We start from the raw sequence: 115,343 nt of genomic DNA, 5'->3' as shown, positions 1-115,343 counted from the left end.
GCACGCCCTTCGGGATGCGCGCGCCGATGGCCTGGAACTTGGCGGGGTCCTGCAGGAACTCCTTGATCTCGTGGAGCTCTTCGATGGCCTCGTCGGCACCGGCGACGTCGGCGAAGGTGACGGTCGGCGTCTCCTTGTTGACGAGCTTGGCCTTCGACTTGCCGAACTGCATGACCTTGCCGCCACCGCCCTGCATGGACGACAGCAGCCACCAGAACAGCAGGCCCAGCAGCACGAGCGGGAGGAGGAGCGAGAGGAAGCCGTCGAACCAGGTCGCACGCGGCACGGCGTCGTTGAAGCCGTCCTTGGGAGCTGCCTCGTTGATCGCGGTGACGACCTCGTCGGCGCGGGCATCGACGTAGTAGAACTGCACGTTCTCGGAGCCCTCGAACGCCTTGGAGAGGGTCATGTCGACGCGCTGGTCGCCGTCGGTGTTGACGACCTCGGTGACCGTGGTGCCGGAGAGGAGCTTGAGCCCCTCCTGCGTCGTGATCTGCTTGGGCGCACCCAGATTCGAGATCAGCAGGAAGCCGCCGAACAGCAGCAGGCCGATCAGCGCGACGTAGATCAGCGGATTCCGGGTGAGCTTCTTCACATCCATGATCGGATCAGCGTATCGCGCGCGCCCTAGGGGGTCGCTGTACGTTCACCCACGGCGTAGCGTGCCGCGCGTCAGGAGTAGACGTGCGGGGCGAGCACTGCGACGTCGCGCAGGTTGCGGTAGCGCTCGTCGTAGTCGAGGCCGTATCCGACCACGAAGTCGGTGGGGATGTCGAAGCCGACGTACTTGCAGTCGATGTGGACCTTCGCGGCCTCGGGCTTGCGCAGGAGAGCGAGCACCTCGATCGACTCGGCGCCACGCGATCCGAAGTTCTCCAGCAGCCAGCTGAGGGTCAGACCCGAGTCGATGATGTCCTCGACGATCAGCACGTGCTTACCGTTGAGGTCGGTGTCGAGGTCTTTGCGGATCTGCACGACACCGCTCGACTTGGTGCTGGCGCCGTAGCTCGACACCGCCATCCAGTCCATCGGGGCGTGGAACGGCAGTGCCCGCGCGAAGTCGGCCATGACCATGACGGCCCCCTTGAGGACGCCGACGAGCACGAGGTCCTTGCCCTCGTAGTCCTGGGCGACCTGCGTCGCCAGCTCGTCGAGCTTGGCGAGGATCTCCTCCTCTGTGACGAGGATCTGAGCAAGGTCGTCCTGGATCTCCGCGGCGCGCATGGATCGATTTTAGGTGACGGAACCCTGTGCTCCGGTCAAGGTTCTCCTGATCTCCCCATCCCCACCGCATCCGCACTACTGTGAGCGGTGATGTGGGCGGACGCCCCGGACGGAAGGATTCACCATGGCTCTTGACGACATCCTCACGCAGGTTCCGATCGACGACATCGCCGAGAAGCTGGGTGTCTCGCGAGACGAGGCGAAGGTCGCTGTGGAGCAGGGCGGCGCCGTGCTGCTGGGCGGACTCGCGAAGAATGCGGAGACCGACGAAGGCTCCGCGGCCATCCAGAACGCGCTGAAGAAGCACGAGGGCAGGGCCGGCGCTTCCAAGGTCGACGACATCGATCAGGCCGACGGCGACAAGATCGTCTCGCACATCCTCGGCTCCAAGAAGACGGAGGTCACGAAGGAGCTCACCGAGTCGAAGGCGACTCCCGGCATCGACTTCGGCAAGCTCCTCCCGATCCTCGCCCCCATCGTGATGGGCCTCATCGCGAACGCGACCAAGGACAAGACGGCGAAGGCGGATGCCGGAGCCGAGAGCTCGGGCGGCATCGGCGACGTCATCGGCGGGATCCTCGGCGGCAGCAACAGTGGCGGCTCAGCGGGCGGAGGCGGAATCGGCGACGTGATCGGCGGGCTGCTCGGCGGCGGCAACAGCGGTGGCTCGGGCGGCGGCATCGACCTCGGCGGCATCCTGGGCGGCCTCTTCGGCGGCAAGAAGTAAGACGTCGCCCGACGCATCCGGTCGCGAGGCGGACGCGCTTCGGTGCAGCGCCGTCAGCGGCCGGATGCGGTGAAGACGATGCGTCCGCCCTGGCGCACGGCCGAGCACTCGGGCAGGTCGATCGGCCCCTGACCGCGCCAATCGGTGACCAGCCGCGCGACCTCGACGGTCTGCGTCCTCGTGAGGCTCACCCCGAACTCGCTGTCGACGACGAGGCGGATGATGCGGTTGCGCAGTGCCGCGGGGTTGGCGGCGAGCGCCGCGACGCTCACCGAGATGCCCGCCTCCGCATGCTCGACGATGTCCTCGATCGTCTCGTGGATCATCTCGTCGAAGGCCTCGGCGTCTTCCCGCAGCTGCTCCGCGGTGCGGGCGAGCGCGGTCGCGATGCCCGGACCCAGCTCAGCCTCGAGCACGGGGAGCACGCGCTCGCGCACCCGAACCCTGGCGAAACGCTCGTCGAGATTGTGGGGGTCGTCCCACACCTCGAGATCGGATGCCGCGCAGAACGCCCGGGTGGTCTCGCGACGGACGCCGAGCAGCGGACGGACCCAGCGGAGCCCGTCGTCGTCCTCGCGCGAGGGTGCCATTCCCTGCAGGCTCGTGGCACCCGAGCCGCGCGCGAGCCCCAGGAGCACGGTCTCCGCCTGATCATCGAGAGTGTGTCCGAGCAGCACGGCGGCCGCTCCTTCCGCACGCGCGATACCGGCGAGCGCCGCGTAGCGGGCGTCGCGAGCGGCGGCCTCGATGCCTGCGCCGGATGACCCGTCGACCTCGACGCGAGTCTGCAGCGCGCCATCGACTCCGATGCCCTCTGCCGCGACCGCCGCCGCGCCGGCGATGAGGGACGACCCCTCCTGCAGGTCGTGATCGACGGTCAGGCTGAGCACCCGGATCCCGCGGGCCCGTGCCTCGAAGACCGTGGCGGCGGTGAGAGCCAGCGAGTCGGCGCCCCCGGAGAGGGCGACGATCACGGTCGACCCCTCGGGCAGGTCGGCGAGCGCTGTGCGCACGGCCAGGCGGATCTCGGCGATGGCGGGAGAGAGTGATGGCACGGTCCCACGCTAGGGCACGGCGTTCGGCCACCGCTGCTTCCCGGAACGGTCGCGCGCCTGCGGAACCACATCAGGCGACGCCGAACCCGAGCATCGGGCGGACAGGGGCCGCAGGTAGGCTGGTCCGCGGCATTCAACCGAACTTTTCCTGAGGAGCACACGCATGGGCGCACACGACGCCGTCATCGAGATCCCGCGCGGCAGCCGCGTGAAGTACGAGGTCGACCACGAGACCGGACGAGTGCACCTCGACCGCGTGCTCTACACGACCTTCGGCTACCCGGCCGACTACGGCTACTTCGACAACACGCTCGGCGAGGACGGCGACCCGCTCGACGTGCTCGTGCTGCTCGACCACGCCATCTACCCGGGCGTCGTCGTCGAGGTCCGTCCCGTGGCCGTGCTGAAGATGAGCGACGAGGCCGGCGGAGACGACAAGCTCGTCGCCGTGCTGTCGAAGGACCCGCGCTGGGCGCACATCCAGGACATCGACGACGTGGCCGACTACACGAAGAAGGAGATCGAGCACTTCTTCGAGCACTACAAGGACCTCGAGCCCAACAAGTGGGTCAAGGTCGACGAGTGGGGTAACGCCGCCGAGGCGCAGCGCATCCTCGACGAGGCGATCGTCCGCTTCGGCGAGCAGGGTCACTGACCCGCTGCATCGCCAGACACGAAGGACCCCCGGTCCCGCAGGAGCGGCCGGGGGTCTTTCGGTTGCTGTGAGCCTGAGATCAGGCGGAGACGCCGTGTCGGGCGAGGAACTGCACCGGGTTGACGGCGTTGCCGTTCTGGTAGACCTCGAAGTGCAGGTGGCATCCGAACGAGCGACCCGTGTTGCCCGCGTAGGCGATGACCTGACCGGAGCGGACCCACTGGCCGGACCTCACGACGATGCCGCCGTTGCGGATGTGGGCGTAGCCGGTGCCGATCCCGCCGCCGTGCTGGATGCGGATGTAGTTGCCGTAGCCGCCGTTGTAGCCCGCGTAGTCGACGGTGCCGGACTGTGCGGCGTAGATCGCGGCTCCGCAGCCGTTCGCGAAGTCGGTGCCGTAGTGGAAGCTCGAGGAGCAGCCCTGCGGACCGCACTGCTGCGAGCGGGGACCGTAGCCCGAGCTCTTGCCCCCACCGTGCGGACGGCACCAGCCGCCGCTGCCCTGGGATCCACCACCGCCGCCGCCACCACCGCCACCGTTTCCGGCGGCGGCCGCTGCGGCCTCGCGGGCCTCGCGGGCCTCGCGCTCCTTGCGCTTCTTCTCCTCGATGGCGACGCCGACCTTGTATGCCTCGACCGTCTTCGCCGTCGCGTCCTTGAGCGCCGCGAGCTGAGCCTGCATCGTGGCGAGATTCGCGGACTGCTCGTCGAGCGCGGCCTGAGCGGCGTCGGCGGCCTGCTGCGCCACGACCATCTTCTCTTCGGCGATCTTCTGCAGCCGATCGCGCTCGTCGCGGGCGACCACTGCCTGGTCGCTCATCGACTGCGCGGAGTTCCGGGCGGCGACCGCATCGTCGTACACCGACTGGTTGTACTCGAAGAGCTTGTCCATCGTGCCGAGCCGAGCGAGCAACTCGTCGGCGTTGTCGGCAGAACCGGTGAAGAGCAGCTCGAGGGAGGTGTCGTCACCGCCGTTGCGGTAGAGCTGCGCGGCGACCTGACCGGCCTTCTTCGCGGACTCGTCCGCCTTCGCCGACTGCTCGTCGGCCTTGGCCTGAAGCGAATCAGCCTCGGTGGCCGCAGCGAAGTACTTCTGCTGCGCCTCGTAGAACTCGTCGGCCGTGGCCTTCGCCACCGCCTGCGTCTCGGCGACCTTCTGGGTCAGCGACTGGATGAGCCCCTCGATGCGGGTGACCTCGGCGGCCTTGGCGGCTTCGCTGTTCTTCGCGCGCTGCACGTCGTCCCAGCTCGGGTACGAAGCCGCATAGGCGGCAGAGACCCCGTTGGAGATGCCGAATGCGCTGAGTGCCACGACGCTGAGCACGCCGAGACCGAGTGCACCACGGCGGCTGAGGCCGTCTTTGCTGAACGCACGGCGTTCGGTCGGGCTGGGCGCGCAGCCGCAATCGTCTGAAGCCGCGGCGACCGCAGCGTCCAGAGTGTTCTGGTCGTCGTTCACACGGCCCCTTCCGCCGGTTTCACAAATGCCACACTAACAACAACCTTCACATCAGCACCAGGCCGACCGCACGGTCGACAACGCACGCCGGACAGGTCCATGGTCCTCCCGAAACACGCCCGGGGGAAGCCGCCGCGCCCTCGATTCGCGATTTGCCCGAAACATCCCTTATGCTTGAGCGTCGGCAAGGAAGTCCCCCGGGACTGACTCGGCCCCATCGTTTAGCGGCCTAGGACGCCGCCCTTTCACGGCGGTAGCACGGGTTCGAATCCCGTTGGGGTCACACCTTCCGATACAATTGAAAACAAGTATGGCCCTGTAGCGCAGTTGGTTAGCGTGCCGCCCTGTCACGGCGGAGGTCGCGGGTTCAAGTCCCGTCAGGGTCGCTCCGTGCGATGAGCTCTTTCTTCGGAGAGGGCTCTTCGTCTAGGACGCGACAGGTTCGCCGGTCGCGCGGCTCTGTAGCTCAGTTGGTAGAGCGTTCGACTGAAAATCGAAAGGTCACCGGATCGATGCCGGTCGGAGCCACACGAGTGATCATTACAATCACTCCAGAAACCCTCGCCTAGCTTCTACATGGCGGGGGTTTTGCTTTGCCCGGGAGAGAGCGGGCTTCCTCCCCGCGAGCACGCACGTTTCCGCCCGGTTAGGCTTCGAGCATCATGGATGACGCCCGCCCTGCACCCGCGCGACAGACCTCGACGGACACCCGTCGGATCGAGCTCACGATGAGACGCCCGCGGCTCGCGCTGTACGCCGGCATCAGGCCTACTCTCGTCCTCGGCGAGCGCGGCCAGCCGACGCAGTGGGGTCGGGGCACGTGGCAGGTTCCGGCCGATCGGCCGGTGACCATCGGTGTCTACCTGTTCAACCGCGTGTGGCGCTTCGGACAGGCAGAGGCCACCCTCGCCCCGGAGGATGCCGCCGCGTGGGAGTACCGGGCACCGATGCTGCCCTTCCTGCCCGGTCGCCTTCGCCACAGCCGCGCCTGAGTCCCGTCGGACCGGGCTACAGCGCGTCGACGGCCTGGCGTGCGCGATCGGCGGCATCCGCCGCTGTCTCCGCACGCTTCGCCGCATCCTCACGCCGCTCTTTCGCAGGGGGCAGATCCTCCCCCACGCGAGCCGCCTCGGTGCGGGCGCGAGCGATCTCGGCCTCTAGCTCTGACACCCGGTCGGCGAGTTCCGTCGCCCTGCCCTCCAGATCCCGAAGCGCCGCGTCTCGTTTCTCGAGCTCACGCTCAGCAGCCGTCTGTTCCTTCTCGGCCGCGGCGAGCACTCGCTCCGCCTCGCGGCGCGCGCGCCGCGCCTGCAGCTCATCCGGTGGCCGCTGCGGCACCGACTCCAGCTCCGGGATCTCGCCCGCCACGGCGTCCCGGATGTCGTCGGTCGACGCCGTCGGCTCGATCGTCCGTACCAGTCGGCCGGAGGCGACAGCACCCGCTGCCGCCGGATCGAAGAAGGCAGCGGAGATGCTGCCCTCGACCGCATCCCGCGTCGCAGGCGTTATCCGTTCCCCGCGGGAACCGGCCAGCTCAGCCGCCATCTCCGCAAGGCGTCTCGTGAGCGCACGGCGCTCCCTGCCGAGCTTCGCCAGCGCCGGCGCATCCAGGTCGTCCTGCGCTTCGCGGAGCTCTGCGGCCAGCTGCAGCGCCTCCCCCAGCTGCCCGGCGCGCTCTTGGGCGAACACGTTCACCACCCAGGCCGCGACCGACGGCTTTCGCAGCGCGAGGATCCTGGACGCGAGTTCACGATCGTCAACGCTCCCCGCGCGGGCCTTCCGCGACGCCACGAACGCCTCCGGCGGCCCGCTGTACAGCGTGGCGGCAATCTCCTCGAACGTCGGGTCGGCCATGCGCCAACGATACGCCGGGCCTCCTCCCGAGACACGGACTGCTCGCCGCTACTCGATGGCGAGGTGGTCCGCCCAGTCGGCACTGACCAGCGTTCGTCCGCCGAATGCACCGTTCCCGAGGCCGGGATAGAGATAGAGCTGTCCGGACGCGGTGCGGGCGAGCAGGTCGGCATGACCGTCGCCGTTGTAGTCGACTCCTCCGGTCAGGGCGGTGAACTCACCCCATCCGGTCCCGACCACCCGCATCGCACGGAATCCCCCCGGCACTCCCGAATAGAACCGGAGCGCGCCGTCCACGTCGACCGCAATGATGTCCCCGCTGCCGTCGTTGTCGAAGTCGCCGCCGACGAGGAAGTGGAACCCTTGCCATCCTCCGCCGAGGGGGATGTGCGATCCGCCGAAGGCACCGCTGCCGTTTCCCCGGTAGATCGTGAGCAGACCGGTTGCCGAGACCCCGAGCACGTCCTGCTTGCCGTCTCCGGTGTAGTCGGCGCCCGACGTCACGTGAAGAAGGCTGTACCAGAACTTGCCGATGCCAGCGGCCGGTGCGAATCCCCCTGCGCCGTTGCCCGCGTAGAACTCCAGCCCGCCGTCGGATCTGGTGACGAGGATGTCCGCCTTGCCGTCGTTGTTGAAGTCCGTATGGGTGAGGTGCCTGCGGGATCCGCCCCACCCGCCGAACACGGTCTTCGCCGCCGAGAAGCCGCCGGAACCATTCCCCGCGCGCAGGCGCAGGTCGCCATTGCCTGCGATCGTCAGCAGATCGGCCTTCTTGTCGCCCGAGTAGTCGGCCGACGCGACGCCCGGCGCCTGCCCAGAACCGAGTCCGGGGAAGTACAACGGGAGGACACCGCCGCGGGCGACGTTCGACAGGCAGGTGAACCCGTTGTTGATCGCCGTGTACACCGCGCCGTTCAGCCGCACCTCGAAGTGCAGATGGTACGCCGGGGAGTTCCCGGTGTTGCCGACGACGCCGATCTGCTGCCCGCGGGACACCCGGGTGCCGGGGGCGTACTTGCCGGGCGATGCCATGTGCGCATACCGCGTGACGTAACCGCCGGGATGCTCGACGTCGGTGTAGTTGCCGTAGCCGCTGTTGGCTGTGCGGGACTTGATCACTCCGCCGTAGGAGGCCACGATCGGGGTGCCGCCCCCACCGCCGATGTCGATGCCGTCGTGCGCGCGGTAGTTTCCCCGACAGCCGTCGCCGACCTTCGACTGGATGTTGCCCGAGGACGGATACACCATCTGGTCGTTGACGGCTGCGGTCGCGGAGGTGCTTGCCGACAGGGAGGGAGCCACGGCTCCGATCACGACCGCGAGCACGGTGGCGATCCCGATGCGGGCGAGGCGCACACGGGACGGTCGCTTCATCTCGAAGTTCTCTCTTGCTCGGCGGCCCCAGGGACGTGATGCCCTCCGTCGTCACCGTACCAGTGCTGCGGGATCCTTCCGCGAACGCCGCCGGGAAAGAGGCGGATCCGCGCCCTCGCACGGTGTAGCGTGCAGTCATGGGAAGACTCAGGTATGACGGCACGTCGGAGCCGATCCTCATCGAGGACGAGACCCTCGCGCACCTGAAGATCGTGATCGCGACCAAGCTCCGCCGCCAGGAGAGCTTCATGATGACGTGGCGGCCTTCGAGCGGAACCGACAAGCGGGCGACGGTGTGGATCCATCCCGCGATCCCCCTGCAGTTCGGGTTCGACGACGCCGAGCCGCCCGCCGTCGATGCCCGGCTGGTCGCCGAGATGATGAAGTCCCTCAACGCCTCCGGCGAACTGGTCCTGGACCACCTCATCGCTCCGATCTGACGCCCGTCCTCAGAAACCGAGCACACAATATCCGGCCGTCGCAACTAGGCTGGGAGGCGCGCCTCGCCCTGCCGGACCTCCGCCGGGTCACGGTCGTGGCGTGAGCCCAGACGACCTCCTCCTCGGTCGCACGATCCCGTCCATCGGGATGGAGCCGCAGCTCCGCCGTGTGGCCACGCCAGAAAGGCATGAACCTCATGAGCGAATCCTCCGGAACCGCCGACCGCGACGGCGAGCGCTCGCCGGACTTCTTCGACCAGCTGATCGAGACCGCACCCCGTGACCAGCAGGGCGCGTTCACCGTCGGTTTCCGCGGCTACGACAAGGGCGAGGTCGACGCCGCACTCGCGACCCTTCGCAACCAGCTCAAGCAGGCGGCGGCCGACGTCGCCGAGGCGCAGGCTCGCGAAGAGGAGGCCGTCGAAGCGGTGCGCGAAGAGGAGCGCAAGGCCCGCGAAGCCCTCGAGAGCGAGTTGACGGCCGCGCAGGCAAAGGTGTCAGATGCCGAGCAGCAGGTCGCGACCCTCACGTCCGAGCTCGTCGATGCTCCTCAGGCCGACGGCGAGGAGGCGCCGTCGCGTCAGCAGTTCGAGGCGATCCTGCGGGTCGCCGAAGAGCAGGCGAACGTGCTCATCCAGAACGCAGCCGTTCAGGCTGACCGCCTGATGACGTCCGCACGGGAAGAAGTGACCGCGCAGCGCGCCGAGGCGGAGGCGGACGCCGAGCGGATCACCGCCCAGGCGCAGCGCGACGCCGACCAGGTTCGCCTGAAGATGGACACCGAGTACACAGCGCACGAGGCTCGCATCGAGCGCGAAGCCGCCCACGCCGCCGAGAAGGTGAACCAGGCCGCCCAGGAGGCGACCGCGATCCGCACCGAGGCCGAGAAGGGCGCGGCAGCCCTACGCTCTCTCGTCACGCGCGAGACCACTCAGCTGCGCGCCGATGCCGAGCGCGATGTCCGCGACATGAACGCCCGCGTGCTGGAGTTCGAAGAGACCCTCACCCGCCGCCAGGACGACGCGCAGCAGGAGTTCCTCGTGCTGCACAACCAGGCCGTCGCGCACGCCGAGCGGATCACGAATGACGCGAACGAGCAGGTCTCGGCATCCCTCGAGCACGCTCAGCGCATCTCAGCTCGGGCCGAGGACTACGAGCGCCTGACCCGCTCGCAGGCGCAGGCGATCGAAGCCGAAGCCCAGGTGCGTGCCCGCGAGACCCTCGAGCGCGCTCGTGCGAAGGCGCAGAAGATCGTCGATTCGGTCACCGGTCACACGACGGCGGTGCTGCACGATGCGGAAGACCGCACCCGTCAGCTCCGGTGGCAGCAGCAGCAGCTGTCGAGCTTCATGGCCGAGGTCAAGGAACTCATCCGCCCCGACGGCATCTTCTCCGACGACTCGCTTCCGGCGGAAATCACCGGAGCCGGCGCACCGGCCGCCCCGGCCCCTGCTGAGGCCGTCGCCGACGAGACGCCGGAGGAGACCTTCCTCGGCGATGAGGTGCTCGAAGACGAACTCGATGACGACCGCCCGCTCGAGAAGATCACGATCGACGTCGTGGAGACCAAGAAGAAGTCCTCCAAGTAGACGCGCGAACGACAGAGGCGCGAGCAGGGATTCCTGCTCGCGCCTCTGTCGTTCCCGGACTGATCGGGCCCGGTGATGTCTGTGGGCTACGGCCGACCGAACTGCGCCACTGCGGGGCAGTCGAAGGGGTCGGCGCCGGCGGAGAGTCCGACACGGTTCAGGTACTCGATCACGATCATGTACGAGCGACCGAGGCTGGTCTCCGTGTACGGCACGTCGTTCGCTGCGCAGTAGTCGCGCACGATCTCGCGCGCCTTCGCCAGGTGCGGTCGAGGCATGCTCGGGAAGAGGTGGTGCTCGACCTGGTAGTTGAGACCACCCATGAGCCAGGTCGTCCACCATCCGCCGCTGATGTTGCGGGAGGTGCGGACCTGCTTGGTGAAGAAGTCGAGACGAGCGCCCGGCTCGATGATCGGCATGCCCTTATGGTTCGGAGCGAACGCGGCACCCATGTAGACGCCGAACACCGCGAACTGCACGCCCATGAAGGCGAACGCCATTCCGAGCGGAAGCATCATGAACACGGGCACGAGGATGAGGGCGAACCGCAGCGCGATGATGCTCAGCTCGGTCCAGCGTCCCTTGACGTTCTTCGTCGTCAGGAGATATTTCAGACCGAGGAAATGGAGGTTCAACCCCTCGAGCGTGAGCAGCGGGAAGAAGAGCCAGCCCTGCTTGCGGGTGATGAGCTTGATGAGCCCCTTCGCCTTCGCGGCGTCTTCTTCGAGGAAGGAGATCGTGTCGACCTCGATATCGGGGTCCTTGCCGACCTGGTTCGGGTTGCCGTGATGCTTGGTGTGCTTCGAGTCCCACCACGAGTAACTCATGCCGATGCTGGCGATCACGATGCGCGCGAGCTTGAAGTTCGCCGGACCCGTGGTGAGGATCTGACGGTGCGCGGCCTCATGTCCGAGGAAGGCGATCTGCGTCAGGACGATGCCGAGGCCGGCGGCGATGAGCAGCTGGAACCAGCTGTCGCCGAGCAGGATGAAACCGGTGATGAGGCCGCCGAGGGCGACCGCGATGCCGGCGGCCACGAAGACGTAGAACCACTGCGTGCGGCCGAGGAGTCCTGTCTCCTTGACCACCTGCGATACCTGCTTGTATGCCTTGGCCATGGGCGGGAAATCCGCGTTGCCGGAATACGTCTGACGAATCGGACCCAGCGTTGCCGCGGTCGGTTCGATCTGTGTGATGGAGATGATCTTCTCCTGACGATCGGAGCCCTTGAGCTGTGAAAGCCCAAGGCGATTGCCCAACGCTTACCTCACAGTAGCCCCGGCCCCATGCGCCTACGGGAATACATCCGCACCCCTTGACGGACTGCTCCCGGTGTGCGTGAAGCCTCGTTTCAGGCGCGAGCGCGGCGCGTCATCCGACGCCATGCCCGCGGAAGGATCGGGGCGAAGGCGGGCCCCGGCCCCGCGGGCTCGTGCGCCTCTTCGAGTGCACGGAAGGCGTCGTCGAGGGCGTCGAACGTGCCGAGCTCGGTGCCGTGGTTGTCGCGCACGAGGTGCGTGGCGCCGTCGAACTCGACGAATCCGGCGAATTCGCCGGCACGGGTCGCGACGTGCACGTCGGCGTCGGCCTGCTTCCAGGTCAACGGATCCGACGGAGGAAAGGTGGTCATACTCATGGTGATGCTCATTGCTGTGTGGCGGACACGCATCGGCGCTCCGCAAGATGTGAGATCGAGGGCGGAATCCGCACGCATCGATGTGCGCGGTCCGTGATGGCCCTGATCAGTGGCGACGTGGCGGCCGAGAGGGGGCGAGCACACACGTTGCATCATCAGCATAGCAGATCGGCTTCTCGGGCTCGAATCCCGCAGTGCCACCCTCAGTTCGCCGGCGGCTGCCCACCGCTTCCCGGTCCTCCCGCACCACCTCCGGGCGCAGCGCCTGCGGTGGGTGCCGTCGTCGTGTCGACGCCGACCGTCAGCGTGGCGGTGTATCCCGCCGAGACTCCCCCGCTGACCGTCGCGATCTGGAGGGCACCGGAGTCATCGCCGAACACGTTGTCGCTCGCGAGCGTGATCTGCCCGAGGTTCGGCGCGGATCCCTCGTACGCCGCCTCGGCGTACACGGCCGCGCAGGCCGTCTCCGGAAGCGCGAGCTGCGAGGTGGCGATCGCGGTCGACGAATCGGTGATCGACGCCACATCCGGATAGATCTCGAAGTGGATGTGGGGCCAGCGGCCGGAGTAGCAGCCGGGGAAGACCGACGTGAACGACACGGTGCCGTCGGCGTCCGCCACCTGCACGCCTCGCAGATACGTGACGTCTTCCAGGCCGGAGGAGTACATCGAGTACTCGCCCTGGGCGGTGCAGTGCCAGGCATAGACCGCGACTCCGGCGAAGGGCACGCCCCCATTGGCCAGATCGAGGATCTTCAGCTCGAAGGTGAGCGGCACCCCGTCCGCGGTCGCCGCGCCATCGATCGACGAGCGGATGTCCTGACGGACGATGCCCGAGTCCTCGAGTACGTCTGGACCGTTGGACCCGTCACCCGGATAGGGTCCGGCCGTCTCGTCGGGGATCTCCGCCACGCTCGCCGTGGCGTCGCTGCCGTCGGCGGACGCGGACGGCGTCGCCGCGCTCGAGGAGCCACCCGAGGCCGTGGGCGCGCAGGCCGCGAGCACGACGGCCCCGAGGCCGATGCCGGCGAGACCGAGGACGCCCCGCCTGCTCATCAGCGTGCGGATGTCGAACGCGGCGCCCTGATCGACCACCTCCTCGTCGACGCGGTCGAGCAGGCGTCCCTCGTATGCAGGGCCGTCGGGGGTCTGGGTGGGTTCGGGAATGCGCATGATCGTGCTCCTCGCGAGTGGACCGGCGGTGGTTGACCACCATGGTTCCCGAGCAGCTGATCAGGGGCCTTTGCTCGGCCTATGTGTTGATGATGTCCTCGCGCACCACCGGCGGCCGGAGCACCAGGACGACGACGATGCCGGCGAGGATCACGGCGGTCAGGGTCACGGGGATGGGGAGCACGGGATCCAGCAGCACCAGCAGTGCACCCAGCGGGACCACCGTGTTCACGACGCGGTCGGCGTTCTCGCGGATGGCTATCCACCAGATGCCGATGAGGAAGATCGCGATGGGGATGGTGACCGTGAAGGAGGCGGCGACCGTGGACAGATGACTGGCTCCCGTCAGGACGTCGATCTCGACCTCGATACCCGCCGAGAAGGCCGCGGCGGCCGCGAACACGAAGTAGTGGCTGTAGCCGTAGCGGAGCGAGCGCCGGAAGGTCGTGATCGCACGGTGATGCGGCGGCCAGAAGTAGATCCACCAGAGCGACGCCGTCACCACGAGGGTCAGCACTGCGATCGCGATCAGCGGGCCGAGGGAGTCGACCTCGTCGAGCGCGTCGATGATGGCGTTGGCCGACGCCAGCAGACTCTCACCGAGAACGATCAGCGTGAACAGCCCGTATCGCTCTGTGATGTGGTGCGGGTGCCATGGGGTCTGTCGGCGGTGCTCCGCGAACACCGGGACACCGATCTCGATGAGCGCGAACACGACGAAGGCGATCAACTGCAGAGGGCCGCTCGGAATGAGCAGGAAGAGGATCCACAGCACCTGCACCGCAGCGATCCCTAAGGCGTATCGTCGTGTCGCCGAACGCAGCGGCCCTGCCGAGCGCGAGGCACGCAACCACTGCGCCACCATCGCGACACGCATCACGACGTAACCGAGGACCGGGACGGTGAAGTCCCCGTCCTCGAAGGCGCGGGGAACACCGGCCGCGAGCACCAGGACACCTCCCATCTGCACGAACGTCGTCACGCGATAGAGCCAGTCATCGGTGTCGAACGAGGTGGCGAACCAGGTGAAGTTCATCCACGCCCACCAGATCGCGAAGAACACCATCGCGTAGGAGGTGATGCCGTGCACGAAGTCCGCGTGGGCGAGCGCGTGATGCAGCTCCGCGGAGGCGATGCTCACCGCGACCACAAAGACCAGATCGAAGAACAGCTCGAGGGTGCTCGCGGTGCGATGCGGCTGCGAGGGATCGCGAGGCGACATCGTGCGGAGCTGGAAGCGCGAGGCGACGGAATCGGCGGTCACCCGCCACAGAATAGCGCTCGCCCGGCACCCGTTCGGAAGCCGAGTTCATCCATTCGTAAGAAATACTTCCGATTCATAGGGAGGTTCCGCTACAGTAAGAAAGTCTGCAGTGCCTGCTGTCAGCGATCACCGTGTGGGACGGTGAGAACGCACTCCGTGATGTGGGAATCACGGGGAGTTTCAGCAGGACCCGAGGGGTCGGGACGCAGACGATGCCGTGAACGTGGGGTTCATGGTCTGGGGAAACTGGGGAAATACATGTCGCACTGGGGATTTTTGCGTACATTCACGGCTCAAGGGGCCTCGGCATGACTTCCGTCGAGGATGCTCTGAGCATCACTCGTACGGGCTTCGTGCCGGTCGCGGCTCCGCGAGCCACCAAGTCGGTGACGCGCACGGTGGTCACACCGCGCGCTTCGGCGACTCTGGAACGGCGCCGTCAGTGGGAGCGTCGCTATCGGATGCGGTTGCGGATCACGGATGCGGCCGTCATCCTGTTCGCGCTCGGTCTGACGGCAGCGATCCAGCTGGTCACCGGTGTCTCCGGGGCAGAGGTCCTGCGCGACGGCATTCCGCTCGCCGCGCTGTGGTACCTCATGCTCAGCGCGATGCACACGCGGGACGCCGCGCTGTTCCGCGCCAGCGCCACCGAGTACCGCGGCGTCGTGCACGCCACCGGACTCGCATTCGGGATCATCGCCATCGTGGCGGTCCTGCTCGCATGGAAGTCGATGCAACTGACGCTGCTGCTGGGGCTGCCCGTCGGTGTGCTGACGCTTCTGGTGACCAGGTGGCTGTGGCGCCACTGGCTGCAGACGCAGCGCTCCCAGGGGAGGTTCGCCTCCCGCACTCTCGTCGTCGGCAACAGGGACGACGTGGAGTATGTGGTCCGGACGCTGCACCCGATCGGCGCATCCGGGTACCAGGTGGTCGGCGCGACGCTGCTCGACGGCAACGCGCGCGACATCGTGATCGACGACACGCGGTTCCCGGTTCTGGGGAACGTGAACTCCGTGTCGTCGATCGCCGCCGAAGTCGGCGCAGATACGATCATCGTCGCCAGCCGACCCGAGGGTGAGCCGGAGTTCGTGAAGCAGTTGAGCTGGCAGCTCGAAGGGACCGCTGCCGAGCTCGTGCTCTCCAGCCGCCTCACCGATGTCGCGGGTCCGCGCATCTCTTTCGCACCGGTCGAAGGCCTGCCGCTGATCCAGGTGCAGATTCCGACTTACGAAGGCGGCCAGCACCTGCTCAAGCGGGCACTGGACGTCGCCGTCGCCACGCTGGCGCTGATCCCGATCGCTCTGATCGCCCCGATTCTGGCGCTGCTGATCAAGCTCGACTCGCCGGGCCCGGTCTTCTTCTTCCAGGAGCGGGTCGGCCGTGACGGTCGCCGGTTCAAGATGGTCAAGTTCCGCTCCATGAAGACCGACGCCGAGCAGCAGCTCGCCGCGCTCAAGGCGCAGAACGAGGGCGCCGGCCTCCTCTTCAAGATGAAGGACGACCCGCGCGTCACCCGCATCGGTCGAGTGCTGCGCAAGCTCTCGCTCGACGAGCTGCCGCAGTTCTGGAACGTGCTCGTGGGCGACATGAGCGTCGTCGGGCCCCGTCCGCCGCTGCCCAGCGAAGTCACCGCCTACGACGGCACGGTTTTCCGCCGCCTCTACATCAAGCCGGGGATCACCGGTCTGTGGCAGGTCTCGGGCCGCAGCGACCTCTCGTGGGACGAGAGCGTGCGCCTCGACCTGCGTTACGTGGAGAACTGGTCCGTGATGAATGACCTGCAGATCATGTGGCGAACTGCCAAGGTCATGGTGCAGCCCAGCGGGGCATACTGATCGGATGAGCAATTCGAACCGCCTCACCATCGCGATGGTGGGGACCCGAGGAGTGCCCGCGGCATACGGCGGCTTCGAGACGGCGGTCGAGGAAGTCGGCCGCCGTCTCGCGGATCGCGGTCACGACGTCGTCGTCTACACGCGCGGATCGGAGCATCGGGAGAAGGAGTACCTCGGCATGAAGGTCGTGCACCTTCCCGCTGTCCCGGTGAAGCAGATCGAGACGCTCAGCCACACCGGGCTCTCGGCACTTCACCTGTGCTTTCGGCGGCGCCCGGACGCGACCTTCGTGTTCAACGCCGCCAACTCCCCCTTCCTCCCGCTGCTCCGTCTGCGCCGGGCCCCCGTCGCCCTGCACATGGACGGCCTCGAATGGCGCCGCTCGAAATGGGGCCCGCGCGGCAGGGCCTACTACCGGTGGGCCGAGCAGTTCGGCGTCCGGACCGCCGACGCCCTGATCGCGGACGCACCGGGAATCGCGGACTACTACCGCCATCAGTTCGACGTCCCGACGGAGATGATCCGCTACGGCGCCCCGATCCTCGAGGAGCTGCCGGAACGCGGCGTCGCTGAGATGGGGCTCACCTCGGGCGGCTACCACCTCGTCGTGGCCAGGTTCGAGCCCGAGAACCACGTACTCGAGATCGTCGAGGGCTACCGCGACAGCGATGCGAAGCTCCCACTCGTCGTCGTCGGGTCGGCGCCGTACAGCGCCGGCTACACCCAGGAGATCCAGCGCGTTGCCGAGGGCGACGAACGGATCAGGCTCGTCGGCGGCGTGTACGACCAGGAGCTGCTCGATGCCCTCTATGCGAACGCGATGACGTACCTGCACGGTCATTCCGTCGGTGGCACGAACCCTTCGCTCCTGCGCGCCATGGGTGCCGGAACAGCGGTGATCGGCTTCGACGTGCCCTTCAACCGCGAAGTGCTGGACGGCAACGGATGGTTCTTCACCGATGCCGCCGACGTCGCCGCTCATGTTCTCGCCGCGGAGGCCGACCCGGACCTGACCGCCTCACGCGGGAACATCGTGCAGGAGATCGCGCGCACCCGGTTCCGTTGGGACGATGTCGCGGATGAGTACGAGGCCCTCGCACACAGGCTCGCGGAGGGATCGAGCATCCATCGATCGGCGCGGCGGGCGCGGCGGCGCACCACCGACTGGTCCCCCGCTCCTGCCGATCCGGCAACGCGATGAGCGGCGGCGGAAAAGGGCGCACGGTCCTTCTCGTGCACCCCGGCGCGGAGATGTTCGGTTCGGACCGGATGCTGCTCGAGAGCGCGATCGGCCTGGTCCAAGCGGGCGCCCGGGTCGTGGTCGCACTGCCGAGTTCGGGCCTGCTCGTCCCGGAGCTCCGCGCGGCGGGTGCCGAGGTGGTCATCATCCCGATGCTCGTCCTGCGAAAGGTCCTGCTGACTCCGCGCGGGCTGCCCCGCCTCTTCCGCGACACCTTCCGCGGCCTCGGTGCCGCGTGGCGGTTGATCGGACGGATTCGGCCCGACGCCGTGTACGTCTCGACGATCATCATCCCCCAGTGGCCGCTGATCGCCCGGCTGCGGCGGACCCGCTCGGTGAGTCACGTACATGAAGCCGAGGCGTCCGGAAACAGGCTCGTGAACGGCATCCTCTACTCACCGCATCTCGCCTCTGAGCGCACGATCGTGAACAGCCGGTTCAGCCTCGACACGATCCGCGCCGCGTTGCCGATCCTCGCGCGACGTGCGCACGTGGTCTACAACGGCGTCGCCTCTCCTCCGCATCCGATCTCGCCCCGTCCGCGCATCGAACGCGCGCTTCGCGTGCTCTACATCGGCCGGCTATCGCCGCGAAAGGGGCCCGACCTCGTCATCGAGGCCGCCTCAGCGCTGCACACCGCGGGACGGGCCGTCGACGTCACGCTTCTCGGCGCGGTCTTCGAAGGGTACGAGTGGTTCGAGCGTGACCTTCGAGAACAGGCCACAGCGGCGGGCGTGCCCGTCGACTTCGCCGGGTTCCATTCCGAGATCTGGCCGTTCCTCGCCGAAGCGGATGTCCTCGTCGTCCCCTCACGCGTCGACGAGCCGTTCGGGAACACGGCTGTCGAGGGCATCCTCGCTCTCCGGCCCGTGATCGCGAGCGACAGCAGCGGACTTCGCGAGGCAGCAGGTGGATACGCCACCGCCCAACTGGTCACCGCCGGCGACGCGGAGTCGATCGCCACCGCGCTGACCGACATCCATGCGCGCTGGAACGAGATGGTCTCCACCGTCGCCGACAGCCGCGCCGAGGCGCTCCGCCGCCACGCCCCCGACGTGTACCGCTCGAGCATCACCGCTCACGTCCTGCGTTGAGCCCGGCCGCCGCACGCGGACGCCCGTCTACGCGACGTCGTCGCTCGGCTGCGGCACCGACTCCTGACTGCCGGCCGTGAGCCGCGTCTTGTGACGCACGATGTAGATCGAGAACGGGATCAGCTGGCACACCAGCAACGCGAACGCCACGCCGATCAGGGGTCCGGCGATGCCGAGCACGGGGGTGAGGACGAACGAGAGGCCGATGCCCACGGCCGCCATGCTCAGGGTGGGGATCACCTGGAAGCGGATGCCGGGCTTGTCCATGATGAACATCCCCAGCGGGTACACGGCCGCGGTCATCATGATCATGAGGCCGAAGGCGAAGATGGTGCTCGGACGCACGGTCAACTCACCCTGTGTGATGAAGCCGAAGAGCCACGGCCCGACCAGCCAGACCACGAACGTCGCGACCGCGATGGCGGTGGCGAACAGCGCGGAGAGCAGGAACGGACCGCGCTGGAGACCGCCGTCGTGGCGCTTGCGGGCGAAATGCGGCCACAGTGCCAGACCACCGGCCATCACCAACCCGTTGAGCGCGAAGAAGACCTGTCCGGCCACTCCGTACTCAGCGACATCCGTCGGTCCTCCGAGCTGAGCGATCACGTAGCGCTGAGAACCCACGGCGATCGGATACGTCACCATCTGCGCCAGCATCGGCCAGCCGACATCCATCACGCGCACGCCGGGGAAGCGCCGCGGACGCAGGACCATTCGGGCAGCCGCCGGGATGAGGGGTGAGGTCGTGCGTGCCGTGATCAGGATGCCCAGCACCGAGACGAGGAAGGACGCCGCGAAGGATGCGATCGCGACGAACGAGTGCAGGTTCTCTCCGCCCAGGGTGAGGATCAACCACACGCCCACCATCGTCAGCGGCGAGATCAATCCCTGAAGGAGGATCACGACGTGATTGCGGCGCTGGCCCAGCATGATGCGCGCCCAGACGCCGAGCGGAATCCCGAGGCAGAAGATCGTCACGCAGTAGAACGCCGCGAGTGACGCCCCCGGGCGTCCGCCGGCCTCTCCGAAGACGACCTCCCACGCGCCGGTGAGCACGAGGACGGTGTTGATCGCCATCGCACTCGCCGCGAAGAGGAGCAGGACCCGGCCGACGGAGGTGAGCTGATACCTCAGCTTCTCGTCCGTGCGCACATCGTCGCTCGTCGCGACGGCGTTGACCAGGACCGCCCCGCTGCCGAGGTCGGTGAACGTCAGCAGCGAGGGGATCGTGATCAGCAAGGTGTAGAGGGCGAAGCTGTCGACGCCCGCGCCGCCGATGATCATGCGCGTCGTGAGAACGCCACAGACAAGCGCGATGACCATCGTCAGCGCGCGGGCGCCGACAGCGAGAAGTGAACCCATACCTACATCGTCACCGCTGCTGGGCCCCCAGTGTCGCGCTGTTGGCGGGGAGTCGCGATACCGAGGCCACATCCGCCGGTACGGGCACCGCCCCCGATGCCTGACCCGGCGTCCGGGGGGTCAGCAGCGCGTACCCGGTACCGACGATGCTCGGGCCTTCGATGAACTGCGACCGACGATCATGCCCGGTCGCTGCGGTGAAGGCCGAGAGCGTATCGGTGACCGCCGGGTCCCTCGACACCGCGCCCCTGGACCATGCCGAGAACCATCGCGGAGTGCCCGGCGCAGCGCGGTGGTAGAGGTTGCCGTCGATACTCGACACCATCTGCGCACCGGTGAACACCAGCGAGAAGTCCTGCACGCACACGAGACAGTTGCCGGCGCTCTCCGCCATGACATTGTTCGACACCACGGTGTTCCGAACGATCCAGGGCGCCAGCGGCGCGTACCGCGTGCGGGGATCGTGACCCGCGGCGTTCGGATCGGACGCGCGGCGCGAGTCCTGCCCGATGCTGATGTTGCGGTTCGCGTTCCCGACGAACGTGTTGTTCCAGATCTTCACATTGCCGGAGTTGAGTACGAAGAGGCCGAAGTCTCCGTTCCGAGCGATGATGTTGTCGGCGACCACCGCACGTTCGGACAGTTCGACCATCAGGCCGTGACCGGTGTTGCCGATGACGTCGTTGCCGGTGAAGGCGATGTCGAGGACCGACTCGTCGAACCACGGTCCGCGCCCCTTGTTCCCGGTGAACGCGCTGTCCGTCACGGTCACCTTCTGCGTTCGCGTGACCTTGAAGGCACCCGAGACCGGGGAGTGGTTGAAGCCCTCCGAGTTGTTGCCCGTGGAGAGCATCTGCGTCACCTTGAGCCCGTCGGCCTGGGAGGCGCCGCCTCCGAGCAGTCCGTTGCCGATCAACGACACCCGGGTCAAGGTCGTGCGCGGAGACCACGAGTAGAAGCCGGTCGTGGAGTTGTCGCGGATCGTCACATCCGTGAGCGACACGTCGGCAGCCGCCGCGATCACCGTGCCCATCTCGGGAACGGAGGTGGCGTATCGACGGACGCCGATCCCCCGGATCTCTGACCCGACCGAACGGATCGAGAGGGCCTGCGAGAGCACGCCCGCCTCGACCGTCTTGCCCGTGGGGTTCGTGCCGATCACGAGTCGCTTCGCCGCGTCATCGACGTAGAACGTCCCCGCCTTCACCTGCGCTGCGGTGGCGACCTCGCTCAGCTGCACGCCTGCCACCCAGACCTGGTCCGGATGAGCGGCCATCGGACGGGCCGGGTCGATGAAGCGCCAGTCGGCCTGGGTGTAGTCGGGTGCACCCTTGACGTAGGTCGGGCTGGAGTCGAGCTTGGTCGTCCAGCCGTCGACCACCCAGGTGCTTCCTGATGCCTTCCACCCGGTGACCGACTTCGCCCCGTCGAGCCAGACCGCCTCGTTCGACGCCGGCTGGATGGTGACCTTCTTCTGCGGCGGGATCACGACCTGCTCGTGATACGTGCCCCCGCGCAAGACGATGGTCCCGCCGTTCGGGACCAGACGCAGCGCGGCTCCGATCGTCTTGACCGGTGAGTTCTTGGTGCCGGCAGCGCCGTCCGACCCCGAGGGCGCGGCATAGATCGCCGTCGCCGGAGCCTCGTAGGAGAGAGAGCCGGGGACTCGTGCGCCCGGTTCGCCACGCACGCCTGCCGGCGTGGCCGGTGCCGGTGCCGGAGCAGGGACCGGAGCGGGAGCCGGAGCGGGAGCGGGTGCCGGCGCGGGCGCCGGAGCAGGCGCGGGCGCCGGAGCAGGCGTCGGTTTCGGGGTCGGCGTCGGGGTCGGCGCCGGAGCAGCGACGGCGGTGGCGCGGATGTCATCGATACCGACGGGCACCGCCGTCTTCGCCCCGGAAGAGGTGTAGAGCGCGAAGGCGTAGCCACCGGGCTTCTGTATGCGGGTGGAGGAGGCATCCGTGTGCGACACCTGCCACGCCGTCGGCTCCGCGGTACCGGAGACCCACGCCTTCGCCGAGAGGGCGACCGGGTTGGTACCGGTCACGCGAAGCGCCACGTCGAGCGAGGTTCCACTCTTCACGGTCAGCGGCAGGCGGCGCTCAGCGAGGTTCTGCACTCCGGTGAGGTCGGTGAGTCGCACGACGGACACGTAGGCCGAGCCATCAGGATGGACGCGCACCCGCACCGCGTACGAATCCTTGCCGGAGACGCGGACCGCCTGGGCCAGATAGAGCGGCCCGCCGACGGGGAGCTTCGGGATGGAGAGCGAGAATCGGCTGTCGACGTCGGCAGCAGAGACGCCGGCGACGCTCGCACGGGCGGTGATCCCCGGCTTGCGGCTGGCGAGCAGCGCCACATCTCCCGTGACGCTGGAGGAGCCTTCGACGACGCGCCACGCGCCGACGGTCGACGAACCCCATCCGGCGGGGACGGTGCGGTCCATGTCGTCGTCGATGACGGGAGCCGGAGCCGCCGCTGCAGGGCGCGCCGCTGCCGGGGAGACGTCTGCCGAAGCGGACGCCGGCACCGACGTCAGCGCGGCGGTGACCCCCAGCACGGCGGCGAGAGCACCCGCGACCGCCCGCCGGGGGCGCTGTCGGAGCCGAGAGGAGGTCCCCCGAGAAGGGGGGAGCACAAGGAACGGAAAGGACATGATGTCACCGTTTTCTGGGGCAGGTTCTACGATCAACCAGCACCTCGCCGCTGTTTACACCCCGGCGGTGAAGTGCGAGTCCCCCTCGCAACTCATGAAGAGTAACCGGCTCGGGAGGCAAAGACAAACGGACCGCGCCTTCCGACCGATATACACGCCATGATGGCGTGGACCGTGCTCCGCGGTCAATCGCTGTAGTACTCGCTGCGATGCCGATCGGGACGAGCCCTGTTCAGCACCGTCCCGAGAATGCGGGCACCGCCGGATTCCAGCGACTTGATGCTCTTCGTCAGCGCAGCGCGGCGCGTCTTGGTCGCATCGACGACGAGGATGACGCCGTCGGTCTGAGTGGCGAAGAGGTTCGCGTCAGCGACGCTCAACGTCGGTGGCGAATCGATCACGACATAGTCGTACTCCGCCGCGGCGAAATCGAGCAGCTGCGCCATGCGCGACGACGTGAGCAGCTCGGCCGGATTGGGCGGCACCGTGCCGGCGGGGAGGATGTCCAGAGTGCTGTCGGCGACGCTGTGCTTGGCCACCTCGAACTCGACCTCGTCCAGCAGAACACTCGTGAGACCGATAGAGCCGTCGATGCCGGCGTGCTCGTGCGCTCGTGGACGGCGCATGTCGGCATCGATCAGCAGCACGGAGTTGCGGAGGCCTGCGAGCGTCATGGCCAGGTTCACCGATACCGTCGACTTGCCCTCGGCCGGCATGCCCGAGGTGACCAGGAGCACCTTCACGCGCGACGACACATTCGCGTAGGCGAGCGCGGAGCGGATGCGTCGGAACTCCTCCGACGTGTGTCCGAGCGGCTCCTGCGCGACGGCAATGCCGCGCGTCGCCAGCAGCGCGGACTTCGAGACGACGCCCAGCACGGGGTCGCCTCCTGCCTGCGTAAGCGTCTCCTCGTTGCGCACTCGGGTGTCGAGCACCCCGATCAGGATGGCGACGGCCAGGCCGAGTACTCCGCCGAGGAAGCCGCCGAGAAGGGCATCCCGAGGCTTGCTCGGTGTGAACTGGAACTCCGGCACGACCGCGTCATCGATGACCTGGGCTGTGATCGTGGACTCGCCCTGCGGATCCTTGGGAGCCACGTCTTTGACGGCGACGATGAGCTGGTCTGCGACGGCGTTCGCCAGATCTGCCGAAGCTTCCGCGTCGTCCGCGATCCCGGTCACCCGGAGCGTGACCGTGCTCTGCGGGATCGAGACTTCGATGTCGCGGGCCAGGGCGCGCGGAGTGGTGTCGAGGTCGAGCTCTTCGATGACGGGCTCGAGCACCCGCGAGCTGGTGGCGAGCTGAGCGAAGGACAGCATCTGGCTCTGCGTGTACACCGACCCCTGATTGAGGTCGGAGGCGCTGGTTCCCTGATTGAGAGCGAAGTACAGAGAGGTCGTCGCCTGGAAGAGCGGCGTCTGCAGGGACGCATATCCGTACGACCCCGCTGCGCCGAGAACAGCGGTCAGCACGATCAGCCACCAGAACTTGCGCAGCGAACTCGCGATGACGCGCAGACTGACCCGGCTCTCGCCCATGGTTCCCCATTCCCCCTGAGATTTCGATTCTAGATGAGTCAACGTTTCGCCAGCCTCACGATTGTGGATGCGACGACCGGGCACTGCTCGGCAGTCGCATCCCCTCCGAGGCACCGATGTCGACGCCCGCGACTTCCTCGTCTGTCCCCCCGGGCCCGGCCGCGTCTCTGGCCCAGGTGATGGCGAGACCGACGCAGAACCAGAGGAACATGCTGTACTGCGTGATGAGGGCCACGACCACCAGGCTCGGGAGCTGCCCGACGACCGCGAGCGCGGCCGGGCTTCGCGTCGAACGCCTCAGCGCCATCCACGCAGCGCAGACGACCGCGGCCATGATGAGGAAGGTCGGCACGTACCCGTACCGGAGCAGGGTGAGGACGAGCGCGTTGTCGACGGAGCGGGCGAAGTAGCCGAGGTAGTAGTCGCCCGAGACGAGGGAATGCCAGTCGCCCGGGTTGCCGAAGACCTGCACCTGTTCGAGGAGCACGAGCAGATCGGTCCGATAGTCCGCGCTCCCGCCCGCCTCCTCCCCGGCTGCTCCGAAGACGGTGTCGATGATGGGGATGACGATGGCCGTTCCGATCGCGCCGGCCACGGCGACCGTCACCCGGAAGCGGGTGGAGACGCCGACGATCAGGAACGTGGACAGGACGAGCGTGAGCACGAGCGTGAGCAGACCCACGCGGCTGAAGGTGAGGACCGTCGCCACCGCGATGATCACCACCCCGCTGATCTTCGGGAGGAGTCGCCACCGGGTCGCGACGACGAAGGCCGACGACATCGCCAGGGCTGCGCCGAGCGCGATCGAGTGTCCGAATGCGCCTTCCGCTCTCAGCACTCCCCCGCGTTCCTGCAACGGGCTCCAGGTGTCGTAGACGACCCCGGACCCCGGGATGAGCACGAACGGGTTGAACGATGTGAAGAACTCCACGACGGCGAGCGCCGCGGCGATGACGGCGACGACAGCGATCGTCGAGGTCACCCACGCGGTTCCGACGCGGGCGAGCACCACCCGGCCCCAGATGTACGGGATGACCCATTCGAGCAGTGCGGCGACGAGAGAAGCGAGGTCCACCGAGCCGAAGGCGTACAGGCCGACGATGACGAGGATGAACACCGCGACCCAGGCGTCGGCCGCCCGCAACGGCACGATCGACCAGTTGACGACGATCAGCAGCGCCGTGAGGAGAGTGATCGCGGCCCAGTAGAAGCTGATGTTCACCCCCACCCAGAGGGGGACGAAGAAGAGCACGCACGCCCAGACGGCGAACGCCGCTCGGGGCATCATCCGGAGGACCAGGACGACGAGGGCCAGTGCGGCGAGACCTCCGACTGCGAGGAGCACGATCGGAACAGCAGTGGCCATGCGTCAGGATCCTACTCGGGGGTGGTTGCGCTCAACGAATCTCATGAGCCTCCCCTCCCGCCGACTGCGGCATGATCAATGTGTAACACGTCAGCGTGCAACGGCGAGTGAGGCACGCCCTCGGACGCCGGCTCGGGATGCCGGCGTCCGGGAACGCACCTCACATGCGTCGCCTGATGCTGCTACGGGGCGGTCACCCGGAACGAGTCGAAGGAGACACCCAGTGCCGCCGTCGCGTTCCCCGAACGGTTGCCGCTCAATCCGACCGACCCGGCCGCCTGCAACGGCGTCGCATCCGTGGTGTTGAGCTGCCAGTTCGCCGGCTCTGTGCCGCCCGTCGCCCAGATCTTCGCCGAGATCGCCGTGGACGACGTACCGGTGACGGAGACCTTCAGCGTGTACGAGGTGTTCGCCGAGAAGGCGAGTCCCGCCACGGGCTGCGCGAGCAGCACGGTGCCTTCGCGATGAGCCACGAGCCAGATCGTCCCGTCAGGACGGAGCCACGCACGCACCAGGTACTTGCCGGCGGCCGACTGACGCGCGATGACTCCCACGTAGGCGCCGCCGGTCGCCGGCGCCTGATCGACCCGGAACTGCGTCTGGAGAACCGCGTCGGTGATGGACGTGGTGTTGAGCGTGGCGTGCCGCGTGTCCCCGGCGATCAGGGCCATCTTTCCCTGTCCGTCGGCGACGGTGGCCGCCGCCTGCGAGCCACCGGCGATCGACCAGGCACCCCCGACGGTTGCGCTGCCCCACCCGGGCCCGGAAGTCCGGTCGAACTCGTCACCGGCCAGCGGGGCGGGCTCGGGCTCGGGCTCCGGGTCCGGGTCGACGGGAGCCGCGGCGACCGTGACCTGCTTGGTGGCGGTGTGCGTCGCCCCCTTGTTGTCGGTCACCGTGAGCGTCACCGTGTAGGTGCCGGCTGCGGTGTAGGTGCGAGAGCTGGTCGCTCCCGACCCCGTCGTCCCGTCGCCGAAGTTCCAGGCGTAGGAGGCGATGGTGCCGTCCGAGTCGGTCGAGGCGTTGCCGTCGACGTTGACCGTCAGTGCCGCCGCGGTGGCGGAGAAGGCAGCCGTCGGCGCCACGTTGGTGGGCTCGGGCTCGGGTTCGGGTTCGGGCTCCGGCGCCGGGGCCCCGAGGTTCTTCAGCGTGAAGTTGTCGAAGCTCGCCAGGTTGCTCCCGGTGCCCGTACCGGAACGGTACGAGTACACCGTCGGCGCTCCGGCGACCTGCAGGGCCGCGGTCGCGTCGGTCGTCGACAGCTGCCAGCCGGCGGGTTCTGCGGCACCTCCCGCCCACAGCTTGGCGCGGATGGTCGTGGTCGACGAACCGGTCGTCTCCATCGCCAGGTTGAACGTGCTGCCGGCGGTCCAGGTTAGCCCCGCGACCGCAGTGCTGGCGATCGCCGTGCCGTTGCGCTGGATCACGAGCCACGTGGCCCCGTCAGCGCGATGCCACGCGAGAGCGCGATAGCCGTTCGAACCGGAGCGCCGCGCGCCGAGCCCCTCGTAGGCGACGCCTGTCGACGGCCCGGCGGACAGCGTGTAGCTGATGCGCGCCGAGGTGTCGAGGAGAGACGTCCCCTGCAGGAGCATCTCGCGCGTCTCGCCCGGAGCGAGAGTGATCTTGCCCACGCCGTCGGCGACGGAGGTGACAGCAGCGGAACCGCTCATGGGCGCCCAGGTGCCACCCGCATCGGCTGCTCCCCAGCCGCTCGAGACCACACGGCCGAAGGAATCGGACGCCGCGAACACCTGAGCCTGCGTCGTGACGGTCTTGGTGACGCTCGCCGTTCCGCCGAGGCTGTCGGTGACCGTCAGGGTGACGTCGTGCGCGCCCGCCTGGCTGTATGTGTGGCCGGCAGTGGCTCCCGATCCGGCGGGAGTGCCGTCACCCCAGTTCCAGGAATAGGAGAGTGTGGCTCCGTCGGAGGCACTCGACCCCGCGGCAGAGACGTTCACCGTCATACCCGAAGCCGTCGACGTGAACGTGGCAACCGGGTCGGCGTGAGTGGTGACGGCCTGACGCGTGGTCGACGCGGTGCCGCCACGGTTGTCGGTGACGGTCAGGGTCACCGTGCGCGTGCCCGCCGTGGCGTACACATGGCTGGCGACCTGACCGCTCGATGTGGTCCCGTCGCCCCAGTTCCATGCGTACGAGGCGATGGTGCCGTCGGAATCCGTGGATGCGGAAGCATCTGCCGAGACCGACAATCCCGTGCCGGTGACCTCGAAGGACGCCGTCGGCAGCACGTTCGCCGCCTGGACTACGACCTGCTTCTCCGTCGTCGCGGCCAGCCCGTTGCTGTCCGTGACCGTGAGCTTCGCCGTGTAGGTTCCGGAGGCCGAGTACGTGTGCGACGCCGTCGCCCCGGAGGCCGTCGGAGACTCGTCGCCGAAGTCCCACTTGTAGCCGGTGATCGTAGCCGAGCCGGCCGGAGCGGAAGCGCTCGCGTCGAAGGCCACATCGAGGTCCGTCGCGGTCGCCGTGAAGGAGGCGGTCGGGGCCTCGAAGCCCTTGCCGACGCCGTAGTGCGTCTGCACCTGAGTGGCGGTCAGTGCGTACGGGTAGACCGCGACCTCGTCGAGCGCTCCCTTGAAGTACTTGGAGCTCGGCGCCGAGGGCCAGCTGGTCAGGTTGTCCCCGCCGATGCGCCAGTACCCGAGGTAGTTCTCCGCGGTGGTGGCGGAGGCGTCGGATGCGACGAGCGTGCCGTCGATGAACAGCTTCATCCCGGCTGCGCTCTGCGTCGCCACAGCATGGTGCCAGTCGTTGTCGTTCAGCGCCGTGCTGTTCTGGATCGTCCGCGTGTTCCCGTCATAGGCGCCGAAGACGAGCCGACCGTTGTTGGTCATGTAGAGGTGACGGTCGTAGCTGGTGGAGTCACCCGATGCTGCGCTCCCGTAGCCGAGCAGCTTTCCGCCGTTGGTGGTGTTGGTCTTGAACCACACCTCGGTCGAGAACTCGGCCGAAGCGGCTGCCCTGTTCGTGGTCGCGACCCGCCCTGACGACGTGCCGGTGAAGGTCGATGCTCCCGTCGCGGTGTTCTCGACACCGGACGTGGACGTCGTGACACCCGAACCGAAGACCGGCGTGTTCGTTCCCGCCCAGTCCTGTGCGGCATTGCCCAGCGGGTAGTAGAGCTGCGGGGCGTCGGCGGTGACCGCATCGACGTATTCGGAGGCGGCTCCTGCCGTCACCGCCACGCTCACGGCCTGGCTGCTCACCGCGTTCCCGTTGCCGTCCCTCGCGACGACGGTGTACTCCTGTTGCGTTCCCGGGGGCGCCGTCTTGTCTTCGAGGCTGATCGTGGGACGGTTCCACCAGGTGCCGTCGGCGATCGTCGTGGCGACCGGCGTCGCGGTACCCGTGCGGCGCAGCTCATACGTGAGCTTCAGGTCGTCGCGATCCCAGTTGGCCGGGATCGCGACGCGCACGCGCCCGGGGATGAAGGACTGCGCCGTGGCGGTCCAGTTCGCTCCGGACACCCGAGGGCCGTCCTTCGCTCCGGCCGGCGGCGTCGTGGAGAAGCGCACGAGGCCCTCGAAGCGTCCGTTGTTCACGGACCGGAACTCTCCGCCGATGGAGATCATGTTGCCGGCTCCGGTGATGGAGAGGCCGGCCTGTCCCATGCCCGTCGTGACGCCGACAGCCCAGTCGGGCGTCCAGGCGTACGCGGACGGCGCCGGAGTACCGGCCCAGTTCTTGTAGGTGCTTCCCGCCGCGGGCTGATTGCCCAGGGTTCCGCGGGCGTCCGCCGTATACGCCTCGGAGTAGCGGTGCGTGCGCGGGTTCTGCTCCGGGTGCATGCCCTGCGTGCTGCAGGCGTGGGTGTGGCTCGTCGTGTAGACGACCTTGCCGGTGGAGTACACGCCGTAGTGGTCGCCGAGGCAGTCCGAGATCCAGCGCACCTGGCCGGTCCCGGCCTCAGCCGCGAACGTGCCTTCGAGGTTGCCCACGTCGGCGCTGGCGTAGACCCACCCGGTCCCGAAGACGGCGGTGGAGTCGGCGGCGAGCCCGAAGATGCCGGCCTTGCCTGAGCTCGCGCCCGTGTTCGAGCCGTTCTTGACGGTCTGCGGCAGCGCCCAGGAGGTGTCGACGGCACCGGACGACTTGTCGAGGGCAACAGCGCCGCGCATCGTCAGATCGCCGTTGACCTGCGAGAAGCGGCCGGCCGCGATGACATTCTGGCCTGCGGGGTCCATGACCATCGCATCGACCTGGAGGTCGGTCTGCGGTGCCCAGCCCAGCAGTGCGCCGTTGGCGGCGTTGAACGCCGCGAGGTTCTTGCGCGCCGTGCCGTTACCCTGCGTGAACAGGCCTCCGACGTAGACACTGGACCCGGACGTGGCCATGGCATAGACACCGCTGCCGCCGATCGACGGGTTGAACCCGGGCACCAGCTGGCCGGTCACCGCGTCCAGAGCCGCGAAATTCCAGCGGGCCTGCCCGTTCACCGAGTTGAACGAGCCGCCGATGTAGATGCGGCTGCCGTCGGGCGAGGCCGCGACCGCCTTGATCACACCGTTGACCTGCGGAGCGAACGACAGCAGCTGTCCCGTGTTGATGTCGTAGGCGAGCACGTTGGACCGCGCGGTCAGGCTCGTCCCCGGCACCGCCAGCGGCGCACGCGCATTGTCGAACTTGCCCACCGCGTACACGGTCGACCCGATCACGGTCTGCGACCAGACGTAGCCGTTGTCGATCTGCACCGTCGGAATCGGATCCGACGTCACGACGTTCTCGTCGCGCTGCAGAAGCGGCGGCGGCGACACGTCTGCGGCCGAAGCCGACTGCGCCCCCAGCGTCGTCATCCCCGCGACCAGCAACGCTGCTGTCACGACGGAGGCCAGCGCTCCCAGCGCCCGCCTCGTGGTTGTTGTGTTCCCCATTAGTGACTCCCCAGCCGCAGAACGTGTTGTGAATGTGTGAAATTACGAAAGTGCTTGTAAAGGATGATTCGAGAATGTGTGCGCCGGAGCGCGTTCGTCAGGGCAGCGTGCCGGCGAACGTCGCCACCGGCTCTCCCGCGGCGTAGTTGACGCTGATCTTGACCGAGCGTCCCTTTGTCGGATCGAGCATGAAGACATAGGTGCCGGTGGCCTCGGCCCCCGCAGCCAGCTCACCCGTCAGCGGCTCGTTCGGCCCCGCAGTGGTGGCCACTCCGATGTCGCCGTCGTCCGCCGTCAGGCTGACGACGGCGGAATCGATGCTCTGCGCCCGGTCCGAGTCGTTGGTCACGGAGACGTCGACGACGACGGCCGGACCGGCGTACTCGCCCGGTGTCTCGGGCTCGACGGTGATCGTCGACACCTCGTCGACGGTGACGACCATGTCGGTGGACAGGGTGATCGGCTCGTCGAGCGCGCCGCTCTCCTCCGTCAGCGCCGGAGCCTCGGTGGGCCCTGCGGCCTCATCGTCAGCGGGCGGCGTCCAGTCGGTGGTGCTGGTGCCCTCGGGCGTCGGCGTCTCGGAGGCCTCGGGGGCTGCGGTGCAGCCTGCCGTCACGAGCGCGAGCGCCACCAGAGGCGCGATGAACACCGCGCGTCTCGAGCGCGAAGAGCCGTCCCCAGAACGGCATGATGAAACATTGAACACTGCAGCTCCCCAGAACCCAGATTCCCCATCCCGAAGCCCCCTCGGCTTCGGTCCCCTCAACCACGCAGAACGCGGCGTCGGCTAATCGTAGTGCGGGAATCGCGAAACCACAAGAGCCGACTCAGGACGCGTGTCTGCGGTGCCCGCCCAGCTGAGCGACGACGGTCGCCGTCGCCGCTTCCACTTCGGCGACCGTCTCCCGGTGGCCGCGGCCGCCATGGCGATCCGCGATGCTGCTCGGATCCGCCGCGCCCCTGCTCCCGAAGAGCCGCCGGACCCGGCTTCCGACGCCGTCCGAGACGGCGAGCGGCACCGATCGCGAGCGGGCGCGATCCAGGTATGCGACGTACTCCGCCACCCGGTCGGCCGCGGAAGACGAGAAACCCGTTCCCAGGTGCGCCGCCTCCTTGATCGTGAACATCCAGTCGCGCGAGCGTGGAGCGAGCCGCACGAGCTCTCCTCGGATGTCCCGCGATGCCGCGAGGACGAGGGTGGACTGTTCGATCAGCTCCACGGTGACCGGTCGTGCTCGATGAGCCTCCACCTGCGCCGCCCAGCCCTCGTCGTCGTGAAGCGAGGACACCAGCGTGCAGATCGCGTCGCCCTCATTCGCCCGGACGCCCCCACTGCTGACCGAGATGGAGGATTCCGGCCCCAGCCCTCGTCTCAGCGCGAGTTCTGCCAACGGTGACCGGCAGACGTTCGCCGCGCAGACCACCAGGATCTTCTCCCCGGTCATGCGTCGGCCCCGAGCCTTCCGATCTCGCGGAACCACTTGACCGCGGCGAGCGCGAGGAACAGGGTCGCCGCGGCGCAGAGCAGGCCGTATCCGATGAGGAACGCCGACGTCCAGCCCCAGAGCACGAAGACGAGGCAGACCAGACCGAAATCGGTCGGCAGCAGGATGAGCGATCGAACGAGCGTGCCGCCGCCGCGTTCGTGGGTCGACGCCACCGCGTGCTTGCCCTTGAGGAGGTCGTTGAGGAGCATGCCCGAGAACGTCGTGGACGCGACGATGCTGAACACGATCGGGATCAGCAGCAGCAGCGGGGTGTCGGGCAGCACGCGGTAGAGACCGATCAGCACCGCCAGATGGAGCGACGCGATCTTCAGCGTGTCGATGAAGTGATCGAGCCACTCGCCCTGCGGGCTGCCTCCGCCCCGGAGTCGTGCGACCTGCCCGTCGGCGGAATCCCACGCGTAGCCGAGGACGAGGAGCAGTGCGATCAGCAGGCCCATCGGCACGTTCACCGGCCCGAAGGCGATGAGGCCGATGGCCACGAACGAGTGCACCGCGCTGATGATCGAGACCTGGTTCGGGGTGAGACCGATCCGGTACGCGACGGCGGCGAGGACCCTTCCGATCCGACGATTCACGTATACGGAGTACGCGGGCGCGCCGCGAGCGTGCCCCTTCTGCGCACGCGCGAGACGGTGGTAAGCGTCTACGACCATTTCCTGCCCTTCTGGTCTGCCCCCTGCGTACGAGCGATCCGCCGCGCCTCGCGAACTCCACGGAAGTAAGCACGGATCGGTGCGGCCGACTGGATCAGCTGCCGACGTCCTCCGCGGAGGATCACCTCTCGGGCCGTCCGCGGGATCGAGCGACGCCAGCGCCGCACGTCCGCGTCGTCGAGGTGACGCACGGCGAAGAGCATCCGATTGCGGATGTTGTAGTAGTAGTAGGTCTCGGATTTGGCTCGCGACAGCTCCGGCCCGGAGCGCTGCGTCCCGCCCTCGTCGTGCACGGCGCTCGCCTCCTCGACGAGCGCCAGCGAGCCACCCGCCGACACCACCTTCCTCGAGAAGTCGACGTCCTCCCAGTACAGGAAGTAGTCGTCATCGAAGCCGCCGGCGAGCTCCCAGACCTCGCGCGTGATCCACAGGCAGGCCCCGCTCAGCCAGGGCGCGAACGGTCGACCATCCCCGACGACGCGCCTGCGTCGAGCGCGCATGGTGCCGTCGTCGAGCAGCAGGTCGATGCCGTCGAACCAGGTCCGCCCTTCGGAGTCCGAGATGCGCGGGGACGCGAGAGTCGTGCGTGCGTTCGCCGTGGTGGAGGCGAGCAGCCGCAGCGACTCCTGGTCGATGTGCGCATCCGGATTGATGACGAGGACATCGGTCGCCCCTTCGGCGAGCGCGCGGGTCACGCCGATGTTGACGCCTCCACCGAAGCCTGAGTTGGTGTCGGGCGAGATCAGCAGCCAGTCGTTCTCGGCGGCGACCTCCTCGGCGGCACGGCGCTCGTCGGCGCTCGACCAGTTGTCGACCACGATGACCGAGACGTCCGGATCGATCGCTCGCGCCTCGCGCGCGACGACCACCAGGTTGCGTCGCAGCAGCGCCGCCGAGGCATAGTTCACGACGACGACGGCGAAGCGCCCGTGGACGAACGACACGTGATCCTCCCCCCGGATCCGCATCACGGATCGCATCGGGTCGCCGGTCGAATTCCCCAGAGTCGCGACCGGCGTCGACTCCCAGGAGAACGACTATACGCGAGAGGGCCACGCGGTGAAGGAAATCCGAGGTTCGCGGTACGATGAGCCGGCGTCGCAGTCAGGCGCGCGACTGCCATGGGGATGGCACGACTGCCATGGGGGATGGTGCGGATGACCAGGGGACGGGAATCGAGCGACATGATCGCGGTGACGATCGGCATACCCACTTATCGACGGCCGGAGCTGCTCGAGGCTCTGCTCCTCGCCCTCCCGCCGCGCATCGCGGAATGCGGGGAGCTCGGGGTCGAGATCGATGTGCTGGTCGTCGACAACGACGCCGCCGGCTCCGCTCGAGAGGTCGCGGAGCGCGCAGGTCTGCCGGTGCGATACGTCATCGAACCGACCCCCGGCATCGCCGCGGCCCGCAACCGGATCCTGGACGAATGCGAGGCGCGCGATCTGGTCGCCTTCATCGACGACGACGAGATCCCGCGGGAGCACTGGCTCTCCTCCCTCCTCACGGTCTGGCGCGAGCACGGTGCCGATGCGGTGATGGGGCGCGTGATCTCGATCTTCGACGAGGACGTGGACCCGTGGCTGCTCACCTCCGGAACGTTTCGACGGCCGACGCGGGAGACCGGCACCGTGCTCAAGGTCGCGGCGGCGGGGAACCTCCTGCTCGACCTCCGCTGCATCCGTCGACTCGGCCTCCGCTTCGATCAGTCGCTCGGGCTCGGCGGCGGCGAGGACACCCTCTTCTCTCGGCAGCTGGTGCGCCGAGGCGGCCTGATCGTGTGGTGCAACGAGTCCGAGACCGAGGACCCCGTCGTCGCCGCGAGACTCAGTAGAGCCTGGGCCGCGCAGCGCGCGTTCAGCTCGGCGAACGCGAACACGCGGATCGAGCTGCAGCTGACCGAGGGCGCGCTGCGTCGAGGCGCACTCCGCGTACGCGCATTGCTCGGCGGTGTCGTCCGCATCGTTGCCGGCGTCCTTAGACGGGCGTTCGGCGCCGTCACCTCGAACATCGACCATCACGCCAGAGGCACCCGCATCGCGCACCGCGGCCGCGGGATGGTCGCAGCCGCCTTCGGCCGCCGCTATGACGAGTACAGCCGCCCATCGGAGGACGACACGACCATGACCGACCCCGCATCGACCATCCGCGTGATGCAGTCGCTCGGAGCGCCGCGCCCGACGACGAACCCGTACAACAAGATGCTCGACGAGGCGCTGGGTTCCACCGAGGGGCTCGTGCACCTGCGCTTCTCCTGGAAGACCGCCCTCTTCGGCCGCTACGACGCCTTCCACTGGCACTGGCCCGAGGCCAAGCTGCACGGCTCGAGCTGGTGGAAGTCGACCGGGAAGTACCTCCTCACGACGGCGCTCGTGGCCCGACACCGCCTGTCGCGGCGCATCGCGGTGGTGCGGACGGTGCACAACATCGAGCTCCCCGACGACAACGCACCGCGACTGTGGCTGCTGCGCTTCATCGACCGCCACACGGATTACCGGATCCTCATCAACGAGACGACGCCGCTGCCTCCGGGGACACCGCACAGTCTGATCCTGCACGGCCACTACCGCGACTGGTATGCGAAATTCCCTTCCGCCGAGCGCGTGCCCGGACGACTCGGATCCTTCGGCGGGGTCCGCCGCTACAAGGGCCTGGAAGGGTTCATCGACGCGTACGCGGAGGCCGTCGAGACCGAGCCGACACTGAGCCTGAAGATCGGCGGGCGCCCGTCCACCCCCGAGCTCGGCGACGACCTGCGTGCCCGGACCGCGGGCCTTCCGGGTGTCGAGCTGCACCTCGACTTCCTGAGCGATGCCGAGCTCGTCCAGCTCGCGACCTCGTCCGAGCTCATCGTGCTGGCCTACCGCTTCATGCACAACTCCGGCAGCGTCCTCGCCGCCTTGTCGATGGCACGTCCGGTGCTGGTGCCGCGCAACGAGGCGAACGAGGCGCTCGCGCGCGAGGTCGGCCCGGAATGGGTGCTCATGTACGACGGCGACCTGGACGCCTCGACGGTCGTCGAGGCATGGCATGCCGTGTCGACGCTGACGGGCTCGCCCGACCTGTCGCGCCGCGAGTGGGCCGATGCCGGCCGCGCGCACCGTGACGCGTTCCGCGAGGCCGTCGTCCACAAACGACGGCGCGACTGAGCCGGATCCCACGAGCGCTTCCTTCGACGACGAGAGGCTGTATTGATGTCCACACCGATGAGACGCGCGTTCTTCCGCGCGAAAGCAGCGACCGTGCGCGCGAAAGCGGGTTCGTTCCACCGCGAGCTCCTGGCGAACGAGCGCCTCTCGCCGGACGAGTTCGCTCAGATGCAGAATGGGCTCGCACGCGACATCGCGGCGTTCGCCATGAAGTCCTCGCCGTTCTACGGCCGGCACTACGGCGAGCTCGGCATCCGCCCGAACTCCCTGATCGATCCGGAGGCGTGGGCGGCGCTGCCGATCCTCGATCGCGCCACGGTGAAACAGCACGCGGCGGAGTTCCGCACCGCAGAGGCGACGGACGCCAACGCTCGTCCGGCGCTGACCGGGGGGAGCACCGGGGAACCGCTGGCCACGTTCCACGACGCCCGGGTGCCGTCGCTCGCGCTGAGCTGGCGGATGTACTCCTGGTGGGGAGTGGAGCCGTCCGACGACCTCGCCCGTGTGGGTCGCTGGAACTTCGGCCGCCTGGCGACCCTCAAGAACGACGTGGCCTGGTGGCCGACCAAGCAGGTCTATCTCGACGCCGGTCTCATCTCGGCGGAGACCATGGAGACGTTCCATCGCCAGCTCACGGCGACCCGACCGCGCCTGATCGAGGGCTACGTGGGAGCGATGCTGGAGTTCGCCGACTTCCTGGAACGCCGAAAGCTGACCGTCCCCGCACCGACGGCGATCGCGACGACGGCTGCGCCGCTCACGGCATCCGTCCGCGCCCGTCTCGAGTCCGTCTTCGGCGCGCCCGTGTACGACGAGTACCGCGGTTCCGAGTTCGGGTGGATCGCCGGCGAATGCGGCCACCGCGACGGGCTCCACGTGTTCGCGGATGTCCGACGCGTCGAGGTGGTGGATGAAGACGGCGCTCCCGCGGCCCCGGGCCAGCTGGGCGACCTCGTCATCACGGATCTCCGCAATCGCGTGTTCCCCATGATCCGGTATCGCACGGGCGACAAGGGCATCCTTCGAGGGGAACCGTGTCGCTGCGGCCGCGCCCTTCCGCTCATGGAGCAGCCGCAGGGTCGGACGACGGACCTGATCCGTCTGCCCAGCGGGACCGTGCTCGCGCATCGCCTCATGGGGATGTTCGCCGCACACCCGGAAGCAGTCCGGCTCTTCCAGATCCATCAGCTCTCCGACTACTCGATCATCATCCGCGTCGTCGTCGGCGACGGTGCGCAGGCGCGGGATCAGATCGAGAGCGCGGTCACCTCGCTGCGCGAGCGGATCGCGAACGAGGTGCCGGTGACCGTCGAGTACGTCGACGCGCTGCCCTACACGGGCGGCAAGACGAAGTACGTCATCAGCGACGTGCCGACCACGACGTGACTCCGGCGGCGGTCGCGCCCGGGTCTCGGTGCGTGACCGCCGCTGTCACGCCCGGGACAGCAGCCCCTGCACGAGCGCCGCGACCATGATCTGCGTCGTGAAGTTGCGCTCCACCTCGATCCGTCCGTTCCGCCCGAGCTCGGCCGCACGTTCCGGGTCGTCGAGCAGCCGCAGCACGGCGACCGCGAGTGCCTCCGCGTCCCCGGGCGGCACGAGGTGTCCGGTCCGCCCCTCGCTCACGTACTGCGCCATGCCGGGCGTATCGGAGACGACGACCGGACGGGCTGTCGCGAGTGCTTCCAGGGCCACCGTCATGCCCGAGGCGTGCAGGTTCGGTCTGGTCGGGACGACGATGACGCTGGCGGTCGCATAGAGATCTCGGAGCTCCGCATGCGGCATGTGCCGGACCACCCGCACCCCCTCGGGCGGCACGAGGTCTGAAGCGGTCTGCACCACGACCTCCGTGTCCGGTCGCGCAGCCAGCACCCGCGCGAGCGCCGCGTAGAGCGTCACCGGATCGCGGTCACGATCGTTGCCGACGCTGACGATCCGCGGCTGCGTCGGAGAAGGGCGTGCGCCGAAGAATTCGCTGTCGATGCCGAACGGGATCGCGAACACCCGCGGACCACGGGTCCCCAGCAGGTCCCGGAGCGGGTCGACCTGTGCTTCGCTGAGCACCCACGCGGACTCCGCACCGCTCAGCATCGAGAGCAGTCGCGGCGGTGTGGACCCGGCCCGCGCCATGTCTGTGAGCCAGATCACGCCGGTGGCGAATCGCGCGCGGGGACGCAGGACCTGCAGGCGATAGGCGGTGTTCTCGTCCCAGGACACCGCCAGCCCCTCGACAGGGCGGGGCCCGATGCCCAGCCGCGCTCGCACACGAGGAACTCGACCGGGCGGCGGGAGATCGATCACCTTCACGGCCGCATGATCACGCAGCGCGTCCAGTCCGTACGGCCACACGCTCGGCACCTCGCCCCTGGCATGGCTCTGCGCCCAGGCCGGCGCCGACTGTTCGGCGCGATGAGCCCAGGTGAGAGACAGCGAGGCCCCATCCTCGGATTCCACGAGCCAACTATGGACCCCCGGCTCGATTCCTGACAAGGGTCGATTTCCGCAGGGCAGCTGCTCGGCTCAGCCCGCGGCCGTCACAGCATCCGCCCACCATGCGGCGATGCGACCCGCTAGAGTCGAGCGTACGACTGTGGGGGTCGTCGGACGGCAGGGGATGGCCGTCCCTTCTGTGACGCCACCATGGACATCGACGTTTTCACGAGGGGGATCATGAAGGGCATCATTCTGGCGGGCGGTTCGGGCACGCGACTGCATCCGATCACGCTGGGGGTCTCGAAGCAGCTGATCCCGGTCTACGACAAGCCGATGGTCTACTACCCGCTGTCGACGCTGATGCTCGCCGGGATCCGCGACATCCTCGTCATCACCACCCCGCACGACGCCGCCCACTTCGAACGACTCCTCGGAGACGGCTCGCAGTTCGGGATCTCGCTGACGTTCGCGCAGCAGCAGTCGCCGGACGGACTCGCGCAGGCGTTCACGATCGGTGCCGACTTCATCGGCGACGACAGCGTGGCGCTCGTCCTCGGCGACAACCTGCTCTACGGCCCGGGCCTCGGCACGCAGCTCAAGCGCTTCGCCGACATCGACGGCGGCGCGGTCTTCGCCTACTGGGTGGCCGAGCCGGAGGCGTACGGCGTCGTGGCGTTCGACGACGCCGGCCAGGCGATCTCGCTCGAGGAGAAGCCCAAGCAACCGCAGAGCAACTACGCGGTGCCCGGACTGTACTTCTACGACAACGACGTGATCGCCATCGCTCGCGACCTCGCGCCGAGCGCGCGCGGCGAGTACGAGATCACCGACGTCAACCGCGAGTACCTCGAGCGCGGCAAGCTCCAGGTCGAGGTGCTGCCCCGCGGCACCGCCTGGCTCGACACCGGGACGTTCGATCAGATGACGGATGCCGCCGACTACGTGCGCACGATGGAGCGCCGCACCGGCATGAAGATCGGCGTGCCCGAAGAGGTCGCCTGGCGCCAGGGCTTCCTCGACGACGACGAACTGCGGGTACGAGCCGAGGCGCTCGTGAAGTCGGGCTACGGCTCCTACCTGCTCGAACTCCTGGAACGAGGAAAGCGATGACCCGGCTGCTCGTGACCGGCGGCGCCGGTTTCATCGGATCGAACTTCGTGCACCATGTCGTGGCGCACACCGACGCGCACGTGACCGTGCTCGACAAGCTGACCTACGCGGGCAACCGCGCGTCGCTCGCCGGGCTCCCCGCCGACCGGGTCGAACTCGTCGAGGGCGACATCGCCGATACCGAGCTCGTCGACGCGCTCTTCGCGAAGACCGACGCGGTCGTGCACTACGCGGCGGAGTCGCACAACGACAACTCGCTGCACGACCCGCGGCCCTTCCTCGACACCAACATCATCGGCACGTACACGCTGCTCGAGGCCGCGCGCCGGCACGAGCGCCGCTTCCACCACATCTCGACCGACGAGGTGTACGGCGATCTGGAGCTCGACGACCCGCAGCGCTTCACCGAGAACACCCCGTACAACCCCTCGTCGCCGTACTCGTCGACGAAGGCGGGCAGCGACCTCCTGGTGCGCGCGTGGGTGCGGTCGTTCGGAGTGCAGGCGACGATCTCGAACTGCTCGAACAACTACGGCCCGTATCAGCACGTCGAGAAGTTCATCCCGCGTCAGATCACCAACGTGCTGCGCGGCATCCGTCCGAAGCTCTACGGCGCCGGCCAGAACGTGCGCGACTGGATCCACGCCGACGATCACTCGTCGGCCGTGCTCACGATCCTCGACAAGGGCGAGATCGGCGAGACCTACCTCATCGGCGCCGACGGCGAGAAGGACAACAAGTCGGTCGTCGAGCTCATCCTCACGCAGATGGGGCAGCCGGCGGACGCCTACGACCACGTGACCGATCGCGCCGGTCACGACCTGCGCTACGCGATCGACTCCACGAAGCTCCGCACCGAGCTGGGCTGGGCGCCGCAGTTCTCCGACTTCGAGTCGGGCCTCGCCTCGACCATCGACTGGTACCGGGAGAATGAGGACTGGTGGGCGCCGGCGAAGGACGCGACCGAGTCGTTCTACGCGGCGAAGGGCCAGTGATGACGGAGTTCGGCAAGGCGCTCACGGTCACCGAGACGCCGATCCCCGGCCTGCTCGTCGTCGACCTCCCGGTGCACGGGGATTCTCGCGGATGGTTCAAGGAGAACTGGCAACGCGAGAAGATGGTCGCCGCCGGGCTCCCGGACTTCGGCCCGGTGCAGAACAACATCTCCTTCAACGATGCCGTCGGCACCACGCGCGGCATCCATGCGGAGCCCTGGGACAAGTGGGTCTCGGTCGCGACCGGGAAGATCTTCGGTGCCTGGGTCGATCTTCGCGCGGGCGACACGTTCGGCACGGTCTTCACGACGGAGATCGACCCGTCGCGCGCGATCCTGGTGCCCCGCGGCGTCGGCAACTCGTATCAGACCCTCGAGGCGGACACCGCCTACACCTACCTCGTCAACGACCACTGGTCGCCCGACGCCGAGTACTCGTTCCTGAACCTCGCGGACGAGACCGCGGCGATCGCGTGGCCGATCCCGCTCGCCGACGTCGAGGTCTCAGCCAAGGACCTCGCGCACCCGCGCCTCGCCGACGTGACGCCGATCGGACCGAAGAAGATCCTCGTCCTCGGCGGCGCCGGCCAGCTCGGGCTCGCCCTGCGCGCAGCTCTCGGTGACGCCGAGCACGTGGAGTACACGACGCGGGAGACGCTCGATCTGCGGGCCGACGACCTGGCCACGGCGCGGCGCTGGCGAGACTACCGCGCGATCATCAACGCCGCCGCATACACCGCGGTCGATCTCGCCGAGACCGACGACGGACGCGGTGACGCCTGGTCGTCGAACGTCACCGGCGTGACCGCATTGGCGCGCATCGCCACCGAGAACGGCATCACCCTCGTGCACGTCTCCAGCGACTACGTGTTCGACGGCACGAAGTCGAGCGCGTACACCGAGACCGACCCGGTGCGACCGCTCGGGGTCTACGGGCAGACGAAGGCGGCCGGCGACGCGGTCGCCGCCACGGTTCCGCGGCACTACATCGTCCGCACGTCGTGGGTCATCGGCGAGGGGCGCAACTTCGTGCGCACGATGGCATCGCTCGCCGAGCGGGGCATCTCTCCTCGGGTCGTCGGCGACCAGATCGGGCGCCTGACCTTCACCGAAGATCTGGCCTCGGCGATCCTGCACCTGCTGTCGACCGCTGCGCCCTCCGGCGTCTACAACGTGACCGGTGCGGGAGAGCCGCGGTCGTGGGCCGACATCGCGCGCGCCGTGTACCGCCTGACCGGGCACGACCCGTCCGCCGTGACGGATGTGACCACGACGGAGTACTTCGCCGATCAGACGGGCCCGATCGCCCCGCGCCCGCTCAACAGCGTGCTGGACCTCGGCCGCATCCAGGCGACGGGATGGACGCCGCGGGACGCGGACGCCGCCCTCGAGGCGTACCTCGCCGCGAGCAGCTAGAGCTCACCCGGCTTCATCGCCTCGGCATCGATCGCGCGGATGACCCGCAGGGCGGCGGTGTCCGTCGGCGGCTCGGCCCCCGCGGCATCGCCCTTGCGCCGCCGCTGCGGCGCGTAGACGACGAGCGAGTGGAACAGGAACCGGGCGAAGAACGCGACGATCAGCGAGAGCGCCGTCGCGAGCACGCTCGAGATGTGCCAGGACTCGACCATGAGCGCCATCACCGGGATCCGCAGCGCGGCCTCGACGTTGTTGAACGCGAAAGAGCTGGCGAAGCGGATGCCGAGGGCGCGGGCATCCGTGCGCATGTCGGCGAAAACGAACCGCTCCTGCAGCAGGAAGTTGCCGATGATCGTGACCTCGGCCCCGATGATGGCCGCCCAGACGTACGGCACGCCCGCGGCGGTGAGCGCCCACATGATGCCGAGGTTCGCGGCCGCGCCGATCACGCCGATGAGCGCGAACAGCGACATCTTCCCGAAGCGCAGGCGGGCGAGGTGCGCGATGAAGGTCGCCCCCTGGCGCAGACTCGCCTTGGACGTGCCGTGCCGGCGCTCGCCGAACTCCATCGGCACCTCGGCGATGCGCAGATCATTGCGCGCGAGGATCTCGAGGAGGATCTTGAAGCCCTGCGGCTGGAGCGCCGACAGGTCGAGCTGACGGCGGTCGACGAGGAAGAAGCCGGTCATCGGGTCGGTGCTGCGCGCGAGGCGGATGGGGAACATCGCCCTGGTCAGCCACGTCGCCACGCGGGAGACACCGAAGCGCACGGCCGTGCCGAGCCCGCTCGTGTCGCCTCCGCCGATGTAGCGGGACGCGGCGACGAGGTCGGTGTCACCCTGCGCGAACCTCTCCAGCAGGATGGGAAGCAGTTCGGGCGGATGCTGCAGGTCGCCGTCCATGACGATGCAGACATCGGATGCCGCGGCCTCGAGTCCGACGGCTACGGCCCCGCCGAGTCCGCCTCTGTTGTCGGTGCGGTGGATGACCCGCACCGGAATCGGGGCGTCGACCGCGACCCGTTCGACCTCGGCGGCGGTGTCGTCGGTGCTGTCGTCGACGAACAGCACCTCGGCGTCCCATCCGGCGAGCGCTGCGGCGGTGCGGGCGACGAGTTCCGCGACGTTCTCGCGTTCGTTGAACGTCGGCACGATGACCGTGACCGGTGTCCCCACGTCAGCCCCCTGTTCCGCGCACGCACCGCGTGCGGCCTCCATCGTTCCATGGGTTGCTGTGGGGAACGAAACCCAGATCTGCTAGACTGTCGAACTGCGGCTGTGGGAGTCGCGAAGCGGATGGGGATCCGTTTACTGGGGAATTACTGATCTGGGGAGATCATGGGGACGCGTATCGGCTACGCCGTTGGTGCTTTCGACCTGTTTCACGTCGGGCATCTGAATCTACTTCGTCACGCCAAGCAGCACTGCGACATTCTGATCGCAGGCGTCGTCAGCGACGAGATGCTGCGTCAGGTGAAGGGCATCGAGCCCGTCATCCCGACCGCGGAGCGTGCGGAGATCGTGAAGCACATCTCGTTCGTCGACGACGTCTACGTCGAGACGACGCCGTCGAAGATGGACTCGTGGCGCGACGTGCAGTTCACGCACTTCTTCAAGGGCGATGACTGGCGCGGAACCGACAAGGGGCTGCGCCTGGAGAGCGAGTTCGCCGAGGTCGGGGTCGAGGTCGTCTACTTCCCGTACACGGCGCACACGTCGAGCTCGTCGCTGCGCCGCGCGCTCGACGCGATCACTGCCGGCGCGAGCGCGCCCGCCCTCGCCGCAAGTCGCTGACACCCGGGGCACATCCCCGGATCGCTCAGTTCGCGACGCCGAGCAGGCTGCGCGCCATCCGCGCGACGTGCGGCGGCGTGTGCGGTCCGAGCCAGACCGTCCACTGCGACGGCGGCTCGGAGCACGTCCACTCGACGCACCAGGAATGCACGGCGTTGGCCAGCCGCTCGCCACGTGTGTGCGCACGGATGCCGTCACCGCGCACCAGCCAGCGCACCGACACCCCCTCGGGCACGTCGATGTGACGGAACTGGATACGCGCCGCGGCTTCGAGGAGGATCACGCCCTGCGCGTCCCACGGCAGCCGCGCCGCGATGCTCGCGATGAGGCCGGCATCGGCCGCGTCGCCGGCGATGAGCACGGCACCTTCGATGTCGTCCCAGTCGGGATCCTGCAGGTGCTCGCATGCGCTGCTCATGGCTTCGAGTATAGGTAAGGGTACCCTTACTCACAAGGCATGGTCCGTGATCGGCGCGGCTTTAGCGCTCGGCAGAGGCGCTCGTCAACGCCTTTGCACGACGATGCCGCGCGGAGCACCCTCGGAGTGTGGACAGATCTGAGATGCCGCACCGACGGCGCATTCGACGCCCCGTCTCTTTCCTCGCCGGGGTCGCCGTCGTCGCGCTGCTCTCCGGGTGCGGGCTCACCGTTCCCACCGACCCCGACGGCACCCTGGACTCCGTGAGGGGCGGAGTGCTCCGCGTCGGCACGTCCCCGGATGGCGAGCTGGTGGAGGTGAGCGGTGACGACCCCTCCGGCGCGATCGTCGACCTCGTGGACCGCTTCGCCGACAGCATCGACGCCGAGACCGACTGGACCGTCGCGTCGGAGGAGACGCTGGTGAAAGAGCTCGAGGTGGGAGAGCTCGACCTCATCGCCGGCGGCATCACCCCCGACACCCCCTGGGTCGACAAGGCCGGCGTCACGCGAGGCTATCGCGGGATCGAGGGCGCCGAGGGTCGCGAACTCGTGATGCTGGTGCCGCTCGGCGAGAACGCCTTCCTCTCGACCCTGGAGACCTTCCTCGACGAGGAGGTCGGCGGATGACCGAGACCCGGCAGTTCGGCCGCACCACCCTGCCCGCCGAGCAGGCGCGCGCGATTCGTCGCGCGGTCAAGTGGGAGATCTTCACGATCGTCTACACCTCCATCACGATCGCCGTGATCGCCCTCGTGGTCGGTGAGTCGCAAGCCATGCGGACAGCCTGGATCGAGGACATGCTCTCCCTGATCCCGCAGTTCGCCTTTCTGACGGCGCTGATCTTCGTGCGCCGCCACCCCACGAAGAAGCACCCATACGGCCTGCACCGGGCGATGGGCGTCGGGCATCTCGTCGCTGGAGTGGCGCTGCTCGCCGTGGGTCTGAACCTCGCCGTCGAGGCCGTGACCGGGCTGATCGCGGCCGAGCATCCCACGATCGGCACCGTGCAGCTGTTCGGGCAGACGATCTGGCTCGGGTGGCTCATGGTGAGCGTCATGGTGGTCGTGATCATCGGGCCCGTGTTCTTCTACGGCCCCGCGAAGTCCAAGCTCGCGCCCGTGCTGCACAACAAGCTGCTGTACGCCGACGCGGACATGGCGAAGGCGGACTGGCAGACCACGGTGGCGTCGGTCGTCGGCGTGCTCGGCATCGGCGTCGGCGCGTGGTGGCTGGACGGCGCGGCAGCCCTGTTCATCTCCCTCGGCATCATCTGGGACGGCTTCCGCAACACCAGGACGGCCGTGGTCGACCTCATGGATCAGCGCGCCCGCACCTACGACAGCAAGCACCCGCATCCTCTTGCCGCCGACATCGTGTCGTACCTGCGGAGTCGGCCCTGGGTCGCGCAGGCCGGCGTCCGGATGCGCGATCAGGGTCAGGTCTTCCACATCGAGGCCTTCGTCGTGCCGCATCGACGAAAGGTGCCGCTGGACGATCTCACCGCCGCCGCGGAGGGGATCGCCGACATCGACTGGAAGATGCAGGACGTGGTCGTGATCCCCGTGGAGCATCTGCCCGACGAAGTGGACAGGGGTCGATGAGCCACCCGGGCCGGGATCAGGAGGACGCGCTCTTCCCCGGCTTCGCCACGACGACGATCACGACGGACGCCGCGGAGATCTTCGTGCGACACGGGGGCTCCGGCCCGCCGGTGGTGCTGCTGCACGGGCATCCGCGAACCTCGGCCACCTGGCATCGCGTCGCCCCGCTGCTCGTGGATCGCGGCTTCCACGTCATCTGCCCGGATCTTCGCGGCTACGGCCGCTCCCGCGGACCGGCGCCCACCGCCGACCACACCGCGCACTCCAAACGGGCCGTCGCCGCGGACATCGTCGAGGTCGCGCGACAGCTCGGCCATGACCACTTCCACCTCGCCGGGCATGACAGGGGAAGCTACGTCGCGCTGCGTCTCGCCCTGGACCACCCGCAGGTCGTGGACCGCCTCGCCGTCATGGACTGCATCCCGATCAGCGAACACCTCCGACGCGCGGACGCGACGTTCGCGATGAGCTGGTGGCACTGGTTCTTCTTCGCCCAACCGGAGATCCCGGAACGCGTGATCGGCGCCGACCCCGACGCCTGGTACGCGCCCAAGGCCGACCCCGCGACCATGGGAGAGGCGAACCACGCCGAACTCATGACGGCGGTGCAGGACCCGCGAGTCGTCCGCGCGATGCTCGAGGACTACCGCGCCGGCCTCACCGTCGACCGCGACCACGAGGAAGCCGACCGCACCGCAGGTCGCCGCGTCCAGGCATCGACCCTCGTGCTGTGGTCGAAGCGAGACGACCTCGAAGCCCTCTACGGCGACCCGCTCCAGATCTGGAGCGACTGGGCCACGGAACCCGTCGGCTTCGCCATCGACAGCGGACATCACATGGCGGAGGAGGCTGCTCCGGCCGTCGCTGCAGCCCTCGGACGGTTCTTCGGCTGAGCCGCCCCCTCGCGAGACCCCGGCCCGCTCTCAGCGCCACCCCATCCCGGCGGCCGTAGGCTGGAAGCATGACTTCTGCTGCCTCCGACACCATCACGATGTTCGGCGCCGACTGGTGCCGCGACTGCATCCGCACCAAGAAGCAGCTCGATGCGCTCGGTGTCGAGTACACCTACATCGACCTCGTCGCCGAGCCCGCCGCCGCGGACGTCGCGAAGGAGATCTCCGGTCGCACGAACATCCCGGTCGTCGTGTACCCCGACGCCTCGCACCACGTCGAGCCGTCGAACGCCGACGTCGAGTCGAAGCTGCGCGAGCTCGCACTGATCTGAGCGCCCCTCACCGCGCCGCTACACTGGCGCGATGAGCACTGAGGCTCGGCCCGAACGAGCATCCGTCCGCCTCTCCCCGCGCACGATCGTGCTGTACGCGATCGGGTCGCTGGGGACCGGCGGCTACGCCACCCTGCCCGGGCTGGTGCTGACGTACTTCCTCACCGACAACCTCGGTGTCGCCGCGCTGGCGGCCGGACTCATCGTCACCGCCGCGAAGATCTGGGACGTCCTGATCGACCCGTTGATCGGCGCCGCGTCGGACCGTCAGCTCGCCCGCACCGGATCCCGTCGGGGCTTCATGGTGACCGGCGCCCTGGCCCTCCCCCTGTTCTTCGCGCTCACGTTCGCCGTGCCGCCGTCCTGGGGCCCGGTCGCCGGGGCGATCAGCGTGCTGCTGGCCTTCCTCGCCACGGCGACCGCGTTCAGCCTCTTCCAGGTGCCGTATGTCGCGCTACCCGCAGAGCTGACCGGCGACTACGACGAACGCACCCGGCTGCTCGGCTGGCGCGTGGTCGTGCTCACCGCGGCGATCCTGCTGTTCGGCGCCGGCGGCCCCGCGCTGCGCAACGCCGGCGACGACCCCGTCGTGGGGTACCTCCTGATGGGCATCGCCTCGGGCGTCGTGATCGGGATCGGCATGCTGATCGCCTCCCGGACGGCGACCGTCGCCGCCCGGCGCACCGAAGCGGCACCGGCCGCCGCGATCGCCGACTCGACCTGGCGCGATCAGTACATGTCGGGTTTCCGGGCGTTGCGCCGCAGCCAGCCGTTCCGCGCCCTGCTGGGCACGTTCGTGCTGCAGGCGCTCGCCACGGGGACGATGCTCGCCGGTGCGCAGTACGTCGCGACGTGGGTGCTGCGCAGCGAGGACGCCGTGACGTTCGTGTTCGTCGCCCTCGTCGGGCCTGCGCTCCTCGCGACACCGGCCTGGACCGTCATCGCGCGGCGCGTCGGCAAAGAGCGGGCGTTCGCGATGGCCAGCATCCTGTTCACCGCCGCCGCGGCGACCCTCGTGTTCGCGGTCTGGGCGCCCGGCGCTTGGATCTACGCCTCGGTCGCGGTCGCCGGCATCGCCTACGCCGGGCTCCAGTCGCTGCCCATGGCGATGCTGCCCGACGTGATCTCGCACGACGAGCGCACGACCGGGCCGGGACAGGCCGGCACGTTCACCGGCATCTGGACCGCGGGCGAGACCGTCGGCTTCGCACTCGGGGCGACCACGGTGTCGCTGACCCTCGCCGCGACCGGTTACATCTCGACCGTCGCCGGCACCACGGTCGAGCAGCCGGATGCCGCGATCGCGGGCATCGTGCTCAGCTTCAGCATCCTGCCCGCCGTGCTGATGGCCGCGAGCCTGCTGACGCTCCGGCGCTACCGTCTGCGTCGCGCCGACATCGAGGCCGTCGGAAGCTCCGACGCCTAAGCTGGGATCCCGTCCGAAGGAGACGCCGATGACTTCTGCGAGCACAGCCCCCGCCCCTGCATCCGCCTCGAAGAGCACGCCGACGACTGGGTCCGCGTCGCTCAGCGAGGGCGAGCGGGAACGCCTCGACACCGCGGTCGACGACCTGCAGGCCGGAGTGCGCACCTGGTCCGCCCTCACCGTCGCCCAGCGGCTCACCCTGCTCCGCGCGGTGCGCACGAGCGTCGCCGCCACGGCCGAGGACTGGGCGAACACCGCCGCCGCCTCCAAGGGGCTCGACGGCAAGCACCCGCTGCGCGGCGAGGAGTGGCTGAGCGGGCCGTACAGCGTGCTCGGCGCCCTCGATGCCTACATCGAGACGCTCTCCCGCCTGGCGAGGGGCGCGAACCCGCTCGACGGCATCACGATCGACCGCGCCCCGGGCGGGCGCACGCGTGTGCACGCCTTCCCCCTGACCGGCATCGACAAGTTTCTGCTGTCCGGCTTCACCGGCGAGGTCTGGCTCGAACCCGGCATCACCCCGAACGCCGCGCGCGCCGGCGCCGGCCTCGCGCAGCGCACCCCCACCGAGCCGGGCGGCGTCGGACTCGTGCTCGGTGCGGGCAACGTGACATCCATCCCGGTCCTCGACGTGCTGTACGAACTGCTCGCCCACAACCGCACCGCCCTGCTGAAGGTGAACCCCACGCAGGACGCCCTGGTGCCGGTGTACAAGCGCGCGCTGGCACCCCTCATCGAGCCGGGACTGCTGCGCATCGTCCGCGGCGGCCCGGCGGTCGGCGCGTACCTCACCGGCCATCCCGGTCTCGTGCACGTGCACATCACCGGCTCGGCCGCGACGTTCGACACGATCGTCTGGGGGCCGTCGAAGGGCGAAGGGGCCGCAGCGACGAAGCGCCGTCGCCGCGAGAACCGCCCGCAGCTGAAGAAGCCGATCACGGCCGAACTCGGCGGGGTCTCCCCCATCATCGTGGTGCCCGGCGCCTGGACGGATGCCGACCTCACCTACCAGGCCGAGCACATCGCGACCATGCGCCTGCAGAACTCCGGCCATAACTGCATCGCCGGGCAGGTCGTCATCATGTCGTCCGACTGGGACCAGGCCGATGCGTTCCGGGCCGCGCTGCGCCGTGCGTACGCCAATGCCCCCGAGCGGCCCATCTGGTACCCGGGTTCGCCCTCGCGGATGGACGTCGCGACCGATGCCTACCCCGACGCGCTCGTGCTGGGAGACCGACTGCTCGTCGAGATCGACGCCGACGACGATGCCGCCGCGCTCGAGACGACCGAGTACTTCGCGCCGGTGCTGGGCGTGGTCACGGTCCCTGGTACGGGCCAGGAATTCCTGGACGCCGCCGTCGCCCACGCGAACGACAAACTCCAGGGCACGCTCGGCGCGAACCTGCTGATCGACCCGGCGACCGAGAAGTCACTCGGCGCCGGCTTCGAGCGCGCGATCACGGCTCTGCATTACGGCTCGATCGCGATCAACGGCTGGACCGCCTTCGGGTTCATCACCCCGACCCTCACCTGGGGCGCCTTCCCGGGCGGCACCATCGACGACGTCGGCAGCGGCATCGGCGTGGTGCACAACGCGCTCTTGCTCGACGGGGTGGAGCGCTCCGTGCTCCGCGGACCCTTCCGCCCGTTCCCGCGGTGGATCGCTGGGTCCCTGAGCTTGTCGAAGGGCGGCGGCGGACGCCTCACGATCCTGCCGAAGCCGCCGTGGTTCGTCTCGGCCCGCACGGGAGCGGCCGTGAGCGAGGGGCTGACCCGCCACCGTGCGAACGGCGGCGTCGTGGGACTTCTGAAGACACTGACGAAGGCCCTGCAGGCCTGAGGCCGAGACTCAACGGGCGGCGCGGGCGAAGCGGTCGGTCGCGGCGCGCAGCGCCTTCTGGGTGCCGGGCTCGGTGGCCGCGTGACCCGCATCGTCGACCACGACGAACTCGGCCTCCGGCCAAGCGCGGTGCAGGTCCCACGCGGTCATCATCGGCGTCGCGACGTCGTGCCGCCCCTGCACGATGACGGTCGGGATGTGGCGGATGACGTCGACCCCGGCGATCAGCTGCCCCTCTTCCCACCAGCCGCGGTGGACGAAGAAGTGGTTCTCGATGCGGGCGAACGCGGTCGCCTTCTCGGGGTCGGACATCGCCGCGATCTGCGCGGCATCCGGGGTCAGCGTCACGGTCGCCGCCTCCCAGGTCGACCAGGCGATGGCAGCCGGTACGTGCACGGCGGGATCCGGGTCGAACAGTCGCCGGTGGTACGCCTCGATCATGTGCGAGCGCTCGAGCATCGGGATCGGCGCGAGGAAACTCTCCCAGCGGTCGGGGAACAGCGCGGCGGCGCCGCCCTCGTAGAACCACTCCAGCTCGGCGCGGCGCAGGGTGAAGATCCCTCGGAGCACGAGCTCGGTCACGGCATCCGGGTGTGCCTGCGCATACGCCAGCGCGAGGGCGCTCCCCCATGACCCGCCGAAAACCTGCCAGCTGTCGATGCCGAGGTTCTTGCGCAGCAGCTCGATGTCGGCGATCAGGTGCGCGGTCGTGATGTACCGGAAGTCTGCGTCGGGCGCGCTCGCGTGCGGCGTGCTGCGTCCGCAGCCGCGCTGGTCGAACAGCACGATGCGATAGACCTCGGGGTCGAAGAATCGGCGCTGCCAGGGCGAGGTGCCGCTGCCGGGCCCGCCGTGGAGGAACACCACCGGCTTGCCCTCGGGGTTGCCGCTGACCTCCCAGTAGACACGGTGGCCGTCGCCGACGAGCAGTTCCCCGGTCTCGTGCGGTTCGATCGGTGGATACAGTGCATCCGTCGTCTTCTTCTTCATCGGTCCCCCAACCGGTCGTGCTGACTCCTTCGTCAACGGTAGCGGTTCGCGTGCGGCACTACGGGTCGAGCTGATCGGCCGGCAGCGTCAGTACCTGCTCGCAGACGCCGAGTCCGTTCTGATACCCCTCGGCGAACCAGCGCTGCCGCTGCTCGCTGGAGCCGTGCGTCCAGCTCTCCGGGTTCGAGAAGCCGGACTGCTCCTGGATGTGGTCGTCGCCCACCGCGAACGCCGCGTTCAGCGCATCGACGCGCTGCTTCTCCGTGGTCGGCTGCAGGTACGGGACGCCCTTGCTGTCGGTCTCCTCCGAGATCCGTCCGATCCAGGCACCCGCGTAGCAGTCGGCCTGCAGTTCCGTGCGGACGCCGTTGCTTCCGGGACCGGTGCCGTTGTTCGGGTAGTCGTCCATGACCCCGGTGATCCACTGGATGTGGTGGCCCCACTCGTGCCCGACGATGTAGAGCTGGGCGAGTTCGCCGGCGGATGCGCCGAACTGCTCCTGCATCAGCTGGAAGAATGTCGGGTCGATGTAGACCGTCTCGTCGCCCGGGCAGAAGAACGGCCCGACCGCGTTGGATGCCGTGCCGCAAGCGGTGTTCGTCGCACCGTCGACCACGATGAATCCGGGCTTGCGGTACCCCTCGACCTCGTCGGCCCAGAACTCGTCGAGCACGAGCTGCGCACCCGCCATGCGGCAGTCGACGTCGGCGTTCGCCTGCGCGCCGGTGTCGCAGTTCTCGATGACCGATCCCCCGGCCGGCTCGTCGCCTCCGCTCGGTGCCCCGCCGCCGATCAGCCCGGTCAGATCGATGCCGAGCAGCGGTCCGGCGATGAGCGCGATGATGCCGAGCACGCCCACGCCCACGCCGCCCGCGATGGCTCCGTTGCGGCCGCGGCGACGCGTGGTGTTGCCCGAGATGTCGGCGTCGGGATTGAAGGTCATGCGTCGAGGGTACTCCGCGCGGAGCTCGCCGAACGGTCGTAGGCTCGGAGCATGACGACCACGATCACCATCACCGGCGCGGGCGGACAGATCGGCTACGCACTGCTGTTCCGCATCGCGGCGGGCGACCTGCTCGGACCGGATGAGAACGTGCGGCTGCGGCTGCTGGAGATCCCGCAGGGACTCGGCGCCGCGGAGGGTGCGGCGCTCGAGCTGCAGGACGGCGCGTTCGGGCTGCTCGAGCACGTCGAGGTGACGGATGACGCCGCCGTGGGGTTCGATGGAACCGACCTCGCGCTGCTCGTGGGCGCCCGCCCGCGCGGACCCGGCATGGAGCGCGCCGACCTGCTCGCGGCCAACGCCGGCATCTTCGGCCCGCAGGGAGCGGCCATCGCGGCGAACGCAGCATCCGGCGTGCGCGTCACGGTCGTCGGCAACCCCGCCAACACCAACGCCCTGATCGCGTCCGCGGCCGCCGACGGCGTACCCGCCGAGAGATTCACCGCCCTGACCCGGCTCGATGAGAATCGGGCTCGTGCCCAGCTGGCGCAGACGCTCGGCGTTCCCGTGCACACCGTGCGCCGGGTGCCCATCTGGGGGAACCACTCGGCCACTCAGTTCCCCGACATCTCGCACGCGACCGTCGGCGGGAAGCCGGTCGCAGAGGCACTCGAGCAGATCGTCGGCGACGTGCCGGCCTGGCTCGAGACGACCTTCATCCCGCGGGTCGCCAAGCGCGGGGCGGAGATCATCGAGGTGCGCGGATCGTCGTCGGTGGCCTCCGCGGCGAGCGCGACGATCGACCATGTCCGCGACTGGGTGCTCGGCACCGACGAATGGACCTCGGCGGGCGTCGTATCGCACGGCGAGTACGGCGTGCCGGAGGGCCTCATCTCGTCGTTCCCCGTGCGCTCCGTGGATGGGGAGTGGCAGATCGTCGAAGGCCTCGAGCTGAGCGACTGGGCCCGGGCGCGGGTGGATGCGTCCGTTGCCGAACTGATCCAGGAGCGCGAGACGGTTCAGGCCCTCGGCCTGTTGTGAATCGGGTCACCGCGGCACTCTGCGACAGGGCAGAATGGATGCCGGAGGTGCGCGATGAGCGAGACGATTGATCCCACGAAGACGGCCACGTCGGTCGAGGAGGCTCTCACGAGTCCCCTGCACCTGCCGCACGACGCCGCGACCTGCCCGAAGTGCTTCACCGAGTTGCAGCAGAACCGCAACTTCTGGACCGCACGCCCCGACGGCTCTCGTCTGGTCGGCCTCGTGGTCGCGCGCGAGGGGATGCCCTCGGTCGTCGAGCAGCGTGACGACCTCACCCGCTTCGGTGTGCCGATCGAAGGCTTCCGTCACCCGGCGCCCGACATCCTGGAGAGCTGGAACGACCGCCTCGCGCGTCTCATCTCCACGCTGAAGCACGGCGACGTGCTGGTCGTCGTGAACATCAAGGCTCTGGGTCGCGACGCGGAAGAGGGTGCGCGCACGGTCGCCGAGCTGCGGCGTCACGGCATCATCGTGAAGGTCCTCGGCCACGACGCCCGGCACCTCGCCGACGCAGCGGCGCGCTGACGCCAGCCCCGGGCGCAGACGCTACGGCGTCGTGGTCGGCTTCGGCGTCGGGCCGAAGGCCGGCTCGCCCGGCGTCACACCGAAGAAGAGGGGATCGCTCGGCGACTCCTCGCGCGGAAGATATCCTTCCGAGAGGTTGGCATCGCCGAACAGCTGGTCGCCCAGCTCGTAGCGATCTCCCGGCCAGCACTTGGTCGTCGCCGTGACCGACACGGAACCGTTTGCGATGAACGTCACCATCAGCAACGAGAAGTCACCCTGCTTGCGCACGATCACGTCGGTCGACTTCGACTCGCCCGATCCGAGTTCCTGACCCTCGACGTCGTAACCCGCGTCGGTGAGGTGTTCCCGCACCGACTCGCTCAGTGCCGGGTGCTCGGCCGGATCCACCTCGGTCGATCGGGCGAGGTCGAACTTGTACGAGCCGTCCGGGCATCCCGCCCCCGACGGCTGCATCCCGAAGGTACCGACCTCCGCCGACCACGGACCGTCGAAGATCAGCGCCTGCACGTCATTCGTCACGCCCCGGTAGTCGAGGTAGTGCTGCTCGGCCTGAGCTACCAGCTCATCGCCTGTGGGCGTCGCCATGCCGTCTCCTTCGTTCGCGCATCCGGCGAGGGCGAGCGCCAACACCGCCGTCGCCGCAATCGTCTGCCAGCGTTTCTTCATCCGTGCTCCCCCGCCTGCCTCGACGTCGCCCTACTCATCACAGCGGTTCGCCGTTGGCCACGATATTGGCAATGTTACGGAAGGATTCCGAGTCTCTCGCGAGGTAGCCGTTGTCTTCTTCCCACCAGCCCCAGACACTGTTGCCGCCATCATGGGACGCGTGACCCGGGGTCCCGAGTCCGTTCTCGGTTCCGCCATCGAGCCTCGGCACCGTTCCACCGTCGCTCTCGAAGCTGATCGCTCCCGGCAGCTCCTCGGGATTGGTGCCGTGCCCGAACGAGCTGTGTTCACCGTAGCGGGCGACCAGATCACCAGGGGCGCGCGACGCGTAGATCTGCGTCCCGGAGTAGTCCATCGGGTCATCGCCGGTCCAGGTCTGGTGGTAGCCGTCCGGCACACCCGCCGAGCCCACCGCGATCAGGTTGTCGACGCCGAGGTTGTCGGCCGATCCGCCCACCGCGAGGAACGCGGTCGTGCTGCCGTACGAGTGACCGATGACCGAGGTGGTCACGCCGGACGAGACCTCGTTGTCGAGCCCTCTCAGGGTCGCGCTGAGCGTCGCGGCACCCTCGGTGGCGCTGCCCATGGTGTGCTCGGTGAGGAGGTTGGGCGAGTCGTACCCGTACCAGGCGATGGTCGCCGAGCGCACCCCGGCGTCCGTTCCGTAATCGTCGGCATAGCCGTTGAGGTTGCGGGCGCTCTCTCCCCACGCCTCGAGATCGCCGAGGCTCGAGAACATCCCTCCGACGAGCACGTTGACGTTCGTGATCCCCTCCATCGGGTCGATCGGATCTCCGTTCTCGTCCGTGATGCTCACGCCGTACATGACCGCCGCGGTAGCCTGCGGCTGCTCGAAGGGGTTGAACATCAGCAGCTGACCGTCGAACCGGTTGATCTCGATACCGAGGTTCTTGAACTGCGTGTCGAGCGGCTCGCCATAGGGCCCTGCGTCGATCACGTTGTCGTATGCCGTCCTGTTGGCGATCATACGGTCGAGGTACGGGACGCCCTCGAGGTTCCCGATGAACCCGGGGTGCGTCCGGTGGAGCGCGTCCCGCTGCGCATCGGTGAGGCTGTCCCAGATCTCCGTCACCGCGGCCGGGCTGTCGGCGTTGGCCAGCGCGTCGATCGCCGAGAGGGTGGACTCGCTGAGTGTCGTGCCATCGGATCGCACGAGCGCGGCGACCGCCGCGCCGTACGCCTCATCCCACAGGGAGTACGCGGCCTCCCAGCTCTCCCAGAGACCTTCGAGGGCGCTGCGGGTGGAGGCGAGGACGCTCTCCGCATCGGTCACGTCCTGCTCCGCCGTCGCCCGCGTGCGCGCATCGTCGTCGGGGGTGCACAGCTGCTGCTGCGATTCGGCGGTGTCGAGGTTCGTGACCGCGGCCTCGTTCGCGGCATGCGCCGCCTCGATGTCGTCGATGAGGTCGTTGGCTGCCTTGGCATGCGTGGCGACGGCCTCGCCGTAGGCCCGGACGACGTCGGCGATGCGGCCGAGCGTGGCGATGGTCGGGGTCATCCGACTCGCGAGGGCACCGGACTCGCTCTGCACGAGAGTGATGCTCTGCCCTCTGCCCTCCAGCCCGCCGTCGATGTTGCGCAGCACGATCTGCGCATCGCCACCCGCGTCGCGAAGCGTGCCGATATCGGCGTGGATGCCTTCGAGCTGGCCGCTGTCGTACTCGATCTTCTCGAGCGTCCACCCGCGGTTAGGAGAGGTCAGAGACATAGTCCGCATCCCATCCGCTACCCAGCGACACGTCGAGGTCTTCGAACGACGCGCTGATGGTGGTCAGGCGGTCGGTGATCCCGATGCCGGCGAGGTGCTGTGCCCGGGCCTCGAGCATCGCCTGCCCGAGCGCGTTCTCGAGCATCACCCGCAGCCCGGTGCGCCCGACCGGGTTTCCCACCCCGTTGTCGCGCGCCGCGATGTCGTTCGCGTACACGACGTAGTCGCCGACCGACTGGCCGATCTGCAGGATCGCGCCCTCGAGCGCTTGCTTGTCGATCTCGACGTCTGACATGGCCACCCCCCGGTTCTGCCCTGATCAGCATATCGGGGGCCCTCCGGATCACCGATGGGGAGAACTCCCCATCCCCCGGGCACGAGAAAGGGGCCGACGGCGAACCGTCGACCCCTCCCGAAAACCGTGCTGTGTGTCAGCTGCCGGCGAGCTGCTGGTCCAGGTCCTGGATCGCACGCATCATGCCCAGCAGCGACTCGGACATGTCGTTGATACCGTCGACCGCGGTCTTCAGACCCGTCGTCAGCTCCGTGTAACCCTCACCGAACTTCCCCGACGCGTGCTGCGTCTTGAAGTCCTCACCCAGAAGAGTGTCGACCTGACCCTTCAACGTGTCCAGCTGACCCTGAATGTCATCACGAGCCTGCGACAGCGACGACGCCACCTGCTCCATCTCTGCATAAGACGCACCGAAATCGGCCATCGTCCACACCTCCGCTAGTTGAGAGAACCGGACCCCTCCGGCCCGAACACCCCCACCCTACGGGCATCCGACGGACACCGTCGATGGGGACAACTCCCCATCCCGAGCCGAGGGCCGCTCAGCCGCCGTCGGTCGGCGCCTGCTCCACGGCGACGGGGACCGCCGGCTCCTCGGCCAGCTGTTCCCACGCGAAGGTCGAGATCATCGCATCGCTGAGCAGCTCGATGCCGTCGAGCACCTCCGCCGGGATGACATCACCGTCAGGGATCACGATCGTGGAGGTGAAGACGAGCGCCTTGCGACGCAACGTCCCCGGCACCGGGATGATGTACGTCACAGTCCGGCCTCCGACACCGTCGATCGCCTGCGCGCCGGCAGGCCGCTTCGTCTCGGCCGACCAGCGGACGATGTGCTTGAGATTCTCGTCGAGGAAGACCGCGCCGCGGGTGCGGAACGCCTCCGTCACCCACGCGTCGAGGTTCTCGCCGTCGGGCGCATCGAGCGCAGAGGCCGTGATCGAGAGGGGCAGCAGCTCCTCCATCGGCACTTCTTCCTGCCGGTAGATCGCGAACACCTTGGTGCGCCGCATGCCCTGGTTGGCCTGCGCCATCATCGTGCGGAACTCGGCGTCCAGATCGGGGCGCCCTGCCTGCATGAAGATCGCGCTGGCCTTGCGCACATCCTCCTGCTGCCCCGCGTTCGTCGGCAGATGCGTCGCCCACCCCGGAGGCAGGACGAGGCGGAAGGCGGGGATGCCGAAGCGGAACTCCACACCGAGGTCGTTCATCTCGTTCATCGCGTCTGCGCTCGCTTCTTCATGCGTTCCTTGACCTCTGGGTTTCCTTGCAGCGTCAGAGTGCTGAGGCGTGCAGTTCCCAGTCCAGACCGCTTCCACCCCTTCGCCAGCGATCGCGCGACCGGGCGATGGTCGTGCGATGCCGCAACGGCGAGCTCGCGCCAGGTCGTCAGCATCCCGTCGAAGATCTCCGTGCGCGCTGCACGGTTCAGCCGTGCGAGTTGGCGCCGAGCCTTCCGTCGTTCGTGCTCGATCAGAGACCAGGTGTCGCCATCGCGCTTGAGCTCGAGTTGCGCCAGCCGGTCCACCAGTAGATCGAAAAGCCCGTCGAGCTCGCGACGAAGCTCCGGCACACGGGTGAGGACTCTGCCCTCTTCCGCCATCCACGCCGCTGTGATCGCTTCCGCGCAGTGGTAGCAGGTCTGCTTGGGGAGCACGCGCGTGCGCGCGTACCCACACGTGCACTTGTCGACGATCGCGGCGAGCATCTGATCCAAGGTCGCCAGATCACCGAAGGTCGTCTCGGCCTCGGGTACCGCCTCAAGCGAGTCCAGAAGCGACGCCGCTCCTGGGGCATCCACCTCACCGAGCAGCGCGTCGTAGTCGCTCAGTTTCAGCGCATCTCTCGCACTGATCCACCGGGCCAGATCGTCGGCCGGCAGAATACCGCGCACGGACGCGGCGTAACCCGCCAGCGCCGAGCGCTGTATCGAGCCCAAGTGCTGGGCGAACGCCTCAGCATCCGTATCGCCCGCGGTATCACGTCGCTCGATCAGATCCCGAATCTTCTCGGCTCCCGCACGCGCCGCCGCCACATGGCGGTCGGCCAGGGCCGGATGCTGCGCCATCAGCTGCTCCTCGATACCGACCAGTTCCGCGCGTCCCACCACTAGGCGTCCACGGTTTGCGGGAGTCGGATTCCCAGAATCAGACGCATCAGCTGCTCCTCGAACAAGACGAAGGCGGGAAGGGTCGTCCCCAGCGTATCGACAAGGATGCTCCACGTACCGTCGTTTAGTCGCACTGTCCATTGGGTTATCAGCAACGGTCGCTCACCTTCGACCTGAGTGGTCCGTCGCGCGATGAAACCGCTGCCGTGGGTCTCGGTGCGCAGCGGGAGCAGGTCGAACCCGGCCGAGAAACTTGCGTCATCGAAGACGTCCTCGGTCGGCGCACCACCCGGACCCGAGGAGCGTGACACGGAGATGGTGACGAGGAGGTCGCTATACAGGTCCTCCGGTGCGAACCACAGGCGAGTCACGTCATCCTGCGCCTGGGACAGCAACGCCTCGGCTGTCGCGCGCAGCAGCGCGGACCCCTGCGGATCAGACATCGGCGCGCCCGAGTATCGCGCGAGGGCAGCCTCTATCCACTCGTGGGCCGCACCAGGTTCGAGCCGATCCCCGTTCGTCGCAGGAAGCGGCACGTACCACGCAGCGTCGAAGTCGAGGTCCCAGACGAAGCCCTCATCCGCTCCCATCAGATGAGCCCGTTGACGAGCCCCGCGGGAGACAGCCCCCCGGAGGGTTTGCCGTTGCCCGACACGCCAACAGCACGATCCGCCCACCTGAAGGTGTTCCAAGCGGCCTCGAACATGGAGTTCGTCGGGGCTGTGGCGATCGCATCGAGCCCCGCCGGCATCGCCCCACGGAGCACCTCCTGGAACCGGGGGCCCGTCGACGCGACCGCGTCACTGAACGCCACACCGAACGATCGGTTGGCACCGAAGAAGAACCGCTCACCCAGCCCGCCCACGAGGTTGTTTCCGAGCTGACGAACACCGGAGACCCGGGACGCGTACGCTCCAAAGTTCTGTGAGACGATGCCGCGCCACGGCGTCACCGTGCCCGCCAAACCCCGCAGGCCCCTCATCTGCTGCACAGGGTTGCGGAACTGCCCCACGAACTCCTCGACGAACTTCGTCTTTCGCGAGAAGATCTTGCCGAGCTTGCCCACAGGGAGGATGCCGATGATGGCCCAGCCGAGATCGCCCCAGCCCTTGCGCCCGTCGAACATCAGGGCGACCGTGAGGGCGAGCGCGATGACGCCGACCACCAGGGCCGCGATGGCGAAGAACGGTCCGCCGATGATCAGGCCCAGCACGGCGATCGCCAGACCGACCCAGCTCACCCACTCGGCCACGACGGCGAGGACACCGGCGACGTTCTCCCACGTGGAGTCCTCGCCGATCTTGTTCGCATCCGTCAGCCCGGAGACGGCGGCCTCGTAGGCCCCGTGCCAGGTGTCGTACTCGCCGTCGAAGGCGTCGAGGTTGTCGTTGTGCGTCGTCTCGGCGGTGTTGAGAGTCGACGCCGCACCCGAGGCCGCGTTGGCGAGGTTCGTTCCGGCTGTCGTGCTCGCCGATGCGTCTTCGGGCGCCGGCGGGTTCAGGCGCGTGGACGTGTTGTGCGCCTGCAGCGCGTCGGCGGCGTCGGCGGCGTTGGACTGTGCGGTCTGCAGCTCGGTGAGGCTCGTCTGGCAGTCCGCCACGATGGTGCGCATGCGGCTCTGCGCGGTCTCGAGCGCCGCGGCGTAGTTGCTCAGCGTGGTGCCTGCCGGCTTGTAGCGTCGGCCGGCCTCATCGAGATCTTTGTGGACGTCGCCGACGACATCCTTGATCTTGTCCATCGCATAGCCTTCGCCATCGACAGAGCCGTCCTTGATGTCCTTGAGCGTCGCGGCGGCGCTGACCATGCTGTCACCGAGCTCGACGATCTTCGCCCCGCGGTCGGCGATCGCCACGGCGTCTCCGGGCACGACCTCGACGTCACGTCCCTTGTTCGTCTGCATCTGCTTCTCTCCCCTAGACCGCGGCCGGCTGACGGCCGGCCCCCGGCGCGTTCCCCGAACCGGACTGCTCCATCGACGTCGCCATCTCGGTGTCGAGGCTGGTGACCTCGTCGACCGTGCCCTTGACTCGCTGGGCGACCTCTTTGAGCTTCGTGAGCAGCTTGTCGCGGCTGTCGTTCCAGCTGCCCTCGAAGTCGTGGCAGCGGTCCTTCAGACGACCGTCGCCGTAGGGTGTGCCGACGGCGTTCTCGACGTCGTCCTGCTTGGCCGCGGCGGCTTCCAGCTCGGCCACGATCGCCGTGAGCTTCTCGCTGGTGATGCTCAGATCACTGATCGGTATGAGCACGCGTTCGCCTGCCATGGTCCCCTCCTTCATCCCCGGACGTTTCGAGGTTACTGGCAGAGGTCGAGGCTGGCGATGGGGAGTACTCCCCATCCGCGCTGCGCGTCAGACCCTCCAGCTGCTGTTCTTGCGCTTCTCGGAATCCTTGACGAACGCTGTGATGCTCTCCGCGTCCGCACGCATGCCGAGTTCGGTGAGCGCTGCCGCGCCGAGACCGCGCTTGTGCACCTTCTGCGCGGTCGAACGCACGCTCGTGGTCGCGACGCGCGACAGCGGGTCGATGAAGCTGCTCCATCGGCGCAGGTCGACGTTCGCCAGGTCGGCTCGGTGTGCGCGCGCCAGCCGACCGATACGGCGTCCGCCCGCCTTCCGTTTGCCGAAAGCCTCGGAGACGAGGTACTCGCCGCGGGTCTGGAACACCTTCGTCTGCTGCTGCGCGACGTCTTCGATCACCTGCGCGACCTCTTCCGCGTATGCGGGCATTCCGCGGAGCAGCCGGCGCTCCTCGGCCACCCAGCGTCGCAGCAGCACTTCGCCGCATTCCGGACACACCTGCTTCGGGAGGATTCCGTCGACCGCATAGCCGCACGCGCAGTCGATACCGCGCTGCTGCGGCCTGTGCGGACGTCCGCCGAGCTTCTCGCGCAGCAGGGCTGCGCCGACAGCGCTGCGCCCGAGCTCATCCACCAGGAGCCCCTCACCACTTCTGCGCTGCATCTCCGCGACGAGCGCCTCCCATCGTTCCTGGTCGGCAGGGCGGATCAGGGCACGTGCCGATGCCGCGTATTCGTCGAGCACGGCCGCGATCTCGGCATCCTGGGCCGCACGCTTCAGCGCCGTCGCCGATGTCGCGCCGGGCCACGACGGAAAGGAGATTCGCCCGGCCAGCTCCCGCATCCGCGCGTCCCCCGAGACTCCCGTCGCCTCGTGCAGCGCGGCCAGAGGCGCGCTCCCCTCCAGGACGCCACGTTCGAACTCCTCGACAGCATCGGACGCACTCATGCTCCCACCGTAAACGCCCACACACGACGAAGAGGGCCGACCGTCATGGTCGACCCTCTTCGTATAGCCGTGCTGTGTGTCAGCTGCCGGCGAGCTGCTGGTCCAGGTCCTGGATCGCACGCATCATGCCCAGCAGCGACTCGGACATGTCGTTGATACCGTCGACCGCGGTCTTCAGACCCGTCGTCAGCTCCGTGTACCCCTCACCGAACTTGCCCGACGCGTGCTGCGTCTTGAAGTCCTCACCCAGAAGAGTGTCGACCTGACCCTTCAACGTGTCCAGCTGACCCTGAATGTCATCACGAGCCTGCGACAGCGACGACGCCACCTGCTCCATCTCTGCATAAGACGCACCGAAATCGGCCATCGTCCACACCTCCGCTAGTTGAGAGAACCGGACCCCTCCGGCCCGAATAACACCACCCTACGGGGCAGCGACGAAACCCGTCGATGGGGACAACTCCCCATCCCCGCGCAGTGCGTGCACCCTCACGCCGTGCGGAAGCGGAACGTGCGGAACATCTCCTCCACCTCCGGCTGGACGGCTTCCAACCGGACGGGATCCTCGTCGAGAAAGTCGAGCAGGAAGATAAGCCCGTCGCGCACGCCGATGGATCGGACCGCCCCGATCGTCATGACCGGGGATCCTGCCCTCGTCACGTCCTCTATCTCCGCGCTCACGGCAACGTTCACGGCGACGTCGAAAGCGGTTCCCTCGAGGATGCTCCAGGTCTGCACGAACCCGCCGATGCCCAACCGCGCGTACTGCAGCAGGTCGTCGGCCGTGGTCGCCGACGTCTCGCCGATGTAGAGATGGATGACGATCGGATAGCCGCCGACATACTCCGTGCGCCAGAAACGCTCGTGCGCGCCCCCGGGAATCGGGGTCGGCGCCGCCTGCAGCGCCAACGCCTGCTCGGTCAGCAGCTCGGCGGTGGACTCCGCCCCGGTGCCCGCGAGCAGATCTGAAGCCAGCACAGACGCCCACTCCTGCGCGGTGGCGAACTCACTCCACGGAAAGCTGAACGGAATCGGGACCCAGCGGCGTCCGTCGACGGTGAAGTCGTACTGCAGCTCTACTGCCACCGGAAGGTCTCCATGATCGAATCGGCGAGCTCGATGGCAGCTTCCACGAGGAGCGGATCCGCATCGTCCGGGTAGGGCAGCGAGGCGGTGAAGACGAGCCCACGACGGGAGTTCTCCTCCGGCAGCGCGAAGCCGTACCCGACCGAGCGGACGGCGATCCCCTCGAGCTCACCCTCACCGGGCTTCGTCCACTCCCAGCGGAGGATCGGCCCGATGGCCGTGTCGAAGGTCACGATTTCGGCCGTCGTCAGCGTGCGGAGGCCGGCCGCGAAGGTGGAACCGGCCGAGGCGACCTGCTGGCGGACCGCGATCGACAGCGGCAGATGGGTCAGCCCCTCGACCTCCCGATCGGCGAGATAGATGCTGTGGGTGCGGGTCTGCTCCAGCCGACGCCACTGCGAGGTGGCCAGCATCCGCAGCCGCACGTCGAGCTCAGGCTGCCCCAGCTGTTTCATCCGGGATGACACCTTCGCGATGTACCGCTTCCGCCCCTCCTCATCGACACGGTACTGCGACCAGCCGGGGGGCATCATGATGCGGAACCCGCTGAGGGCCGTCATCCGCGAGCACTCTCCCGGGAGCGGGCTCGGGCTCGGGCAACGGCGAGACCCAGAAGCAGCACCCCGAGCGCCACGAGGAAGTAGATCGATGCGATCCACTGTGTCCCGATAAACGCGTCACCCCAGCGAGCTGGGTCTTCCGGGGCGACTCCGGCCAGGATCACGGACGAGACCGCGGAAGCCGCGACCGGGCCGATCAGTCGACGCACACCGTCCTCGTCCGAGCGACGGTTCGTCGCGGCCACCCCTATCGCCAGCACGATCGCGGCCACGCCGAGGACGATGAGAAGCGCCTTCGGCGCCTCGAAGAGCGGGTACGGAAAGATGACTCCCCACTTCGTGTCCATGGTGTCACTGGCCTTACCGCCGGAGAAGATCAGCGAGCCGACCAGAAAAGCGATCAGCATCGCGGGAGGTACGAGCACCACGACGCCCATGGCCACCCGAAAGAACTTCGCTACCGCCGCTGATCCGCCACTCCTCGTCGCCACGCGTTCAGCCTACCCGGACGTCGCGAAGGCCCGGGATCTCCGGCTGCGCATCGATCAGGCCCAAACCATCCGTGAGAGAGAAGCCGCCCCACGACATCACGTTCACGGTCTGCCGGATCCCGCCGGGAAGGCTGGCCGCCGTCGACGAGATGAACTGCTGGACGCCGGGATTGGTGGCGTACGGCGAACTGCGCAGGGTGTTGAGGAAGGTAGAGGTCTGGGCGGTCTGCGATCCCCCGAACCTGATCGCGTCGAACGGATTGGTGAGCATCCCCGGTTTCGGCAGCGCCCGCACCGACTGGAGGGGCGCAAACAGCGACCGGAACGGCGTACCCCAGGTCGTCGGCCTCAGGAAAGAGAACCGGGGCAGATTCGACCGGATCGCGGCGGTGACGACACCACGACCGCCCTGGACCACGCTCGACAGCGTGGGAACTCCCCGAGACAGCAGCTTGCCGAGACCGAACGGCAGCAAGCCGACCGCGCTCCAGGCGACATCGCTCAACGTCGCCCGGCCGAACGCGAACTTCAACGTGGTCAACAGGAAAGACGCCGCCGCCAGGACGAAGATGATGGCCCCGAGCAACCCGGTGAGCGGCGCGCCGATGACCAGGGCGATGATGCTGAGCACCACCAGGACGATCGCGATGATGTCGAGCACCTGGTCGATGAACTCCCAGAAGCCGTCGTTGTTCCCGGCCGTATCGATGGCCTTCTCGATGCCGTCCACGGCGGCGTCGTAGGCGTCGGACCACTCGTCGAAGACGCTGTCGAACGCGGACCACATCTCATTGCGCGCGGTCGTGGCGTTCGTCAGGTTCGTCCGTGCCGCCGACGCCGAGAATTCGGCGTCGTCCAGCGCGTCCGCTTCCGCCGAGTCGGCTTCGGCCCCCGCAGCGCGCGACGTCGCCAGGCTGGCGGCGAGATCCGCGTCTTCCTTCTCGTCGAGAGCGGCCTGATACGCCCGCTCCGCCGCCTCGACCTCCCCGATGTTGCTCGCCAGCCAGGAGTTGGCGACGCCCAGTGCCTCGCCGTACGTCGTCAGCGTCTTGCCCGTGCCCGAGTAGCGGGTGGCCGCCGCAGAAAGGTCGGTCGCAGTCTCGCTCGCCATCTCGGCGAGCTTGTCGGTGCCTTTGCTCTTGTGCACGGACGAGTCGCCGATGCTCTTCAGCTGGGTCGCGGTCTCGTCCATCGTCGTGGCGAGCGTCGTGAGCTGGTTGCCCCGAGCCACGATATCGGCCGCGTTGCCTTCGAGGATCTGGAGCTCGTTGCCGGTATTCGGAGACCGCATCAGACCGCCCTGCTCGCGCTGACCTGCTGCGTGCTCGTCGACCCCTCGAGCTCACTCGCGGTCGACGTGTCCCATTCGGTCCAGCCGTCGATGATCGACGTGAGCTGGTCCTTGATGTTCGTGAGGTTCTCCTGCAGCTTCCCGCGCTTGTCGCGCCAGGCCACCTCGAAATCGATGACCTGGTTCAACAGGTCGCCCCGTCCGTCCGGGCGCTTGATCGCGCCCTCCAGGTCGTCATTGGTGTTCGCCGCCTGGTCGAACTCCCCGATCGCCGCTTCCAGACCCGATTTCGCGTCCTTCAGCTGAGCGAGGTCGAGCATGATGTCCATCTGGCGTCTCCCCTCCGGTCTTTCCTGCACGGCGACGGCAACCGTCCCGGCTCCGAAACACTAACAACCCCTCATCGACTCCGTCGATGGGGACAACTCCCCACCACGGGCCTACCCCTCGACGAGCGGCAGCTGCACCGTGACCTGACGACCCGCCTGGACGAAGATTCCTCGCCCCTCGGGGAAGTCGGTGCGCTTGACCTTCGGGAACGGCACCTTGAACACGGCGTCGCCGTCGAACGAGTCGGGCTTGAGGATGATGCCCTTGCGCCCGGCCTTGAAGTCGCCGATGAACCCGAACCCGCTCGTCACCTGCGTGACGTCCGCGTCGCCGATCAGCAGGTGGTCGCTGCGGTTGATGGCCTGGAACAGCGCCTTCATCTCGCGCTCGGCGGGGCTGTCGGCGAACTGCGGCACGTCTTCGACGACGACCAGCACCCGCGTCGGAAGCGCCTCGTCGGCGATCAGCTCGGTGATCTCCTTGGCGAGCTCCTTCGCCTCCTCCGGCGTGACGGCGCTGCGCGTCCACGGGACGTAGTCCTTGAGCTGGGCGCGACGCCCACCGAAGTGGAACAGCACGACGGCCGGATCGAGGCGCCGCATCGACGTGATGATCGCCTTGAGCGCATTCGTCTTGCCGGCCAGCGGCGGACCGGCGACGACGAACGTGCCGACCGGGTCGAAGTCGCGTGCGGCCAGCGTGTCCTCCGCGACGCCGAGCACCGGGAACTCGCCGATCCGGTCGGGCAGATCGCGCACGGACAGCCGGGTGGGCAGCGCGCCGATCTCGGGCACCTCCCTGGCCCCGGCGGCACGCAGCTTCTCGGCGAGCTGCTCGAGGAGCTTCGTCTGCTCGGCCACGTTCGGGGTGCCGCCGAGCGTGGCGATCTGCGTCTCGCGACCGTCGATGATCGCGCGACCGGGGGCAGAGCGCTCGTCCAGCACATCCTTGGGGGCGTTGAGCATCGCGTAGCCGGACTCGTCCGAGAGACGCAGCACGACGCGGCGCGAGACGTTCGCGCTGACCGCCGTCGGCACCGAGCCCGAACGGTCGGCACTCGCGACGACGTGCACGCCGAGCGGCCGCCCCTCGCCCAGGATCCGCATGAAGGTCTGGTAGAACGGCATCCGCGCGGTCGTCGACTCCCACTCGCCGCGGAACTGCGGGAAGCCGTCGATCAGCAGCACGATGCGCGCCTCGGCCTTGCCGGTGATCTCCCGGTACTCGGTGAGGCTCGACGCATTGGCCGCGCTGAAGCGCTTGCCGCGGTCGTCGAGCACCCGGGCGAGGGAGCGCAGCACCCGCTGCACGCGCTCGGCGTCGTCACCCGAGATGATCGACCCGACATGCGGCAGCACCTCCAGACTCTTGAGCGCCCCGGAACCGAAGTCGAGTCCGTACACCTCGACGTTCGAGTGCGCCGGATCGAAGCCCGCCGCGATCGCGATCGTCCGCAGCACGGTGGACTTGCCCGAGCCGCTGGTGCCGTAGACGAGGAGAGAGCCGTCCTTGTCGGGGTGGAAGTACGCCGGCTCCTGCAGCTGCCGTTCCGGGACGTCCATCTTGCCGAGCAGCACCTGACCGTCGCCGAGGACGGGGAGATCGCGCATATCGACGGCTCCCTCGAGGTCGTCGAGCCACGGGCGTCGGGGAGCGGGAATGCGTGCCACGCGCGCCGCGTTCACGAGCGTCGCCACGATGCGCTTCTGGTCGTTCGGCCCGAGGTCCTCGTCGTGCGAGTCCGATTCCGGAGCCTGCTCGGCCTCCCAGGTCTGGATGGAACCGAACCGGAGCTCCGCCACCTTGACCTCGGCGACCTGCGCCTCGTCGGTCGTCCAGCCACCGGCATATGCCGACTGGAACGGCACGAGACGACCGGGGCCCGTCTTCGCGATGCCGCGGCCCGGCAGCGAGGGCGGGAAGGATGCGGCCACCGGGTCGTCGACCACGTCCTTCGAATCCGACTCGTCGGCCATGCGCAGCGCGACGCGCAGGTTGGTGTTCGCGCGGAGGTTGTCCTTGATGACACCCGCCGGGCGCTGCGTCGCCATGATGAGGTGGATGCCGAGCGAACGACCGCGCTGGGCGATGTCGACGACGCCGTCGACGAACTCCGGCACCTCGCCGGCGAGCGCAGCGAACTCGTCGATCACGAGCACCAGCGCCGGCGGCGTCTCGGGGTCGCGGCGCTTCTCGAGCTCGAGCAGATCCTTGGCTTTCTTGCGGTTGAAGAGGTGCTCACGGTGGTGCAGCTCGGCCCGCAGGCTGGTGAGGGCGCGACGCACGAGGTGCGGGCTCAGGTCGGTCACGAGACCCACTGTGTGCGGCAGATCGACGCAGTCCGCGAACGCGGAGCCACCCTTGTAGTCGACGAACAGGAAGGTGACGCGGTCGGGACTGTGCGCGGCGGCCATGCCGAGGACCCACGCCTGCAGGAACTCGCTCTTGCCCGCGCCGGTGGTGCCGCCGACGAGGGCGTGCGGGCCCTGTGTGCGCAGGTCGAGGGTCATGGCGTCGGTCTGCGACTGTCCGACGATGGCACGCAGATTGCCGGCCTTCTTCAGCCGCGACTGCGGCGCTCCGGAGCGGTCGATGATCGTGTTGTTCTGCCGCCAGCGGTCGATGACCGCGTTCGCGTCCTCGGCGACCTCGTTGCCCACCAAGGAGAGGAAGCTCACGGAGTTGGGGATGTCGGAGGAGTCTTCGATCACCGTGCTGGAGTCGACGACGGGTGCCAGACGCTTCGCGAACATCGTCATGTACGCGTGCGAGACCCCCTCGACCTGCACGCCGTGATAGTCCACGCCGCTGCGCACGGTGCCGACCGTGGCGCCGTCGAGGCCCGCACTGACATCCATGAACGTGCGGCACGCCGCGGGGAGGGCGGCGACGACCGGAGCGACGAACAATGCGTACACGCCGACGTCGGCACCGCGTTCGAGGATCTGGGTCAGCCGCGCGCGATCGACCGGTGCGTCGTTCGTGACGATGACCAGGACCGCCGTCTGCCCGGGGAAGGTCGCATCCTCCGCTGCGCGCTTGACATCGGTGCCGTAGCGCATCGGATCCCAGTCGTCGCCGTACGGGGGGCGGGCCGACTTCGCCTCGCGCGAGCGCCGCAGCACGATCTCCTCGAGACCGCTGAGGAGAGCCGCACCTGTGGAGGCGGAGTCGGCGAGGGGCATCTCCTTGAACGGGTTGCGCTCGCTGGAGGTGTGCGGCAGCCACTTGAGCCAGTCGAGCTCGTTGGCCCAGCCCGGCTCGGTGAGGGCGACCGTGACCAGTTCGTTCGGCGAATGCGTGCCGAACAGCTGCACCGCGATCCCGCGCAGCGCGTCGCTCGCCAGCGAGGTGGGACCTGCCACGCCGATCGAGCCCACGCTCTGCAGCGACTCCAGGATCGGTACGTCGGCGATCATGCGGTACCGCTCCTCGAGACGGTCGACGCGCTCGACGTACTCGACCAGCGCCTCCGGCGTCTCGGTGCGCTTGATCCGGGTGCGCGCCACGTCTTCGCAGACACCGAGCCGCAGCGCGAGGAAGTTCCAGTGCTCGGGACGCCGCGTCCACAGCAGGGGACCGAGGCGCATCGCCTCATCGAATACGACAGCGACGGCGGGGACCTCGTTCTGCCGCACCTCCCGCTCCTTCGGGTGCGCGTGGTACAGCCTCTCCTCGAGCCGCTCGAACTGCTCCTCGAACGACTCCACCTCCTTGCGCAGGCGCTGACCGATGTTGGTCTTCTGGGAGATGAAGTTACCGAACATCATCATCGGCGAGGCAGCCGCGATCAGCAGGGACGCCGGCCGTCCGGTGATGCTGTACATCGTCACCGCCAGGAGGATCGGGGCGACGAGCATGGGCCAGGGGAACAGCCGCGAGACCTGATCGCGGGGATACCGCGGCTCGTCGAGATCCTGCCCGGCGAAGCGCTCCTCGACGCGCGGGCTGCGGTTGAACATGAGCGCTCCCCCGCGCTCGAGCACCGGATCGCCGGCCGCCGAGCCGTCGAAGTCGCTCACCATGTGCACCACGAACTCGCAGTCGCCGAGCGCGAAGGTCTGTCCGGGGATGACGCGCAGGCGCTGCACGAGCCCGCCGTCGACGAGGATGCCGTTCGCGGAGTTCAGATCCACGAGCTCGACGAAGGTGGCAGCGACCTCGATCCGCGCGTGCCGCTTCGAGACGAGCGGGTCGGCGATCGTGATGTCGTTCGCCGCGTCGCGACCGATCAGGAAATGGCCGACGGGCAGCGGGAACTCCTGGCCGGCGGCGGGACCGGCGATCACGCGGATCACGGCCGCAGGGCGCAGGCTCGCGCTCCCCACCGAGACCCGGTTCGGTCCGACGTTCACCACCTCGGCGAGGAAACCGGAGCCGATGGGCGCGTCGCCGACCAGCAGGTCGGGGTTGAGCATCGTGAGCTGCTCACTCGTGGGCGGAGCGACCGAGAGCGTTAGCACGTCCTCCGGCGCGGCGACGATGCCGCGGGTGGGGTCGGTCGTGGCGATCTGCCGCGCGACGTCGGCGATGGTCGCCGTCGAGTCCGCCATCACGACGACGTCGGTCAGGGGTGCTGCGGGTCGACGCAGGGTCAGCTTGACTCTCATCGCTCGTCCTCACCGCGCCGAGGGCGCATCACACTGCTTCGGGTCATGCCCGTTCCACCTGCAGGAAACGGTCGCCGAAGCGCACCGTGTCCCCGCTCTGCAGCTCGGCCGGGTGCCCGGCGACGAGCTCGGTCTCCGTGCCGCCTCGCACGATCGCACTGCCGTTGGTCGACGCGCGGTCGACCACGAACACGCCGCGCCGCGCCGGCATCACGGCGATGTGCGTCTTGGACACCGAGCGGGTGTCGTCGACGACGGGCACCAGATGCGCGACGCCCTCGCCGGCGGCCGCGCTGGGCGAGCGTCCGAGCAGGGTCGTCCCCCGCACCTCGATGCGTTCACCGGTGTCGAGCACGAGGACGGCACGCACGCCGGCGGGCGCTGCCGGAGTGGCAGGTTCGGGGGCTGCGGCAGGCGCAGGCGCCGGAGCGAGAGTTGCGGCAGGCGTCGGCGCAGGAACTGGAGCTGCGGCAGGCGCGGCCGCAGGAGCGGGAGCTGCGGCAGGAGCAGGTGCTGGCGCCGGAGCGGGGACAGCCGCGGCCGCGGGCGGAGCCGCTCCGGTGGCCAGCGACGGCGGCACGGCCGAGACCATCGAGTCGATGGCCGGCGAATCGGTCTGCTCCGGGGGCGCGCCCGGGGCGGTGCGATGCGCACCGATGACCCCGCCGGAGAGCCGTGCGCTCGGGATGTACTCGTCGGGAGCATCGCGATCGACCGGAGTCGCGAGGGAGGGCAGCGGCGCCCGCTCTTCATGCTCGGGCGTCTTCACGCGTTTGCGCGCGATGCGCATGCGCTTCTGGTCGTACGGGTTCAGACCGCCGCGCACGTCCACGAACCACGTCGCCGCCGCGAGGTCGAGCCATCCCCGTCCGCGCCGCTCGATGTCGAACAACGGGGAGAGCATGATCACCAGGACCGGGCCGATGAGGGGAACGAGGAGGGATGCGCACGCGACCAGGTAGCGCACCACCGCGCCCCGCCAGAAGCCGGGACGCTCGAGGGTCTTCACGTTCACGGAGCGGATGCCGCAGATCGCCTTGCCGAGCGTCACGCCCTTGCGTCCGTGCAGCACGAGTTGGACCACGGTGTACGCGATCATCAGCCCTTGGGAGGCGGCAGCGGCCACGATGAGCCACACCAGGTCGTCTCGGGCGAAGAATTCGGCGGGCTCGAACCCCCCGGAGAACGCCTGAACGAGCACCGGCGTCAGAGCGATGACGGCGGGCAGGGCGATGACCACCGCCACAGCCAACTCCACGAGCGCGGCGAGCACACGCGAACCGCGTCCCGCGGCGCGCAGCCCCAGCGCTTCGGCGTATGCCGGATCGGGGCGTCCGTACGCGTCGAGTCCTTCGATCTCGGGAGCGCCGTCGTCTATCTCCCAGATCACTCCTGCTCTCCCTCGGCCTCGTCGAGGGAGTGCGCGGTGTCGAGCAGGTGCAGGTCGCTCTTGCCCACCATTCGCGAGGCGATGACATGCTCGACCAGCCGCGCACGCCGGTTGGTCGCGAAGCTGCGCTGACCTCCGCGCATCCCCGGGACGCCGATCCGGTCGAGCTTGTCGCAGACGTTGTCGAGTTTGCGGTTGAACCGCGTGACCGTCCATCCGAGGCGCTCGGCCGCCTTGGCCGACGTCGGGATCTCGCTCATCCCGGTGCCGTCGCGGCGCAGCTGCGGTTCGGCGAGCGCGAGGATGAGCAGCTTCTGGCTGAGAGTCAGCGGCACGTCGCCGATGGTGGAGTCGCCCCCGTCGTCATGCTCGCGCCTGGTCGCATGGAACGTCGGTTCCGCCGCGTGCAAGGTGAGCTCGTACGTCGTGGGACCTGCGCTGAACACGATCGTCGTCTTCTCGAACACGAGCGGGAGGCGCGCACCCGGTGCGAGCCAGGCCTGCACCCCTCCGGCCGAGTCGGTCACCGTCGCCGTGAGGCGGGTGCCGACGTTCGACAGCCACCACAGGCCGTCTGCGTCGGTGATCTCCAAGAAGTGCCGATGCAGGAACAGGTTGTCGTCGAGCTCGAGGTCGCCCTCGCGGCCCACGATGAATCGTCCCCCGCGCTGGACGGGGAAGTACTCCCCCGCGAACTCGACAGTCACTCCTCCACCGCTCACTTCACGCACCCCCGCGTCGTCTCGGAGGCGCGACCGTCGTCGCGCCGCAGCATCACGTCGATGCAGACGGTCTCCGCCTCGGCGGGAACGGTCGCGGTCGCGTCCGTCGTCTGGATCGGAACGACCTCTCCCGAGACCTCGACCTTGGACCAGATGAACGAGTCGCCTTCGAGTGGAGCCGCATTCGTCCAGGTGAAGACCACCTGATCGCCCTGGCGCGTACCGGCGAGATCGGCGACCTTGGGCACCATGTCGGTACCGACATCCTGCGGATCCACCGCCTCTGCGGTCTCCTGCGCCTCGGGCGTGATGCCGGCCACCAGGGCGTTCATCCCGATGACGGCTCCGATCACGACGACGACGGCGGCAGCGGCGAGAGTGATCCACAGGCCCTTGCGGCTGCGCGGCGGCGTCGGAACGGCTGTCGGTGCGGCCGAGGCGGGCGCGATCGGCGCGGAGGCGCCCGGAGCGGGGGCATCGGGGGCGACGACCCGCGGCGCGCGCGCGATCGTGCGGTCCTCGGCACCTGGCGCGGGCGGCACCACCGCCGGAGCCGAGGGAGCGCGCAGCTGCGTCTGCTCGACGGCCGATTCCGTGGGTGCGGGAGCGTCGAAGCGCGGGACGCCCGACAGCACCGCCGGCGGTTCCTTCCGTTGCGTCGTGGCCGAGGGGCGCGTGAACGAGTTCAGGTCGGGGTCGATGCTGACGATCTCCCGCACGCGGGTGAGACCGTCGCCGTCGTCCTCCTGCTCTTCGGCCGGCGGGTGCTCATCGACGATGTCGATCGGCGTCACCGAGTGCGAGAGTTCGATCTGCACCTTCTGCAGCGCCCGCGCGAACGCCACCGCGCTGGGGTAGCGATCGTCCGCGTTCTTGGCCATCGACCGTTCGAGGAGGCGCTGCAGGCTCTCCGGCGAATCCGGTCGCTTCAGCGAGGGAAGCGCGGCACGCTCGATGCGCTCGATCAGATCGGCACTGGAGTTCCGCTCCCCCGGACGCTCGAACGGCGAACGGCCGGCCAGCAGCGTGTAGAGGGTGGCTCCCAGCGCCCAGACATCCGTGCGCGGTCCGCTCTGCGGCGGCTCGGCGAAGGACTCGGGCGGCGACCACGGGATGGACATGCCCGACGCCTCGCCCGTGGCCCCCGTCGTCGACGCGATCCCGAAGTCGGTCAGCGCCGGGCGGTTGTACTCGGTGACGAGGATGTTCGCCGGCTTGATGTCACGGTGCAGCACTCCGGCACGGTGCGCGGTCTCCACCGCTCCGGCGACCTGGATGCCGACTCGCAGGGCCTCGGCGACCGAGAACGGCTCCTTGCGGGAGCGGATCTGGAGGTTCGGCCGAGGACAGTACTCCATCACGAGGTACGGGCGCCCGTCGCCGGCCACACCCGCCTGGTAGATCGTGACGATCGCGGGATGCGTGGACAGCATCGCCATGACGTTCGCCTCGTCGGCGAACTCCTGCGCAGCGCTGCTCGAGATGCGGTCGGCGAGCAGCACCTTCACCGCGACGCGGCGGCGCGGCATCTCCTGCTCGTAGAGGAACACATCGGCGAACCCTCCGGTCCCCAGCGGCTCCACATACGTGAAGCCGGGCAGATCGGGCGGCGGCGAGGGACGACGGGTCACGGCAGATCCTCGAACGCGACGGTCACTCCGTCGCCGAGATCCACCACGTCGCCCGAGAGGACGAGAGTCTGCTCTCCGGGGTGCAGACGCACCGGGTCCGCACCCGGCCGGAGCAGCGTGGAGCCGTTCGTGGTGTGCAGGTCGATGATCACGACCGTGTCGCCCTCGGGCCGCACCTCCAGGTGGCTGCGCGAGATGTCCTGCTGCGGGCTCTCGACCGCGATCAGGTGCGGAAGGTTCGCTCCTGACGCACGGGTCGAACGCGGGCGGCGCCCGATGATGACGGTGCGATCGAGTGCAGCGACCTGCCCGGTGGAGAGGCGGATGCGTCCCGCGGCTGCCGCGCCATGAGCTGCAGCCACATCGAGCACCTCGGTCGGCGCGTCGTTCGGAGCCGGCGGCTGCTGACGCAGCGCACGGAGTTCGGCGGCCGAGACCGTCGACCCGTCGTGGTCGCCCTCCGGAGCGCTCGGGGCCGGCGGGGCCACAGGAGGGGTCCCGCCGGTGTGCACGGTCGCCCCCCACAGCTGATCGAAGTCGTCGTCGACGATAGGCGCGAGCGTGACCTCGGTGGGCGGGAGGAAGACGTCTTCGATGGGAGGGAGCGGTTCTTCGACGGGCTCCGGCTCCGGCTCCGGCTCCGGCTCCGGCTCGGGCTCCGGCTCGGGCTCCGGCTCGGGCTCCGGCTGGGACGCGGGTTCCCCCGCGACCAGCTCGGCCGCCGCGGTGCCGGCCGCGGATTCACCCACGATCGGAGCGGGTCCGAGCGCTGCGGTCAGGGGTTCGGCGTCGCTCGGCTCGAGCTCGGCGCTCACGCCCGCTGCCCGCACGATGCCGCTCTGCACGGGCAGTCCATCGGCGTCCGCCGCCGTCTCCACCGTGATCTCGATCTTCGTCGCGCCGCCGAGGAAGCGCTCGTTCCAGGTCGTGACATCCTCGCCGGAGAGCTCGATCGACTCGGTCGCGCACTCGACGTGCGCCGACACGGCGCCGCGCAGCGCGATGCGGAGGTCGGCTCCCTCGGCGACCGCAGCGACGAAGGACGGCAGTGCGGTGAACGAGCCGCCGACATGCGTCGTCAGGACGTCGACGACGGTGGCGAGCGTCTTCTCCTCCGGCATCCGCTCCCACAGGCGCCCGACGACGTCGCCGGGGACATCCGGGGGCAGCGCGACGAGCGCGCCGGGGATGACGATCAGGAACCACTGTCCCGGTCGGTAGATGGTCTGCATCAGCGAACCCCTCCTGCTGCGGCTTCTCGTGGACGCGTGTCCAGGTCGATATCCGTGTCGTCGGTGGCCATGAGCGTCCCCGGCCTGGACGCCACCGAGACGGCGTCCACGACGATGACGGTGATGTTGTCCCGGCCGCCGGCGTTGACGGCGTCGTCGGTCAGCATCTCTGCGGCCTTCTGCGGATCGGGCTCGGAGGTCAGCACCTCGCGGATGCGGGCATCCGGCACCTCGGAGGTGAGACCGTCGGAGCACACCATGATCCGGTCGCCGAGCTCGGCGGGGAACATCCAGTAGTCGGCATCTCCGGTGCTGCTCGCGCCGATCGCCCGGGTGATGATGTTGCGGCGGCTGTCGGAGATCGCATCCTCGGCGGTGAGCTCACCGGATTCGATCAGCTCCTGCACCACCGAGTGGTCGACGCTGATCTGCTCGAGCTCGCCGTCGGCCAGACGGTAGGTCCGCGAATCGCCGATGTTCACCGCGAGCCAGTACCCCATGCCGTCGACCGAGGCGATGACGACGCCGCTGAGGGTCGTTCCCGCACGGCCGTTTCCCGACGTCGACAGATCCTCGACGTTCGTCCGCGAGACCGACAGCGCCTGCCGGACGTCGTCGAGTTCGAGCGCAGGACGACCGATGTAGCGGGAGAACTCGGCGATGACCGCCGCACTCGCACGCTCGCCCGCCTCATGCCCGCCCATTCCATCGGCGACGAGGAAGACGGGCGCCGATGCGAGGTGCGCATCCTCGTTGAGCAGGCGACGGAGCCCCGGATGCGTCGCAGACCCGGTGGAGACGATCAGTCCGGCCCTCATGCGTAGCCGCCGATCGTCATGATGCGGTCACCTATCTCGATCGCGTCTCCCAGACGCACAGGCACGCGCTGCCCGGCCGGGCACGCGATGCGCTGCCCGTCTCGGACGATGGTCATGCCGTTCGTGGAGTGCCGATCCAGCACCCAACCGCCGGACGTCTCGGCTGCGGCCTCGAAATGGGTCTTCGACAGCGAGAGCGTCTCATCACGCACGGACACGATCGTGGCGCCCTCTTCCGGGGAGGGATTGCGGCCGAAGACGGTGCGCCGAGAGACGGGCACGCGCGTGCCGTCGTCCCACGTGAAGACGAGTCGGTGCCCGGGAACACTGATCCTGGTGACCTCCGGATCGTCGTTCGCGTCGTCGGGTGCGACGGCAGCGGGAAGCGGAGCCGGCGCGGCAGCGGCCGTGGGCGGCACCGGAGGTGCAGGGGGGACGGGAACCGCGGACGGTTCGGGGGCGACGGACACCGGGGCTGCGGCAGGTGCCGGCGGCGCTGCGGGTGCCGGAGCGGCGGCAGGTGAGGGATGCTGCTGGATCGTCGCGTCGAGCTCGGACTCCAGGGGCGGGGCGGGGCGCGGGGGCGCGTCCTGCGTGATGCCGGGCACGAAGGCGATCAGCGATCCGGTCTCGGCGACCGGAGCCGCGGGCCGGGGCGGCACGGGTGCAGGAGGCGCCGCGGGTGCCGGCGCAGGCGCGGCAGACGGAGCCGCCGGCTGCGGAAGCCCGGGGATCGCCGGCGCGGAGGGCACCGTCGAGAGGCCCGACTGCGGCTTGGCCGACGCATCCGCACGCGACGCCGTCGCGGCACCGGGGGCGGGCGACCAGCCGGATGCGGCCACCCTGGCGTCGAGCATCAGCGACGACGCGACCTTGTCGTGCCAGCCCTGGAAGCGGCCCGAGCCGTCGAACAGCGGGCTGAAGTAGCCGACGACGATGGCTCCGGCGAGGCCGAAGATGATGTTGCGCAGCAGGGCGCGCCCGAAGCCGAGCGGGCTCCCATCCGCCGCCGACACGAGCCGCAGCCCCTGCGCGCGCATGCCGATGGAGCCGTTGCCGGCCTGCATGACGGTGTAGACGACGAACCAGGCGAGCAGCACCAGGCTCACGACGGGGCCGCCGATGAGCAGCACGGCGATCGAGGCCTCGAGCCCACCCGAGAGCGTCGAGGCGAGCAGCAGACCGCCGCCGAGAAGGATGCCGAGTCCGCCGGCGATCAGGGCGTCGATGACGTAGGCGACCGCGCGACGGGAGATCGGCGCGATCTGATCGAGCGCGGGCTGCGTCATGGGGTCTCACTCTCGGAGGACGGGGGCGTCGTGCTGTTCTTGATGGTGCCAGGTTCGCGGCGAACGCGCGCGGTCGCCGCATCCTTCAGACTCTGCAACCCGTTCGACATGGCTGTGCCTCCGAGCAGGGAGCGCATGCTCAGCCGGGCCTTCGTGCGCTTCCAGAAGCCGGCCTCCGCTCCGAGGCCGCCGACGATCTCATCGACCTCGTGCCAGAACGACTCCACGTCCTGCGGGCTGGGTTCCGTCGGACCGAACACCTCGGCGTCGGCCCGCTCGGCCAGCGCGGTGACCTGCGGGACGGTGAGCGAGGATGCCACGACCGCGGCCTCCTCGATGCGGGTGCCGCCGGGGGCCAGGCGCGCACCGTAGTCGACGGCGCGGTCGGTCAGCTCGTCCCAGCCACCGCTGATGCGGTCGGAGGTGCGGGCTGCGGCTCGACGCGAACGGCGCTTCGCGGCCTTCCAGGCACCGATCACGATGAACGGCGAGGCGAGCACGGCGATCACCGCGAGCGAGATCCCGCCGATCAGCAGGATCGCGCCGATGATGCCGGCGAGGTTCAGGCTCTCGTCCTCCGACTCGCGGTCGTCGGGCAGAGTCGGCGGCAGGTCCACGGGCTCCTGCGGCGGGGGCGGGGGCTGCAGCACCTGCGGCTTCGGGTCGACGCGGGGCTTGGTGTTCTGGTCGTTGGGGACCTGGTCCTCGGGCGGGGTCGGGTTGAACGTCATCCATCCGACGCCCTCGAAGTTGACCTCGACCCAGGCGTGCACGTTGTCGCCGGTGGCGGTGAAGACCGCTTCCCCCGCCTGCTCGTCGTCGGGGTAGTACCCCATGACGACGCGGGCGGGGATGTCGAGCTGTCCGGCGAGCAGGGCCATCGCCACGGCGTACTGCTCATCGTCGCCGATCATCTGGTCGGCGCCCACGAGCGTCGAGATGCGCTCGGCGGTGTGGCCGGCACGCGACAGCACCTCGCCCTCGAGGCCGTGGCTGAAGAAGCCGCCCTCGGAGAGGAAGGTCTCCAGTGCCCGCACCTGCTCGATCGGCGTCTCGGCGCCCGCCACGGTCTCGGCGGCCAGGGAGGTCAGCTCCTCCGGCACGTTGCTGGGCTTGGGCATCGCGACCTTGCCGAACGCCACCTCGGCCAGCTGCTCGTCGTCGGGCTCGCTCGGCATCACGGCGTCGACCACGTACTCGTCGCCCGCACTCAGCTTCGGGGTGGCCACCGCGGTGCCGGTCACCGTGTTGACGAAGGTGCCGCGGCGCAGGTCTTCGGCGCGGTCGCCGTCGAACCGGATCTCCGACAGCTCTCCCGCCGTCGGCATCCACACGCCGCGGTACTCGTCGATCGCGAACTTCAGCGTGACGGGGACGCCTTCCGCCTCCGGCGCCATGTTCGACCGCAGCGGGGCGAACGCGCTCGACGAGGTCGGGCCGCCGTCGGTGACGTTGTAGACCATGCCGTCGAACTGGTCCATCACGGCCGTGCGGATGCGGGCGCCCTTGGGCAGACCCTGCACGGTGAACAGCGTCTCCTCGGCCTCGTCGCGCACGTTCTTGCGGAACGCCTGCAGCGGGCTCGGGTAGTCGCGGATGTCGAACGGCGGGATGATCACGTCGCGGAACACGTGCCGAGGCTGTGCGGGGGTCGCGACGGCGGCCGTGGCGACGCCGGCCCCACCCGCGACGGCCAGCACGGCGACTCCGGCCAGCAGACGCCGGGTGCGCATGTGCGCCGCGCGGGACGGGTCGACCTCGCTCACCGAGACCGCCATGTTCTGCGGCGCCCAGAGCTGACGCAGGGCCAGCCACGACATGCTCACGACGGCGAACACGAGCCCCTGCACGAGGGGGAACGCCGGCTCCGGGGTGCCGAGTGCGATCACGAGCATGAGCAGCACGCCGGCCGGCAGCAGCGCCCAGGCGACCTGCGACAGGCGCAGCGCGAGCGAGGCGGTGAGCGTCGTGACCACGAGCGCCAGCAGGAGCGGGACGATCAGGTGCCCGTCGGCCGCCGCCACGGGGGCGACCGTGGTGAGCATCTGCTTCCAGGCCGTGACCGTGCCGAGCGCGAGCTTCTGCAGCGTCTCGAGGGTGGGGATGAATCCGAGGATCGCGGTCTGCGGCAGCGCGAACGCCGCGCCGAACACGAAGTACGCGGCGACGGTGAGCCCCGCGATGATCAGGATGCCCCAGCGACGCCACGTGGCGACGGCCGCGATCGCGAGGCCGAGCAGGATGCCGCCGATGACGGCCGGGAGGAACGAGGGCCCCGCGAAGGTGGGCCAGAACCCCACCATCGCCGTCGCGACCAGGAGCGCCGTCGCCCCGAGGTCGAGGATCCATCGACGAGGGGCGAGCGTGGTGGACACGGCGGACGCGGTGGCGGGCGCGGTCATGCGAGCACCTTCTGCAGAGCGAGGGGAACCTGTTCGAGCGCGCCGACCGTGACGACGTCGGCGTCGCCGATGCGCCGCAGCGTCGGCGCGGTCGCGGTCGTGTCGGTGACGACCGCGAGCACCTTGGCCCCGAAGGGCAGGCGCGAGCAGGCGAGGCGGAGGTCGTCGGAGGGCACGCGGGAGCCGCACACGAGCACCACCACGCTGGCCAGCGGCATGGTCGCCGAGACGATACCGGCGAGATCGGCGATGCCGCCCTCCTTCGCCTTGCTGTTCTCGACCGCGGCGAGGGAGTCCAGCAGTTGCTTGCCGGTGCCGGCGGGCAGTTCGCGGCCCTGCACGCGCACGTCGACGCGCTGCGAGTCGCGGAGTGCCCGGAGACCGATCGAGCCCGCCGCCGAGATGCCGAGCTCGAAGTCGTCGTCGGTGGCGTAGTCGCCCGCCGAGCGTGAGAGACCGATCACGAAGTGCGAGCGACGGGTCTCCTCGTACTGGCGGACCATCATCGTCCCCGTACGGGCGGTCGAGCGCCAGTGCACGTGGCGCAGGTCGTCGCCGGGCTGATACTCGAGCAGTGCGTGGAAGGAGACGTCGTCCCGGGAGAGATCCGCGGCCGGAAGCCCCTCGAGATCGCGCAGGTAGCCGAGCGACTGCCCGTCGAACAGCACGGTACGCGGGTGCACGAACAGGTCGACCGGATCGTCACGGCGGTGCGCGCGCTCGAAGAGACCGAGCGGGTCGCCGCGGACGACGCTCACCGGACCGACCTTGACCACACCGCGCCGCTGGGTGGGGATGGCGAAGAGCTCCTCCGCCTCCTCCCCCGGTGCGAGGCGCTGGATGCCGAACTCGCCGCGACCGGAGCCGACCGGGAGCACCACGCGCGAGGGCAGGATCGCTCTGCTGCCGCGGTTGGCCAGGGTGAGTGCGCCGACCGCGCGCTCCCCCACGACCACGCGGGTGCGGGCGAGGTCGAGCGAGACGTCGTAGGCGGTGCGTCCGATCAGGAACAGCGCGCAGACGCCGACGGCGATCGCGATCACCGCGGCCGCGATCGTGAACTCCGCCCAGCCGGCGACCTGCCCGATCACCCAGAAGCCGACGGCGATGGCCATCAGCACCCAGGCCAGCGGGCGGATCGCCGCGGTGATCTTCCGGAGGCGCGTCAGAAGGCGCGCGCCGATGACGGCCGCGACGTCACGCCATCCGGCGTCGCGTTCCGTCTGCGGCGGCGCCGCCTGAAGAGCCTCCGCGGTCATCAGGCCGCTGCTCGGGCCTGGGGTGCCGCGACGCCGTCGAGCACGCGGGCGATCACGGTGTCGCTGCTCGTACCGGCGAACTCCGCCTCGGCGTCCAGCAGCAGACGGTGCTGCCAGACCGGTCGTGCGAGGGCCTTGATGTCGTCGGGCAGCACGAAGTGGCGGCCCTGCGCTGCGGCCCACACCTTGGCGATGCGGATCATCGCGATCGCGCCACGCACCGAGACGCCCAGGCGGATCGCGCCGTCTTCACGGGTCGCCTCGGCCAGCTCCGCCACGTAGCGCAGCACGGCCGGCTCCACGTGCACGGTGGCGGCGAGGTCGGCCATGTCCGCGACGGCGCTCGTCGTGATGATCGCCGAGAGCCCGGCCGACGGGTTGCGATCGGATGCTCCGGCGAGGATGCTCTCCGTGACCGCGAGGTCGGGGTATCCGATGGAGGTCTTGATCAGGAAGCGGTCGAGCTGGGCCTCGGGGAGCTTGTAGGTTCCCGCCTGCTCGATCGGGTTCTGCGTGGCGATGACGAGGAACGGGCGCCCGGCCTCGTGCGTGACGCCGTCGACCGTGACCCGCGACTCCTCCATGACCTCGAGCAGCGCCGACTGCGTCTTCGGCGACGCACGGTTGATCTCGTCGGCCAGCACGATCGACGCGAAGATCGGTCCCTTGTGGAACTCGAACCGGTGCGACTGCTGGTCGTAGATCGTCACACCCGTGACGTCGGACGGCAGCAGGTCGGGCGTGAACTGGATGCGTGCGCTCGTGCCCTGCACGGTCGCCGCGAGCGCCTTGGCGAGGCTCGTCTTGCCGGTGCCGGGCGCGTCCTCGAGGAGCACGTGGCCCTCGGCGAGCATCGACGCCATCACCAGACCGACGATCTCCTTCTTGCCCTGCACCGCCTTGTCGACGTTCTCGACCAGACGCTGGAAGGTGCCCTGGAACCAGGCGGCCTGCTCGGGGGTCATTGTCATGAGTGTGGGGTTCCTTGTCGTGTGGGAGTTCGTGTGCCGGGAGCCGCCGCCGTTACGGCCACGTGGTGCCTTCGGACCAACCGACGCCCTGGATATCGGCCTGCAGGGTCCTGCCCATGCCGCCGTGCCAGCAGGAGAGCGTGATCGTGCCGTTGGCGGGCACGTTGTACCGGTTGTAGGTCGAGGTCTGTCCGGACGACGAGCGGTACGGCTGCCCGTTGTCGAGGCAGCGGATCATGTACGTGCCCGCGGGGACGTTCGCCGTGTTCAGGTTCAACTTGTAGCACGTGTCCGGGCTGCAGTTGCGGGAGTCCGGGCCCTGCGACGCCCACCAGCGCGGTTGCGGTCGGTCCTTCGCGGTGGCGCCCCTGGTCGGGCTCTCGTCCGACCACGCGCCGGTGTTGTCCCTCGCTCGGGCCTTGATGGTGTGATGTTCGCTGTAGGTGCCGACATTGACCGATCCGGACATGCCGACGTTCTGCCACCCGCCACCGTCGACGCTGATCTGCACCGTGTCGATGTTGCGTCCGTTCGCCGAGCCGTTCGCGTTCCAGTTCAGGCGCACCTGCGTCTCGAGCGACTCCGCGCTCACATCGGGCGCGGACGGCTTCCCGTGCGGGTTGCCCTGTGCGGCGTTCGAGACGGCGCCGGCGTAGCTCGACCCCGCGAAGTCCGTTGTGAGGAGGCGAGTGACGGCCCGCACCTCGACGGTGTAGTTGTGGCCGTTGGTGAGTCCGCCGATGGTCTTGTTGCCCGGCAGAGCGTTCCAGCCGCCGCGGTCCAGCCGGTACTCATAGAAGATCTCGCCAGAACCCGCGCCACCGCTCGACCCCGGACGGAAGTCGATCACCAGCGCACGGTCGCGTTCCTCGACGACCTTCAGGCTCGTCGGCGCTCCGGGCGGCACCACGCCGCGTCGGGGCGCGGAGGGCGGGCTCATCTCACCCCAACCGGCCTTGTTGTAGGCCTGGATGCGGTAGGTGTACGCCGTCTCCGACGGGTCGACGACGACCGTCTGGCTCCTGGCTTCCGGGCCGGGGGTCATCGTGTCCACGACCTGGCCGCCCCGCAGCACCTCGAGTCGGTAGCCCCGGATGGCGTCGCCGTTGTTGTCCTGATTGCCCCAGTTCACCGACATCTGCGCGCGACCGTTGACCGGCGCGAGCTCGGACGTGGTCGGAGCCGATGCCGGAAGCGGAGGACCGGCGGGGATCTCGGATGACGACCAGCCGCTCCAGCTGGAGGGGTCGGGCGCCCTGTTGTGCGCCTGCACCCTGACCTGGTAGTCGGAGCCGTTCTCGAGACCCTCCCACGTGGTGGAGTTGCCCGTGACCTCCTTCTGCGTGATGCCGGAGGGCGGCGCGGGCGAGATCTCGAGCGTGTAGCGGTCGACCGGGGAACCCGGCGTCGACGGGGTGGTCCACGCCACCTTGAGCGACTTGTCGCCGAAGACCAGGGTCGGCGGGATCGGGGTGTCCGGACGAGCGTCTGGCCGTGCGGGAGCCGACAGCGCGGACGGTTCGGACTCGCCGACGCGGTTGGTCGCGGTCGCCTGGAAGGTGTACTCGACGTTGTTGGTCAGGCCGTCGAGCGTGCAGGTCGTGGACTGGCACTCCTTGCTGTATGAGCTGCCGCCGACCGACTTCACGGTGTACTTCGTGATCTCGGCGCCGTTGTTCGAGGGTGCGGAGAACGACACGACGACCGTCCGGTCCTGCACGCTCGCGATGACCGGGACGCCGGGCGCATCCGGCACATCCTGCACGGTGACGACGATCTGGCCGTTGACCTCGCGGTCGGCATCCTGCGTCGCATCTTGGATGCGGTAGCGGACCACGAGCGTTCCCACGAACGACTCGTTCGGCGTGACGGTGACCTCGCTGTCCGTGAACGTCACCTCGCCGGAACCCGACTCCGCGACCGCGGTCACGATCTTCAGGGGCGTCTCGGGGAACGGGTTGTAGTCGTTCGCGAGCGCGGGCACGGTGATGGTCTTGCCCGCATCCGCCTCGGCGATCGTGTCGGTGTTCGCCGCCGGCATCGACCTCGTCGAGGCCGTGACCATGACCTCGACCGTGCCCTCGACCGGTTCGGTCGTGCCGTCGGAGATGCGGATCTTGAGCGTGACGGCGGTGCCCTTCTTGGCGTTCGATGCGGCCTCGACGACGAGCTTGTCGTCGCCGTCGATCCGGGCGGAGACGCCCTTCTCCTCGCCGCCGACGAGGGAGTAGTCGTGCTTGCCCTCGTCTTCGGGGTCGGGGTCGTCGGTGAGGGCGGCCAGATCGAGCGAGGTCGCCGGCTCTCCGGGCGCGACGTTGACCTGTCCCTGCACGAAGGTGGGCTGCTGGTTCTCGGGCGGCAGCACGTTGATCGGGATGCTGAGGGTGGCCTTGCGCCCCTCGGGGTCGTCGGGCCCGTCGCCGTCGGTCACCTCGAAGGTGAGCGAGTCCGGCCCGAAGAATCCCTTGGCCGAGGTGTAGACGAGGGTGCTCTCGTCCTTGAGCAGGTCGGCGCCGTCGGCGTGGTTCGCGCTGATCCTCTCCTTCTCGGTGATCACCACGTCGCCACCACCGGCGACGGTGACGTACTCCGACAGCGGGATCTCCTCGGTCTCGCCGCTGACCACTTCGAGCGGCTTCGTCGAGGTGAGCGTCGGGCGCAGATCGGATCGCGAGGGCACGAAGATGAACGCCGATGCCCGCTGATCGTCGCGGTCGACGAGGGTGTAGCGGATCAGCTGCAGCTCGTCGGTTACGGTGACGCGCACCTTGCCGTTCTCGAGCTGCGTGCCGCCCTCCCCGATCTCGACGGTGAGGCTGTCGGTGGTGCCGTCGGGGTCCTCGTCGTTGGCGAGGATCTCCAGGTCGGCGCTCAGGCCGCCGTCTTTCAGGTCCACCGGCTGCAGGCGGTCGTCGCGGGCGACCGGCGCCTGGAGCGGAACATCCTCGTCGACCGTGATCTGCAGCGTCGCCGTGGCTTCGGCGCCGCGCGCGTCGACGGCGGTGTACTGCAGGGAGGTCTCGGTCGGGCCGTTCGGCGCCTGCACGAGCACCCGGTCACCGGAGACGCGCGCCTCCAGGCCGTCGGGAAGCTCCAGGCCGTCCTTGAGGAGCGAGACCTTGTCGCCCTCGGGGTCGGAGTCGTTCGCGAGGACGGGCACGGCGATCTCGCGACCGGGTCGCACCACCACCGCATCCTTCACCGCGTAGGGCGGCTGGTTGGTCTGCTCGGTGGGAGCGATGCCGACGCGGATGGTGGCGATGCCCTCCTTGCCGAGCCGATCGCGCACCCGGTACTTGAACACGTCGACACCGGATGCTCCGTCGGAGGCCTCGTAGGTGAAGTAGTTCGGCCCGTTGGTGATGCGTCCCTTGGTGGGGCTCGACTCGATGCCGACGAGTTCGACCGAGTCGCCGTCGGTGTCGATGCCGTCGAGCGGCACCGCGATGTTCACCTCGGTGCCGGCGAGCGCGCGAGCGACGAGATCCTGCGGACGCGGTGCCGCGTTGTTCTCCTCGTCGATCGGGAGGATCTGGATCGTGACGTAGCCGGCGGCCTTCTGCTGGCGCGAGTCGGAGACCTCGTACGTGAGGTACACGGTCTTGGCCTCGGGGCCCGCCTTGAAGCGCACCGCATCCTGCGACACGAAGGCCTCGCCGTCTTCGGGGTCGACGAACGGCTCGATGAGCTCGGGTTCGACGTGCATGACGTCGTCGCTGGGGTGGGTGTCGTTGTCGAGCACGGGGATCGTCACGACATCACCGACGCGGACGGTCGCCGTGTCGGGGTTGGCGATCGGCTGCAGGAGCTCCTCCGGCGCGGGGATCGGGATGACCACGACCTCGCCCTCGGCCGACTTGGAGCCGTTCGAGATGCGGTACTTGACGCGCACCTGCTCCTCGAGCGCGCCCTGATCCGTGATCCGCAGCGTCTCGTGATTGAGCACCGAGACCGAGATGCCGCTGCTCGGCTCCAACGAGACCGACTGCACGACGAGGATGCCGCCGGCGGGGTCGGTGTCGTTGTTGAGCACGCCCAGCAGCACGTCGCCGCCGGTGGGCAGCAGTGCGACGTCGCGGACGGCGACGGGTGGGAGGTCGGTCTCCGACTCGGGCATCACGTCGACGCGGACGATGCCCTCGCCGTTCTTCGGACCCGTCGTCACCTGATACTGCACGTAGTAGACGCCCGGCTTCTCTGCCATGAAGGAGAAGGTCTTGTTGGCCGTGTTCGGGACGATCGTGGCGCCGGGGGTGTCGAGCACCCGGCTCAGACGCAACTGCTCGCGCGAAGTGCTGGTGTCGTTCGCGGTCGGCGCGACGGTGACCTGCTCGCCGGCCCGCGTGATCACGTGGTCGGCGTTGGTCTTGGGGTTGGTCGAGCCCTGGGGACGCACGTCGAGGGCGATGCTCGCGGTGCCGAGTTTGCCGAAGGCATCTGCGACGGTGACCTGCACGTCTTTGCGCCCCTGCAGGCTCGCGGTCGCCTTGTAGGTGATCTGACCGTCCTTGCTGAAGTCGACCTCGTCGCCCGGGGCGGCGAGCACCTCCTTCAGGTAGATGTCGTCGCCGTCGGGGTCGATCCAGTCCGGGAGGATGTTGTACGAGATCGTGCCGCCGGTCTCGACCGCGAGCGAGGTCTTCCGCTTCGATGTGGGGGCGGCGTTCTCGTTCCAGTCGTGCACCGCGAGCGACACGACCGCCGTGTCCTTGCCCTTGCGGCCGTCGTCGACCTCGTACGTGAAGCTGGCCGAGCCGGAGGCATCCTCGCCGACGGTGATCTGCAGCGAACCGCCGTTGTTGATCGGCTGCACGGTGCCGATGGAGGGCTGCGCCTCGGCGAGCGCCGCGACGAGCACGTCGCCGTCGGGGTCGTTGTCGTTGTCGAGCACCGGGAGCAGCGTCGTGGCGCCGGGGCGCACGCCGTACGAGTCGTCTTCGGCGATCGGAGGCGTGTTCTCCTCGCTGCGCTCCGGGAGCGTGGTCTCGACCGTCTCCTCGGTCGAGTCCTCCTGGTTCTCCGTCTCGCCCTCGGGCGGGGTCAGGTCGTTCCAGTTGTCGACGCGCTGCAGGCTCTCGTTCGCCATCCAGGCGGCGCCGCCGACCGCGTCGTTGAGGATGATCACGTCGCGGTTGACGCGGAACGTCAGGCTCGCGGAGTCTTCGGCGCCGTCGATCGGGGAGTTCACATCGTTGCCGTCGCCGGGGCATTCGCGGATGAAGGTGGCCGATCCCGCCCAGGCCCCGTAGGTGCAGCCGCGGAGCCAGACCGGCGCCGCCGCGGTGCCGTCGCCGCCCGCGGAGGTCTGCTCCGGCTCACCGCCGTCGAGGGGGACGCGCACGAGTGCCGTCGGGGTGGCGATCGCGACGGCATCGGTCTCGGCCGACGCCTGCTGCAGCACGGCGTCCGCCGCGCCCTTGAGCTCGGTGCGCAGGCCTCCGGGAGTCGTGACGACCCCGGCCGCCTCGTCGAACACGACCGGCGTGCGTCCGACGGCGGTGATGGTGGGGCGCACCGACAGGTCGAGTTCGCCGACCGACGCGGCCGATGCCTCGCCGGGAGCACCCTCGTTGTCGACGGGGACCGTGACGACCTCGCCGCGTTCTCCGGAGAGCGCGAAGACGGTGCCGTCTTCGGCCACCGTCACGTCGGAGTTCTCGCCGAGTTCGACGATGGGCTCGGCCGCCTCGATCTCGAACGAGGCGATGCCCTGCACCGGCACGACCCAGAGGTCGCCGGACTTCTCGTCGAGGATGGCTGCCGTGTTGGCGCCCATCGCCACCTTGGCGGACGAGGGGATGATCGTGGAGTCGCCGAGCGAGACCCTGGCCGGATCGATCGCCGTGACCGTGGATGCGCTCTCGTCGACGACGAGCACGTTGGCAGCGGCCTGGAGGATGTCGTAGTTCTCGCTGGTGGTGCGCAGACCGCCGTCGAGGATCGTGGACTCGTTGTTGAAGTGCCCGACGAGCAGGCTCGACGTCTTGGTGATCCAGACGCCGCCGTCGTTCAGGTCGACCTTGGTGGTCGGGAACCCCTCATAGGTGAAGGCCATGGTCGTGATGGCGATGACGCCGACGGTGACGCCCGCGGCGGACGCCAGCGTCTTGGGTCGCGCGCGCATCCATGACAAGGCCTTCATGCCCGGTTCCCCCCCAGGGTCACACTCTCCGATTACTCGTGCGCGGGCCCGACTGGCCGCTGAGCACTCGTACATCCTAACCGTGCACTGATATTCCGCTCGATGGGGAGAATTCCCCACGGCAACCTGCTAGGCGCGCCAGCATCCCGCGATGTGATCGTCGACCATCCCGGCCGACTGCATGAGGGCGTACATGGTGGTCGGCCCCACGAAGCGGAACCCTCGTCGACGCAGTTCCTTGCTCATCGCCGTCGATGCCGGGGTGACGGCCGGAACCTCCGCGAACGACGCCGGACGGGTGCCGGATGCCGGCGGGGCGAACGACCACATCAACTCGTCGAGCTCGCCCGGCGCCATCGCGTGCACGAGGCGGGCGTTGCCGATGGTCGCCAGGATCTTGGCGCGGTTGCGGATGATGCCGGCATCCGTCATGAGTCGCTCGACATCGGCCTCATCGAACTCCGACACCGCCTCGGGCTCGAAGCCGGCGAACACCTCTCGGAACCGCGGACGCTTGCGCAGGATCGTGATCCACGAGAGTCCGGCCTGGAAGCCCTCGAGCGCCATCTTCTCGAACAGTGCGCGGTCGCCGTGCAGGGGCACGCCCCACTCCTCGTCGTGGTAGCGGCGGTACTCGTCGTCGTCGCCCACCCAGGCGCAGCGATCGCGGGCGTCCGGGCCCGTGAGAAGAGAGGTCATCGTGTCAACGTATCGGCCCCCACCGACGTCAGTCGGCGAAGGTGGCCGCGTCGATCACGAACCGGTACCGCACGTCGGAGGCGAGCACCCGCTCGTAGGCGGCGTTGATCTCGGATGCCGGGATCACGTCGATCTCGGCGGCGAGACCGTGCTCGGCGCAGAAGTCGAGCATCTCCTGGGTCTCGCCGATGCCGCCGATGTTGGATCCGGCGAGCGAACGGCGTCCGCCGATGAGCGACATGACCCCGACCGACAGCGGTTCGGCGGGAGCGCCGACGCACACCAGCGCGCCGCCGACGTCCAGCAGGCTCAGGTAGGAGCGCACATCGATCACCGCGCTCACCGTGTTGAGGATCACGTCGAACGACGAACGCAGCTCGCGGAACGTCGTCGGATCGCTCGTCGCCCGATAGTGATCGGCGCCGAGTCGCAGGCCGTCGTCCTTCTTGTTCAGGGTCTGTGAGAGCACGGTGACCTCGGCGCCGAGCGCGTGCGCGATCTGCACGCCCATGTGCCCGAGCCCACCGAGGCCGACGACCGCGACGCGGGTGCCCGGACCGACGTTCCAGTGCCGCAGCGGCGAGTACGTCGTGATGCCGGCGCACAGCAGGGGCGCGGCGGCATCCAGTGGCAGGGCATCCGGGATGCGCAGGACGAACTTCTCGGTCGCCACGACCTGCTCGGAGTAGCCGCCCTGCGTGACGGTGCCGTCGCGGTCCGTGCTGCCGTACGTCTGCACCGCGCCCTCGGTGCAGTACTGCTCCTCACCGCGCAGGCAGTTGCGGCACTCGCCGCACGAGTTCACCAGGCAGCCGACGCCGACGCGGTCGCCGACCGCGTGCCGGGTCACGGCCTCTCCCACGGCCGCGACGGTTCCCGTGATCTCGTGTCCGGGTGCGAGCGGGTACCTCTGCGGCCCCCAGTCGCCGCGCACCGTGTGGATGTCGGAGTGGCAGATGCCGGCGTACGCGATGTCGATGAGCACGTCGAGCGGTCCGAGCTCCCGCCGCTCGATCACGGTCTTCTCCAGCGGGGCGGCTTCGCGGGGTGCGGCGTAGGCGTGGACGCGGGTCACGGGGACTCCTTCTTCTGGTGGCGGCATCCACCCTACGCACCGCCGGCCGCCCGTCCTACCCGTGAGGGACGTCCACCCCCCGTCCGTCAAGGCCCCTGACGGTCCGTGCGGGCACTCCGTACCCTCGGCGCATGAGCATCGACATCGAACGCATCGACGGGTACCTCGACCGCTATGCAGCGTCTCTGTCGGATTTCGACGCCGAGGCCGCGGTGACGCTGTGGTCGACGCCCGGGATGATCGCGGATGACCGGGTCTCCGGCGTCCTGGACACCCGGGAGGAGATGATCGCGGGGCTGAAGCAGTCGTACCCTCTGTACCGCGAACTCGGACTCGCTTCCGTCAGCCACGAGCTCCTCGACACGAACCCGCTGTCCGAGCGACTCGTCCTCGTGAAGGTCCGATGGCTGTTCCGCGACGCCGCGGGAGAGTTGCTGACCGACGCGAACAGCTACTACCTGCTGCGCGACGAGGACGACGCGGGATTGCAGGCGTGCGTCTGCGTCGAGACGGACTCCGCCGAGCACCTCCGGGCACTGGCGGAGGAGCGCGGCATCGACCTCACGAAGTGGTCATCCTGACCGGCACGGTCTCGCCGGAGTCGGTCAGCATCCGGCTCGCTCGGTACACCTGTCGGGAGGATGCACACCTGTCGGGAGGATCGCGCGGATTCGTCCTGCACCTTGCACGATCTCCCGACAGATGAACCGCACCTGAACGGTCAGCGCTGCTTCTTCTTGAGCGCCTTCTCCTGGATCGGCGCCTTGCCGGTGGCGGCGAGGTCGGCGTAGTACGCCCGGGCCTCGTCCTGCCGCTGCTTCTCGATGCCGCTCGCGATCGGCGCCCGCACGTGCTCGGGCTCGTAGCCGAACGCGTTCACCAGGTCGAGGGCATGAGGGCGCAGCCGCGCGCACAGCCGGTCGATGTAGCTCGACACGGCGGCAGCGCGCTGCATCGACAGGCGTCCGTTGATCAGGTGCCAGGCGAGGTGCTTCTCGATGAGCTGCAGCCCGAACAGGTCGCGCAGCCACGTGAGCACCTTCTTGGTGTCGGCGTCGTCGATCTGGTGCACGGCGTCGGTGAACGCCTCCCACTGCAGCAGTTCGCCGTGGGCGCGCGCGGCCTCGATCAGCTCGGCCTGGTTCTCGTTGAACAGGCGGGCGCCCAGAGCCTTGTCCTTCGCGCCGGGACGCAGGCGGGAGGCGATGTCGGCGACCATCTGCTGCACGCGTCCGGCGAGCAGATCATGCTGCTGCTCCTCACGGAGTCCTCGCTCGACCGAGCGGCTCACCTGCCCGAAGTCGGACACGGCCTGGCCGAGCTGACGGAGCCCGGCGCCGTGGAACAGCTTGCCCGCGGTCATCCCCACGGCGAACTTGGCGAGCGCCGCCGCATCCTTGCCCTGGAACTGCTTGGCGTAGTCGGTCAGCAGACGCTTGCCGACGAGCTGCAGCAGCACGTTGTTGTCGCCCTCGAACGTGACGTAGATGTCGAGGTCGGCGCGCAGGCCCACCAGACGGTTCTCGAACATGAAGCCCGCACCGCCGGTGGCCTCGCGGGCCTCCTGCAGCGTGTCGAGCGCGTGCCAGGTCGACAGCGGCTTGAGGGCTGCGGCGAGCGTCTCGAGGTCTTCGCGGTCGGCCGGGGTGTCGGTGCGACCCGAGAAGACGCCGTCGAACTTCTGCAGGAACTCGTCGTGCGCGAAGATCTGCGCGTAGGTGGTGGCCAGGCGCGGCAGCAGGCGACGTTGGTGCTTGCCGTAGTCCATGAGCACGACCTCCTGCCCGTCCGCGCCGTCGAACTGGCGACGCTGGGTGGCGTAGGTGATCGCGATGTGCAGGCCCAGAGCGGATGCCCAGGATGCCGCACCGTCGAGGGACACGCGGCCCTGCACCAGGGTGCCCAGCATCGTGAAGAACCGACGCCCGGGGCTGTCGATCGCGCTCGAGTAGGTGCCGTCGACCGCGACGTCGCCGTAGCGGTTGAGCAGGTTCGTGCGCGGGATGCGCACGTGGTCGAACGACAGGCGGCCGTTGTCGATGCCGTTGAGTCCGCCCTTGAGGCCGTCGTCCTCGCGGCCGATGCCGGGGAGGTCCTTGCCGTCGTCACCGCGCAGCGGGACGTAGAAGCAGTGCACACCGTGGTTCACGCCGTTGGTGATGAGCTGCGCGAACACGGTCGCCGCGACACCGTGCAGCGCCGCGTTGCCGAGGTACTCCTTGGTGGCGGCCCGGAACGGGGTGTTGATGACGAATTCCTCGGTGGCCGCGTCGTAGGTCGCGGTCGTCCCGACGGCGGCCACATCCGAGCCGTGGCCGATCTCGGTCATCGCGAAGGCGCCGGGGATGGAGAGGTCCATGATGCCGGGGAGCCACTTCTCGTGGTGCTCCGCCGTGCCCAGCTGCAGCACGGCCGAGCCGAAGAGACCCCACTGCACGCCCGACTTGATCTGCAGGCTCGGGTCGGCGACCACGAGCTCTTCGAAGCCGGCGATGTTCGCCCCGTTGTTCTCCTCGCCGCCGAGCGACTTGGGGAACGCGCGGTGCACGGCCTTGTTCTCGACCAGCAGGTGCAGCTGGCTGAGCACGCGCTCGCGGTGCTCGTCCTTGCCGAGCTCGTCCTTGCGCCAGAATGCGGAGTCCTTGATCATCTCGCGCGCCTGGCGGCGTACGTCGCCCCAGGTGCCCATCAGCGCCTCGTTCACTCGGGCGACGTCCATCTGCGGGGCGAGCGCGGTCGCGGGCGTTTCATCGGGTGTCGTCGAAGGACGGACGGCAGCGTCGACCATGGCATTCCTCCAGGAAAGTAGGGATGCCCCCATGGTAGGTCTGCGACAAAGCCGGACGAAGTGCGCTGTGAGCATCCTCCAACGGCGGACCGGGATGCCCCCGCCTCGCGTTGTCACCTCACGACAGGAGCACCCTTCGCCGCGGCGGTCAGGCGGCGGCGATGACGGCCAGCACGCCTTCGCCGTAGGCCTCGCGCTTCTTCGCGCCGATGCCGGTGATGCCGTCGAGGTCGGCGAGGGAAGCCGGACGATGCTCGGCGAGGGCGCGGAGCGTGGCGTCTCCGAACACGATGTACGCCGGCACCCCCTGCTCACGTGCGGTCTCGGCCCGCCAGGCGCGCAGCGCCTCGAACAGCCCGCGGTCACCGGCATCCAGCGCGTCGGCAGCGCTCGCCTTGCGCGCCCGCGACGACGAGGCCGGACGCCCGATGGTGTCCTTGCGTAGCGGCACCGCGGTCTCGCCGCGCAGCACGCCCGCCGCCTGCTCGCCAGGCGCGAGGGTGCCGTAGTCCCCCTGAGCCACCAGGATGCCGCGGGCGAGGAGCTGCCGCACGACACTGCGCCAGTCCTGGTCGGAGAGGTCGTTGCCGATGCTGTACGTCGCGAGCTTGTCGTGCCCCTGTTGGCGGATGCGCTCGGTCGAGGCTCCCCGCAGGATGTCGATCAGGTGCCCCGCGCCGAACGCCTGGTTGCGCTCGCGCTTGAGCCGCACGATCGTCGAGAGCAGCTTCTGCGCCGGGACGAGGCCGTCGAAGGTCTCGGTGTCGTCGAGGCAGGTGTCGCAGTTGCCGCAGGGCTGCGACTCCTGACCGAAGTACCCGAGCAGGTTCTGTCGGCGGCACTCGACCGTCTCGCACAGGGCGAGCATCGCGTCGAGGTGCTGCCCCATCCGCATCTTGAACGTGCGGTCGCCGGGGCTCTGGTCGATGAGCCGGCGCTGCTGCACCACGTCGCCGAGTCCGTACGCCATCCACGCCACCGACGGCTCACCGTCGCGGCCGGCACGACCCGTCTCCTGGTAGTACCCCTCGACCGATTTCGGCAGGTCGATGTGCGCGACGAAGCGCACGTCGGGCTTGTCGATGCCCATGCCGAACGCGATGGTCGCGACCATGACCACGCCGTCTTCGCGGAGGAAGCGCGCCTGGTTGGCCGCCCGCACCTCGGCGGGAAGACCCGCGTGATACGGCAGCGCGTCGAGGCCCTGAGCGGCGAGGTAGGTCGCCGTCTGCTCGACCGACTTGCGGCTGAGCGCATAGACGATGCCCGCGGGCTGGGTGCCGTCGTCGCTCGCCGGCGTCTGCGACTTGATGAACGCCACCAGCTGCTTGCGCGGATCGACCTTGGGCACGATCCGGTACTGGATGTTCGGGCGGTCGAAGCTCGCGACGAAGTGCGCAGCCCCCTCGAGGTGCAGCCGCTCGGTGATCTCCTTGTGCGTCGCGGCGGTCGCAGTGGCCGTGAGCGCCATGCGCGGCACGCCGGGGAACCGCTCGCCCAGGTCGCCGAGGGCGAGATAGTCGGGGCGGAAATCGTGCCCCCACTGCGACACGCAGTGCGCCTCGTCGATCGCGATGACGCTGAGCGTTCCGCGCTGCAGCAGGGCCGTGGTCTGCGCGTTCGACAGACGCTCGGGGGCGACGTAGATGAGGTCGAGCTCGCCGGCGACGTAGGCCCGTTCGACCTCGCGGCGCTCGTCGATCGCCTGGGTCGAGTTGAGGTACGCGGCGTTGACGCCGTTGGCGCGCAGCGCGTCGACCTGGTCGTGCATGAGCGCGATGAGCGGGCTGATGACGAGCCCCGTGCCCTCTCGCACGAGCGCCGGCACCTGGTACGTGATGCTCTTTCCGCCACCGGTCGGCATCAGCACGACGGCGTCTCCCCCGGCGATGACCTGCTCGACGATGTCGGCTTGGTCTCCGCGGAACTCGTCGTACCCGAAGACGGTGTGCAGCGCCTCGCGTGCGGTCGGATAGCGGCTCGGGGTGGCTCGGCGCACGGCGGGCGCACGGCCGGCGGATGAAGAAGGCGCCACGGGAGTGACCGGCCCCTGCCCCCAGTCGAGCGGCGGCTCGTAGCCCGCGCCCTGCGGCTCCCAGTCCATGGGCTCGGGCGGTGCGGACGACTCCCAGCCGTCGTCGTAGGGCTCGTCGGCGTACGGCAGATCCGCGTACGGGTCACGGGGAGTCTGCGGCATCCCTCCAGCGTAACGACCCCCGCCGACGCGGGCGGCGCGTCATCCACAGCCGACGAGGTTCAGCCCGCGGTCGACCGGTCGTAGGCGCGGATGAGGTCGTCGAGGAACTTCGCCACCGTCGCTCGTTCCTCGTCGCTCATGGCGGCGATCTGCGCTTCGACCTCGCCGATGAGCGGTTCGATCAGGCGCTCGGCATCGGCTGCGGCATCCTCCGACGCCGTCACGATGAGCTTGCGCCCGTCGGAGGGATGCCGGTCCCGACGCACGTGCCCCCGGTCCTCGAGCCTGTTGAGGACAAGGGTCATGGCGGCGGTCGAGATCTCGACGCGATGAGCCAGCTCGGTCGGAGTCGTGGGGCCACGCGAGATGAGATGGTCGAGCACCTCTAGGCCCGGCGCATCGAGTTCGAGCTGCTTCGCGATCGATCGCTCGAAGCGTTGCTGCCTCATCGTGAGCTGCTGCACGCGGGTGCGGATGTCGCTTTCGTGAATCTCGCCAGCGTCGTGCCGACGTGACGGATCGTACGCCGAACCCGCCTCCGGCGCCCGCTCGGGCCGTTTGACATCCATGCGTTCCATGGTAATACTTCTTATTGCTAATTTGATTGATAATCAAGAATTGAGATGAAATGAACAAGGCCACCGAAACTCCGTATCGCTGGCGCTGGGCGATCCTCGGGGTGATGCTCGCCGCCGAGATCATGGACATGCTCGACGCGACGATCGTCAACGTCGCCGGTCCCTCGCTGGAGTCCTCCCTGGGGACGAATGCCCTGGGGCTGCAATGGGTCATCGGCGGCTATGCGCTCGCACTGGGAGCCGGACTGATCCTCGGCGGTCGCCTCGGTGACCGCTACGGACGTCGTCGAATGTTCCTCGTGGGGCTGGCAGCGTTCACCGTCGCCTCGCTGCTCTGCTCACTCGCCCCGACCGCCGAGCTGCTGATCGCGTTCCGCCTGATCCAGGGCGCGGCCGGAGCCCTGCTGCTCCCCCAGGGCCTCGGTCTGCTGCGCGAGAACCTCTCCGGCACTGAGCTCGCCGTCGCGTTCGGCATCTTCGGTCCGGCGCTGGGCCTCGGAGGCATCCTGGGCCCCATCATCGGCGGCGGGCTGATCGAGGCCGACATCCTCGGTCTCGGATGGCGGTCGGTCTTCCTCGTGAACATCCCCATCGGCGTCATCGCACTGATCGTGGCGTGGCGCATCCTGCCGCGACGATCCGGAGATCGTGCCGTCCGAATCGACATGCTCGGCGCGGCCGTCATCGTCGCGTCCTCCGGCATTCTCGTGCTCGGTCTCACCTTCGGCCCCGAGCTGGACTGGCCGGTGTGGGCGTGGGCGTGCGTGGCCGCGGGTCTGGCCGGCTTCGTCATCTTCGGCTGGCAGCAGCGACAGCTGCTCGCCCGCGGCGGGGTCCCGCTCGTCACGGCGACGATGTTCACCCGCCGCGCCTACACATTCGGACTGGTGGGCATCGCCCTGTTCTTCAGCAGCCTGACCGGTACCCAGCTGGTGCTGACGCTGTTCCTGCAGGTCGGCAGCGGCTTCAGTGCGGGTGAGGCTGGGTTGGGCAACCTTCCGCTCGCGCTCGGCTCCGCGGTCGGCGGTGCGATCAGCGGCGCGTGGCTCGCGGAGAAGATCGGCCGATCCGTGCTCCAACTCGGCGCGGTGACCCAGCTGCTGGGCGCTGGGCTGCTGTGGATCGAGCTCCAGCAGCCGGGCGACTTCAGCATCTGGACCATCGCCCCGGGCATCGCCCTGTTCGGCGTCGGCGGAGGTGCGATCATCGCCGCACTGTTCAGCACGATCCTTGCGGCGGTGAAGGATGACGAGATCGGTTCGGCGTCGGGCGTTCTCACCGCGGTCCAGGCGATCGCGAGCGCGGTCGGCGTCGCGATCTTCGCCTCGGTGTTCTTCGAGGCCGCAGGGTCGGGCACGGCGGCGCAGGCTTATCAGCAGACCTTGATCGTCCCCGCGATCATGCTCGTCGCCTTCCTGGCGCTGACCTTCCTCTTCCCCAAGAAGAGCCGGGAGGATGCGCACGGAATCACCGTGATGGAGAAGGTCGGCTGACCACCCCACCCCCGACGGGCGGGCGTAGGTTGGAGGCACCCCGTTCGAAGGAGCATCCGATGGCCGACATCACCGTGACCCGCGACGACGAAGAGTCGCGCTACGAGATCCGCTCCGACGACGTGCTCGCGGGCTTCGCGGTGTTCGACCTGCGCCCCGGGACCATCCGCTTCCTCCACACCGAGGTCGATCCGGCGTTCCAGGGCCAAGGGCTGGCGGGAAAGCTCGCGGCGGCCGCGCTGGCGGATGCCACGGAGCGCGGCGAGGCGATCGTCCCCCTGTGCCCCTACATCGCCAAGTACCTCGAGACGCATGAGGTGCCCGGCGCCGATATCCGCTGGCCGAAGTCTCCCTCCGGACCCGTCGGATCCGCAGGTGAGGACCCGACGGGGCGAGCCGAATGATCGGGCAGCGCCGCCTCATCCTCGAGCCGCGCGAGGTGCCGCTCGGCGGAGTGCGCGGCATGAACGTGCTGCGGGCACTGCCACACCGCAACCTGCCGACGATCGGAGCCTGGTGCTTCCTCGACCGGTTCGGGCCCGCCGACACGAAGATGCGGGTCGAGCCGCATCCGCACGTCGGGCTGCAGACGGTGACCTGGCCGCTGGTCGGTGAGATCCGCCACCGCGACTCGCTCGGCAGCGACGCCGACCTGCGGCGCGGTCAGCTCAACCTGATGACGGCCGGCAACGGCATCTCGCACTCCGAGTACTCGATCGGCGACGGACCGGTGCCCCTCGACGCCCTGCAGTTCTGGGTCGTGCTCCCCGATTCCGCCCGCCATGGCGCGGCCGGATTCGAACGGCACACCGAGCTGCCCGCCGCCGTGATCCCGGCCGACGACGGCGCGGATGCCGAGGCCACGGTCGTGCTCGGCGAGTTCGCCGGCGTGCGCTCTCCCGCCACGGTGCACACCCCGATCGTCGGAGCGGAGATCGTGCTCGCGCCCGGGTTGCGGGTGCGTCTGCCGCTGCGCGCGGACTGGGAGCACGCGCTCATGCTCGTCGAGGGCGATGCCGTGGTCGCAGAGCATCCGCTCGACCGCAACGGGCTCCTCTACCTCGGCGATTCCCGCGACGAGGTCGAAGTGTCGAGCGTTGAGGGCGCCCTGCTGTTCCTGCTCGGCGGCGAGCCCTTCGAGGACGACATCGTGATGTGGTGGAACTTCGCCGGACGAACGCACGACGAGATCGTCGCGGCGCGGGAGGAGTGGGAGGCGGAGTCGGCGACCGGCGCGGCATCCCCCCGCTTCGGCGCCGTCGAGGGTCACGATGTACGCATCCCGGCCCCGCCGCTCCCCGACGTGCGGCTCATGCCGCGGAGCCGGAAGCTCTGAGTCCGATGTCGTCGACGGACATCTTCCCCGGCGCGCTCGCGCCGATGCCGGACGCCACGACCTCCGCCATGCTGATCTGGCCGAGCGCCGAGCCGATCCCGCCCGCGCGGTTCGTGGAGGGCTTCGAGCCCTTCGAGACCTTCGCGCGTGACGCCGGCGCGGACCCCGCCGCCCTCGCCACCGACTTCAGCGCGCTGTGGGACTTCGTGGCCGCGCACCCGGAACTCCTCGATGCTCCCGAGACGGCGGAGGCGACGGCGCGGTTCCTGGGGAATGCGATCGCCGTGGCGCACCCGGCGGCGCTATGGCGCTTCACGAGCGAGCCGGAAGTGGGCACCTCGATGATGTCGATCCCGGTCGCCGGCCTGCTGCGGGGGATCGTGGAGCACCCGGAGCAGCGCGAGTCGTTCCGGGAGATGCTCGCCTCCTGGCCGCAGGCCGACCGCGACGCGGAGGAGTTCGAAGCCCTCTCCCGCGACGAGGTCGACATCGACTTCGTCGTCGCCCCGGTGCCGTTCACGCGTCCGGTGCTCGCGGTCCCGGAGTTCGTCGATGAGTCCGGCCAGATCATCGAGTACGGATCCCGCTGGGGCGACGACTCGCCGCCGGAACACGCCTACTCACGGGTCTCGCATCCGGAGCGCTTCGCGCCGGTGGTGTCCGTCGTCGACGCCCTGGTCGACCACCTCGAGACCTGGTACGACGTCGACGTCGACCGACGTTCCGACGAGTCGGGGGAACGCGTCTGGCGCCTGCGCCCGACGACCGGGGCGACGGTCACCCTCACCGGGCCGGCCGAATCCGTCCGCATCGAGGCCGGAGCCCTGACCCGGGAATACGCGCCCAGCTGCACCTGCGACGCGTGCGACGAGACCGCCGAGAGCGTCGCCGACCACCTCGAGGAGACCCTGCTCGCCATCGCCGCCGGCGGCCTGCGGGAGGTCTTCCCCGTCGGGCACCGGCGCTGGCTGCACACCGAGCTGCGCACTCCGGGTGGCGGCGGACGGTCAGGCGGCGGCGAACCCGACCCCTCGCTCTCGGCGGAGCAGCTCGACGATGCCGCACACCTCCTCGCACGCCTCCCCGACGGCTGGTGGCCCGCCTGGACCCTGCGGTCCGCCCAGTCCTGACCCAGCCACGCGCCGCCCCGCGTCCCGCGCCTGCTCCGGTCGGAACGAGAGCCTCCGGGCTCAGCCGCGCGCCGGAGTGTGCACGCGCGCAAGGAACCGCTCCGTGCGCGGCGACGGCCCCCGCGGGTCGAGGAGCGACACCGCGACCGTCACCGCCGTGGCGAGCGGGATGGTCCAGGCAGCGGGCTGCGCGAGGTAGGGCGCCGCGACCCCCACTCCCCCGACCGCCGCGTGCACGAGCAGCGCGAGACCGGCGGCCAGCCCGCCCGACACCATCCCGGCAACCGCTCCTCGAGCGGTGAGCCCGCGCCACCACACGCCGAGCAGCACCACGGGCGACAGCGTCGACGCCGCCACCACGAACACCACGCCGACGCTCGATCCGAGGCCCGCCGGGGCCGTGAGCAGCGCGACCGCGAGCGGCACGACGGCGCAGAGCACGGCCGACAGGCGGAACGATCGCACCGAGCCGGAGAACACGTCCTGGCTGATCACGCCCGCGAGCGACACGACGAGTCCGGCCGAGGTCGCCAGGAATGCCGCGAACGCCCCCGCGACGATCAGCGCGGTCAGCAGTTCCCCGAGCAGCCCGGGGAAGACCCGCGAGGGCAGCAGCAGCACCACCGTGTCCGCCACCCCGGGGACGGCGAGGTCGGGAGCGGCGATGCGGGCCAGCAGCCCCATCGTGCTCGACACCGCGTAGAACGCGCTCACCATGCCGATCACGATCACCGTCGTGCGACGCGCCGACACCCCGGTCGGGCTCGTGTAGAACCGCACCAGGACGTGCGGCAGGCCCATCGTGCCCAGCAGCAGTGCCAGCAAGAGGGAGGCCGTCTCGTAGACGTCGAAGCCTGAGGGCCCCGCCTCGACGGGGAACACGAGTGCCGGATCGAAGTCGTGGGGCCCACCGCTGAGCGCGAAGGCGATGAACACCACCGGCACCAGGAGGGCGGTGAGCTTGAGCCAGTACTGGAAAGCCTGCACGTAGGTGATCGCCCGCATGCCGCCGGCCGCGACCGCCGCCGCCACGAGCACCGCGACGGTCACCGCTCCCACCCACTCCGGCAGACCGGCGACGACCAGCAGGGTGAGCCCGGCTCCGTGCAGCTGCGGCACGATGTACAGCCAGCCGATGACGAGCACCGCGATGCTCGTCACGCGCCGCGCGGAGGTCGACTCCAGCCGGGCCTCGATGAAGTCGGGGATCGTGTAGGCGCCGCTGCGTCGCAACGGGGCGGCCACGAACACGAGCACCAGGAGGTAGCCGGCGGCATAGCCGATCGGGAACCAGAAGCCGCGCGCACCATCGAGCAGCACGAGGCCCGACAGCCCGAGGAACGTGCCGGCCGAAAGGTACTCGCCGCTGATCGCCGAGGCGTTCCACACCGGCCGCACGGTGCGCGAGGCGACGAAGAAGTCTCCCGTCGTGCGCGAGATACGGAGGCCGTAGATGCCGATCAGCAGCGTCGCGACGATGACCAGCGCGACCCCGACGAGGTCAAGCACCGCGTTCATTCGCGATCCCGCAGCGCCCGGTACCGGCGCTCGTTGCGGCGGGCGGTGCGCACGTACAGCACCGCGAACACCACGATGATCGGGTAGAACGCGTACGCCTGCAGCAGCCAGGACAGCGGCAGGCCCCACACCAGGATGCGGCCGATCTCGGGGATGAGCGCGATCGCCAGGGTGAGCGCGACGACCACGACCACGAACCCGGCGACCGTCCCCAGTGCGAGGCGGAGCTGGCTGCGCATCAGGGCCCGCGCGTACACGGCATCCGCTTCGTCCACGGGAGCACCGGGCAGTGCGATGCCGCGGGTGAGGGTCGCCGGCCGCCGGTCGGGGAGGTCGGCCGTGACGCGCACCCGCTTCGGCTTCTCGGTCATCCGGCGCCCTCTCCGCGCACCAGCGCCTCGCGCACGGCCGGCACCATCCGTCGGCTCACCGGAAGCGAGAGCCCGCCGATCGAGACGGCGGCCTCCGCGCCGGAGAGACGCGCCTCGGTCACGGCGGAGACGCGCACGAGCGACGAGCGGTGGATGCGCAGGAACCCGGCATCCGTCCACCGCGTCTCCAGCTCGGAGATGGGGATGCGCACCAGATGGCCCGCGCCGTCGCCGGTGTGCAGCCGGGAGTAGTCGCCCTGCGCCTGCACCCAGGTCACCTCGCTGCGCCGCACGAACCGCACCGCGGAGCCGACCGTGACCGGCAGCACCTCGTCGTCACCGGATGCCGTGGCGTCGCCGACCTCGACCACCCGGTCGACCGCCTGGCGCAGCCGCGCGGCCCGCACGGGCTTGAGGAGGTAATCGGCCGCGCGCAGCTCGAACGCCTCCACCGCCTTGGCATCGTCGGCCGTGACGAAAACGACCGCCGGGGGCACGGCGAGAGTCATCAGGGCCCGGGCGAGTTCGGTGCCGCTGAGCCCCGGCATGTGGATGTCGAGGAAGGCGATCCGCACCGCGCGCTCCGACATCAGCCGCAGCGCCTCGGCCCCCGACGACGCCGTGAGGATCTCGCCGATGCGCGGATCGGTGCGCAGCAGGTGCACGAGCTCGTCCAGGGCGGGGTTCTCGTCATCCGCGACGAGGACATCGACCGGCAGCGCGCTGTTCGTCGGCATCGTCATCGTCGTCACTCGGTGTCCGGATCGTGCTGCGGTTGGGACTTCGGGACCCGCATGCCCACCAGGGTACCCGCGCCGGTGTTCGTCTCGACCACCAGACCACCGTCGGCACCGTAGAGCTGGCGCAGCCGGGTGTCGACGTTGCGGAGGCCGACGTGCACGCCGTCGTCGCTCGCGGTGAGCGTCGCCCGCAGGGCTTCGGGGTCCATCCCCACGCCGTCGTCCTCGACGGTGATCTCGGTGTGCGTGCCGTCGTCGCGCGAGGCGATGCGGATCTCTCCCCCGCCCTCGCCCGGTTCGAGCCCGTGTCGCACCGCGTTCTCGACGAGCGGCTGCACGGAGAGGAAGGGGATGACCGTCGCGAGGGTCTCCGGCGCGATCTGCAGCGTCACCCGCAACCGGTCGCCGAAGCGTGCGCGCTCCAGCTCGAGGTAGGAGTGGATGCTGCCCAGCTCCTCGGCGAGCGTGGTGAACTCCCCCTGCCGCCGGAACGAGTAGCGCGTGAAGTCGGCGAACTCGAGCACCAGCTCCCGGGCGCGTTCGGGGTCGGTGAGGATGAACGAGGCGATCGCGGTGAGGGCGTTGTAGATGAAGTGCGGCGAGATCTGCGCCCGCAGCGACCGCAGCTCCGCCTCGGCCAACTGCGTCCTCGATGCGTCGAGTCCGCCGAGCTCGACCTGCGCCGCGCACCAGTCGGCCACCTCTTCGGCCGCCCGCACGAGTGCCGCCCCCACGGGTGCCGCGAACGCCACGACGACGCCCACGACCCGGCCGTCGACACGGATCGGCGCGCCGACGGCCTCGAGGTCGTCGTCACGGCCCGATGCGGGGAACACCTGCCGACGCCCGGAAGCCCTGACCTGCGCCGCGATGCGGACCGCCGCCGACTCCAGCCCGTCGGACGAGCCGTCGAACGAGACCGTGTCGTCGGAGCCGACGATCGCCACCGCGGCGCTGCCGAGCAGCACCCGCAGATGGCGTGCGGCCTTGACGACATCGGGGGCCGCGAGACCTGCGCGCAGGTGCGGAGCGGCGAGGCTCGCCTGATGCAGAGCCGTGAGCGCCGCCTGCTCCGCGTCGCTGCCGAGGTAGGTCGCCCCGCGCGCGAGCCGGCGGGCGAGCAGCAGCAGCAGCGTCAGGACGACGCCGCCGAGCACGCCGAGGACCGCTGCGAGGACGACGTCGGTCATGGGATCAGCTACTTTCGACCGGCCGCGGCCACGAGGTCGAGCCTCGGTGCGATCGATTCATCCATGCGTGAGATCTCCTTCTCGGAGATGCGATTGCGTCGCGCGCGATCCGGCCACGACGAGAGCGTCTCGGCCACCCTCGCCATGTGCTCCCGCGCCCTGCGCTGCGTCAGGTCGCAGTCGTCCGCGAGCGCGAGAAGACCCTCGATCTCCGTGTCATACGTGTCGGCACCGGCGATCGAGGTCGACCGGCTCCTGGCGAGATCCGGATTCGGATTGACGTCGAAGGCGGGGCTGAGCGTCCAGGCGTTGCCATCGCTGAGGAAACCATGGTTGCGCAGGTGGTCGTCCGTGTTGCCGAGAACGACGTTGGCGATCACTCTGTCGTAGAGGTCGGCGAGCCCGGCGCGAGGCGAACGCGCGATGTCGCGGATGGCGTCGGCGATCTCGACGTAGTCATGGTGCTCGCCGTCCGCGGCGCCGATCGCCGTCATGGCGCTGATGTATCCGACGCGCTGCTGCGTCGCGTCCCGGTCGAAGCGGCGCAGGATGAGAACGCAGCGCTCCCCCAGTCGTGTGAGACGGAACCCCGGCACGGCGATACCGCAATCCGACAACAGACCGAGGCTGGTCGCCTCCCAGGCCATGACGTCCCAATCGTCGCTGGAATGCGGGAATTTCGCGAACCCGAGAGACCCGTCCTCGAGTCGCACCGATGCCTTCGGCCGCGCGCCTCCCAGGCCTGTGGTCCCGGTGTCGAGCAATTGCTTGACCGCCTCGGTGTAGTCCTCGTCGCCGGAGAGCTCGTCGCTGCGGCGCAGGAGGTTCGGAAGTTCGACGATCGCCGGGACATGAGCTTCCGCACCGAGGAAGTTCTCCGTCCCCGCGGCTCGAAAGCGCAGCGCGCCCTGGCGGGTGTCGTCGCTCACGCCCAAGAGGTAGCTCACGTCATCGAGGCTCCGCGGAGCCCGACCGGCCTCGCGGGCGGCTATCCGCTCGGCCTTGTCGATGAGGTTGCGGCCCCAACGGTCTGGCGAACTGTCCGAGAACGCCCGCAGCATCCCCGGCTGATACTGGGGGCCGGGAACGAGCTGCAGCGACGGATCGATGTTCACGCCGCCACGTGAGAGGTACGCAGCGTCATAGAGGAAGGTGGTGGCGAGCGACCTGCCCGTCGTGAAATGCGCCTGTCCGACCAGCTGCATGTCGCCACGGTCGTCGCTGTAGACCTCATAGTCGCTCATCGCGCGCGTGTCTTCTCGAGGCTCGATGCGCGGAGCCGACCGATGTCGGTGCTCAACGGGTCGGCGGCGTTCACGACCGCCTCGAGGATGCCGAGCGCCCGCAGCACCTGAGCGACGTTCTCGAACGTCACCGACGCGTTGCCCGTCTCGATCTTGCGCAGCGTGTCCCGGGAGATGTTCGCTCGCTCCGCGACCTGCTGGGCCGTCAACCCCAGCACCATGCGCCATCCCCGGATGTGCTCGCCGAAAGCCTCCATGTCCCGCGTGATGCGATATCCGGCCATGCGTGCCACCTCCTCGACGTAGCTATGACGAACATATTAGCCATAACGCGGAGTTATGACCAGAATGTTCGTCATAGCTTGCCTAGGGCGCCGCCGCAGATCTCAGCAGCAGCGCGCACCGGGGTTGCGGTCCTGGTCGTCCATCCGCTGCCGCCAGAACTGCCGCTCGGTCAGCGGCTCCTCGTCCGGGTGCACGCGCCGCTGATGGGCGACATAGGTCGCATAGGCGCTGTCGCCCATCAGGTTCGTCATGTACCAGCGGATGCCGCGGCCCACCCGTCCCACGGCGCCCAGCAGCGTCCGCAGGAGGGTGGTCGCGGCATCCGTCCGACTCATGGTGTCGGCCATCTCAGTGCGACGAGGCCTTGCGCTCGTCGGCGAGGATCGGCTCCCACTGCTTCTCGAGCTCGCGCTCCGCGGAGCTGGGCAGGAACCCGGCCGGGGCGAAGCGGCGCGAGGCGACCGGCTCGTCTTCGGTGTTCTCGCCGCCGCCGTTGCGGATGGCCTTCACCGTGGCGATCACGGCGGTGACCATGACGACGATCGCGAGCGTGACGAAGATGATCGACAGGGTGCCCTGCACGGCCGTGTTGCGGATGACCGCGTCGAGCACCGCCGGTTCACCGAGCGCGGTGTCACCCGAGTCACGGGCGGCCACGTACTTGAAGTGGTTCGCCCAGTAGCCGATGGCCGGCACCGGGGACGCGATCTTGTACAGCGACGCCGTGATGGTCACGACCGCGGTGAAGGCGAGCGGCAGCGCGATGATCCACAGCCACTTGAAGTAGCTGCGGCCGCGCTTGGCGACGATCGCCAGCACCACGGCGAGCGCGATCGCGGCGAGCAGCTGGTTCGCGATGCCGAACAGCGGGAAGAAGGTGTTGATGCCGCCGAGCGGGTCGGTCACGCCGAGGATGAGGATCGCTCCCCAGCCGGCGACCATGATCGCGGTGCAGATCCAGACGCCGGGACGCCACGAGACGTCACGGAACTTGGGGAACCAGGCGCCGATCGAGTCCTGCAGCATGAAGCGCGCGACACGGGTGCCGGCATCCACCGCGGTGAGGATGAACAGCGCCTCGAACATGATCGCGAAGTGGTACCAGAACGCCATGAGCGCCTGGCCGCCGAGGGCCTGCTGCATGATGTGCGCGAGGCCGAGTGCCAGGGTCGGAGCCCCACCGGTGCGCGACACGATCGACTCCTCACCGACCAGCGTGGCCGTGCCGGTGAGCATCTCGGGCGTGAGGTTCACCCCCGTCAGGCCCAGAGAGTTCACGAAGGCGACGGCCCCTTCGACCGTGCCGCCCGTCGCCGAGGCCGGCGCGTTCATCGCGAAGTAGATGCCCTGGTCGATCGAGATCGCGGCGACGAGGGCCATGATCGCGACGAACGACTCCATGAGCATGCCGCCGTATCCGATGAAGCGCGTCTGGCGCTCCTTCTCGATGAGCTTGGGCGTGGTGCCGGACGCGATCAGCGCGTGGAATCCCGACAGCGCTCCGCAGGCGATCGTGACGAACAGGAAGGGGAAGAGGGGACCGGCGAAGACCGGACCCATACCGTTCTCGCCGAAGATGCTGATCGCCGGGACCGTGATCTCGGGGCGCACCAGCACGATGGCTCCGGCGAGCATGACGATCACGCCGATCTTCATGAAGGTCGACAGGTAGTCACGCGGGGCCAGCAGCAGCCACACCGGGAGCACAGCGGCGATGAAGCCGTAGATGATGATGCCCCAGGCGATGGTGGTGCGGTCGAGGTGGAAGATCGCCTGACCCCACTCGGTGCCGGCGACCCAGCCTCCGCCGATGATCGCGGCCATCAGCAGTGCGAAGCCGATGATCGAGACCTCGGTGACCTTGCCGGGACGCAGGTAGCGCAGGTAGACGCCCATGAAGAGCGCGATCGGGATGGTCATGGCGACCGAGAAGACGCCCCACGGACTCTCGCCGAGCGCGTTGACGACGACGAGGGCGAGGATCGCGACGATGATCAGCATGATCAGCAGCGAGGCGATGATCGCCGCGGTGCCGCCGATCTTGCCGAGCTCCTGTCGCGCCATCTGGCCGATCGTGCGACCGCCGCGGCGCATCGAGAAGAAGAGGACCGTGTAGTCCTGCACGGCACCGGCGAGCACGACGCCGACGATGATCCAGATGGTGCCGGGGAGGTAGCCCATCTGCGCGGCGAGCACCGGTCCGACGAGTGGTCCGGCGCCGGCGATGGCGGCGAAGTGGTGGCCGTAGAGCACGCGCCGGTCGGTGGGGACGTAGTCCTTGCCGTCCTGCTTGACCTCGGCGGGCGTGGCCCGGCGGTCATCGGGCCGGGTGATGTACTTCTCGATCACCTTCGAGTAGAAGCGGTAGCCGATCAGGTACGTGCAGACCGCGGCGAACACGAACCAGATCGCGTTGACGGTCTCGCCGCGGACGATCGCGAGCATGGTCCACGCGACGGCACCCAGCAGGGCGATCGCCGCCCAGAGGATGACCTTCGGCAGGGTCCAGCGGTTCGCCTTCTCGTGATGCTCCTCGGTGAGGGCGACGGAGGGGAGTTTCGGGTCGGTGACGATGACGGGTTCGGTGCCCGGTGCGGTCATGGGAGTCTCCTCGGGATACGCGACATTGCGTTCCCCCACGTTAGGAAAGGGCGGAGGCCGGACACGGAGCCGGAAGCGGATGCTGCGACGAGCGGCACCGATCACGCGATGAACGGATGCCCGTGCGCGCACACAGCGCCCCGCGGAAGGGAGACCGCGGGGCGCTGTGCTGTGGGGGCTACTCCGGTTTCGGCGTCTCCGGTGCCCCGGTCTCCGGTGCCGGAGTCGGCGCCGGGGTCTCCGGTGCGGGAGTCTCCGGGGCCTCTGCCTCCGGTGCATCCGTCTCCGGTGCCGGGGTCTCCGGCGCCTCGGCCGGCGGCGTCTGCTTCTCCGCGTCCGGCGTCGTCACCGTCACGACGGTGCGGACGGCCGAGTCGCCGTACTGGACGAGTCCGAGGTAGCGGGTGCCGGCTGTGAGGCCGGTCCAGCTGAGGTCGTAGCTCGTCTTCTCACCGCGGACGGCGGCGATCGGATTCGGCGTCGCGGTGAACGCACCCTCGCCGCCCGGCTGCACGTTGGCGTAGGACATGTCCCACGTCATCGGCCCCGTCGTCGAGTACACGTTCGCCACCACCAGGTAGGTGCCGGCGGTCGGGGCCGGAACCGTGACCTGCTCGTCTGCCGAGCCGGTCGCCGACTGCCAGTTCTCGTAGTACCGCAGGTCGTCCGGGCTCACCACGCGGTACACGGTGAGGTCGAGGTCGCTGCCGTCGTCGTCCGACGAGTCGAGGTCGAACCGGGAGAGCGTCGTCCCCTCCGGCACGTCCACGATCCAGGCGACGTCCTTGTTCGCATCACCCGAGTTCTCGTCGCCCGAGTGCCCCTCGACCGGGTTGTCCGGGTCGCTGAGCAGCTCGTAGGCGGTGAGGCCCGAGAGGTTGAGAGCCAGGTCGCCGTCGAGACCGGGGGTGATCTCCACCGACGTGCTGCCGTCGACGCCGGTGCCGGTGACCTCTGCCGGGGCATCCGCCGTGACCGGGAACACCGCGATCGGCGAACGCACCGAGTTCTTCGCGCTCTTCCAGGTGAGCGAACCCGTCGCCCACTCCTCCACCGGCGCGCTCTTGTTGTCGAACGTGACGGTGAAGGACTTGGTCTGACCCGGCTTGTCGAACTTCAGCTGCTGCGGGGTGACCTTGACGTCGACACCCGGGACGGAGGCCTTCGCGGTGAAGGTGCCCTTCTCGGTCGACGTGACCGTGCGGGTGACGGTCTGCGCGCTGGCGAGGGAGCCGATCGAGATCGACGCCTGGTTCAGATCGCTGCCGTCGATGGGCTCGATCCCCGGGAAGTCCGACAGGCCCTTCCCATCGAGGAACGCCGCCCAGTCCTTGACCCCGTTGAGGTACAGCAGACCGGGGTTCAGGTACCGCTTCGGGTCGACCTGACCCGCACCCTGCTCGAACGGGTCGGTGTTCTTCGATCCGTCGGGCAGCACGGTGTCGTAGGCGGTGGTCATCATCGCCGACCGGATCTCACCCGGCGTCGCCTTCGGGTGCTCACCGAGGTACAGCGCCCCGAGACCGGCCACGTGCGGCGAGGCCATCGAGGTGCCGGAGAGGATGCCGAAGGTCGGCTCCTCATCGGGTCCGTTGTTCGTCGCCGCGAGGATCGCGACGCCCGGGGCCGCGACATCCGGCTTCAGCACATCGCTGCCGTCGGCCAGCATCGGTCCGCGGCTCGAGAAGCCCGCGATCTGCGGGGTCGGGGTGGTCACGCCGGTGGTGTTCTCGCCGACGAGGGTGATCGGACGGTCGACGCCGCCCTGCACGTAGGCGAGTACGGCGGCGCGGTGCACGGCGTTCAGGTGCACGGTCGGGACGGCGTGGAAGTCGTTGTCGAGCGAGTCCGCTCCACCCGGCACGTTCACGAGGACCATGCCGATGCCCCCGGCATCCTTCACGACCTGCGACTTCTCGGCGCGTGCGTTGCCGCCGCGGTCGCAGACCACGATGTGTCCGGCGACCTTCGCGGGGTCGAGGGTGCCCGGCAGGCAGAGCTGCGGGTCGACGGCTCCGGCCGCGGCGGCATCCACCGCGGCGATCGACGGGCCGGTGACGCTCTCACCGAACGGCACGCTCACCGATGCTCCGGCCTGCTCGAACCCGTCGAACTGCACCGTGCCCTCCCAGGTGGGGATGGTCGATGCGGCGACGGTCGTGTACCAGGGCGACGCGTGGTCGGCCGTGACCGGGTCGGGGCCGTCGTTGCCGGCACTCGTCGCGACGAAGACGCCCGCAGCCGCGGCGTTGAAGAACGCGATGTCCTCCGGCGCCAGCACCGTGCTCGCAGCCCCGCCGCCGATGGAGTAGTTGATCACGTCGACGCCGTCGGCGACGGCCTGATCGATCGCGGCGACCAGGTCGCTCAGCGCGCAGATGTCGTCGGTGGTGACGGTCGTGTCCGGGCCGACGTAGCAGGCCTTGTAGGCCGCGACCTTCGAACCGGGGGCGACGCCCGAGACCGTGCCGAAGTCGACGTCCTCGATCGCGGCGTCGACCTTGAAGTTGCCCGCCGCGGTGCTCGCGGTGTGCGAGCCGTGGCCGTCGCCGTCACGCGGCGAGAGGTAGTCGTACTGGAAGTCGAAGCCGGCGGCCTCGGCTCCGGTGTAGAAGTACTGTCCGCCGATGAGCTTCGACGAGTAGTCGCTCTTGTCCCAATCCTGGCCTTCGACCATCGCACCCTGGAACTGCCCGCCGTCGGACTTGTCGAAGTACACGTAGGTGCCGTCGGTGTAGGGCTGGTTGCCCTTGTGCCGGCTCTGCTGCTTCTTCTGCTTCTTGATCTTCTTGCCCTCGAAGGAGGGGTGCTCCGGCGCGATGCCGGTGTCGATCACGCCCACCACGACGCCTTCGCCGGCCTTCTCGACGCCGCCGGTCTGCTGCCACACGCCTCCGCGGCCCTTGCGGTCGTCGCCGAGCCCGAGGAAGTCGGTGGACGTCTGCGCGTCGGGGTGCCTGACCTCGTCCGGGTAGACGCCGAGGACGTCCTTCGACGCACGGAGCGCATCGACCTGCTCGCCGGAGAGGTCGGCACTGAAGCCATTGAGTGCGACCTGATAGGTGTTGTCGGGCGTGACGCCCACGTCGCTGATCAGGTCGGTCTGCTGGGTCTGGAGGTGCTTGACGTACCGCTGCGAGTCCTGCGACTGCGTCTCGAGCTGCTCGCCCTCGGCGGGCTTCGTGGCCTTCAGGCCCTTGACGTCGCCCTCGTAGCTGGCGAGCGGATCGGCCTTCATGACCACGATGTAGTGGCCGGGGGTGCCCGCGACCGGGACAGGATGCGTCACCTCCTCGGTCGCGGCGTAGCCGGTTGTTGCCGTCGATGCGATGAACAGAGTCGCCAGGGTGGTGGCTGCTGCCATCCGGAGGGGTGTTCGACCCATGTGCTGCTCCCGATGATCACGGTGCAACCGCGTTGCTGCACCGCGGCCAACATAGCCCCGCTCTTCGCCGCCGGAGAGAGAACTGGTCGATCGGCCAACCGGCCTTCGCCGATCGGCCAGGGTTATGCACGGCCGCCCTCCCGATAGGTCGACAGTAAGCTGGAGAGGTGGCCCGCACCCCCGTCCTGACGACCCGAGTACTGCTCGTCTGCGCAGCGATCGGCGTCGCGACGGGCATCCTCGCGGGCATCGCCGGATGGGTGACCCCCGTGCTGCTGGCGAGTCCCCTGCTGTTCCTCTACGGCCTCGTGCTCGGCTCGCATGTGCTGCCGGGGATCATCGCGCAGGAGGTGCTGCGACTGCCGCTGGTCGCCCTGATCACCCACGTGTTCGCGGCGCTGATCGCGAGTGCCTTCAACCCGGCCTGGGCGCTGCGGTTCATCGGCACCGCCCTGCTGTTCGGGCTCATCCAGGAGGGCGTCGCCGCCCTCACCCGCTACCGGTCCTGGGGGCCGTGGCGCTTCTTCATCTCGGCGGCCGTGATCGGTGTGATCGTCGCGGTCGTGGTGTTCTTCGCCGCGCACCTGTCGGTCATGCCTGTATGGGCGCAGATCCTGTACCTCGCGATCTCGGTGCTCGGCCCGATCGCGTGGACCGCAGTGGGGCTCGCGATCGGCTCGGCGCTGCGCAGGGCCGGGGTCGCTCGGCGCTGACCGCCGGGTTTCTGGTCGATGGCGGATCAGGTAAGGCTCAGCTAAGTTAGACGAGTACGATCCGTCGACCCGGGACTCCGCCGTGCGCCCATCCGCGCCCCTGCTGAGCGTGCGTGAGCTCTCGCTCACCCACGCCGATGCCGCGCACCCCTCGCCCCGCGACGTGACCTTCGACATCGACCCCGGAGAGGTCGTGCTGCTGCTCGGACCATCCGGCTCCGGCAAGTCCACCCTCACGCTCGCCCTCAACGGGCTGATCCCGCACGCGTTGCCTGCGACCATGACCGGCACGGTCGAGGCCGGCGGAATCGACACCGCCGCCGCGCAGCCGGCCACGCTGAGCACGCACGTCGCCATGGTCTTCCAGGACCCGGATGCGCAGATCGTCACGGGCACCGTCTACGACGAGGTGGCGTTCGGCCCGGAGAACCTCCTGCTCGCACTCGACGTCGTACGGGGCCGCGTCGAAGCGGCGCTGCGTCGGGTGGGACTCTGGGATCGGCGCGACGAGAACCCGGATCACCTGTCCGGCGGAGGGCGGCAGCGGCTCGCGATCGCCTGTGCCCTCGCGATGGGCTCTCCGCTGATCGTGCTCGACGAGCCGACGGCCAACCTCGACCCGCAGGGCATCGATGACGTCTACGCGGCACTGGCCGATGTGGTCGCCGCCGGAGACCGCGCGATCCTCCTCGTCGAGCACAACCTCGACGCGGCGATGGACTTCGTCACGCGCACCATCGTGCTCGACCGCGACGGCAGGGTCGTGTTCGACGGGCCGGCGGCCGAGGTCATCCGTACGCATGCCGACGAACTCGTCGGGATGGGCGTCTGGCTGCCGGCGGCGACGCTCGCCGCGCTGCGACTGCGGGATCGGGGCTTCTCCTTCGATCCCCTGCCGCTGACTCCGGACGAGCTCGGCGCCGCCCTCGCGGAGGATGCCGCCTCTTCCTCCTCTGCTCAGTCGACGAGCGGAACGCCGCCGCGGTCGACGAGCGATGAGCGGGGCGATGAGCGAGGCGATGAGCGGGGCGGCGAGACGAAACGCGCCACCGAGGCGATCATCCGTGCCCGCGGGTTGACCGTGCGGCGCCGACGGACCGAGATCCTGCACGGGATCGACCTCGACCTCGAACCGGGGAGCCTCACCGCGATCGTGGGCGCGAACGGTGCCGGCAAGACCACCCTGATCCAGGCTCTCGCGGGCGTCGTGCCGCCCCCGCGGGGTCAGGTATCGATCGACGGCATCGATCCGGGCACGGCCTCGCCCCGCGACCTCGCCGCGCGCCTCGGCTTCGTGTTCCAGAACCCGGAGCACCAGTTCATCGCGCACACGGTGTTCGACGAGCTGGCGCACGGGTTGCGGCTACGGCATGTGCCGGAGACGGAGATCGCCTCCCGCGTCGAGGAGATGCTCACGCGGTTCGGCCTCGAGCACAAGGCGGGCGTGCACCCGTTCCTGCTGTCGGGCGGCGAGAAGCGACGGCTCTCGGTCGGCACGGCTCTGATCACGCGGCCGCGCGTCCTCGCGCTGGACGAGCCGACGTTCGGGCAGGACCGCGCGCGGGCGGCCGAGCTGCTCGATCTGCTGCAGAACCTCCGCGCCGAAGGCACGACGATCGTGATCGTCACGCACGATCTGCAGCTCGTGGCGGAGCACAGCACGCACATCGTGATGCTCGCCGAAGGGCGGGTGCGGGCGGCGGGTCCCACCGCGTCGCTGTTCCGCGATCAGCAGCTGTTCGCCGACGCCGGGCTCCGCATGCCGGCGCTGCAGCGCGTGCTGGCATCCGCAGGCCTCGAGGTGACCCGGTGAGCGCCGGCGTCACGGGCAGCGCTGCACGCCGCGTTCCCCACGCCGCCGGAGATCGTGCGTTCGATCCCTATGCCCGGATGACGGCGACCTCGCCGCGTCAGTTCCTCTACGCTCTGAATCCGCTCGCGAAGGTGGCGGGCTTCGCCCCGGCGATGGTGCTGCTCGTGTTCGTCCGCGACCTCGCCACCCCGGCCGCGTTCCTCCTGCTCGCGTACGTGCTGATCCTGGTCGGCGCCCGCCTCACGCGTCGACTGCTCGCTCTGCTGCTGCTCGGACTCCCGGCGGGCATGCTGCTGGTCGCGGTCGGATTCTCGCTGTGGGTGGACGCCGGTCTCGTCGACGGCAGTACGCCGCTCGTGCGGATCGGCGACTGGACGCTTTACAGCGGTGCTCTGGTGATCGGGTCGGCGACGGCGCTGCGCCTCGGTTCGATCACGGCGCTCGCCCTCGTCGGCGGACTCACCACCAGTGGTCCGGATCTCGTGCGGGCGAGCGTGCAGCAGCTGCGGGTGCCGTACCGCGTCGGGTACACGGCGCTGGCGGCGTTCCGGTTCGTGCCGAGGTTCGGGCATGAGCTGGCTGTGATCCGCGCGGCGCACCGGGTGCGCGGGTACCACGGCGGGGGCGGACCGTTCGCCCGCATCGCTCGCGGCTGGGGCTACATCGTGCCGCTCCTCGCCGGTGCCATCCGCCATGCCGAGCGCGTCGCCCTGGCGATGGATTCCCGGGCCTTCGGCGCCCATCCCACCCGCACCGAGCGGCATCTCGTGCCGTTCCGTGTGCGGGACACCGTCTTCACCCTCACGACACTGCTGGCGTCCGCCGCCATCTTCGTCGCCTTCTTCCCCTGGCAGCTTCCCTGAAAGGCGCCCCATGGCATACAGCAAGCTGGTCAAACCCGAGACCACCGAGCTCATCCATCTGACGGTCCTGCGCACCGAGCGGCTTTCGGCGCACTGGATCCGCGTGACTCTCGGCGGCGGTGAGATCGAGAAGTTCCGGCCGATGGGCTTCGACCAGTGGTTCCGGCTGTTCCTGCCCATCGGCGGCGATGCGGGCCTCGAGCGGGTGCCGGCGAAGGCGAACAAGATGTTCGGGTATCTGAAGTTCCTGCGCATCCCCGACGGCGAACGGCCCGTGATGCGCAACTACAGCGTGCGCGCGTATCGTGCGGCGACAGCGGAGGCCGGCGCCGAGATCGACGTGGACTTCGTGCTGCACGGCTCGGCCGCCGACGGCACGGCCGGTCCGGCATCGCGCTGGGCGGAGACCTGCCAGCCGGGTGAGCATGTGCTGATCATCGACGAGGGGCTCACCTTCAACCCGCAGCGCGGCACGGATCGCGTCGTGCTCGTCGGGGACGAGACGGCACTGCCGGCGATCGCCTCGATCAGCGCATCGCTGCCCGTGGATGCCACCGGCACCGCGATCATCGAGGTGCCGAGCGAGGAGGATGCGCTGGAGTTCCCGCATCCGTCCGGTCTCGAGGTCGTCTGGATCGTGCGCCCTCACGATGTCGCTCCCGGTGCGCTGGCGCTGCAGACGCTGGGCCGCACCGCGCTGCCCGATGCCCCGTTCCACGCGTATGCGGCCGGTGAGCAGGCGCTCGCCTCTGGTGCCCGCAAGCACCTGGTGGGTGAGCGCGGTGTCGACAAGAGCGCCGTGAGCTTCTGCGGGTACTGGAAGATCGGCGCGGCTTCTCCGGCATCGAAGGCCGCTCGCGAGGCGGCAGCGGAGCCGCTGGCATGAGCGGCACGGACGCGGCGGTTTCCCGGCGAGGATCGGGCGGTACCGCGCGAAAGCCGGGTGGGCGGTTCCGCTTTCCCACCGCGATCCTGCTGACCTGTGCCGCGCTCGGTGTGGCGGGCGGCCTGCTGCTGGCGCCGGCGAACTGGTTGTCGACGCTGCTCTTCCCCGTGGCGCCCTTCGCGAGCGTGGCGCTGGCCGGGCTCTGGATGCTGCCGTCGGTCATCGCGCTGCGTCTGCTGCGACGCCCGCTGGTCGGGCTCCTGGTGGGCCTGCTCGCCGGCCTCGTGATCGTGCCGTTCTCGGGATACGGGTTCGGCAGCGTGGCGACGAATCTGTGGTGGGCGGCGTTCACCGAGCTGCCGTTCCTCTTCGTGATCTGGCGGTACTGGGGCACGTGGATGCACTATGTCGGCGCTGTCGTGGTGAGCTTCGTGTACCCGGTGCTGGCGTGGGCGTCGTTCGATCTGGGCAGCTTCCCGCTCGCCGTGCAGGCGCTGTTCTTCACGATCACGCTGGCCAGCTGCGTCGGTACCACTGCCCTGGGAATCCTCATCGCCGATCAGCTCCGCAAGGCCGGTGTGGGCGGTCGCCGCTCGCAACGATCCTGATGTGACGCCGGCTGCGACCGTTCCCCGGCGCCCCGCACCCGGTCTGCGCGGATGCATGG

General features: G+C 69.0%; 97 protein-coding genes and 3 tRNA genes (1 of these 100 running past the window's edge). 35 read left to right on the top strand and 65 right to left on the bottom strand.

The window, feature by feature from the left end; genetic code table 11:
- Both ftsH and hpt read right to left on the bottom strand, forming a co-directional pair.
- A protein-coding gene (gene ftsH, locus AC6CHX_RS10750) for an ATP-dependent zinc metalloprotease FtsH (RefSeq protein WP_376103126.1) crosses the window boundary here: on the bottom strand, positions 1–601 show its 5' portion. Its footprint begins 1,400 nt before the window's first position; the window shows 601 of its 2,001 coding nt (coding positions 1–601); it begins with the start codon at positions 599–601; its stop codon lies beyond the left edge, outside the window.
- A 71-nt stretch (positions 602–672) separates the two neighbouring features.
- A complete protein-coding gene (hpt, locus tag AC6CHX_RS10745; protein WP_029262844.1) occupies positions 673–1,224 on the bottom strand; it encodes a hypoxanthine phosphoribosyltransferase in 552 nt (183 codons plus the stop codon).
- 124 nt (positions 1,225–1,348) lie between these two features.
- On the opposite strand from hpt, the gene AC6CHX_RS10740 reads away from it, so the two are divergent.
- A complete protein-coding gene (locus tag AC6CHX_RS10740) occupies positions 1,349–1,951 on the top strand; it encodes a DUF937 domain-containing protein (RefSeq protein ID WP_498272806.1) in 603 nt (200 codons plus the stop codon).
- 53 nt (positions 1,952–2,004) lie between these two features.
- Here the strand turns inward: AC6CHX_RS10740 and tilS are convergent, their stop codons facing one another.
- Positions 2,005–3,006 (bottom strand): tRNA lysidine(34) synthetase TilS, encoded by a 1,002-nt coding sequence (gene tilS / locus AC6CHX_RS10735; RefSeq protein ID WP_498272805.1) that lies wholly within the window; start codon positions 3,004–3,006, stop codon positions 2,005–2,007.
- A gap of 163 nt (positions 3,007–3,169) precedes the next feature.
- Between tilS and AC6CHX_RS10730 the strand changes: the two genes are divergently transcribed.
- Positions 3,170–3,661 carry an inorganic diphosphatase gene (locus tag AC6CHX_RS10730; protein ID WP_136040968.1) on the top strand — a complete coding sequence of 164 codons (492 nt, stop codon included), beginning with the start codon at positions 3,170–3,172 and terminating at the stop codon, positions 3,659–3,661.
- 79 nt (positions 3,662–3,740) lie between these two features.
- Here the strand turns inward: AC6CHX_RS10730 and AC6CHX_RS10725 are convergent, their stop codons facing one another.
- The gene (locus tag AC6CHX_RS10725; RefSeq protein ID WP_498272804.1) at positions 3,741–5,120 is read right to left on the bottom strand and encodes a peptidoglycan DD-metalloendopeptidase family protein; all 1,380 of its coding nucleotides are present in this window, start codon (positions 5,118–5,120) and stop codon (positions 3,741–3,743) included.
- A 210-nt stretch (positions 5,121–5,330) separates the two neighbouring features.
- On the opposite strand from AC6CHX_RS10725, the gene AC6CHX_RS10720 reads away from it, so the two are divergent.
- The 4 genes from AC6CHX_RS10720 to AC6CHX_RS10705 all read left to right on the top strand — a co-directional run bounded on the left by AC6CHX_RS10720 (position 5,331) and on the right by AC6CHX_RS10705 (position 6,112).
- Positions 5,331–5,403 (top strand) — tRNA-Glu (locus AC6CHX_RS10720).
- 29 nt (positions 5,404–5,432) lie between these two features.
- Positions 5,433–5,506 (top strand) — tRNA-Asp (locus AC6CHX_RS10715).
- A 69-nt stretch (positions 5,507–5,575) separates the two neighbouring features.
- Positions 5,576–5,648: transfer RNA gene (locus AC6CHX_RS10710), tRNA-Phe, on the top strand.
- A 134-nt stretch (positions 5,649–5,782) separates the two neighbouring features.
- Complete coding sequence (locus tag AC6CHX_RS10705; protein WP_498272803.1) at positions 5,783–6,112, top strand: hypothetical protein; 330 nt, start codon at positions 5,783–5,785, stop codon at positions 6,110–6,112.
- A gap of 16 nt (positions 6,113–6,128) precedes the next feature.
- Here AC6CHX_RS10705 and AC6CHX_RS10700 read toward each other — a convergent pair whose 3' ends face one another.
- Both AC6CHX_RS10700 and AC6CHX_RS10695 read right to left on the bottom strand, forming a co-directional pair.
- Positions 6,129–6,974 carry a transposase gene (locus AC6CHX_RS10700; RefSeq protein WP_498272802.1) on the bottom strand — a complete coding sequence of 282 codons (846 nt, stop codon included), beginning with the start codon at positions 6,972–6,974 and terminating at the stop codon, positions 6,129–6,131.
- 48 nt (positions 6,975–7,022) lie between these two features.
- Entirely contained in the window at positions 7,023–8,348 is a 1,326-nt protein-coding gene (locus tag AC6CHX_RS10695) for an FG-GAP-like repeat-containing protein (protein ID WP_498272801.1), read from the bottom strand.
- A 137-nt stretch (positions 8,349–8,485) separates the two neighbouring features.
- Between AC6CHX_RS10695 and AC6CHX_RS10690 the strand changes: the two genes are divergently transcribed.
- Both AC6CHX_RS10690 and AC6CHX_RS10685 read left to right on the top strand, forming a co-directional pair.
- The gene (locus tag AC6CHX_RS10690) at positions 8,486–8,788 is read left to right on the top strand and encodes a DUF7882 family protein (RefSeq protein ID WP_136040973.1); all 303 of its coding nucleotides are present in this window, start codon (positions 8,486–8,488) and stop codon (positions 8,786–8,788) included.
- Positions 8,789–8,985: 197 nt separating this feature from the next.
- Positions 8,986–10,377 carry a cell division initiation protein gene (locus tag AC6CHX_RS10685; RefSeq protein ID WP_498272800.1) on the top strand — a complete coding sequence of 464 codons (1,392 nt, stop codon included), beginning with the start codon at positions 8,986–8,988 and terminating at the stop codon, positions 10,375–10,377.
- Positions 10,378–10,463: 86 nt separating this feature from the next.
- Here the strand turns inward: AC6CHX_RS10685 and AC6CHX_RS10680 are convergent, their stop codons facing one another.
- The 4 genes from AC6CHX_RS10680 to AC6CHX_RS10665 all read right to left on the bottom strand — a co-directional run bounded on the left by AC6CHX_RS10680 (position 10,464) and on the right by AC6CHX_RS10665 (position 14,407).
- Positions 10,464–11,582 (bottom strand): fatty acid desaturase family protein, encoded by a 1,119-nt coding sequence (locus AC6CHX_RS10680; RefSeq protein WP_452327149.1) that lies wholly within the window; start codon positions 11,580–11,582, stop codon positions 10,464–10,466.
- 146 nt (positions 11,583–11,728) lie between these two features.
- A complete protein-coding gene (locus AC6CHX_RS10675) occupies positions 11,729–12,007 on the bottom strand; it encodes a hypothetical protein (protein ID WP_498272799.1) in 279 nt (92 codons plus the stop codon).
- Positions 12,008–12,216: 209 nt separating this feature from the next.
- Positions 12,217–13,185, bottom strand: coding sequence for a dioxygenase family protein (locus AC6CHX_RS10670; RefSeq protein WP_498272798.1), 969 nt, complete (start codon positions 13,183–13,185; stop codon positions 12,217–12,219).
- Positions 13,186–13,264: 79 nt separating this feature from the next.
- A complete protein-coding gene (locus AC6CHX_RS10665; protein WP_498273204.1) occupies positions 13,265–14,407 on the bottom strand; it encodes a low temperature requirement protein A in 1,143 nt (380 codons plus the stop codon).
- 350 nt (positions 14,408–14,757) lie between these two features.
- Between AC6CHX_RS10665 and AC6CHX_RS10660 the strand changes: the two genes are divergently transcribed.
- From AC6CHX_RS10660 to AC6CHX_RS10650, 3 genes are read left to right on the top strand one after another with little or no spacing between them, the layout of a single operon-like run.
- On the top strand, positions 14,758–16,284 hold the full coding sequence (locus tag AC6CHX_RS10660) for a sugar transferase (RefSeq protein WP_498272797.1): 1,527 nt from the start codon (positions 14,758–14,760) through the stop codon (positions 16,282–16,284).
- 4 nt (positions 16,285–16,288) lie between these two features.
- Positions 16,289–17,485: a DUF1972 domain-containing protein gene (locus tag AC6CHX_RS10655; protein ID WP_498272796.1), complete on the top strand. Its 1,197-nt coding sequence runs from the start codon at positions 16,289–16,291 to the stop codon at positions 17,483–17,485.
- A gap of 32 nt (positions 17,486–17,517) precedes the next feature.
- Positions 17,518–18,618: a glycosyltransferase family 4 protein gene (locus AC6CHX_RS10650; RefSeq protein ID WP_452327089.1), complete on the top strand. Its 1,101-nt coding sequence runs from the start codon at positions 17,518–17,520 to the stop codon at positions 18,616–18,618.
- Positions 18,619–18,645: 27 nt separating this feature from the next.
- On the opposite strand, the gene AC6CHX_RS10645 is transcribed toward AC6CHX_RS10650, so the two are convergent.
- The 9 genes from AC6CHX_RS10645 to AC6CHX_RS10605 all read right to left on the bottom strand — a co-directional run bounded on the left by AC6CHX_RS10645 (position 18,646) and on the right by AC6CHX_RS10605 (position 33,534).
- The gene (locus AC6CHX_RS10645) at positions 18,646–19,980 is read right to left on the bottom strand and encodes a lipopolysaccharide biosynthesis protein (RefSeq protein WP_136040980.1); all 1,335 of its coding nucleotides are present in this window, start codon (positions 19,978–19,980) and stop codon (positions 18,646–18,648) included.
- A gap of 10 nt (positions 19,981–19,990) precedes the next feature.
- Positions 19,991–22,633, bottom strand: coding sequence for a right-handed parallel beta-helix repeat-containing protein (locus tag AC6CHX_RS10640; protein WP_498272795.1), 2,643 nt, complete (start codon positions 22,631–22,633; stop codon positions 19,991–19,993).
- Positions 22,634–22,818: 185 nt separating this feature from the next.
- Complete coding sequence (locus AC6CHX_RS10635) at positions 22,819–24,171, bottom strand: tyrosine-protein kinase domain-containing protein (protein ID WP_136040981.1); 1,353 nt, start codon at positions 24,169–24,171, stop codon at positions 22,819–22,821.
- Positions 24,172–24,226: 55 nt separating this feature from the next.
- On the bottom strand, positions 24,227–25,537 hold the full coding sequence (locus tag AC6CHX_RS10630; protein WP_498272794.1) for a hypothetical protein: 1,311 nt from the start codon (positions 25,535–25,537) through the stop codon (positions 24,227–24,229).
- 182 nt (positions 25,538–25,719) lie between these two features.
- Positions 25,720–30,429, bottom strand: coding sequence for a PKD domain-containing protein (locus AC6CHX_RS10625; RefSeq protein WP_498272793.1), 4,710 nt, complete (start codon positions 30,427–30,429; stop codon positions 25,720–25,722).
- A gap of 97 nt (positions 30,430–30,526) precedes the next feature.
- Positions 30,527–31,078, bottom strand: coding sequence for a DUF4352 domain-containing protein (locus tag AC6CHX_RS10620; protein ID WP_452327094.1), 552 nt, complete (start codon positions 31,076–31,078; stop codon positions 30,527–30,529).
- A 178-nt stretch (positions 31,079–31,256) separates the two neighbouring features.
- A complete protein-coding gene (locus AC6CHX_RS10615) occupies positions 31,257–31,874 on the bottom strand; it encodes an arsenate reductase/protein-tyrosine-phosphatase family protein (protein ID WP_498272792.1) in 618 nt (205 codons plus the stop codon).
- Positions 31,871–32,590 carry a CDP-alcohol phosphatidyltransferase family protein gene (locus tag AC6CHX_RS10610; protein ID WP_136040984.1) on the bottom strand — a complete coding sequence of 240 codons (720 nt, stop codon included), beginning with the start codon at positions 32,588–32,590 and terminating at the stop codon, positions 31,871–31,873. Before AC6CHX_RS10610 ends, AC6CHX_RS10615 begins: the two co-directional genes overlap by 4 nt.
- A complete protein-coding gene (locus tag AC6CHX_RS10605) occupies positions 32,581–33,534 on the bottom strand; it encodes a glycosyltransferase family 2 protein (protein WP_498272791.1) in 954 nt (317 codons plus the stop codon). The genes AC6CHX_RS10610 and AC6CHX_RS10605 overlap by 10 nt, the downstream gene beginning before the upstream one ends.
- Positions 33,535–33,747: 213 nt before the next feature.
- Here AC6CHX_RS10605 and AC6CHX_RS10600 point away from each other — a divergent pair, with 213 nt between their 5' ends.
- Together AC6CHX_RS10600 and AC6CHX_RS10595 are read left to right on the top strand one after the other, a co-directional pair.
- On the top strand, positions 33,748–35,739 hold the full coding sequence (locus tag AC6CHX_RS10600) for a glycosyltransferase (RefSeq protein WP_498272790.1): 1,992 nt from the start codon (positions 33,748–33,750) through the stop codon (positions 35,737–35,739).
- A gap of 45 nt (positions 35,740–35,784) precedes the next feature.
- On the top strand, positions 35,785–37,125 hold the full coding sequence (locus AC6CHX_RS10595; RefSeq protein ID WP_498272789.1) for a phenylacetate--CoA ligase family protein: 1,341 nt from the start codon (positions 35,785–35,787) through the stop codon (positions 37,123–37,125).
- 45 nt (positions 37,126–37,170) lie between these two features.
- Here AC6CHX_RS10595 and AC6CHX_RS10590 read toward each other — a convergent pair whose 3' ends face one another.
- On the bottom strand, positions 37,171–38,193 hold the full coding sequence (locus AC6CHX_RS10590) for a glycosyltransferase family 4 protein (RefSeq protein ID WP_498272788.1): 1,023 nt from the start codon (positions 38,191–38,193) through the stop codon (positions 37,171–37,173).
- 216 nt (positions 38,194–38,409) lie between these two features.
- On the opposite strand from AC6CHX_RS10590, the gene rfbA reads away from it, so the two are divergent.
- From rfbA to AC6CHX_RS10575, 3 genes are read left to right on the top strand one after another with little or no spacing between them, the layout of a single operon-like run.
- Entirely contained in the window at positions 38,410–39,282 is an 873-nt protein-coding gene (gene rfbA / locus AC6CHX_RS10585; protein ID WP_136040988.1) for a glucose-1-phosphate thymidylyltransferase RfbA, read from the top strand.
- A complete protein-coding gene (gene rfbB / locus AC6CHX_RS10580) occupies positions 39,279–40,277 on the top strand; it encodes a dTDP-glucose 4,6-dehydratase (protein WP_498272787.1) in 999 nt (332 codons plus the stop codon). Before rfbA ends, rfbB begins: the two co-directional genes overlap by 4 nt.
- Positions 40,277–41,692 carry a sugar nucleotide-binding protein gene (locus AC6CHX_RS10575; RefSeq protein ID WP_498272786.1) on the top strand — a complete coding sequence of 472 codons (1,416 nt, stop codon included), beginning with the start codon at positions 40,277–40,279 and terminating at the stop codon, positions 41,690–41,692. Before rfbB ends, AC6CHX_RS10575 begins: the two co-directional genes overlap by 1 nt.
- Here AC6CHX_RS10575 and AC6CHX_RS10570 read toward each other — a convergent pair.
- Positions 41,689–42,909 carry a glycosyltransferase gene (locus tag AC6CHX_RS10570; RefSeq protein ID WP_136040991.1) on the bottom strand — a complete coding sequence of 407 codons (1,221 nt, stop codon included), beginning with the start codon at positions 42,907–42,909 and terminating at the stop codon, positions 41,689–41,691. The two genes, AC6CHX_RS10575 and AC6CHX_RS10570, sit on opposite strands and share 4 nt — an antisense overlap.
- Before the next feature lie 120 nt (positions 42,910–43,029).
- Between AC6CHX_RS10570 and AC6CHX_RS10565 the strand changes: the two genes are divergently transcribed.
- Positions 43,030–43,485 (top strand): FAD synthase family protein, encoded by a 456-nt coding sequence (locus AC6CHX_RS10565; RefSeq protein ID WP_136040992.1) that lies wholly within the window; start codon positions 43,030–43,032, stop codon positions 43,483–43,485.
- A gap of 25 nt (positions 43,486–43,510) precedes the next feature.
- Here AC6CHX_RS10565 and AC6CHX_RS10560 read toward each other — a convergent pair whose 3' ends face one another.
- Complete coding sequence (locus tag AC6CHX_RS10560; protein ID WP_136040993.1) at positions 43,511–43,903, bottom strand: SIP domain-containing protein; 393 nt, start codon at positions 43,901–43,903, stop codon at positions 43,511–43,513.
- A gap of 128 nt (positions 43,904–44,031) precedes the next feature.
- Between AC6CHX_RS10560 and AC6CHX_RS10555 the strand changes: the two genes are divergently transcribed.
- The 6 genes from AC6CHX_RS10555 (at position 44,032) to AC6CHX_RS10530 (ending at position 49,997) form a co-directional block, all read left to right on the top strand.
- On the top strand, positions 44,032–44,532 hold the full coding sequence (locus AC6CHX_RS10555; RefSeq protein ID WP_498272785.1) for a hypothetical protein: 501 nt from the start codon (positions 44,032–44,034) through the stop codon (positions 44,530–44,532).
- Positions 44,529–45,506 carry a cation efflux transmembrane domain-containing protein gene (locus tag AC6CHX_RS10550; protein WP_498272784.1) on the top strand — a complete coding sequence of 326 codons (978 nt, stop codon included), beginning with the start codon at positions 44,529–44,531 and terminating at the stop codon, positions 45,504–45,506. Before AC6CHX_RS10555 ends, AC6CHX_RS10550 begins: the two co-directional genes overlap by 4 nt.
- A complete protein-coding gene (locus tag AC6CHX_RS10545; RefSeq protein ID WP_498272783.1) occupies positions 45,503–46,399 on the top strand; it encodes an alpha/beta fold hydrolase in 897 nt (298 codons plus the stop codon). Before AC6CHX_RS10550 ends, AC6CHX_RS10545 begins: the two co-directional genes overlap by 4 nt.
- A gap of 68 nt (positions 46,400–46,467) precedes the next feature.
- On the top strand, positions 46,468–46,731 hold the full coding sequence (locus AC6CHX_RS10540) for a glutaredoxin family protein (RefSeq protein WP_498272782.1): 264 nt from the start codon (positions 46,468–46,470) through the stop codon (positions 46,729–46,731).
- A gap of 31 nt (positions 46,732–46,762) precedes the next feature.
- The gene (locus AC6CHX_RS10535) at positions 46,763–48,157 is read left to right on the top strand and encodes an MFS transporter (protein ID WP_498272781.1); all 1,395 of its coding nucleotides are present in this window, start codon (positions 46,763–46,765) and stop codon (positions 48,155–48,157) included.
- Positions 48,158–48,185: 28 nt separating this feature from the next.
- On the top strand, positions 48,186–49,997 hold the full coding sequence (locus tag AC6CHX_RS10530; RefSeq protein ID WP_498272780.1) for an aldehyde dehydrogenase family protein: 1,812 nt from the start codon (positions 48,186–48,188) through the stop codon (positions 49,995–49,997).
- 9 nt (positions 49,998–50,006) lie between these two features.
- Here the strand turns inward: AC6CHX_RS10530 and pip are convergent, their stop codons facing one another.
- Together pip and AC6CHX_RS10520 are read right to left on the bottom strand one after the other, a co-directional pair.
- The gene (gene pip / locus AC6CHX_RS10525) at positions 50,007–50,987 is read right to left on the bottom strand and encodes a prolyl aminopeptidase (RefSeq protein WP_498272779.1); all 981 of its coding nucleotides are present in this window, start codon (positions 50,985–50,987) and stop codon (positions 50,007–50,009) included.
- Positions 50,988–51,045: 58 nt separating this feature from the next.
- Positions 51,046–51,930 (bottom strand): neutral zinc metallopeptidase, encoded by an 885-nt coding sequence (locus AC6CHX_RS10520; RefSeq protein ID WP_498272778.1) that lies wholly within the window; start codon positions 51,928–51,930, stop codon positions 51,046–51,048.
- Positions 51,931–51,981: 51 nt separating this feature from the next.
- On the opposite strand from AC6CHX_RS10520, the gene AC6CHX_RS10515 reads away from it, so the two are divergent.
- Positions 51,982–52,971: a malate dehydrogenase gene (locus AC6CHX_RS10515; RefSeq protein WP_498272777.1), complete on the top strand. Its 990-nt coding sequence runs from the start codon at positions 51,982–51,984 to the stop codon at positions 52,969–52,971.
- 54 nt (positions 52,972–53,025) lie between these two features.
- Entirely contained in the window at positions 53,026–53,499 is a 474-nt protein-coding gene (locus AC6CHX_RS10510) for a recombinase family protein (RefSeq protein ID WP_498272776.1), read from the top strand.
- A 21-nt stretch (positions 53,500–53,520) separates the two neighbouring features.
- Here the strand turns inward: AC6CHX_RS10510 and AC6CHX_RS10505 are convergent, their stop codons facing one another.
- From AC6CHX_RS10505 to AC6CHX_RS10365, 29 genes are all read right to left on the bottom strand, one after another.
- A complete protein-coding gene (locus tag AC6CHX_RS10505; protein WP_498272775.1) occupies positions 53,521–54,168 on the bottom strand; it encodes a hypothetical protein in 648 nt (215 codons plus the stop codon).
- A gap of 37 nt (positions 54,169–54,205) precedes the next feature.
- The gene (locus AC6CHX_RS10500; protein ID WP_498272774.1) at positions 54,206–55,897 is read right to left on the bottom strand and encodes an alpha/beta hydrolase; all 1,692 of its coding nucleotides are present in this window, start codon (positions 55,895–55,897) and stop codon (positions 54,206–54,208) included.
- Positions 55,878–56,198, bottom strand: a complete 321-nt coding sequence (locus AC6CHX_RS10495; protein ID WP_498272773.1) for a hypothetical protein — start codon at positions 56,196–56,198, stop codon at positions 55,878–55,880. Before AC6CHX_RS10495 ends, AC6CHX_RS10500 begins: the two co-directional genes overlap by 20 nt.
- Before the next feature lie 130 nt (positions 56,199–56,328).
- Positions 56,329–56,616 (bottom strand): WXG100 family type VII secretion target, encoded by a 288-nt coding sequence (locus AC6CHX_RS10490; protein WP_028501988.1) that lies wholly within the window; start codon positions 56,614–56,616, stop codon positions 56,329–56,331.
- Positions 56,617–56,734: 118 nt separating this feature from the next.
- The gene (locus AC6CHX_RS10485; RefSeq protein WP_498272772.1) at positions 56,735–57,412 is read right to left on the bottom strand and encodes a hypothetical protein; all 678 of its coding nucleotides are present in this window, start codon (positions 57,410–57,412) and stop codon (positions 56,735–56,737) included.
- The gene (locus AC6CHX_RS10480; protein WP_498272771.1) at positions 57,409–58,260 is read right to left on the bottom strand and encodes a hypothetical protein; all 852 of its coding nucleotides are present in this window, start codon (positions 58,258–58,260) and stop codon (positions 57,409–57,411) included. The genes AC6CHX_RS10485 and AC6CHX_RS10480 overlap by 4 nt, the downstream gene beginning before the upstream one ends.
- Positions 58,261–58,301: 41 nt before the next feature.
- Positions 58,302–58,892 (bottom strand): hypothetical protein, encoded by a 591-nt coding sequence (locus AC6CHX_RS10475; protein ID WP_498272770.1) that lies wholly within the window; start codon positions 58,890–58,892, stop codon positions 58,302–58,304.
- Complete coding sequence (locus AC6CHX_RS10470; RefSeq protein WP_498272769.1) at positions 58,892–60,202, bottom strand: hypothetical protein; 1,311 nt, start codon at positions 60,200–60,202, stop codon at positions 58,892–58,894. Before AC6CHX_RS10470 ends, AC6CHX_RS10475 begins: the two co-directional genes overlap by 1 nt.
- Positions 60,203–60,215: 13 nt before the next feature.
- On the bottom strand, positions 60,216–60,563 hold the full coding sequence (locus AC6CHX_RS10465) for a hypothetical protein (protein WP_452327109.1): 348 nt from the start codon (positions 60,561–60,563) through the stop codon (positions 60,216–60,218).
- Between the two features lie 87 nt (positions 60,564–60,650).
- Positions 60,651–61,547, bottom strand: a complete 897-nt coding sequence (locus tag AC6CHX_RS10460; RefSeq protein ID WP_498272768.1) for a hypothetical protein — start codon at positions 61,545–61,547, stop codon at positions 60,651–60,653.
- 79 nt (positions 61,548–61,626) lie between these two features.
- Complete coding sequence (locus tag AC6CHX_RS10455) at positions 61,627–61,914, bottom strand: WXG100 family type VII secretion target (protein WP_028501988.1); 288 nt, start codon at positions 61,912–61,914, stop codon at positions 61,627–61,629.
- 122 nt (positions 61,915–62,036) lie between these two features.
- Positions 62,037–62,633 (bottom strand): hypothetical protein, encoded by a 597-nt coding sequence (locus tag AC6CHX_RS10450; RefSeq protein WP_498272767.1) that lies wholly within the window; start codon positions 62,631–62,633, stop codon positions 62,037–62,039.
- Positions 62,624–63,193 (bottom strand): hypothetical protein, encoded by a 570-nt coding sequence (locus AC6CHX_RS10445; RefSeq protein ID WP_136040482.1) that lies wholly within the window; start codon positions 63,191–63,193, stop codon positions 62,624–62,626. The genes AC6CHX_RS10450 and AC6CHX_RS10445 overlap by 10 nt, the downstream gene beginning before the upstream one ends.
- Entirely contained in the window at positions 63,190–63,684 is a 495-nt protein-coding gene (locus tag AC6CHX_RS10440) for a hypothetical protein (protein ID WP_498272766.1), read from the bottom strand. Before AC6CHX_RS10440 ends, AC6CHX_RS10445 begins: the two co-directional genes overlap by 4 nt.
- A 4-nt stretch (positions 63,685–63,688) precedes the next feature.
- A complete protein-coding gene (locus AC6CHX_RS10435) occupies positions 63,689–64,975 on the bottom strand; it encodes a hypothetical protein (RefSeq protein ID WP_498272765.1) in 1,287 nt (428 codons plus the stop codon).
- The gene (locus AC6CHX_RS10430; protein WP_136040485.1) at positions 64,975–65,304 is read right to left on the bottom strand and encodes a hypothetical protein; all 330 of its coding nucleotides are present in this window, start codon (positions 65,302–65,304) and stop codon (positions 64,975–64,977) included. The genes AC6CHX_RS10435 and AC6CHX_RS10430 overlap by 1 nt, the downstream gene beginning before the upstream one ends.
- 111 nt (positions 65,305–65,415) lie before the next feature.
- Complete coding sequence (locus AC6CHX_RS10425; protein WP_498272764.1) at positions 65,416–69,915, bottom strand: type VII secretion EssC family protein; 4,500 nt, start codon at positions 69,913–69,915, stop codon at positions 65,416–65,418.
- 43 nt (positions 69,916–69,958) lie between these two features.
- Positions 69,959–71,305, bottom strand: a complete 1,347-nt coding sequence (locus AC6CHX_RS10420) for an RDD family protein (protein ID WP_498272763.1) — start codon at positions 71,303–71,305, stop codon at positions 69,959–69,961.
- A complete protein-coding gene (locus tag AC6CHX_RS10415; RefSeq protein ID WP_136040923.1) occupies positions 71,302–72,012 on the bottom strand; it encodes a hypothetical protein in 711 nt (236 codons plus the stop codon). The genes AC6CHX_RS10420 and AC6CHX_RS10415 overlap by 4 nt, the downstream gene beginning before the upstream one ends.
- A gap of 11 nt (positions 72,013–72,023) precedes the next feature.
- Entirely contained in the window at positions 72,024–73,658 is a 1,635-nt protein-coding gene (locus AC6CHX_RS10410; RefSeq protein WP_498272762.1) for a serine/threonine-protein kinase, read from the bottom strand.
- Positions 73,655–74,890: an FHA domain-containing protein gene (locus tag AC6CHX_RS10405; protein ID WP_498272761.1), complete on the bottom strand. Its 1,236-nt coding sequence runs from the start codon at positions 74,888–74,890 to the stop codon at positions 73,655–73,657. Before AC6CHX_RS10405 ends, AC6CHX_RS10410 begins: the two co-directional genes overlap by 4 nt.
- Complete coding sequence (locus tag AC6CHX_RS10400; protein ID WP_452327120.1) at positions 74,890–75,708, bottom strand: PP2C family protein-serine/threonine phosphatase; 819 nt, start codon at positions 75,706–75,708, stop codon at positions 74,890–74,892. The genes AC6CHX_RS10405 and AC6CHX_RS10400 overlap by 1 nt, the downstream gene beginning before the upstream one ends.
- Entirely contained in the window at positions 75,705–76,997 is a 1,293-nt protein-coding gene (locus tag AC6CHX_RS10395) for an RDD family protein (protein ID WP_498272760.1), read from the bottom strand. The genes AC6CHX_RS10400 and AC6CHX_RS10395 overlap by 4 nt, the downstream gene beginning before the upstream one ends.
- A complete protein-coding gene (locus tag AC6CHX_RS10390) occupies positions 76,994–79,399 on the bottom strand; it encodes a transglutaminase-like domain-containing protein (RefSeq protein WP_498272759.1) in 2,406 nt (801 codons plus the stop codon). The genes AC6CHX_RS10395 and AC6CHX_RS10390 overlap by 4 nt, the downstream gene beginning before the upstream one ends.
- The gene (locus AC6CHX_RS10385) at positions 79,396–80,658 is read right to left on the bottom strand and encodes a DUF58 domain-containing protein (protein WP_136040917.1); all 1,263 of its coding nucleotides are present in this window, start codon (positions 80,656–80,658) and stop codon (positions 79,396–79,398) included. Before AC6CHX_RS10385 ends, AC6CHX_RS10390 begins: the two co-directional genes overlap by 4 nt.
- Positions 80,658–81,629, bottom strand: coding sequence for an AAA family ATPase (locus tag AC6CHX_RS10380; protein WP_029261313.1), 972 nt, complete (start codon positions 81,627–81,629; stop codon positions 80,658–80,660). Before AC6CHX_RS10380 ends, AC6CHX_RS10385 begins: the two co-directional genes overlap by 1 nt.
- 52 nt (positions 81,630–81,681) lie before the next feature.
- A complete protein-coding gene (locus tag AC6CHX_RS10375; RefSeq protein ID WP_498272758.1) occupies positions 81,682–87,771 on the bottom strand; it encodes an Ig-like domain-containing protein in 6,090 nt (2,029 codons plus the stop codon).
- A 129-nt stretch (positions 87,772–87,900) separates the two neighbouring features.
- Entirely contained in the window at positions 87,901–88,470 is a 570-nt protein-coding gene (locus AC6CHX_RS10370; RefSeq protein WP_498272757.1) for a DNA-3-methyladenine glycosylase I, read from the bottom strand.
- Between the two features lie 28 nt (positions 88,471–88,498).
- On the bottom strand, positions 88,499–89,545 hold the full coding sequence (locus tag AC6CHX_RS10365) for an NAD(P)-dependent alcohol dehydrogenase (RefSeq protein ID WP_498272756.1): 1,047 nt from the start codon (positions 89,543–89,545) through the stop codon (positions 88,499–88,501).
- A 131-nt stretch (positions 89,546–89,676) separates the two neighbouring features.
- On the opposite strand from AC6CHX_RS10365, the gene AC6CHX_RS10360 reads away from it, so the two are divergent.
- Positions 89,677–90,126: a DUF6841 family protein gene (locus AC6CHX_RS10360; protein WP_498272755.1), complete on the top strand. Its 450-nt coding sequence runs from the start codon at positions 89,677–89,679 to the stop codon at positions 90,124–90,126.
- Between the two features lie 140 nt (positions 90,127–90,266).
- Here the strand turns inward: AC6CHX_RS10360 and AC6CHX_RS10355 are convergent, their stop codons facing one another.
- The 3 genes from AC6CHX_RS10355 to AC6CHX_RS10345 form a co-directional block, all read right to left on the bottom strand.
- Positions 90,267–92,333, bottom strand: a complete 2,067-nt coding sequence (locus tag AC6CHX_RS10355; protein WP_498272754.1) for an acyl-CoA dehydrogenase family protein — start codon at positions 92,331–92,333, stop codon at positions 90,267–90,269.
- 148 nt (positions 92,334–92,481) lie between these two features.
- Positions 92,482–94,530 (bottom strand): DNA helicase RecQ, encoded by a 2,049-nt coding sequence (recQ, locus tag AC6CHX_RS10350; RefSeq protein ID WP_498272753.1) that lies wholly within the window; start codon positions 94,528–94,530, stop codon positions 92,482–92,484.
- A gap of 59 nt (positions 94,531–94,589) precedes the next feature.
- The gene (locus AC6CHX_RS10345; protein ID WP_136040910.1) at positions 94,590–95,099 is read right to left on the bottom strand and encodes a MarR family winged helix-turn-helix transcriptional regulator; all 510 of its coding nucleotides are present in this window, start codon (positions 95,097–95,099) and stop codon (positions 94,590–94,592) included.
- A gap of 59 nt (positions 95,100–95,158) precedes the next feature.
- Here AC6CHX_RS10345 and AC6CHX_RS10340 point away from each other — a divergent pair, with 59 nt between their 5' ends.
- Genes AC6CHX_RS10340 through AC6CHX_RS10325 form a run of 4 tightly spaced genes read left to right on the top strand, consistent with a single transcriptional unit; the run spans position 95,159 to position 99,067 of the window.
- Complete coding sequence (locus AC6CHX_RS10340; protein WP_498272752.1) at positions 95,159–96,601, top strand: MFS transporter; 1,443 nt, start codon at positions 95,159–95,161, stop codon at positions 96,599–96,601.
- A gap of 59 nt (positions 96,602–96,660) precedes the next feature.
- Positions 96,661–97,005: a GNAT family N-acetyltransferase gene (locus AC6CHX_RS10335; RefSeq protein ID WP_452327129.1), complete on the top strand. Its 345-nt coding sequence runs from the start codon at positions 96,661–96,663 to the stop codon at positions 97,003–97,005.
- Entirely contained in the window at positions 97,002–97,937 is a 936-nt protein-coding gene (locus AC6CHX_RS10330; RefSeq protein ID WP_498272751.1) for a pirin family protein, read from the top strand. Before AC6CHX_RS10335 ends, AC6CHX_RS10330 begins: the two co-directional genes overlap by 4 nt.
- Before the next feature lie 5 nt (positions 97,938–97,942).
- Entirely contained in the window at positions 97,943–99,067 is a 1,125-nt protein-coding gene (locus AC6CHX_RS10325) for a DUF6226 family protein (RefSeq protein WP_498272750.1), read from the top strand.
- Between the two features lie 60 nt (positions 99,068–99,127).
- Here AC6CHX_RS10325 and AC6CHX_RS10320 read toward each other — a convergent pair whose 3' ends face one another.
- From AC6CHX_RS10320 to AC6CHX_RS10280, 9 genes are all read right to left on the bottom strand, one after another.
- Entirely contained in the window at positions 99,128–100,585 is a 1,458-nt protein-coding gene (locus AC6CHX_RS10320; RefSeq protein WP_498272749.1) for a sodium/solute symporter, read from the bottom strand.
- Positions 100,582–100,956, bottom strand: a complete 375-nt coding sequence (locus AC6CHX_RS10315; RefSeq protein ID WP_136040904.1) for a heavy metal transporter — start codon at positions 100,954–100,956, stop codon at positions 100,582–100,584. Before AC6CHX_RS10315 ends, AC6CHX_RS10320 begins: the two co-directional genes overlap by 4 nt.
- On the bottom strand, positions 100,953–101,693 hold the full coding sequence (locus AC6CHX_RS10310; protein WP_498272748.1) for a LytR/AlgR family response regulator transcription factor: 741 nt from the start codon (positions 101,691–101,693) through the stop codon (positions 100,953–100,955). Before AC6CHX_RS10310 ends, AC6CHX_RS10315 begins: the two co-directional genes overlap by 4 nt.
- A gap of 11 nt (positions 101,694–101,704) precedes the next feature.
- Positions 101,705–102,886 carry a sensor histidine kinase gene (locus tag AC6CHX_RS10305; RefSeq protein ID WP_498272747.1) on the bottom strand — a complete coding sequence of 394 codons (1,182 nt, stop codon included), beginning with the start codon at positions 102,884–102,886 and terminating at the stop codon, positions 101,705–101,707.
- A gap of 8 nt (positions 102,887–102,894) precedes the next feature.
- Positions 102,895–104,130 (bottom strand): type II toxin-antitoxin system HipA family toxin, encoded by a 1,236-nt coding sequence (locus AC6CHX_RS10300; protein ID WP_498272746.1) that lies wholly within the window; start codon positions 104,128–104,130, stop codon positions 102,895–102,897.
- Positions 104,127–104,414, bottom strand: a complete 288-nt coding sequence (locus AC6CHX_RS10295) for a helix-turn-helix domain-containing protein (RefSeq protein WP_498272745.1) — start codon at positions 104,412–104,414, stop codon at positions 104,127–104,129. Before AC6CHX_RS10295 ends, AC6CHX_RS10300 begins: the two co-directional genes overlap by 4 nt.
- Before the next feature lie 102 nt (positions 104,415–104,516).
- Entirely contained in the window at positions 104,517–104,762 is a 246-nt protein-coding gene (locus AC6CHX_RS10290) for a YbdD/YjiX family protein (protein WP_498272744.1), read from the bottom strand.
- Between the two features lies 1 nt (position 104,763).
- Complete coding sequence (locus AC6CHX_RS10285) at positions 104,764–107,016, bottom strand: carbon starvation CstA family protein (protein ID WP_498272743.1); 2,253 nt, start codon at positions 107,014–107,016, stop codon at positions 104,764–104,766.
- Positions 107,017–107,194: 178 nt separating this feature from the next.
- A complete protein-coding gene (locus AC6CHX_RS10280) occupies positions 107,195–110,380 on the bottom strand; it encodes a S8 family peptidase (protein ID WP_498272742.1) in 3,186 nt (1,061 codons plus the stop codon).
- A gap of 188 nt (positions 110,381–110,568) precedes the next feature.
- Between AC6CHX_RS10280 and AC6CHX_RS10275 the strand changes: the two genes are divergently transcribed.
- The 5 genes from AC6CHX_RS10275 (at position 110,569) to AC6CHX_RS10255 (ending at position 115,284) form a co-directional block, all read left to right on the top strand.
- The gene (locus AC6CHX_RS10275; RefSeq protein ID WP_376102898.1) at positions 110,569–111,114 is read left to right on the top strand and encodes an ECF transporter S component; all 546 of its coding nucleotides are present in this window, start codon (positions 110,569–110,571) and stop codon (positions 111,112–111,114) included.
- An 82-nt stretch (positions 111,115–111,196) separates the two neighbouring features.
- Complete coding sequence (locus AC6CHX_RS10270; RefSeq protein ID WP_498272741.1) at positions 111,197–112,927, top strand: ABC transporter ATP-binding protein; 1,731 nt, start codon at positions 111,197–111,199, stop codon at positions 112,925–112,927.
- Between the two features lie 77 nt (positions 112,928–113,004).
- Positions 113,005–113,790: an energy-coupling factor transporter transmembrane component T gene (locus AC6CHX_RS10265; RefSeq protein WP_498273203.1), complete on the top strand. Its 786-nt coding sequence runs from the start codon at positions 113,005–113,007 to the stop codon at positions 113,788–113,790.
- A gap of 10 nt (positions 113,791–113,800) precedes the next feature.
- Complete coding sequence (locus tag AC6CHX_RS10260; RefSeq protein ID WP_498272740.1) at positions 113,801–114,676, top strand: siderophore-interacting protein; 876 nt, start codon at positions 113,801–113,803, stop codon at positions 114,674–114,676.
- Positions 114,673–115,284 carry an ECF transporter S component gene (locus AC6CHX_RS10255; RefSeq protein ID WP_136040893.1) on the top strand — a complete coding sequence of 204 codons (612 nt, stop codon included), beginning with the start codon at positions 114,673–114,675 and terminating at the stop codon, positions 115,282–115,284. Before AC6CHX_RS10260 ends, AC6CHX_RS10255 begins: the two co-directional genes overlap by 4 nt.
- The last annotated feature ends 59 nt before the right edge of the window (positions 115,285–115,343 follow it).

It is taken from the genome of Microbacterium sp. GQ128, from assembly GCF_059758615.1.
The sequence above is the reverse complement of the archived record's forward strand: the minus strand, read 5'-3'. Positions and strand labels throughout refer to the sequence as shown.

Bases quoted from the DNA above. Each gene is read 5' to 3' on its own strand.
- hpt (WP_029262844.1), bottom strand. From the start codon at position 1,224: ATGCGCGCCGCGGAGATCCAGGACGACCTTGCTCAGATCCTCGTCACA.
- AC6CHX_RS10740 (WP_498272806.1), top strand. From the start codon at position 1,349: ATGGCTCTTGACGACATCCTCACGCAGGTTCCGATCGACGACATCGCC.
- AC6CHX_RS10730 (WP_136040968.1), top strand. From the start codon at position 3,170: ATGGGCGCACACGACGCCGTCATCGAGATCCCGCGCGGCAGCCGCGTG.
- AC6CHX_RS10705 (WP_498272803.1), top strand. From the start codon at position 5,783: ATGGATGACGCCCGCCCTGCACCCGCGCGACAGACCTCGACGGACACC.
- AC6CHX_RS10700 (WP_498272802.1), bottom strand. From the start codon at position 6,974: ATGGCCGACCCGACGTTCGAGGAGATTGCCGCCACGCTGTACAGCGGG.
- AC6CHX_RS10695 (WP_498272801.1), bottom strand. From the start codon at position 8,348: ATGAAGCGACCGTCCCGTGTGCGCCTCGCCCGCATCGGGATCGCCACC.
- AC6CHX_RS10690 (WP_136040973.1), top strand. From the start codon at position 8,486: ATGGGAAGACTCAGGTATGACGGCACGTCGGAGCCGATCCTCATCGAG.
- AC6CHX_RS10685 (WP_498272800.1), top strand. From the start codon at position 8,986: ATGAGCGAATCCTCCGGAACCGCCGACCGCGACGGCGAGCGCTCGCCG.
- AC6CHX_RS10675 (WP_498272799.1), bottom strand. From the start codon at position 12,007: ATGACCACCTTTCCTCCGTCGGATCCGTTGACCTGGAAGCAGGCCGAC.
- AC6CHX_RS10670 (WP_498272798.1), bottom strand. From the start codon at position 13,185: ATGCGCATTCCCGAACCCACCCAGACCCCCGACGGCCCTGCATACGAG.
- AC6CHX_RS10665 (WP_498273204.1), bottom strand. From the start codon at position 14,407: ATGTCGCCTCGCGATCCCTCGCAGCCGCATCGCACCGCGAGCACCCTC.
- AC6CHX_RS10660 (WP_498272797.1), top strand. From the start codon at position 14,758: ATGACTTCCGTCGAGGATGCTCTGAGCATCACTCGTACGGGCTTCGTG.
- AC6CHX_RS10655 (WP_498272796.1), top strand. From the start codon at position 16,289: ATGAGCAATTCGAACCGCCTCACCATCGCGATGGTGGGGACCCGAGGA.
- AC6CHX_RS10645 (WP_136040980.1), bottom strand. From the start codon at position 19,980: ATGGGTTCACTTCTCGCTGTCGGCGCCCGCGCGCTGACGATGGTCATC.
- AC6CHX_RS10640 (WP_498272795.1), bottom strand. From the start codon at position 22,633: ATGTCCTTTCCGTTCCTTGTGCTCCCCCCTTCTCGGGGGACCTCCTCT.
- AC6CHX_RS10635 (WP_136040981.1), bottom strand. From the start codon at position 24,171: ATGGGCGAGAGCCGGGTCAGTCTGCGCGTCATCGCGAGTTCGCTGCGC.
- AC6CHX_RS10630 (WP_498272794.1), bottom strand. From the start codon at position 25,537: ATGGCCACTGCTGTTCCGATCGTGCTCCTCGCAGTCGGAGGTCTCGCC.
- AC6CHX_RS10625 (WP_498272793.1), bottom strand. From the start codon at position 30,429: ATGGGGAACACAACAACCACGAGGCGGGCGCTGGGAGCGCTGGCCTCC.
- AC6CHX_RS10615 (WP_498272792.1), bottom strand. From the start codon at position 31,874: ATGACCGGGGAGAAGATCCTGGTGGTCTGCGCGGCGAACGTCTGCCGG.
- AC6CHX_RS10610 (WP_136040984.1), bottom strand. From the start codon at position 32,590: ATGGTCGTAGACGCTTACCACCGTCTCGCGCGTGCGCAGAAGGGGCAC.
- AC6CHX_RS10600 (WP_498272790.1), top strand. From the start codon at position 33,748: ATGACCAGGGGACGGGAATCGAGCGACATGATCGCGGTGACGATCGGC.
- AC6CHX_RS10595 (WP_498272789.1), top strand. From the start codon at position 35,785: ATGTCCACACCGATGAGACGCGCGTTCTTCCGCGCGAAAGCAGCGACC.
- rfbA (WP_136040988.1), top strand. From the start codon at position 38,410: ATGAAGGGCATCATTCTGGCGGGCGGTTCGGGCACGCGACTGCATCCG.
- rfbB (WP_498272787.1), top strand. From the start codon at position 39,279: ATGACCCGGCTGCTCGTGACCGGCGGCGCCGGTTTCATCGGATCGAAC.
- AC6CHX_RS10575 (WP_498272786.1), top strand. From the start codon at position 40,277: ATGACGGAGTTCGGCAAGGCGCTCACGGTCACCGAGACGCCGATCCCC.
- AC6CHX_RS10570 (WP_136040991.1), bottom strand. From the start codon at position 42,909: ATGGAGGCCGCACGCGGTGCGTGCGCGGAACAGGGGGCTGACGTGGGG.
- AC6CHX_RS10565 (WP_136040992.1), top strand. From the start codon at position 43,030: ATGGGGACGCGTATCGGCTACGCCGTTGGTGCTTTCGACCTGTTTCAC.
- AC6CHX_RS10560 (WP_136040993.1), bottom strand. From the start codon at position 43,903: ATGAGCAGCGCATGCGAGCACCTGCAGGATCCCGACTGGGACGACATC.
- AC6CHX_RS10550 (WP_498272784.1), top strand. From the start codon at position 44,529: ATGACCGAGACCCGGCAGTTCGGCCGCACCACCCTGCCCGCCGAGCAG.
- AC6CHX_RS10545 (WP_498272783.1), top strand. From the start codon at position 45,503: ATGAGCCACCCGGGCCGGGATCAGGAGGACGCGCTCTTCCCCGGCTTC.
- AC6CHX_RS10540 (WP_498272782.1), top strand. From the start codon at position 46,468: ATGACTTCTGCTGCCTCCGACACCATCACGATGTTCGGCGCCGACTGG.
- AC6CHX_RS10535 (WP_498272781.1), top strand. From the start codon at position 46,763: ATGAGCACTGAGGCTCGGCCCGAACGAGCATCCGTCCGCCTCTCCCCG.
- AC6CHX_RS10530 (WP_498272780.1), top strand. From the start codon at position 48,186: ATGACTTCTGCGAGCACAGCCCCCGCCCCTGCATCCGCCTCGAAGAGC.
- pip (WP_498272779.1), bottom strand. From the start codon at position 50,987: ATGAAGAAGAAGACGACGGATGCACTGTATCCACCGATCGAACCGCAC.
- AC6CHX_RS10520 (WP_498272778.1), bottom strand. From the start codon at position 51,930: ATGACCTTCAATCCCGACGCCGACATCTCGGGCAACACCACGCGTCGC.
- AC6CHX_RS10515 (WP_498272777.1), top strand. From the start codon at position 51,982: ATGACGACCACGATCACCATCACCGGCGCGGGCGGACAGATCGGCTAC.
- AC6CHX_RS10510 (WP_498272776.1), top strand. From the start codon at position 53,026: ATGAGCGAGACGATTGATCCCACGAAGACGGCCACGTCGGTCGAGGAG.
- AC6CHX_RS10505 (WP_498272775.1), bottom strand. From the start codon at position 54,168: ATGAAGAAACGCTGGCAGACGATTGCGGCGACGGCGGTGTTGGCGCTC.
- AC6CHX_RS10500 (WP_498272774.1), bottom strand. From the start codon at position 55,897: ATGTCTCTGACCTCTCCTAACCGCGGGTGGACGCTCGAGAAGATCGAG.
- AC6CHX_RS10490 (WP_028501988.1), bottom strand. From the start codon at position 56,616: ATGGCCGATTTCGGTGCGTCTTATGCAGAGATGGAGCAGGTGGCGTCG.
- AC6CHX_RS10485 (WP_498272772.1), bottom strand. From the start codon at position 57,412: ATGAACGAGATGAACGACCTCGGTGTGGAGTTCCGCTTCGGCATCCCC.
- AC6CHX_RS10480 (WP_498272771.1), bottom strand. From the start codon at position 58,260: ATGGCGCAGCATCCGGCCCTGGCCGACCGCCATGTGGCGGCGGCGCGT.
- AC6CHX_RS10475 (WP_498272770.1), bottom strand. From the start codon at position 58,892: ATGGGAGCGGATGAGGGCTTCGTCTGGGACCTCGACTTCGACGCTGCG.
- AC6CHX_RS10470 (WP_498272769.1), bottom strand. From the start codon at position 60,202: ATGCAGACGAACAAGGGACGTGACGTCGAGGTCGTGCCCGGAGACGCC.
- AC6CHX_RS10465 (WP_452327109.1), bottom strand. From the start codon at position 60,563: ATGGCAGGCGAACGCGTGCTCATACCGATCAGTGATCTGAGCATCACC.
- AC6CHX_RS10460 (WP_498272768.1), bottom strand. From the start codon at position 61,547: ATGAGTGCGTCCGATGCTGTCGAGGAGTTCGAACGTGGCGTCCTGGAG.
- AC6CHX_RS10455 (WP_028501988.1), bottom strand. From the start codon at position 61,914: ATGGCCGATTTCGGTGCGTCTTATGCAGAGATGGAGCAGGTGGCGTCG.
- AC6CHX_RS10445 (WP_136040482.1), bottom strand. From the start codon at position 63,193: ATGACGGCCCTCAGCGGGTTCCGCATCATGATGCCCCCCGGCTGGTCG.
- AC6CHX_RS10435 (WP_498272765.1), bottom strand. From the start codon at position 64,975: ATGCGGTCTCCGAATACCGGCAACGAGCTCCAGATCCTCGAAGGCAAC.
- AC6CHX_RS10430 (WP_136040485.1), bottom strand. From the start codon at position 65,304: ATGGACATCATGCTCGACCTCGCTCAGCTGAAGGACGCGAAATCGGGT.
- AC6CHX_RS10425 (WP_498272764.1), bottom strand. From the start codon at position 69,915: ATGAGAGTCAAGCTGACCCTGCGTCGACCCGCAGCACCCCTGACCGAC.
- AC6CHX_RS10405 (WP_498272761.1), bottom strand. From the start codon at position 74,890: ATGCAGACCATCTACCGACCGGGACAGTGGTTCCTGATCGTCATCCCC.
- AC6CHX_RS10400 (WP_452327120.1), bottom strand. From the start codon at position 75,708: ATGAGGGCCGGACTGATCGTCTCCACCGGGTCTGCGACGCATCCGGGG.
- AC6CHX_RS10395 (WP_498272760.1), bottom strand. From the start codon at position 76,997: ATGACGCAGCCCGCGCTCGATCAGATCGCGCCGATCTCCCGTCGCGCG.
- AC6CHX_RS10390 (WP_498272759.1), bottom strand. From the start codon at position 79,399: ATGACCGCGCCCGCCACCGCGTCCGCCGTGTCCACCACGCTCGCCCCT.
- AC6CHX_RS10385 (WP_136040917.1), bottom strand. From the start codon at position 80,658: ATGACCGCGGAGGCTCTTCAGGCGGCGCCGCCGCAGACGGAACGCGAC.
- AC6CHX_RS10380 (WP_029261313.1), bottom strand. From the start codon at position 81,629: ATGACAATGACCCCCGAGCAGGCCGCCTGGTTCCAGGGCACCTTCCAG.
- AC6CHX_RS10375 (WP_498272758.1), bottom strand. From the start codon at position 87,771: ATGAAGGCCTTGTCATGGATGCGCGCGCGACCCAAGACGCTGGCGTCC.
- AC6CHX_RS10370 (WP_498272757.1), bottom strand. From the start codon at position 88,470: ATGACCTCTCTTCTCACGGGCCCGGACGCCCGCGATCGCTGCGCCTGG.
- AC6CHX_RS10360 (WP_498272755.1), top strand. From the start codon at position 89,677: ATGAGCATCGACATCGAACGCATCGACGGGTACCTCGACCGCTATGCA.
- AC6CHX_RS10355 (WP_498272754.1), bottom strand. From the start codon at position 92,333: ATGGTCGACGCTGCCGTCCGTCCTTCGACGACACCCGATGAAACGCCC.
- recQ (WP_498272753.1), bottom strand. From the start codon at position 94,530: ATGCCGCAGACTCCCCGTGACCCGTACGCGGATCTGCCGTACGCCGAC.
- AC6CHX_RS10345 (WP_136040910.1), bottom strand. From the start codon at position 95,099: ATGGATGTCAAACGGCCCGAGCGGGCGCCGGAGGCGGGTTCGGCGTAC.
- AC6CHX_RS10340 (WP_498272752.1), top strand. From the start codon at position 95,159: ATGAACAAGGCCACCGAAACTCCGTATCGCTGGCGCTGGGCGATCCTC.
- AC6CHX_RS10335 (WP_452327129.1), top strand. From the start codon at position 96,661: ATGGCCGACATCACCGTGACCCGCGACGACGAAGAGTCGCGCTACGAG.
- AC6CHX_RS10330 (WP_498272751.1), top strand. From the start codon at position 97,002: ATGATCGGGCAGCGCCGCCTCATCCTCGAGCCGCGCGAGGTGCCGCTC.
- AC6CHX_RS10325 (WP_498272750.1), top strand. From the start codon at position 97,943: ATGTCGTCGACGGACATCTTCCCCGGCGCGCTCGCGCCGATGCCGGAC.
- AC6CHX_RS10320 (WP_498272749.1), bottom strand. From the start codon at position 100,585: ATGAACGCGGTGCTTGACCTCGTCGGGGTCGCGCTGGTCATCGTCGCG.
- AC6CHX_RS10315 (WP_136040904.1), bottom strand. From the start codon at position 100,956: ATGACCGAGAAGCCGAAGCGGGTGCGCGTCACGGCCGACCTCCCCGAC.
- AC6CHX_RS10310 (WP_498272748.1), bottom strand. From the start codon at position 101,693: ATGCCGACGAACAGCGCGCTGCCGGTCGATGTCCTCGTCGCGGATGAC.
- AC6CHX_RS10305 (WP_498272747.1), bottom strand. From the start codon at position 102,886: ATGACCGACGTCGTCCTCGCAGCGGTCCTCGGCGTGCTCGGCGGCGTC.
- AC6CHX_RS10300 (WP_498272746.1), bottom strand. From the start codon at position 104,130: ATGAGCGACTATGAGGTCTACAGCGACGACCGTGGCGACATGCAGCTG.
- AC6CHX_RS10295 (WP_498272745.1), bottom strand. From the start codon at position 104,414: ATGGCCGGATATCGCATCACGCGGGACATGGAGGCTTTCGGCGAGCAC.
- AC6CHX_RS10290 (WP_498272744.1), bottom strand. From the start codon at position 104,762: ATGGCCGACACCATGAGTCGGACGGATGCCGCGACCACCCTCCTGCGG.
- AC6CHX_RS10285 (WP_498272743.1), bottom strand. From the start codon at position 107,016: ATGACCGCACCGGGCACCGAACCCGTCATCGTCACCGACCCGAAACTC.
- AC6CHX_RS10280 (WP_498272742.1), bottom strand. From the start codon at position 110,380: ATGGCAGCAGCCACCACCCTGGCGACTCTGTTCATCGCATCGACGGCA.
- AC6CHX_RS10265 (WP_498273203.1), top strand. From the start codon at position 113,005: ATGACGGCGACCTCGCCGCGTCAGTTCCTCTACGCTCTGAATCCGCTC.
- AC6CHX_RS10260 (WP_498272740.1), top strand. From the start codon at position 113,801: ATGGCATACAGCAAGCTGGTCAAACCCGAGACCACCGAGCTCATCCAT.
- AC6CHX_RS10255 (WP_136040893.1), top strand. From the start codon at position 114,673: ATGAGCGGCACGGACGCGGCGGTTTCCCGGCGAGGATCGGGCGGTACC.